Origin of the sequence: Ruegeria sp. HKCCA0370, assembly GCF_013033705.1 — a bacterium.
GTDB lineage: Bacteria > Pseudomonadota > Alphaproteobacteria > Rhodobacterales > Rhodobacteraceae > Ruegeria.
Map to the genome: position 1 here is coordinate 113748 of NZ_WQEP01000007.1, position 110210 is coordinate 223957.

A 110210-nucleotide genomic window follows, 5' to 3' on the forward strand; every position below is an offset into this window, starting at 1 on the left:
ATGCGCTCGGCCGGTATCGTCGTGGCCGAAAGCCCCGCCCAGCTGGGTGAGGCTGTGCTGGAAGCGATTGGGTAAGTGACCAAGAACCGGGCATATGCTTTTGGGGCAACGCCCGGCTCGGGGGTGGGCGAGACGCGCCCGCCCATCAATCCTGAAGTTTGCCTTTGGCAATTCCGGGCGGAACAGTAACGATGGGACCAAAGCAAGCCATATCAACCGGCATCCGAAAGACATTTGTCTTTTCGGGCAGAGCGTCGCGTTCTGAGTTTTGGTGGTTTGCCCCTATTGCAATTGTTTTGCCGATCTCCGCCGCATTACTGTTTGACTGGAGCGTTCTCGTAAACTGGGGCACCTCGAGGCTTTTGGTGATCACCGCCGCGTCTTTGCCCCTGCTTTCGGCAATGTGCAGACGGCTGCAGGATACTGGCGAAGATGGGCATCAAGCGCTCTATCCGTTCGCAACAGTATTTATCGTTTGGCTGGGGTATCATGTCTTTCTTGGCTTCGGGTTGCTGATCGGCGGACCGATTCTCCTGTTTCTTCTGGTCATCTTTCTTTTTGTTCCAGTGTTCCTAATCGCGATAGTGACAAGCGCGCTGGCTGCGTCCAATGTTATCGGGTTGATGCTGGTTGCTTCCGACCCAGACAAAAACCGATTTGGGGTGCCGCGTGAAGAGGGCTTCGCATGACCTTCTCCGACGCCATACGCACCTGTTTCTCCAAGTTTTTCACCTTCTCAGGTCGTGCCTCGCGGCCCGAGTACTGGTTCTTTTTCCTGTTCATCGTGATCTGGAACATCATCGCCGGGATCATCGACTGGCAGTTCTTCACTCAGGTCGCGATCACCGAAAGCGATGAGGTGAAATCCGTCACCGCAACGTCCTCGGCTCCGGTGCAGAGCATCGTCGGCCTGATCGTCTTCTTCCCGCATCTGGCCGTTGCATGGCGGCGGATGCACGACACCGGGCGCAGTGGGCTGTATGCTCTGCTGCCGATCCTGCTGATCCTTGGGGCCTTTGCGGTTCTGATCTTCGGCATCGGCCTCGCCTCTCATTTCCAGCATGGTGGCACTCTGGACATTTTGTTCACCCGCGCAACATTGCTGATCGTCATCCCGACACTTATCGTTCTGGTGGTGTCGCCCCTCCTGGTGCTGTGGTGGCTGACCCGCCCCAGCCAGCCAGGCACCAATCAATACGGTCCCAACCCACATGAGGTAGCCCAATGACCGAACACTCGCCCAATACTGCCTTTCACGCCTCGAGCTTCATGCAGGGGCACAACGCCGAATACCTGGAACAGCTTTATGCGCAGTACACCAAAAACCCCGGTGCGGTAGACGCTGCCTGGGTCGAGTTTTTCAAGGCCATGGGTGACTCCGCGCCTGATGTGCAGCGCGAGGCCGAAGGGCCTTCGTGGGCGCGCACGGACTGGCCTCCGATGCCGGCCGATGATCTGACCGGTGCGCTGACCGGTGAGTGGGCCGAGATTGACGCCAAGGCCGCAGGCAAGAAGATCAAGGAAAAGGCCGCCGACAAAGGCGTCGAAGTCAGCGATGACCAGATCAAGCGTGCGGTGTTGGACAGTCTGCGGGCACTGATGCTGATCCGGGCCTACCGGATCCGGGGTCATCTGGCCGCCAACCTTGACCCCCTTGGCATGCGCGCGGCCAGCAATCATCCGGAACTGGATCCCAAAACCTACGGCTTCACCGATGCCGATATGGATCGCCCGATCTTTATCGACAACGTTCTGGGACTTCAGGTCGCCTCGATGCGGCAGATCGTCGAGATCGTTAAACGGACCTATTGCGGCACTTTTGCGCTGCAATACATGCATATCTCGAACCCGGAAGAGGCCGCTTGGCTGAAAGAGCGTATTGAGGGCTATGGCAAGGAAATCCAATTCACCAAGGAAGGCCGCAAAGCCATCCTGAACAAGATGGTCGAGGCCGAAGGCTTTGAGAAATTCCTGCACGTCAAGTACATGGGCACCAAGCGCTTTGGTCTCGATGGCGGTGAGGCGCTTATTCCGGCGATGGAGCAGATCATCAAGCGTGGCGGCGCGCTCGGCCTCAGTGATATCGTGATCGGGATGCCGCACCGGGGCCGTTTGAACATTCTGGCCAATGTGATGGGCAAACCGTACCGCGCCATTTTCAACGAATTCCAGGGCGGCAGTTTCAAACCCGAAGACGTGGATGGTTCGGGCGACGTGAAATACCACCTCGGTGCTTCAAGCGATCGCGAGTTCGACGGCAACAGCGTGCACCTGTCGTTGACGGCGAACCCGTCGCATCTTGAGGCGGTGAACCCTGTGGTTCTGGGCAAGGTCCGCGCCAAGCAGGATCAGTTGGGCGACACGGACCGCACCAAGGTCATGGCCATTCTGCTGCACGGTGATGCAGCCTTTGCCGGTCAGGGCGTCGTGGCCGAAGGCTTTGGCCTGAGCGGTCTGCGCGGGCATCGCACCGGTGGGACAATGCATATCGTGGTGAACAACCAGATCGGCTTTACCACCGCGCCGCATTTTTCACGCTCTAGCCCATATCCGACGGATATCGCGTTGATGGTCGAGGCGCCGATCTTCCACGTGAACGGGGATGACCCCGAGGCAGTTGTTCATGCAGCCAAGGTGGCGACCGAGTTCCGCCAGAAGTTCCACAAGGACGTGGTTCTGGATATCTTCTGTTATCGCCGGTTTGGTCACAACGAGGGCGACGAGCCCATGTTCACCAACCCGATCATGTACAAGAAGATCAAGACGCATAAGACCACGCTGTCCTTGTACACGGAACGCCTCGTCAAGGATGGCCTGATCCCCGAGGGTGAGATCGAGGATATGAAAGCGGCCTTCCAGGCTCATCTGAACGACGAATTCGAGGCCGGTAAGGACTATAAACCCAACAAGGCCGATTGGCTGGATGGGCGCTGGTCGCATCTTGACAAGAACAAAGACGAATACATGCGCGGCGAGACGGCGATCACGCCGGAAACCATGGCCGAAATCGGCGATGCCCTTACCCGCGCACCAAGCGGATTTGCCATGCACAAGACGGTTGGTCGTCTGCTTGAGCACAAGAAACAGATGTTTGAAACCGGTAAAGGCTTTGACTGGGCCACTGGTGAGGCGTTGGCTTTCGGATCCTTGCTGACCGAGGGCTACCCGGTACGCCTTGCAGGGCAGGACGCCACGCGCGGCACCTTCAGCCAACGCCATTCCGGATTCGTTCATCAGGAAACCGAAGAACGGTATTACCCGCTGAACAACATTCGCGCAGGTCAGTCGCATTACGAAGTGATCGACTCGATGCTGTCCGAATATGCAGTGCTCGGCTTCGAATACGGATACTCGCTGGCCGAACCAAATGCGCTGGTCCTGTGGGAAGCCCAGTTCGGGGACTTCGCCAACGGCGCGCAGATCATGTTCGACCAATTCATCAGTTCGGGTGAATCGAAATGGCTGCGGATGTCCGGCCTGGTCTGTCTGCTGCCGCATGGGTTCGAAGGGCAAGGCCCCGAACATTCGTCGGCAAGGCTGGAGCGGTTCCTGCAAATGTGCGGTCAGGACAACTGGATCGTGGCGAACTGCACGACGCCTGCGAACTATTTCCACGTCCTGCGCCGCCAACTGCACCGGACATTCCGCAAGCCGCTGATCCTGGTGACACCGAAATCACTGCTGCGCCACAAGCTGGCAGTCAGCACCGCCGAGGATTTCACCACCGGATCCAGCTTCCACCGGGTACTGTGGGATGATGCCCAGAAGGGCAATTCCGACACCAAGCTGGTGGCGGATAACAAGATCAAACGCGTGGTGATGTGTTCCGGTAAAGTCTATTTCGACCTGCTGGAGGAACGCGATGCTCGCGGCATCGACGACATTTATCTGATGCGGATTGAACAGTTCTATCCTTTCCCGGCGCATTCTCTGATCAACGAGCTTGAACGGTTCAAGAATGCCGAAATGGTCTGGTGTCAGGAAGAGCCCAAAAACCAAGGTGCGTGGACCTTTATTGAACCCAATATCGAATGGGTTCTTTCCCGGATCGGCGCGAAACATACCCGTCCGGCTTATGTCGGTCGCGCAACCTCGGCCTCGCCCGCAACGGGCCTGGCCAGCCAACACAAAGCCCAACAAGAAGCGCTGGTTAACGAAGCGCTGAGCCTCGAAGGAAAATAAGCGATGACGATTGAAGTTCGTGTTCCCACGCTTGGCGAATCGGTCACCGAAGCCACTGTTGCAACATGGTTCAAAAAGCCCGGTGATGCAGTCGCCGTGGATGAGATGCTGTGTGAGCTGGAGACTGACAAGGTGACGGTCGAAGTGCCCTCTCCCTCATCCGGCGTGATGGGTGAGATTGTGGCCGCCGAAGGCGACACGGTTGGTGTAGATGCTCTGCTGGCGACGATTGCTGCCGGTGAAGGTGCAGCCGCGCCTGCCCCGGCAACAGCCGCAGCAACCCCTGAGGCCGCACCCTCTGCATCGGGCGGGTCGGTTGACGTGATGGTGCCGACGCTTGGCGAATCCGTGACAGAGGCGACTGTTTCGACCTGGTTCAAGCAAGTCGGCGACAGCGTCGCGCAGGACGAGATGCTGTGTGAGTTGGAAACCGACAAAGTCTCGGTCGAGGTACCCGCCCCGGCTGCGGGTGTTCTGGCGGAAATCGTCGCGCCGGAAGGTGCAACCGTTGATGCAACCGCAAAGCTGGCAGTCATCTCGGGCGCGGCCGCAGGCGCAGCCCCTGCACCGGCTGCTGCTGTGGCGGCTCCTGCTGCGGCAAGCACCGGCAAGGATGTTGCAAATGCGCCGTCTGCCGAAAAGGCGATGGCCGAAGCCGGGTTGTCAGCCGACCAGGTCACCGGCACCGGTCGCGATGGTCGCATCATGAAGGAAGATGTAGCCAAGGCGGTCGCGGCTGCTTCGGCCCCCGCACCTGCGGCGGCTGCGCCGGCGCCAGTTGCTCAGGTTCCGCGCGCACCGGTTGCCGCCGAAGATGAAGCCCGCGAAGAGCGTGTACGGATGACCCGTCTGCGTCAGACCATCGCCAAGCGCCTGAAGGATGCGCAGAACACCGCCGCGATCCTGACCACCTATAACGAGGTGGACATGACCGAGGTCATGGCCCTGCGCAATCAGTACAAGGACCAGTTCGAGAAGAAGCACGGTGTGCGCCTGGGCTTCATGTCCTTCTTCACCAAGGCCTGCTGCCATGCCCTGAAAGAAGTGCCCGAGGTCAATGCCGAGATCGATGGCACCGACATCGTCTACAAGAACTTCGTTCACATGGGCGTTGCTGCCGGCACGCCGCAGGGTCTGGTGGTTCCGGTCATTCGCGACGCGGACAGCATGTCCTTTGCAGCCATCGAAAAAGCCATCGCCGAAAAGGGCAAGCGCGCCCGCGATGGCAAACTTTCGATGGCCGAGATGCAGGGCGGTACCTTCACAATCTCGAACGGTGGTGTTTACGGCTCGCTGATGTCCTCGCCGATCCTGAACCCACCGCAGTCGGGCATTCTGGGCATGCACAAGATCCAGGAACGGCCGATGGTCATCAATGGCGAGATCAAGATCCGCCCGATGATGTATCTGGCGCTGTCCTATGACCACCGCATTGTTGACGGCAAGGGCGCGGTAACCTTCCTGGTTCGCGTGAAAGAGGCGCTTGAAGATCCGCGCCGCCTGCTGATGGATCTTTAACCATGGCGACACATGTACTCTGGCAGGCCGATGTGGCCGATTTCGACGCCTGGCTGAAAGTGTTCCGCGAGGACAAGCCGATGCGCAAGGCCGCGGGTATCCGCGACCTGCATGTCTGGCGCGATCCCGATCAGAAGGACCATGCGATCGCGATGTTCGAGGTGATCAACCTGGACAAGGCCAAGGCATTTTTCGGATCCGAGGAATTGGCAATGCACCATGAACGAGGCGGCATTGCGCATATCTCGATCAAGCTGCTGGAACCTGTTTGACAATAGATATTCCCGACCCGCCAGATCGGGTCGGAAAAGCGCCGGATCGTCCGGTCGGTTTAGGAGAATGTAATGGCAAACTATGACGTCATCGTAATCGGCGCCGGACCCGGCGGCTATGTCTGCGCGATCCGCTGCGCTCAACTGGGCTTGAAAACCGCTGTAGTCGAGGGGCGCGAAACGCTGGGTGGCACTTGCCTGAACGTGGGCTGCATCCCGTCAAAAGCTCTGCTGCATGCCTCGCACCAGCTTCATGAAGCCGAACACAACTTTGCCAAGATGGGCCTGAAGGGCAAAAGCCCTTCGGTCGATTGGAAACAGATGCAGATCTATAAAGATGAGGTGATCGAGGGCAACACCAAGGGCATCGAGTTTCTGTTCAAGAAGAACAAGATCGACTGGCTGAAAGGTTGGGGCTCGATCCCTGCGGCCGGCAAGGTTCAGGTTGGCGATGAAATCCATGAAACCAAGAACATCATCATTGCGTCAGGCTCCGAACCGTCCTCGCTGCCCGGTGTCGAAGTGGATGAGAAGGTGGTGGTGACCTCAACCGGTGCGCTGTCTCTGGGCAAGATCCCGAAGAAAATGGTGGTGATCGGCGCGGGTGTGATCGGTCTGGAACTGGGTTCGGTGTACAGCCGCCTGGGCGCCGAGGTCACGGTGATCGAGTTCCTCAAGGAAATCACGCCGGGCATGGACCCCGAAGTACAGAAGACATTCCAGCGTATCCTCAAGAAACAGGGGCTGAATTTCATCATGGGTGCCGCGGTGCAGAAAACCGAAGCAACCAAGACCAAGGCCAAAGTGACATACAAGCTGCTCAAGGACGACAGCGAGCATGTGATCGACGCCGATACCGTGCTGGTGGCCACCGGGCGCAAACCTTATTCCGATGGTCTGGGGCTGGACGCTCTGGGCGTCGAGATGACCCCGCGCGGCCAGATCAAGGTGGGTGCGGACTGGCAAACCAACGTACCGGGGATCTATGCCATCGGTGACGTGATCGAAGGCCCGATGCTGGCGCACAAGGCCGAAGATGAAGGCATGGCCGCCGCGGAACAGGTTGCGGGCAAGCATGGCCATGTAAACTATGGTGTCATTCCGGGTGTGATCTATACGTGGCCCGAGGTCGCCAATGTCGGTGAAACCGAGGCGACGCTCAAAGAACAAGGCCGTGCCTACAAGGTCGGCAAGTTCATGTTCATGGGCAACGGCCGCGCCAAAGCCAACTTTGCCTCTGACGGGTTCGTCAAGATCCTGGCCGACAAGGAAACCGACCGTATCCTGGGCTGCCACATCATCGGCCCCGCAGCAGGCGATCTGATCCATGAGGTCTGCGTGGCGATGGAATTCGGCGCATCCGCCGAGGATCTGGCCCTGACCTGCCACGCGCACCCGACCTATTCCGAGGCCGTGCGCGAGGCCGCACTGGCTTGCGGCGATGGTCCGATCCACAGTTAGGCAGGTCGGGCTCCGCCCGTTTGACGCGTGAAAGGTCCACCGGACCTTTCATCGGTTGCGCCGAACCACGTCAAACCCTGCCACGCGCACCCGGCCTATTCCGAGGCCGTGCGCGAGGTCGCACTGACTTGCGGCGACGGTCCGATCCACAGCTGACAACCTTGACCCCGGCAGCGATCAGCCTGTCGGGGTCAACCAGGCATCCAGATAGGTCTCCAACCTGTCGGTGAATGTCGTCGCGGAATGCAACGCGCAGAATCTTAGTGACATGGCCTGAATGGCAAAGGCCTGCACACCTTCGGCCAATAACTCGGGTGGCACGTCTTTGCGGACCTCTGCATCTTCGAGCCACAGCATCACGACGCGGAAGTATCGCTCAAAACAATATGCCACCGGTCCTATTTCGGCGACAGCCGTCGCACCGGAATACCTGATCAACAGATCGAATACATATCGCTCGGACGTCATGAAACTGTGAACCGGTTCCAGCGCCGCGATGATTTCTGCGACAGTTTTGGGCGGTGTTCCGGCCTCGGCCTGATCCAGACAGGCGTTCAGCTTGTCAGCAATCAGAATTTCCATCAGCGCACCCTTGTCGTGAAAATGCGCGAAAAAAGTGCCCTTCGCGACCCCAGCGGCCTTCACGACCTCTTCCACCCGTAACGCTTCATATCCGCCATTGCGGATGACCTCTTCAGCGGCCGCAAGAAGGTTGGCGCGGGTCTTGATCGTACGTTTCTGAATTGTCTTTTGCATATGGCTCAATCGCATAATTTCTGACCGCGGTCAAATTTTTTATTGACCACGGTCATTTTTTGATTCTATAAATTGACCTCGGTCACTTTTTCAGGAGATACCCGATGCAACCGAAAAAGATTCTCATCCTTGACGGACACCCCGCAGAAAGCAGCCTGTCACGCACATTTGCCGAAACGTACAGGGACGCGGCCCGCAAAAACGGGCACGATGTACGGTTGGTTCATCTGAGCGATCTGCAATTCGATTTTGATTTCGGTCAGGGCAATTATCACGACTTCAAACCACTTGAGCCGGTTCTGGAGCAAGTGCTTCAGGACTTTGAGTGGAGCGACCATCTGGTCCTGACCACCCCCATGTGGTGGGGCGGCCTTCCAGCCAAACTCAAAGGACTGATCGACCGAATGTTCATTCCGGGGCGAACCTTTGACACACGGAACACCACCAAGATCGGGTTTCCGGCCCCGATGCTGACAGGGCGCACCGCGCGTGTCATCCTGACGTCAGACACGCCGGGATGGTTCATGCGCCTGATATACCGGCAGGCGCTTATCCGTCAGGTACGGGACCAGATTCTTGGGTTCGTCGGCTTCAAACCAACGCGTTTCACCTATTTTTCCGGTGCAAGCTATCCCAAGCCCGGCAGCGTAGATCGCTGGGTGGAAAAAGTATCAAGGATCGGGGCCGCTGCGGTTTGAACCACAGCCGACACCCACATCTACCACATCGTTTTTGCGGCGCGTGCAAGCCATTCCTCGTCATATTGCGCGCCGCCTTCCACGCCGTCTGATGCCTCGGACAGAAGCTGGCCTATCGTGGGAAGATTGCCGCTTTCGTCACCACTTGACCAGATACGCGCCCGGATCAGAGCACGGGCACATTGGCTGTATATCTCGGCGATTTCAACGACGATAACGGTCGCTGGGCGTTTGCCGGCCTTCTCGAATTGATGCCGCAGGGTCTCATCCGCCGTTACCCGCGCCAACCCGTTCACCCGAACGACGTTGTTGGACCCCGGAACAAGGAACATCAGCGAAACACGTGGATCGCGCACGATATTGCGCAAACTGTCCAGACGGTTGTTGCCGCGCCAGTCCGGCAGAGCCAGCGTATTCGCATCCAGGTCTTTGACCACCGGGCCATCATCGCCCCGAGGGCTGCCATCCACACCTTCAGGACCAACCGTGCTGAACACACACAGGCGCGATGCAAGGATCCACTTTCGATAGAGAGGCGTCAGTTGATGAACGACCTTTCGCAAGGACGGAGCACCGGGCCGACCATACAAAGCTTCAAGCGTTTCAATGTCACGAATGTGCTCCATCCGGATCAAACCCCACTTCCCGCATCAACTCGTTGGAACGTGTTTCTATCACATCTTCCAGCCGGGCAAGGAATTCGTCCCGGCCAACACCCGGCTCGATTGGGTCGAGGAAATCGACGATCGCAAGGCCCGGTTTGCGCATGACACCCGTTCGGGGCCAGAAAACGCCAGCATTCGTCGCGACCGGAACGCAGGGAAAGCCGAGCCCTTCGTAAAGAACGGCTGTTCCAACCTTGTAAGGTTTCTTCGCACCGGGCGCCACACGTGTCCCTTGCGGGTAAATCACAAGCTGCCCGGGTTCCGAAAACTCTTTCGACACATCTTTGACCATCTTGGTCACGGCAGCACCGCGCTTGCCGCGATTGACCGGAATACAGCCAAGTCGCCGCGCGTACATTCCAATCACTGGCGTAAACAAAAGCTCGCGCTTCATGATGAACTTGCCGTGCGGAATGGCATCAAAAATGATGATGATATCAAGAAACGACTGGTGTTTTGCGGCTATGACCACCTCATTCGTTGGGACCCTACCCCGCACTTCACACCGAATGCCAACCATCCAACGAGCCAGCCACATGGTGCTGCGCGCGTAGGTCTTGCACGCCCTCAGGGCGCCAGCCTTGGAAAACAGTGCATAGGGCAGAAAGACAATGCCAAGGATCAGCATCCAGGCGTAGATCACGATCATGAAGATCAATGACCGAACCCATTGAACAGCCATCAACATCAGGAAAGCTCCTTCAATTTGCGTCGGGCCGCAGCCCAGGTGGCAAAAAACGCGACCATGGCACCAAGGATCGGAATAAGAACCGGCAACGCCCAGTCTTTGCCCTGAAAGCCGACGCCAGCCAGAAAACCACCCGATTCCGAGGCTTCGGGCAGCATCAGAACACCGGTCATGCCCAGCAATGTACCGACTGATGCCCCAAAGAATGCGCGATAGGTAAACCGCCTTACGAATGCGCCCGCTATGAACCCATCGCGTGCACCGACCAGGCGCAGCACTTCGATGATCTGGGCATTTGCGGCAAGCGACGCGTTGGCGGCAAGGGTAATCATGGCAGCCGTCGCACCGCCGATCAGCAGGATCGAAATCCACCCCAGACGACGCAGGGACATCGCCGCATCAACCAAAGGCTCCCGCCACCGCGTGTGATCATCCAGTACGGCGCCCGGCACCTCGGCTCCCAGTCGCAAACGCAACCCAGCCACGTCGATGCCCGGTTCGGTTTCAATGATCTCGATAAGCTGCGGCACGGGCAGCGTATCCAGCGGCAGATCCGGCCCAAACCAAGGGGCAAGCAACGCCGCCTGCTCTTCCTGCGTCAAGGCACGGGCCGAGGCCACGCCAGGCGTCTGGCTCAGAACGGTCAGCGCGGCCTCGGTCTGGGCCGCACGCTGTTCCGTTGGCGCGTTGATGCGCAGGGTTGCAGCTCCGGCCAGTTCCGAGGCCCAGCGATCCGCAATGCGCCCCGACGCCAGAGACAGGGCCAGTGCGAATACTGCAAGAAACGCCATCGCACCCGCGACAAACAGAGTCAGGTGCGCCGTGTATCCCGTCGGGGGAACAACCCGGTCTGCCCGTTTGTCACCGCGCAACAGATTTCTGAGGTCAGGACTGATCATAGATCCGCCCCCGCCAGTTGCAGCTTGCGCTGCGAAATACGCAAGACACGGGCCTGTACCTGGCTTTTGGCCGCGCGGATAAGGCTCAGATCATGGGTGGCGATCAGGACGGTTTTGCCCATCCGGTTCAGTTCGATCAGAAGACGCAGCAGCCGTTGCGACATTTCCCAGTCAACATTGCCCGTCGGCTCATCCGCCAAAACCACGTCAGGCGACAATATGACGGCACGCGCCAGAGCGGCCCTTTGCCGCTCGCCGCCGGACAGTTCAGGCGGGAGCGCTTCGAGCCTGGCACCAAGACCCACCCAGCTGAGCAGCTCGGTCAGGTTTTCCTGCTCGGATGTTTCCGAACGCCCGGACACCATCAGCGGCAAAGCGACGTTTTCTGCAAGCGTCATGTGGTCAAGGAACTGACAATCCTGATGCACGACACCAACGCGGCGACGCAATACGGCCAGCTGGTCGCGATCAAGCGTTGAAATATCCTGGTCAAACACGCTCAACCGCCCCGAGCTCGGCAGCAGGGCACCATAGCACAGTTTGAGCAACGTGGTCTTGCCCGCCCCGGAAGGCCCGGTCAGAAAGTGAAACGAACCCGGCTGCAATTGTACCGAGACATCACTCAGCAATTCACCGCCACCATAGGTGTAGCTGACATTTTCCAGCTCGATCACACGTGCCCCCGTTATTTTGCCGCTCTTCTTGCCCGAGCATGGTGATGGTTTCAATGGCTCTACCGAGTCCAATTGGTGACACTTGACCCGCGAAACCGAAAACGCTCTTTGCTGTTGGGTCTTAACCGAATATCATTCCTGAAAAAACTATTATCGGCCCTTCGCCCGGCCGAGGAGGCAGCATGCGTCTTACATGTCCGAATTGCAGCGCGCAGTACGAGGTTCCTGACGAGGTCATCCCCGAGGAAGGCCGCGACGTACAGTGTTCCAACTGCGATCAGACCTGGTTCCAAGCGAAGCACCCTGCCGAAGCCGCAGAGGCACCGGACGAAAAAGCGGAAACCCCTGAACAGGATGACGCATCGCCCGACGTGGTCGACGCTCCGCAGGGCGTTGAACCGGAACCTGTTGAAGAAGCGGTATCCGAAGACAAGCCAGAAATTGATGAACCCGCCGAGCCCACCGGGAATGTCGATCCGTCCGTCGCCAGCATTCTGAGAGAGGAAGCTGCCCGCGAAGCGGAATTGCGGGCGCAGGAAGGCAGCAGCCTCGAAAGCCAGCCCGATCTGGGGCTGGATACGCCGCCAGAACCCAAGGTGCGCCCCAAGCGGCCTTCGGCTTCGGAAACCGCTGTCGATGCCGGGCAGAAAGACGCACTGCCGGATGTCGAAGCCATCAATTCGACCATGCGATCAGATGAGCCGGAAGAGGTCCCGCAGCCACCCCGCAAATCGGGCGGATTCCTACGCGGCTTCGCGTTGATGCTGATCATCGGCGTGGTTCTGTATCTGATCTATGGAAATGCCCAACAGATCAGCGAAGCGGTCCCTCAGGCCGACCCGTTGCTGAGCTCATACGTGTCGCTTGTGGATCAGGCGCGTATCTGGCTTGAGGCACAGGCTGGATCCGGTGCCCAGAACTGAGGTCTAGAACCGCTCCAACAAACGTTTCAGGTATTCCAGCTCGATCTGGGGGCGGTCCGATTCCCCGGTTCTGCGCCGGATTTCATCCAGCAGTTCCCGCGCCCGGCGATACACGTCTTCGCCTTGCAGCAAATTCTCATCTGTTGAAATCGAACCGGCGGCACCCGGGTTTCGGCCCAGCGGATCGCGGTTGTTGGCTTGCATGTCGCCATCCTGCGTTCCCTGACCCGGCTGATTCTGCTGGTTCTGCGCCATCGCCTCACCCAGCGAGCGCATCCCTTCGCGCAGGGCTTCCATCGCCTCGGATTGCCGGTCGATGGCTTCGGCCAGATCATCCCCACGCAGGGCCTGTTCCGCCTCGTCCATGGCGCGCCCGGCCCGATCCAGCGCCTCGCGCGCGGCGTCGCCTTCGGGCGTACCGGCACCGGGCAACCCCTGTTGCTGGCGGCTCAGCTCATCTCTCAGCGCCTGCTGCCGATCCGCAAGTGTGCCTTGACCCTGCTGGCCTTCGCCAGCCTGATCCGAGCCTTCCCCCTGACCGCCCTGACCTTCGTGGCTTTGCCCCCGGCCTTGCCCGCCATTGCGTCCCTCATTGCCCTGGCTTTCACCGGATTGAGCGCCCGGGTTGAACTGTTCCTGCAAATCACGGAAGGCCTGATCGCTCAGACCTTGTTGCTCGCGCAGAGTTTCCGCAAGACCTTCCATGGCCTGCTGACCTTCGGACTGCTGCCCACCGCCCTGGCCCTGAGTCACACGCATGTTTTCCATCATCTGCTGGAACTCTTCCAGCGCCTGCTGGGCTTCAGCCATTCGGCCCTGTTCCATGAGCTCCTGAATGCGGTCCATCATGCGTTGCAGATCATCCTGCGTCATTTGCAGGGACTCGCCGTTCTGGCCCTGCTGACGCTCGCCATCTTCGCCGTTTGGCTGGGCCAACCGTTGCAGTTGTTGGAGGTAATCCTGCGTCGCTTCGCGCAATTCCTGCATCAGTTCCGCGATTTCCTCGTCGCTGGCGCCGTTCTTCATTGCTTCGGTCAGACGTTCCTGCGCGCGCCGCATCCGTTCCAGCGCATCCGCAAGCGTGCCGTCCTCGATCAACACGGCAAGATCCCAGAGGGCCTGGGCGATCTCTGCCTGCTGTTCGGGTTTCAGCCCGTATTGATCAAAGGTCTCTAGCCGCCGCAGCACGACCCTCAGACGCAAATAGGCAGTTTCCGAACGAAACAGATCCTCTGGCAGATGAGATACAGCCCGCAGCAGTTGCGCGATCCGAGGCGCATTGGAACGCGACCACAGCAGATCGCGCCGTTGTTCAATCACCGCTGCGGCCAGCGGATCAAAAAACCGACGGGCCGGAAGGTCGGTCACATAAGGTTCGGAAGACGATTGCTGATCCGCCGCGTCCGTGGCCATCAAAGTAATCCGGACCGGCAAATGCGCCCACGGGTGTTGCGAGAAGTCCTCGATCAGATCTTCTGCAAAATCCGCGCGATCGCCGGTGATCGGCATAGGCAGTTCAACTGCGATCGCTTCGCGTGGCTCGGGCTCTGCTGCCAGACCATAGCGGCGCTCAACGGCAGCCAGATCCAGTTCGATCAAGGCAGAGCCTGCAACCACACCATAGTCATCTCCTGCGACGAATGGCAGCTTCATCTGCCCGCCCGCTTCGGCCTCAGCCGATCCAGCCACGGCTATCTGTGGTGCCGTGTCGTCAATAATCTCAACGGCCCATTCCCGCCCCGCTGGCCCGTCGATGCGCAACTGGCCAGAACGTTCTGCCACGAACTCCTGCTCGGGGTCGGTCGCCGCCTCGGCCCCCAGGGCCGAGCTGTTTTCCGTCAGGCTATGTGCCCCAACCTCACCATACAGCCGCAAGGTAACGCGGCTGCCTTTGGGAACGGCAAGCTCTGCATCCGTTTGGTCCGCAAGATACAGCGTTGGAAGGCCCGTATAGCGCGGGGGTTCGACCCATCCTTCCCAAGTCGGCCCTTGCCCGGCGGCGGCAGTGCCCGGGGCCATGTCCGCCACAGACCCCACGCGCCACAATGAGCCGAAAACCAGCGCCACGACAAAAGCCAGCAACGCCGCGTAGCGCAGTGCATAAGGATCTCGCGATGCCAGCCGAAGATCTGGTTTCACGGCCTCGGCCGTTGCGACCCGTTGCGCCATCCGGTCTTTGTGGGCTTGCCACAGCGCCACGGAATCCCGATCGGCCGCACCGATAGCCTGATCATCCATCAAGGCCTGAATTGGGCGTCCCGGCAAGGTCTCATCCAGCCGCACCAAAACGTCGGCGCGCGAGGGCAACTTGAGACCCCTCAGGCCAAGCACCGCGGCCGTCAACAACAACCCCAGGGACAGCGCGCCAACTGCCCAGACGATTTCCACGGAAACAACATCTTGAAGCCCCAGCATCAATGCCGCAAGCAGAACAAGTGCAATCGAGAATGCCGGCCAGAACGCGCGCAACACCTGTTCAGCCACCATGCCGACATGGGTCAGCCAAACGGACAGGCGCGGAATGGGCAGGTTTGAACGGTCGGACAAGACGGGCCTCCGGGGTTAGGCCCGCGCGGTCATCGCGTCAAAGCCATGAAGGTATGGTATCGCGGTTTATGATTTCGTCAAAGCTTGGTCGTTCACGAATGACTGCAAATTGATCACCATTGACCAGAACCTCGGGGATCAGCGGGCGGGTATTGTACTCGCTAGCCATCACCGCGCCATAGGCACCCGCGCTGCGGAAGGCGATCAGGTCACCCGATTTCAGCGGCGGCATGCTGCGTTGTTTGGCAAAAGTGTCACCGGATTCGCAAACCGGGCCCACGATGTCATAGGCTTGCTGCTCCACGCCTGCCGCCGGTTCCTGCACCGCGACGATATCATGATGCGCCTCATACATCGCCGGGCGGATCAGATCATTCATGGCGCCGTCGACAATCAGGAAATCACGGCCTTCGCCCGACTTCACATAGATCACTTTGCTGACCATCAGCCCCGCATTGCCTGCGATCAGGCGGCCCGGCTCGATCTCGATCTCACAGCCCAGATGGCCCAGTGTTTTCTTGATCAACGCGCCATATTCCACCGGCAGCGGCGGCGCGTCATTCGAGCGGGTATAGGGGATGCCCAATCCACCGCCCAGGTCAAGACGGCGGATGTTGTGGCCTTCAGCCCGCAACTGCTCGGTCAGTTCGGCCACTTTCGTATAGGCCAGCTCGAATGGCTCGAGTTCCGTAAGCTGCGAGCCGATATGGACGTCGATGCCGATCACCTCCAGCCCCGGCAGGCTGGCCGCATGCGCATAGACGTCCGAGGCGCGGGATATCGGAATTCCAAATTTGTTCTCGGACTTGCCGGTCGCGATCTTGGCATGGGTCTTGGCATCCACATCCGGATTCACCCGGACCGTGATCGGAGCAACCACACCTAATTCCAGTGCAACGGCATTGATCACTTCCATCTCGGGCTCGGATTCGACGTTGAACTGACGGATGCCGCCGGTCAGCGCGGTACGAATCTCATCCGCCGTTTTGCCCACGCCAGAGAACACGATCTTGTCGCCCGGAACGCCCGCTGCCTTGGCGCGCAGGTATTCCCCGCCCGAGACCACGTCCATCCCCGCGCCCGCCTGTGCCAGAGTTTTCAGGATCGCCTGATTGCTGGCCGCTTTCATCGCATAGCAGACAAGGTGGTCCGTGCCGTCAAGCGCATCGTCGAACAGCTGGAAATGCCGCAGCAAGGTCGCGGTGGAGTAGACATAGAACGGCGTTCCGACCGCGGCAGCGATTTCGGAGACAGGGACATCCTCGGCGAAAAGCGCGCCGTCGCGGTAGAGAAAATGATCCATGTCTGCGCGCTTAGACCAGAAGATGGCTTCGAATCAATGGATTCCGAACCCATCGACCAAGTTTAATTTCGGGTCGAAACTCCAACCCGGCCATAGCCCGAGATCGAAACTCCGGTGCCCGATTGCTTGGGCTCTGCCGCAGGTTCCGGGCGTCTTGCCGATGTAGGTTCGCAAGCCGTCAAAGCCGCAAATACCAGAATCAGTCCTAGTGTTCTCATTTCAGTATCTTTTCTTTGGATGGCATGCGCACCGACATGCCACCTCACGTTGGTGGATACAAAACCGATGCGCAATATGAAAGTGGCTTAGAATCCCAGGTAAATCCCCAGCGGCCCACGGCTTAGACCTACGCCACCGCCTACATACGCTCCACCAGAGCCAACGCCAACGGTTGCACTGACAGTTGGCTGAGCGGGCGCAGGCTGAACGGGCTCGCCGTCGGCTCCGCATCCGGCCAGCATTAGGCCGGACCCTGCAATCAGAATCGCGCGCAGCTCGGTCATCACACCATTGCCTTCCATCGTTCAACCTGAGCACGCACCTGATCCGGGGCCGTGCCACCATAGGACTGGCGTGAGTTTACAGAATTTTCGACACCAAGGACAGAGTAGACGTCATTTGTGATCTCGGCATGGACCGATTGCATGTCGTCCAGCGTCAGATCGGGCAGGTCGCAGCCCTTCTTCTCGGCCATGGCCACCAGCGATCCGGTAACATGATGCGCGTCACGGAAGGGTAGGCCCAGCACCCGCACCAGCCAGTCGGCCAGATCAGTTGCAGTCGAGAAACCCGAACCCGCCGCAGCGGCCAAGCTGTCGCGATTGGCGGTCATGTCCTTGACCATGCCTTCCATCGCCGCCAGCGCCAGCATCCAGTTGTCGGCGGCGTCAAAGACCTGTTCCTTGTCTTCCTGCATGTCCTTTGAATAGGCCAGCGGCAGGCCCTTCATCACCATCATCAGCGCCGTGTTGGCGCCAAATATCCGACCCACCTTGGCACGGATCAGCTCTGCCGCATCGGGGTTTTTCTTCTGCGGCATGATCGACGAGCCGGTCGAGAACCGGTCGGACAGGGTAACGAAACGGAACTGCGCCGAGGACCAGATCACCAGTTCCTCGGCAAAGCGCGACAGATGCACGGCGCAGATCGAGGCCACCGACAGGAACTCCAGCGCGAAGTCACGATCGCTGACGGCGTCCAGCGAGTTGGCTGCAGGCCGGTCAAAGCCCAGCGCCTGTGCCGTCATGTGGCGGTCGATGGGAAAGGACGTTCCGGCCAGCGCCGCAGCACCCAGTGGCGATTCGTTCATCCGGGCGCGGGCGTCACGAACGCGGGACAGATCACGGCCAAACATCTCGACATAGGCCATCATGTGATGGCCCCATGTCACCGGCTGCGCCGTTTGCAGGTGGGTAAAGCCCGGCATGACCCAATCGGCCCCGGCCTCGGCCTGCGCCAAAAGCGCGCGGATCAGGGCCAGCAAGCCGCTCTCAGCAGCGTCCAGCTGATCGCGCACCCAGAGTTTGAAATCGGTTGCGACCTGGTCATTGCGTGACCGGCCTGTGTGCAAACGGCCTGCGGGCTCTCCGATGATCTCTTTCAGACGGGCCTCGACATTCATGTGGATGTCTTCCAGCGCGGTCGAGAACTGGAACTCTCCGTTCTGGATTTCTGACAAAACGGTGAGCAGCCCTTCCCGAATGGCTTCGGCGTCACTATCACTTATGACGCCTGTGGCTGCCAGCATGGCCGCATGGGCGCGCGAGCCTGCGATGTCCTGGGCTGCCATCCGCTGATCGAACCCGATCGAGGCGTTGATTGCCTCCATGATCGCGTCTGGACCGGCGGCAAAGCGGCCGCCCCACATCTGGTTCGAGGATTGATCGGTCATGTAAGAAAACCCGGAGTTGATATGCGCCTATTTCGTCTGATCCCCCTTTATATGGCCCTTGCGCTGGGTGCAAATGCCGCCTTGGCGACCGATGCCGAGACGCTGGCCCCTCTGCGGGAAGACAGCCTGAAACGTCTGATCCTGCACAAGGAACCGAAACCCGCCAAATCAATCGAATTCCAGCTGGAAGATGACGGCGGCGTCGGCACGCTTGCCGATTATGAGGGCCAATATGTGCTGCTGAATTTCTGGGCCACCTGGTGTGCGCCTTGCCGCAAAGAGATGCCTCAGATCGCTGAGCTTCAGGAAGAGTTCGGCGGCGACAAGTTTCAGGTTCTGACACTGGCCACGGGCCGCAACTCGCCTGCCGGCATCAAGAAGTTCTTTGCAGAGAACGGCATCGCCAACCTGCCTCGTCACCAGGACCCCAGCTCGGCCGCTGCCCGTGAGTTCGGCGTCATCGCCTTGCCGATCACGGTTATCCTGAACCCCGAAGGGCAGGAAATCGCCCGGCTGATCGGCGACGCCGAATGGAACTCGGACAGTGCGAAGGCGATTATCTCGACGCTTGTTGGCGCCGAAAGTTAACGCATTTAGAAAAATTCGCGGAGTTATGGTACCCTCCCACGCATTAAGAGTGGGAGGTTTTTAATGAAACATACGATTTTATTCCTTGCTGTTGCAGGCACATTGGCAATCGCTGGCGCCGCACATGCGGACTACAAACGGATCAAGACCGCAAAGCAGTTCAATTCTGATATTGTTGGGAAAAAGCTGACAGACGAACAAGGCAATGTTTTTGTCGCGAATGCTGATGGCACGATTTCAGCCAAACTCCAAAGTGGGAAAAAGTTCAGCGGAACCTGGGTCTGGAACAAAAAATTCTGGTGCCGAAACGGAGTATTGGACGGCAAGGCACTGGGCACGGATTGTCAGCTTTGGGAAATTGACGGGGCCACTGCCCGAATGACCCGCGAAAAAGGTAAAGGCAAAACAACCATTTATTCGATCAACAACTAAAGGCGTCAGCTCCTTTCAATCTCGTGATATACTGTTCCTGCCCTGCCCGGCAGGGCCGGCATATTTTTTGGAATGGAGGCAATGATGAAACCCGTCGTACTGCTGATCGGACGGTTGCCAAATGTGATCGGTGACGTGGCGCGGCAACTGGATCATCTGCCGATTCAGTGGCTGGGCGCACATGACACGGACGAGGTTCGGAAACAGCTGGATGGCGAGCCCCGGATTGCCTGCGCCATCTTGGGCGCGGGGCTTGACGACACGATCCGAGGTGAAATGGTGGGCATTATTGCCGCCCGCCGCCCAGATATCTGCATCCATCTGAAGGATCGTACATCCGGCCCCGAGGGGCTGGTGCCCTTCGTCGAACGTGTGGTGCAACACGAGATACTGGAACGGCTGGAAAACAGCTGACGCAACGCCACCTTTGACAGAGTTTCAACTCCTTTGCACTCTGCGCTCAGGAGGATGGAATGCCACTTGAAATTCTACTGGCGCTGGTCGTCGGCGGCATAGCTGGTGTCACCCTGTTATTGCATCTCACCGGCAGGTCGCAGCAGGTAAGGCTTACGCCCGACATTGCACGATCACAATGGGCACGTCACTTTCCGGACGATGATGTGGTCGACGTCACGGTTTCCCATGATGGCCACGCCGCGGTGGTGCGCACCAGTTCGGGCAATGGGTTGCTTTGGTCCTTCGGGGCCGACACCGTGGCCCGGCATCTGCTGGACTATGATCTTCTGGATCATCCGGAAGGCTTTGAGATCCTGTTTCACGAATTCTCGGTGCCCAAGACACTCATCCGACTGGACGATTTCGAACGCCATCAATGGCGTGACCTGATGGAGCCCGCATGACAGACCAAATTAGTTTTCCCGATGCGGTACAATGGGCCGTTCCCTTTTTCATCGCAGCGATTCTGGCCGAGTTTCTGTGGATCGCAGTCAAAGGCAAAGGCGGGCGTTATGAAACACGCGATGCGGTGACCTCTTTGATCATGGGGGCCGGAAACATCGCATCGGGCTTTTTGCTGGGCTTTATCGCCTATGCGTTTTTCATGTGGCTGTGGCAGATCACACCGATGAACCTGGGTACGTCAATTCCGGTTATCATCCTGTGCTTTGTCCTGGACGATCTGCGTTACTACTGGGTCCACCGCTTTGGCCATCGCATCCGCTGGGTCTGGGCCAGCCACGTAAACCATCACAGCTCGCAGCACTACAACCTGACGACCGCGCTGCGGCAGACCTGGACCTATACGTTCACTTTCATGATGGTCGTACGCGCCCCGCTGATCCTGCTTGGGTTCCATCCTGCGATGGTTTTGTTCGTCGGTGGCCTCAATCTTATCTATCAGTTCTGGATTCACACCGAGGCCATCGGCAAGATGCCCCGCTGGTTCGAGGCCATAATGAACACGCCCAGTCACCACCGCGCCCATCACGGCCGCAACGCGCGCTATCTGGATTGCAACTATGCCGGGGTGTTCATCATCTGGGACAAGCTGTTCGGCACCTTCGTCCCCGAGCAGGAGGACGACCGGGTGGACTATGGCCTGGTGCACAATATCGGCACTTTCAATCCCCTGCGGGTGGCCTTTCACGAATGGGTGGCCATCTGGCGCGACGCGACCCAGCCGGGTCTGACCCTGAAACAGCGGCTGGCCTACTGCTTTGCCCCACCTGGGTACAGCCATGACGGCAGCCGGGACAGTTCGGAACAGATCAAGGCCAAGCATCTGGCGCGCCACCCGGAAGACCGCGGAACGCCAGGATTTGAGCATCTGGACAAAAAACTGCCCAGCGGACAAGCAGAACAGGCCTGAAACGGCCGGCTGGAACCTGCTTGTGCCTTGAATCTCGGCCGTTGAACGCCATATCAGACGACAGGCGCCATGTATGAGTGAGCGAGGGTCGGTATGAATCGTTTGGCAACCATTTCAACATTTTTCGGCCTGTTCGGCCTGTTGATGGCCATGCTCGCAGCCCTTGGGGGCGCCATTGCAGCCCTGATCGCGTTGGGTTTTGCAATGATGGCCCTAGGTGCGATGGGCGCGATACTTGGAGCGGCAGCTTCTTTGACGCGCGCGTGGCAATCCACCCGCTGAGCCCGCGAGACGGAAATTTTTCCGAACCCTTAACCGCAGATTCATCTCTTTGCCCCGAGACTGTGACCGGACACCTGTCCCGGACACATGGGAATCCGCGCTTATGGGAAACAAAAAACTGGCAAATCTGCCTGAGGGGTCGGACAGCCCGTTGAATGCGGCCGTTTCGACGCGGGATCGTTCGGTTGTGCAGATGGCAACCGATGCCTTGAAGCATAAGCAATGCAAACTGGCTTTTCAGCCGGTGATACAGGCGCACGCCCCGTACCGAGTCGCGTATTACGAAGGGTTCATTCGGGTTCTGGACGAAACCGGCCGCGTCATCCCGGCGCGCGAATTCATGCCTCAGGTCGAAAACACTCCTATCGGCCGCGATCTGGACTGCGTCGCGCTGGAGCTTGGGTTGCGCACATTGGCGAGGAACCCGGAAATACGCCTGTCGATCAACATGTCTGCGCGCTCGATCGGTTATTCCAACTGGTCCAGAATACTGGACAGATTCCTGAAACGAGATGCCGGATTGGGCGAACGCTTGATCCTCGAAATCTCCGAAAGCTCGGCCATGCAGGTGCCTGAGCTGGTTGTCGACTTCATGGACCGCTTGCAGGATCGCGGCATCGCTTTTGCGTTGGATGACTTTGGCGCCAGCAATTTCAGCTTTCGCCATTTTCGCGAGTTTCTGTTCGACGCAGCCAAAATCGATGGACAGTTCGTTCGGGGCATCAGCAACGATCCCGACAACCAGACTTTGGTGCGGGCTCTGATCGCGGTGGCCCGTGAATTTGAAATTCTGGTTACGGCCGAATCGGTTGAAACGCAGGAGGATGCCGCTTTTTTGGTGGCAAGTGGCGTGGATTGCCTGCAAGGATTCTTGTATGGCGCACCCAGTGTCGTGGAACCCTGGAAGCAGGAAAGCAGATCAAAAACAGGAAGTTGATTGTCTGTTCATCGACATTTTCCTACCATTTCCGACACTGAGACAAGCTGCCCGTTGCTGCATGTGCAGCGTTACGCTATTGCAAGGGTACTTGAGCGGGGGATCACGGGGCGCTCTTGTTTCGAAAGGACACCTTTCGACCTGCGCCGTCAGAAATTCCGCTGGCCCATGACGGTAAAGGACTGATCATATGACCAACGTAGTAATCGCATCCGCCGCACGAACAGGTGTTGGCAGCTTCAGTGGTTCGTTTGCGAACACACCTGCCCATGATCTGGGCGCTGCCGTTCTGGAAGCAGTTGTCGAGCGCGCCGGAGTAGAAAAAGGCGAAGTCAGCGAAACCATTATGGGTCAGGTTCTGACTGCCGCCCAAGGCCAGAATCCCGCGCGTCAGGCGCATATCAATGCCGGCCTGCCACAGGAAAGCGCCGCATGGGGCATCAATCAGGTTTGTGGCTCGGGCCTGCGCGCCGTTGCTTTGGGCGCCCAGCATATTCAACTGGGAGACGCGGAAATCGTCGCTGCTGGTGGTCAGGAAAACATGACGCTGTCACCCCACGCCGCCGCACTGCGCGCCGGTCACAAGATGGGCGACATGAAGTATATCGACACGATGATCCGCGATGGCTTGTGGGATGCTTTCAACGGCTATCACATGGGTCAGACTGCCGAGAATGTTGCAGAGAAATGGCAGATTAGCCGCGAGATGCAGGATGAATTCGCCGTTGCTTCGCAGAACAAGGCCGAAGCAGCCCAAAAGGCCGGCAAGTTCGCAGACGAAATCGTGCCCTTCACTATCAAGACCCGCAAGGGCGACATCGTGATGGACAAGGACGAATACATCCGTCATGGCGCAACCATGGAGGCGATGGCCAAACTGCGTCCGGCCTTCATCAAGGACGGTTCGGTCACAGCTGCCAATGCCTCGGGATTGAACGACGGCGCGGCCGCGACGCTGCTGATGTCAGCCGAAAACGCTGAAAAGCGGGGAATCGAACCTCTGGCGCGCATCGCGTCCTATGCGACCGCCGGTCTGGACCCTTCGATCATGGGCGTCGGCCCGATCTACGCATCGCGCAAGGCACTGGAAAAAGCGGGCTGGTCGGTAGACGATCTGGACCTGGTCGAAGCCAACGAAGCCTTTGCCGCGCAGGCTTGCGCGGTTAACAAGGATATGGGCTGGGATCCGTCGATCGTGAACGTAAACGGCGGCGCCATTGCCATCGGCCATCCGATCGGTGCTTCGGGGTGCCGTGTTTTGAACACCCTGTTGTTCGAAATGAAGCGACGCGATGCAAAAAAGGGTCTGGCGACCTTGTGCATCGGCGGTGGCATGGGCGTTGCCCTTTGTGTGGAGCGCGACTAAGCGCTTTGACAATCAAATAGAATTAGGCGCCCAGTGGGCGCCTTTTTTGTTACATTGAGGTTCTAACCCTTGGATGCGACGATATTGCGGCCCGGAAACCGAGATTCAAAACGAAACAATATTGCGCACAGCCATCTCTCAGAGTAACAGCATTACTAAGACGACTAAAATTGAAGGAGTCATAAATGGCACGAACAGCACTCGTAACCGGCGGTTCCCGCGGCATTGGCGCAGCAATTTCCAAGGCGCTAAAAGCCGAAGGATATAACGTTGCGGCCACCTATGCAGGGAACGACGAAGCAGCCGCAAAATTCACCGAAGAAACCGGGATCAAGACCTACAAGTGGAACGTCGCGGATTATGACGAATCCAAAGCGGGCATCGAAAAGGTCGAAGCTGAGGTTGGCCCCATCGATGTGGTCGTCGCCAATGCTGGCATCACCCGCGATGCACCGTTCCACAAAATGACGCCGGATCAGTGGAAAGACGTGATCGACACCAACCTGACTGGCGTGTTCAACACCGTGCACCCCATCTGGCCCGGCATGCGCGAGCGCAAGTTCGGCCGTGTCATCGTCATCAGTTCGATCAACGGTCAGAAAGGCCAGTTCGCTCAGGTGAACTATGCTGCGACCAAGGCGGGTGACCTGGGCATCGTGAAATCCCTGGCGCAGGAAGGCGCGCGGGCGGGGATCACTGCCAACGCGATCTGCCCCGGCTATATCGCAACCGAAATGGTAATGGCAGTGCCTGAGAAGGTGCGCGAGTCCATCATTGGTCAGATCCCAGCCGGCCGCTTGGGTGAGCCGGAGGAAATCGCGCGCTGCGTGGTCTTCCTGGCATCGGACGATTCGCAGTTCATCAACGGTTCGACGATCTCGGCCAACGGTGCGCAGTTCTTCGTCTGATCCAGAGTTGTGAACAAAAAACGGGCCGGTCCTTTTGGGCCGGCCCTTTCCGATCCCGTAAGAACGCGCGCGCTGCGATCAGCGGGAACCGAATATCCATCCCCAAAACTGCCAGACCACCCTGCTGCGCTCTTGGTGGGCACGCAGGATCGCCATCTGGGCGGCGGGATTCGTCGTCATCTCGATCATGGCAGTCTCCTTTTTTCAAATCAGTTTTGTTTGACCTGATGTGAATATGGAGGCTAAAAACAAACACGACAAACGAGCTTTCTTGAGACTTCAGTTAAGTTTTTCTTCACTATGAGTGACTATCTGCCTCCGCTGACCGCGTTGCGTGCTTTTGACGCCGCAGCCCGGCACATGTCTTTTTCGAAGGCGGCGGAAGAGCTGCATGTGACGCCAGCTGCCCTGTCCTTTCAGATCAAGTCGCTTGAAGAACACCTTGGCCGGCCGCTGTTTCGTCGTCTGAACCGCGCCGTAGAACTGACCGAGGCGGGCCGTGCCCTTGCGCCTGGTACGGCAGAAGGGTTTGCCACCTTGCAAGCCGCATGGCGTGCGGTGCGCAGACAGGAAGATGACACAAGCCTGACCGTCACCGCGGGCCCAGCTTTGACCGCCAAGTGGCTGGCGCCGCGGCTTTACGAATTTGCTCGGGCGCATCCCGAGATCGATCTGAAATTCTCGGCCACGCTGCGCAACATGGATCTGGAACGGGACGACGTGGACGTCGCCATCCGCTTCGGGAATTCGGCCGATGACGGGCTGTATTCCGTTCCCGTCAGAAAGGAATGGCTGACCCCTGTAATGACGCCCGAACTTGCGGAACAATTCACCACGCCGGAAAGCCTTGAAGGGGCCCCGCTGATCCATGACGATTCGATCAGCTTTCTGACCCCGCCTTGTGATTGGCCCGCTTGGTTCCGTGCTGTCGGAATGGATTTCACTCCGACCCATGGCGCGCATTTTTCCAATGCAGATCACGCGATTGATGCCGCTGTTGCCGGTGTCGGCGTGGCACTGGGGCGACGCGCCATGATTCTCAAGGACCTGACCGAAGGCCGCTTGGTTGCGCCGTTCAAGGTGGCCCTGGAAACACAAGGCCGGTTCCGGTTTCTGTGCCTGCCGGGGGCTGAAAAGAAACCTCAGATCGCGGCGTTTCGCGATTGGTTCCTGACCGAGATTGAAAAAACCGCGCATATATCGGATGAGTTCAAAATCATACCGATTGAAGAGGTTTCCCGCCCATGACCAAAATGCGCGCAACGGCCATCGGCTTCGTGGCTGTCTTGCTATGGGCCTTGCTGGCGTTGTTCACTGTCGGGTCGGCGCCCACGCCGCCCCTGCTGCTGAACACGATCTGCTTTTCGATTGGTGGAGCGCTTGGGCTTGTCTGGGCGACGGCGACAGGTGGTCTGAGCGATCTAAAGCAAGTCCCCTGGACGACCTACCTGTTTGGCGCATTGGGCCTGTTTGGCTATCACGCGCTGTATTTTTCGGCCCTGCGCATGGCGCCGGCTGCCGAGGCCGGGCTGATCGCATATCTCTGGCCTCTGCTCATTGTGCTTCTGTCAGGCCTGCTTCCGGGTGAACATCTGCGTATCGGCCACCTGATCGGGGCCTGCCTTGGATTCGCAGGGGCCGCTGTCATCATTGCAGGGGGTGGCGGCGCGGGCTTTCAGGCCCAATACCTGCCCGGATACGCATTGGCTTTGCTGTGCGCACTGACATGGTCGGGCTATTCCGTTCTATCACGCAAACTGGAGGGCACGCCGACCAGTTCCGTTGCAATTTTCTGCCTTGCGGCTGCATCGGCTTCGGGTCTGCTTCATCTGGCGGTGGAAGACACTGTACTGCCCGATACGGCACTGGGCTGGGCGTCGGTGCTGGCGCTCGGCCTTGGGCCCGTCGGGCTGGCGTTCTACGTCTGGGACATTGGCGTCAAGCAAGGCGACATCCAAATCCTCGGAACCTCATCCTATGCGGCCCCGTTGCTGTCGACCCTTGCTTTGGTGGTGGCCGGGATCGCGACCCCGTCCTGGGGGCTTGCGATCGCGGCCTTTCTGATCACCGGCGGGGCCTTGATAGCGGCCCGCGCCAGCCTGAAAACTTAAGCGGACAGGCGTTCGATCTCTTCTTTCAGCTTGAGCTTCTGTTTTTTCAACTGAGCAATATGGAGATCATCGATACCTGGCGAGCGTTGGGCTTGTTCCACTTCTAGACCGAGAGATTCGTGCTTTTTCTTCAGTTCCGTCAGATGTGCGCTCACGCTCATTGCGATCCTCCTTGTTTATGTGTCTGTATGTCACGTAAGAATTTGACCACATCGTTTCCACCCTGTCACGCTGCAGACGCACAGAATCTGTAACAAATCCGACAAATTCGGCTGGTCATTGCCGATGGCACAAGTTCCGAGGCAACGGAGCGGCGTGTCGAAGCACGGCTGAGACCGCCTCGGTATAGCTTTCACCGTCTTTTTCGTGGCGCTCACCGGCGTGCAGAATCAAAGGCGCATGGAGGCGAAATGCCGCGCGTCCCCCTTTGCGGGCGCTCAGGATGACCAGTTCGGCCTCGCGGCCCACCCGCGCGCTGAGCGGCAGCACCTCGATTGAACCCAGTTTCCCTTCACAAGCCGTCAGCATATCGGGAAGACGGTCGGCTTTCTGGATCATGTGCAGGAACCCCCGAGGGGCAAGGCGTTTGGCCGCCACGGTGATCCAGTCGATCAGAGGCGTATTTTCACCCAGGGCAATGCTCCGCCCTGCGTCGCTGGCGGGGCTATGCGCCCCAGAACGGTAATAGGGCGGGTTCGCCATAACGTGATCAAAGCGACGCTGTCGGAGGTCATCAGGCAAAGCGTTCAGGTCAGCCTCGATCACGTCCAGATCACAGCCGTTGATTTCAGAATTGCGGCGGGCCAGCTCCGCGTAGGCCGGTTGCAATTCGATCCCAACCATTTGCAGCCCCGGTACCCGCGCGGACAGGCACAGAATGGCAGCCCCCGCGCCACATCCCAGTTCCAGCACGGATTGCCCGGCCTTTGCAGGGACGGATGCGGCAAGCAGAACAGGGTCTACTCCGGCGCGGTAACCTGACGCAGGTTGCAGCAATCGCACACGGCCGCCAAGGAAATCGTTGCACGTCAATTCATTGTCGTCGAAGCGCATCATCGGCCCAGCGGGATCTCGTTGTCGCGCATCACACGCTCGGCCCGGGTCAGGTCTTCGGACCGAACCATCAGTCGACGGGGGAAGATCCCGATACCACCTTCGAGGATGCTCATATTTACGTCCATCTGAAAGCAGTCTATATCCTCGCCCTCAAGGAGAGCGGATGCAAAGGCCAGGATTGTCGGATCGGTACTGCGCAACAGTTCTTTCATGGGGATGGATGTAAGGGCAAGGCGAGGCGAAAGTCGAGCCTTGTATCAGGAGTGTGATGACCGTCGACATGATCTCAAAACCGCATGAGCGTCTGGCTGAAATTCTGGCGGGCGAGATGGAAGCCGTGAACGGGCTGATCCGCACGCGGATGGCGTCGGACCATGCGCCACGCATCCCGGAAGTGACGCGGCATCTGGTCGAAGCCGGTGGAAAACGCCTGCGCCCGATGCTGACATTGGCCGCAGCACGCCTGTTTGGCTATTCCGGCGACCACCACGTGCGCCTTGCTGCGACGGTCGAGTTCATTCACACCGCCACCCTGCTGCATGACGACGTCGTGGATGAAAGCGCACAGCGACGGGGCCGCCCGACCGCCAATCTGCTTTGGGACAACAAATCCAGCGTTCTGGTTGGCGATTACCTGTTTTCACGCAGTTTCCAGCTGATGGTGGAAACGGGCTCGCTGCGTGTTCTGGATATCCTGGCCAATGCCTCTGCAACCATTGCCGAAGGCGAAGTGCTGCAAATGACGGCCGCAACCGATCTGCGCACGGATGAAAACGTTTATCTTCAGGTCGTACGCGGCAAGACGGCTGCATTGTTTTCAGCCGCGACCGAAGTGGGCGGCGTGATCGCAGGTGCCTCGGAAGAGCAGGTCAAAGCGCTTTTCGACTATGGCGATTCACTGGGCATCGCGTTCCAGATTGCCGATGACCTGTTGGATTATCAGGGCGACAGCAAAGCGACCGGGAAGAATGTTGGCGATGACTTCCGTGAACGGAAACTGACCCTGCCCGTCATCAAAGCCGTGGCGCAATCCACGCCGGAAGAACGCGCCTTCTGGGAGCGCACGATCGAAAAGGGCCGCCAACAGGATGGGGATCTGGATCAGGCGCTGGGTCTGATGAACAAATACGCCACGCTGGAAGAAACCCGGCAAGACGCTTTGGGCTGGGCCAACAAAGCCAAGGCGTCGCTGGAGGTACTGCCGGATCATGAGATTCGCAGCCTGTTGCGCGAATTGGCCGATTACGTGGTTTCACGTCTCAATTGAGCTGCGTGGCGCGGCACCACCAATCAGGATGGGCTGCGCCGATCTCATAGGCCGCGAAATGCGCGTCTTTCATCGTCGGATAGAGCGCAAAACAGGTTGATCCTGACCCTGACATGCGCACCACGAGCGCGCGATTGGTCATCGTCAACTCGTCCAAAACCTGTTCGATCTCAGGTGCGACGTTCATGGCGGGCACTTGCAGATCGTTGCGTTGATTGCGCAGCCACTGGGCGCACTCATCGGCACTTTCAAACTCAGGTGTGCTTTCAGGCATTGGCGGGTTGTCTCTGGACGCCAGCGCGTTGAAAACGGGACCGGTGGGCACCTGTACATTCGGGTTGACCAAAAGGGCGGGCAGGTGCGGAAGGTTCACCGCCGTCAAACGATCGCCAATGCCCTGCATTCTGATCGCCCGACCTTCCAGGCAGACGGGGACATCCGCCCCCAATGACAACGGCAGGCCCTGCGGGAGGTCGTGGCCCTGATCTGCCAGGGCCCCAAGCGTGGCCGCAGCATCAGACGACCCTCCGCCAATGCCCGCCCCATGGGGCAGGGACTTGGTCAGTTGAATATGACCGGTCCAGCCGACAGCTTCTGCCGCCTTCCAGACCAGATTTCGGCTGTCCGTGGGGACTCCGTCGGCAAACTCGCCGCGCACATCCATGGACAATTCGGGACCGGGGGTGAATGTCAGCCGATCACCCAGATCGGCGAATACAACCAGCGAATCCAACAGGTGATAGCCATCGTCTCGACGGCCAGTCACATGAAGGGTCAGGTTGATCTTGGCGGGCGCAAACGCCTTAATTTCCATTGGCGACTTTCAATGGCTCCGAACCTTCTTCGGCCAGAACGGCATCCAGCCCGACTTCGATCTTGCGCCGGATTCGATCCGGATCGGCTTCGCCGTCCGTGTCTTCCGGGTCGATAAAGGACAAGGCGCGGCTCCACTGAAACTCGGCCTCGCGCGCGCGCCCGACAGCCCAATAGACGTCACCCAGGTGATCGTTGACCACCGGATCCACCGGCATCAGCTCAACCGCACGTTCCATGTGTTCGACGGCCTCATCGTAACGCCCCAGACGGAAAAGTACCCAGCCCAGACTGTCCACGATATAGCCACTGTCCGGACGCGCAGCTACTGCGCGCTCGATCATATCCAGTGCTTCATCCAGCTTTTCTTTGCGCTCAACCAGCGAATACCCCAGGTAATTCAGAACCTGAGGCTGATCCGGGTTTAGTTCCAGCGCCCGACGGAAATCGGCTTCGGCCTGGTCCCATTGCTTCAGCCTTTCATGACTGATTCCGCGAGCATAATGCAGGAACCAATTCCCACCCGCCGCGCTATCCGTCAGCGCGATCGCAGTGTCATAAGAGGCCACGGCAGCTGCATAGTTTTCCTGTCGGCGCTGCAAGTCTGCCAAAGCGACATGCACACCCGGAAAATCAGGGTCTTGCGCAGCCAGGTTCTGCAACACCTCGACGGCCGCATCGGTTTTTCCCGAACGGTCCAGAACTTCGGCGCGGCCCAATTCGGCCGCATGGTGATCGTTGCTGTCCGCCGGGACCAGGCGGTATGCCTCAACCGCCAGATCATATTGCTGCAAGTTGTCCAGCAGATCCGCGCTCAGCAAAATGGCATCCACATGATCGGGGCGCAGAAAACTGGCCAAGCGTGCGTACAGCAGAACGTAATCGGCCGAAGCTTCGCTGTTCAATGCGGCACTGACGGTGAAAAAAATCTCGGCCATGCCGTCCTGAGCGGATCGGACATGGGTGAACGGCAGTGTTTCACCCGCCGCCAACTGCCTCAAATACGCCTCGATGGTCGGGTCACTGCCCGCTACAAACACATCGTCCAGAAACTGAATGGCGTCTGCGTTGCGATCCAGCTGCGACAGAATCTCGGTGCGGGCCAAAGCAGCACGACGAGAGAACCGGGCAACCGTTCCATCATTATCCGCAAGTATCGCCTCTGCGCCTTCGAAATCACCGATAGACGCCAATGCCATCGCCTTGTGGTAAAGCGCGAATTCCCTGAGGCCATCCTGTGTAGCGACAGAATCGAACTGTTCCATCGCCTTGGTCATCTCACCCTGCCCCAGATGGGCCCAGGCGATCATCAGGCCGTCAACAAGGGGGCCAACTCCCTGCGTTTCAGGGTCCCGGGCCAGCAGGTCGTCAAATTTCCCATCGGCGATCAGATTGGCCGAAATCACCATACGCGCTGCCTGGCTGGGCAAGTTTGCCTCCTCGATCTGCTGGGCGATCGGCAGCGCGCGCGCCACTTCCCCCAAAGCGATGCGTGCAACGACAACGCTTTCCTGCAACAGCGCATTTTGGGGATCAAACCTGAGGGCCTGAGCGTAATATCTTTCAGCGGCAGAATAGTCGTTTTCGTAAATCGCCTGCCGCCCGGCCAGATAAGACCCGGCACCCGTTTCCGAAAAGGCCGGAAGCGCGACCGACGACATGAACAGCACGGACAAAGCCGCGCGACGAACCAGGGAAAACACCGAAATCCTGCCTTGCTATCGTTGACTGAGGGGTAAGCTAGGGCTTCGGCAGGCAAGAGGCAATGGCAGAGCCTTCACAGCGCCGCCATTGCCCGTTTTTTGCTTACATGTTCGGATAGTTTGGACCGTCGCCGCCCTGCGGTGTGGTCCAGGTGATGTTCTGGCTGGGATCCTTGATGTCGCAGGTTTTGCAGTGAACGCAGTTCTGGAAGTTGATGACGAATCGCGGGCCGCCCTCATCCTCGACCACTTCATACACGCCCGCCGGGCAATACCGCTGCGCCGGCTCATCGTATTTGGGCAGGTTGACCTTCACGGGTATCTCGGGATCGGCCAGACGCAGATGGCAGGGCTGGCTTTCCTCGTGGTTTGTCGCTGCGAACGAGACATTCGTCAGACGATCGAAGGACAGCGTTCCATCCGGCTTTGGGTAATCGATTGGCTGGTGCTTGCTGGCATCCTCGGTCGATTCAGCGTCGTTCTTGCCATGGCCCAACGTGCCGAAAAGCGAAAAGCCAAACGTGTTGGTCCACATGTCCAGACCACCCAACATCAGGCTGGCGGTCAGACCCCATTTCGACCACATCGGTTTGACATTACGAACCTTCTTCAGGTCGGAGCCAATCGCGCCATTGCGAACTTCGGTCTCGTAAGCCGTCAGCTCATCGCCCGAACGCTCGGCCTTGATCGCTTCGAAAGCAGCCTCGGCCGCAGCTTTGCCCGACAGCATCGCGTTGTGGTTGCCTTTGATGCGCGGCACGTTGACCATGCCCGCCGAACAGCCCAACAGCGCCACGCCCGGCGCGACCAGTTTCGGCATCGACTGATAGCCGCCTTCCGTAATCGCACGGGCGCCGTAAGCGACCCGCTTGCCGCCTTTCAGCAGATCAGCCACCATCGGATGGTGCTTGAAACGCTGGAACTCCATATAGGGGTACAGATGCGGGTTCTTATAGTTCAGGTGAACCACGAAACCGACGTAAACCTGATTGTTCTCAAGGTGATAGATGAAGGATCCGCCGCCTGCGTTGCTGCCCAAAGGCCAGCCCATCGTGTGCGTCACGCTGCCTTCCTTGTGCTTGGCAGGGTCGATCTCCCAGATCTCTTTCATGCCGACACCATATTTCTGCGGCTCTTTGCCGGCAGACAGGTCGTATTTGGCGATCACTTCCTTGGACAGCGACCCGCGCACTCCTTCTGACAAGAAGACATATTTGCCGTGCAACTCCATCCCTGGTTCGGTGTTGGGGCCATAGGAACCGTCTGCCTCAAGGCCAAAAACGCCTGCTACCACGCCTTTGACTTCGCCATTGTCGCCATAGACCATTTCCGAGCACGCCATGCCCGGAAAAATCTCGACACCCAGTTCTTCGGCCTGTTCCGCCATCCAGCGGCACACATTGCCCATCGAGACGATGTAGTTGCCGTGGTTGTGCATCAGCGGCGGCATCGGGAAGTTCGGGATACGGACCTGGCCTGCTTCTCCCAGCATGTAGAACTTGTCGTCCTTCACGGGCACATTCAGCGGCGCGCCTTTTTCCTTCCAGTCCGGGATCAGCGCGTCCAGACCACAGGGATCTAGAACCGCGCCCGACAGGATATGCGCGCCAACCTCAGACCCTTTTTCCAGAACGACAACGTTCAGGTCGGCATCCAGCTGTTTCAGACGGATGGCCGCCGACAGGCCTGCAGGACCTGCACCCACGATCACCACATCGTATTCCATCGCTTCGCGTTCAATCTCGGCCATCGCGGGCTCCCTAGCTAACTTTCCGAATTGGCGCTGTCACCGCATGATCTGCGCAATTTTGTTTCACGGCTGATTACATGGTCGGAAAGACATTGGTCAATCGAAACACGGCGTAACAAGGGCGCTATTCGACACATCAACCTTCCGGTGTGTCCCCCATCAGGTATCTGGGACCGCTACCATGCGATTTTGCCCGGTCATCGGGGTTGTAAAGCGCACATTTCGGCAGGCTCAGGCACCCGCATCCGATGCAGCCATCCAGATTGTCGCGCAACCGCGTCAGGGTATCGATTCGCTGATCCAGATGGGCCCTCAGCTGTACGCTGATCGCCTTCCAGTCCTGAGGCGTCGGCGTGCGGTTTCCGGGCAGGCCCGACAACACCTGCCGGATTTCAGGCAGGGTCAGGCCGAACTGCTGCGCAATCATCACAAAACTCAGCCGCCGAATATCGGCCCGTTGGTAACGTCGCTGCCCGCCCGCGTTGCGCCAGGGCGAAATCAAACCCTGCGCTTCGTAGTACCGGATGGCCGAAACGGCCAGACCTGTGCGCCGGGCCAATGCGCCAATCGCCAGCCCCTCTGATACCGCCATCAAACCCTCACGAGAAATACCTTGACCTAAAGTTAGGTTTAGAAATTACGCTGAGTCGGGACAAGCCAAAAAACACAGGAGATCCAATGATGGCGACGCTTGAACACACCAATTTCACTGTCCGTGACCCGAAGGCCTCGGCCGATTGGATGCAAAAGGTCTTTGGCTGGAAAACCCGTTGGGAAGGCCCCGCAATTGCCGGCGGATACACCGTGCATGTCGGTTCGGCCCATACATATCTGGCACTGTACAAACCTGACGACCCGAAGCTGTCGGATGAAAGCAGCTATGATGTAATCGGCGGACTGAACCACGTGGGTGTTCTGGTCGAAGACATCGATGCCACCGAAGACAAGGTTCGCAAGGCAGGATTCGAGCCCCACAACCATGCCGATTACGAACCAGGGCGCCGGTTCTATTTCCGTGATGACAACGGGATCGAATTCGAAGTGGTGCAATATGATTGAGATGATTTGGCTTTGCACCCCATCACAGCGTTGGCGCAGGTCGCGGCATCCCGATCATCGGCACAGGCCCCACCCCAAATCAAAACGGCGCGAAGTCGCGAATTGATCGCTGCTGACGCTGTCACCTCTTGCAATTCACGTGGCATTTGGGTCAGGTAACTGCCAATCTAACATTCGCCCCGACGCTCCTGTGCGGCGGGGCGACTCAATTTATGCGTGGACGTAGAGAGTATGGAAAAGATCCCGATGACGCCTGCGGGCAATGCCGCGCTCGAGGCTGAGCTGAAGAACCTCAAATCCGTTGAACGCCCGGCGATCATCGAAGCCATCGCCTCGGCGCGCGAGCTGGGCGACCTGAAGGAAAACGCCGAATATCATTCTGCCCGTGAAAAACAGGGCTTCATCGAAGGTCGCATCAAGGAACTGGAAGGTATTCTGTCGCTGGCTGATGTCATCGACCCGGCAAAATTGTCGGGTGCGGTCAAATTTGGCGCAAAAGTCACATTGGTCGACGAAGATACCGATGAAGAAAAGACCTGGCAGATCGTCGGTGAATACGAGGCCAATATCGAAAACGGCCTGCTGAACATCAAATCCCCCATCGCCCGCGCCCTGATCGGCAAAGATGAAGGGGACAGTGTCGAAGTGCGCACACCCGGCGGCGTGCGCTCTTACGAAATCCTGAGTATCGAGTACGCCTGACCGGAGCGCATGTAATGTCGGGGCCAAAACCTGACCCGGAAACCGAAAAGCCGACGTCGCTGGGCATCTATGATCGCCCGAAAACTCCGGCTGTCACCGAAATCGAGATTGCGGCACTGGTGCTCAGCCTGATCTGGCTGGTGGTGTCGGTCGTCTTTCTCGTGCTGCCCGGTCAGGGGCAGAACGGCGGCTTTGTCGTCGCCTTTCTGGCCGTGTTCATGCCCGTGGCGATGATCTGGGTTGCGGCCACCGCGATGCGCGCCAGCCGGGTGATGCGAGAGGAAAGTGCGCGGTTGCAAACGGCAATCGACGCGATCCGGCAGGCCTATGTGGCGCAGCAGCAGCGCGCCTCCAGCACCTATGAACCTGCGGTGACCAAAAAGCTGGATGAAATCGCTGCGGCCACACGGAAAACCGAAGACGCCCTGGCAACGTTCTCGACCAAACGCACGGCGCGCTCTGCCATGGCCGCGCAGTCTTCCGCTCAGGGCGACCAGACCTCGTTGGAACTGGGCACACCTGCGGAAGAGATCACACCGCCGCTGAGTACCGAGGTATTCATCCGCGCCCTGAACTTCCCCGAAACGCAGGATGACACCGAGGGGTTCAATGCGCTGCGTGTTGCATTGAAGGACCGCAAGACGGCACAGCTTGTGCAAGCTTCGCAGGATGTTCTGACGCTGCTCAGCCAGGAAGGCATCTACATGGATGACCTGCGGCCCGACAAGGCCCGGCCAGAAATCTGGCGCCAGTTCGCCCAGGGCACACGCGGGCGCGCCGTGGCGGCGCTGGGGGGCGTGCGCGACAGATCCTCACTTGCGCTGACGGCAGCCCGGATGAAACAGGATCCGATTTTCCGCGACGCCGCGCACCATTTCCTGCGTCGGTTTGACAAGATGATGGCCGAGTTCGAACCCACGGCAAGCGATGCGGAACTGAGTGAACTGGGTGAAACCCGAACGGCCCGCGCGTTCATGTTGCTGGGTCGCGTGGCGGGCACGTTTGATTAATCCGGCCCGACAATCCACGACATTTTGGTCGCGCTGCTGAAATTGAACAGATACTTCAGCGGTCCGGTTTTTTCTTGACCCATGGGCTGGAATCCCTCGCGCTCGTAAAGGCTGCGGGCGCGGGGGTTCGTGTCGATGACATCAAGCTGAACCTCTGACATGTTGCGGTTGCGGGCCTCGGACTTGATGGCATTCAGCAATGCCGTGCCCACTCCTTTGCCGCGCGCCTCGGCAGCGACAAAAATACCATCCATCTGGAACACGCCCGGTTTCAATTCGCGCTCCAGCACGCTCAGAACCGACGCGCGCCAGGTCGCCCCGAACCAACCATAGACCTGCGCCAGACCAGACATATTGCCCCCCGCAAAAGAGCCGTCACGTGTCTTGAAACCTGCCAGACCCAGTATCCGGCCCGTTTTATCCCGTGCAACCAGCGCGAAATCCGGGTTCAATGCGATTTCAAAGAAAGCCAATCCTTTTTCGTCCGGCCCCATGACTTTGCCCAGTTTTGCCGCAAATGCCTGCCAGAACAGTGCCGCCGTTTGCGCGCGTTCCTGATTGGCGAACCCTCTTGAAATCGTGACCGTCACAACCCGAAACTTCCATACGGAAGGAACCGGACCATATCGCCCGGTTTGACATGGCGCGCACCGTCCTCGATTTCGACCAACCCTTCAGCCCAGCTGAGGCCACTGATCCGGCCTGATCCTTCCGAGTGGAAAACCTCGGCCCGCCCATCCCGCATTCTTGCTCGCAGATATTCCCGGCGACCGGGCTTCTTGCGCTTTTCAAAGGCGGCAGGCACTTCGAAACCTAGCGGTTCAGCCCAGCCTTCGCCGGACATCAGCCCCAAAGCCGGACGCGCGAAAATCAATGTACAGACCATGGCGGCAACCGGATTTCCGGGCAGGCCAAACACCGGCACGCCAGACCACAAACCCAAAGCCAGCGGCCGCCCGGGTTTCAACGCAATGCGCCAGTGCTGCATCGCTCCGGCCTGACGCAACAGCGCCGAAACATGGTCTTCGTCACCCGCTGACGCGCCACCACTGGTCAAAATCACATCCGCCTGTTCCGCGGCCTGATCCAATCGATTCCGCAAGGCGTCCCGATCATCCGAAACACGCCCCATATCCACGGGTACGAACCCCATACGTTCGATCAATGACAGCAGCATCGGGCGATTGGCGTCGAAAATCTGACCCGGACCAGCGCTCTCTCCGGCTTCGACCAATTCATCACCCGTAGAGACCACGGCCACGCGAAGCGGTTTGCGCACGTTGACTTCGGCAATCCCCACGGCAGACAGCAGCGCAAGATCGGCAGGGGTCAGCCTGCGCCCGGCAGCAAGGGCGACATCGCCTGCGGCCACATCTTCTCCCGCGCGCCGTGTGTTGGCGCCTTTTTTCAGCGGACCGAGGAAGGCTATGTGGCCGTCCTTGACCGTGACATCCTCTTCCAGAATGACCGTATCGACACCGGCAGGCAGCGCCGCCCCCGTCAGCACGCGCAAGGCCCGACCTTCAGGCACGTCACCGTCGAACGGGATCCCTGCCGCCGCGCGCCCGTCAATCAATGGCATGATCTGCGGGCCATCAGCGACGGGACCGGCAAACCCGTACCCATCCACGGCCGTATTCGGTTGCGGCGGGTTCGAACGTCGGGCGACTACATCCCCAGCCAGAACGCGCCCGCATGCCTTGGTCAGCGCCATCGTCTCAGATGCGGTAATCGGGTGCAGCCTGTCACGCAAACAGGCCAGCGCCTCATCCACCGGTGTCCAGTTGACCCCGGCGGGCAACGCGAAACAATCGTTCCGCAACGGGGGCGGGGTTATGTTCGGCTTGTCCTGAGGCACACCCAATATCCAACCTTCCTCTGCCGCTGAGACGTTCAATTGCGCATCCAACTCCTGCTCTGTCAAACGCGACAGAGTCAAGGCGACCTGTTCAACCTGCCAGGCATCCTTGATCCGCCCATCCGGTGCAGCGCCAAGGGTTAAAGACGGCCAGATTTCCACGAAGGCGACAGGTTTATCCAGCAGCTCGAACGGCCAGACCGAAATTTGCCCGGCAAACCGATGGCGAAGCCGGTTCAGAATCGGCAGCCCCATCATGATTTGGCCGCCAACTGCGCCTGCCCCTGCCATCTGCCAGCAGGTGAAGCTTCCTTTTGCCAGAGTCTCAACGGCGCGACGGTTCGGGAACGGGTTGGAATAGCCTGTTTTGGTACGCGGCAGGCCGTGAATATCTCGGCGCAATCCATTCATCCAGAACGGACCACGGCCGCCAAACTGAAGGTTGATCCGACCCGCCAGATCAAAGCGGTTGTTGGCCTTCGGGGAATCCTCGACATGTTGGTCGAACCAATCCCACAACACCAGCGGATCGTCCGTTCCGGTCATCGCCCGTGCGAAGCCGCAAGGATATCCAAAAGGAAAATCGAACCCAAGAAGCAGACGGCGACCGGCCTTAAGTTCGGCGCGGATCAGAGCATCCAACCTCTGCTCGGCTATCAGCCTGTTACGCAGGTATTCGGGGTCAAGCGCTTTTCCGTTTCGTACAATGCAAGCCCAGATCGCATCCTTGCGCGGGGTCGGCCCGGTGTCGTTTCCGCCAGACCAATCCACCATTGCAAAGGTCTGGAACAGGCTCACAAACCGACCTCTTTCAGGATGAAGTCAGCAATCCCGGCACTATCATCCAGATCATAGACCGGGCGGTCCAAGTCCAGCGGAGTGTCGCTGGCCACCGCGCGGATGGTGGCATTTTCAGGTGCCATCAGCGCATGGCCAGCCTCAACGCGATACGCTTCGATCTTGGGGTGGTCCTTGCGCTTGAAGCCCTCGATTAGCACCAGATCGACCGGCGAGAGCCGCGCCAACAGCTCGGCTAGCGGCGGTTCAGGCGCGCCCCGCAATTCCTGCATCAAAGCAATGCGTTGCCCCGAGGCAAGCAGCACCTCGCTAGCCCCCGCAACGCGGTGCCGGTGACTGTCGGTGCCCGGCTGATCCACATCGACACTGTGATGCGCGTGCTTGACCGTAGAGACCGTAAAGCCCCGGCCTGTGATCTCGGCCACCAGCCGTTCCATCAGCCCGGTTTTGCCGGCATTCTTCCAGCCCGTGACGCCGAAGACCCTCATGCCTGCTCCAGCAATGTTCGGGCACGATCCAGATCTTCGGGCGTGTTGACGTTGAAGAACGGATCAAACGGGTCGGCGCTGAACATAGCCTCGCGCCCGTCATGTTTGTCAGTCCACAACACCACCTTGCGCAACCCGTCCATCAGCGCCGCCCGCAGATCATCGCGCAGCGCCACGGGCCAAAGCCCGAATGTCGGGTGTCGGTTGACTCGCTTGCCGCCACCGGATTTCAGCGCCTCGTCGCCCGAACGCGGCGTGGTGGCCAAGACCAACGGGTGTACCTGCCCTTCCGCAGCCTGCGTCAGTCGCGTAACCAGATCGCGCGGGAAAAATGGCGTATCCGCGGCAGCTGTCACGATGCTGTCCGCCCCCTGCTCTGCCGCCCAGTCGAGCCCGGCCAGCACACCGGCCAGAGGCCCGGCGAACCCTTCGATCGTGTCAGGCAGGACGGGCAGGCCCAGATCAGCGAAGCGCTCAGGGTCGCCATTCGCGTTCAGCGCCAGCCCATCGACCTGTGGCGCAAGCCGATTGATCACATGAGACAGCAGGCTCTGCCCCCCGATCTGCAACAGGCCCTTGTCGCCGCCGCCCATACGGGTGGCCTGCCCGCCTGCGAGAATGACGCCAAGCGGTTTGGTCATGATGGATCCTCGATGTCCGGCCATTTTCGAAATTTCTCCAGCGGTGTGAAAATCCAAACCCCGTTGCCCGCACCCAGCAAGATGAAACACAGGCTCAAAGGAAGTCCGGAAAAACCGGCCAAGACATGGCTCAAGCGAATGAAAGCGAAAAAGAGCACCAAAACCGCCACTGGCGCGAAAAACGACCAGAAATAGCACCGATACCTGCGGAGTGATCGTCGGATCTCGTCGGGTAATACAACTGAGTCCGGTAAACCTTGAAGGAGGATACGTTGCAATACAGCGCTTTGTTTTTGCACCGCCAATCCCCAAGCCGCCCACCCCATCCGGAATGGGGCAAACAGGTCAAATGTGCCGATATAGTCTCTTGCTTCCCATCCCAATCGATCCAGAGTTTCTTCGTCCAACCGTGCCATGCCCTCTACGATTGCCCGTTTGCTGCGTGCGTAGTTTCGCGCAGCAAGAATGCTCAGCGGCAAGATACTGACTGCAACGACAAACAGGAAAAAAAGTCTAAGGGTTTCCAAAATCATCCTGCACTTTTCCGGCGGTGTTTCCTGTCTTCGACAGCAACGGTTGACGGGTCCACGTCGCGCAGCAGGCGATCCTCACCCGACAGGCAGACAAAGCGCTGGCCGCGCATCCGCCCGATCAGCGTCAGCCCGACCTCGCGCGCGATCTCGACGCCCCAGGCGGTGAAGCCCGAGCGGGAGGCCAAAACGGGGATTCCCATCATCGCCGTTTTGATCACCATCTCGGATGTCAGGCGACCGGTGGTATAGAGGATCTTGTCCTCCGCCGCCTCATTCTCGGACGACATCCAGCCAGCAATCTTGTCGACGGCATTATGACGGCCCACGTCCTCCATATAGACCAGCGGGCGGTTTTCACGGCACAGGACCGTGCCGTGAATCGCTCCGGCTTCGAGGTACAGCGACGGAGTGCGGTTGATCTTCGAGGCCAGATCATACAGCCACGAGGTGCGCACCTGAACCTGCGGTAGCTGCACGTCTTCTAGCCCCTCCATCATGTCGCCAAACACAGTACCCACGGCACACCCGCTGGTGCGGGTCTTTTTCTTCAGCTTGTCCTCATACGATGTTTCGCGCGCGGTTCGGACGATCACGGTTTCAAGATCGTCGTCATATTCCACGCGCGTGATTTCGTCATCCGACAGCAGCATCCCCTGATTGCGCAGAAAGCCCAGCGCAAGATATTCGGGATAATCGCCAATCGTCATCGCCGTCACGATTTCCTGCGAGTTGAGGAAGATCGTCAGCGGGCGTTCCTCGACCACAGATATCTGGCTGATTTCACCGTTCTGGTCCACACCCTCAACCGCTCGGGTCAGGCGCATCGCACCCGGATCAGGGGCGATAAGATAGTCCGACAGATCGAATTCCGTGGCCAATTGCAACCCCTTCCCAAGACAGTTACTGCTGCATGAATTACCATAGGATTTAGCCATGGCCTCTGCCACATCCAAGTCATACTTCTGGAAAGGTTTTCGGGACGGGACGCCGTTTATCTTCGTCGCCGTGCCCTTTGGCCTTCTGTTTGGTGTTTTTGCGACCGAAGCCGGGCTGACCCTTGTCCAGACGATGGCCTTTACATCGACCGTTTTTGCAGGTGCCGCGCAATTCGCGGCGTTGCAATTGTTGCAGGACAACACCCCGACCGTGATTATCATAATCTCGGCGCTGGCCGTGAATCTGCGTATGGCGATGTATTCCGCATCACTGACACCTTACCTGGGTTCCGCGCCCATGTGGCAGCGTGCCTTTGCGGCATATCTGACCGTGGATCAATCTTATGCCTGCTCGATCGTGCGGTTCGAGAAAGAGCCCGACCTGTCAGTGCCACAACGCATGGCCTATTTCGTGGGCTCTGTCACGCCGATCACACCGCTTTGGATTCTGAGCACTTATCTAGGCGCAGTGCTGGGTGCGCAAATACCGGAAAGCTGGGCGCTGGATTTTGCCCTGCCTATCACCTTTCTGGCCATGATAGGGCCGATGATGCGGACCTTTGCACATGTGGTCGCGGCCCTTGTGGCCATCGCGGTATCGTTGTTGACCGTCGTAATCCCGTTCAATCTGGGTCTGTTGATCGCCGGATGCGCTGGAATGGTTGCCGGAGCACAGGCGGAATTGATCCTCGAACGCAGAAAGGCGCGACAATGACACAGCCCGATTCCGTCACCATCTGGACCATTATCATCGGGCTTGCCATCGGCAGCTATGCGCTGCGCTTTGTCTTTATCGGTTTTGTGGGTGATCGCCCGATGCCGCCTTGGCTGCTGCGTCACCTGCGATATACAGCGGTGGCCATCCTTCCCGCATTGATCGCACCGCTGGTCGTTTGGCCCTCTGCCACCGAAGGGCAGCCTGATCTGCCACGTATGTCGGCGGCAGCCGTTGCCCTGGCGGTCGGAGTGATCAGCAAAAACGTGATAGCGGCCATCTTTTCCGGGGCCGCCACGCTCTATGGTCTGCTTTATCTACTGAGTTGAGACAGCGTCGAGCTGGTTGAGACGCGCATTGTTTGCCGCCAAACCCTTTTGCAGATCCGCATCGTCATTTTCCCGATATTCTTCGGTCACGACGCCCGGAATCTGCGCAAACTGTTCCGACAGGTTAACCGGATAGAACGTCACATCAATCTGCTCGAACCCCGGCACCTGCTTCAACAGTTGAGAAGTCGAGTTGGTACAGAATGCGCCAGCGACCGGACCGGATTGCTTTGCCAGTTGCAAGGCGATTTCAGCCTGTTGCGGGCTCACCTGAATGGTCTGTATGCGGGCATAATGCGTCTCGCGCGCGTGCGAGCTGCGATAAGCTCGTTCGACCGCAGGGGTAATGCCGTAAAGCACATCATCCTTCACCGGAACCACATCCGCCCGGAACGAACCGGCAGGGTCAAAGATCACCCGCTCGCTGCCCGAGATCATCAGCGACGTATGCGCGCCCGATCCGGTGCGTGTATTGATCATTGTGTACAGCGTCAGGGTCGCTGGCCCCGGATCACGGTAGGACCGGGACACGATCTCGTTCCGATCCGCCTGTGGACGGTTCGAATTGGCGCAGCCCGCCACTGTCGCTGCCAGCAAGCAGGCAATCAATATCCTGAACAAGTCAGCCCCCGAAACGATTAGGAGGCGAAAACCGCCAGGAACAGGCACAGGAAGGCAATGGCGACCACACACCACGTGGTGGCCTTGATGAAACCGTTGAATGTCTTGGTTTGGACCGTGATGTCCATTTCGCCGTGCTTGTGTTCAGCCATGAGTCTCAGATTCCCAATTCGCGTGTTTGATCTGTTGGATAATGGAAAACAGAACGCCTGTCACCACGTCATTCGCGCGCAGGACGCTGTTACTTGAGGACCGAACAACCGGGATACCCGAACCCCCACCGCCAGGGCAGGCCGCTGCACGGCCCGCCACCGAATCGCACCGCCCCGTACATTGCATCCGCAGTGATCGCGTGCACGCTGCGAATCTGTTCAGGCGACATGTCGTACTGGTCGGCATAGTCCTCGGCATGGTTGTCTCCGTGCTGCACCACACAGGCGTGCAAGGCGTCATCCGCTGCCAGACGTGCCTCATAGCTTTCGTTAGCTGTCTCTGCACCGCCAGCATTGTGATATGCCCGGTCGTGGATGACGCAGCAGTACTCCCACGGCGGGTGTTCTTGATATAGCGCGCCAACCTGTGGGAATTGCTTTGCCACCCAGCGCCAACTGGCTGACAACCCGCCTGAACAGCCATCGGTTTCAAACGACGTCAGTTCGGCGTCCTTGCTTTGCTCGATCAGGGCGCGGTGGCCCGGCATTTCAAATCCGCGCATCAGATCCTGTGCCCATGCCGACAGTGCCAGCAGAGACAGAAACAGCGCCATGTTAAGGACTTTCATCGCGCATCGCCTCTGTATCGACCTGCAATCCAAAGGTGGTTGCCAGCCACAGCAACAGCCGCTCGCCCGGCCCCATTTCAGCGCGGACGCGTAAAACCTCATTGGCCATGGCCGGGCGGTCGGTAATCAAACCATCCACACCCATCGAGGCCATCCTGGACATCTGCAACGGATCATTCACCGTCCAGACATAGATATCCTTACCAGCGTCCTGCACTTTGCGGATCAGCCCGGGTGTAACCATGGCTGCATTGACGGCGACAAATTCACCTTCCAACCCCGACAGATCCCCAATGGCCGTGGCCGCCAGCACACCAGAGCGCCAATCGGGCCGCAACTTTTCCATCTTTTGCACGGCCGGGTATTTCAGCGACATGGTGGCAACGTCGTTCTGCATCCCAAGCTCTTCGACAAGGCCGATCACCCGATTTTCCAGATCGACGTCGTGACCATAATATTTCAGCTCGATAAGAACCTTCGACTTACCCTTGGCCGCTTCCAGTACTTCTCGCAGGGTCGGGGTCCGCTCTGCGGCGTATTCCGGTCCGAACCAGCTTCCAATGTCGATATCAGCAACATCCTGCATCGTCGCATCCCAGACCTTCAGGTTGACGCCGGCCAACTTCATGAAATCGCTGTCATGGGCCACGACAACCACATCATCCGCCGTTTCCTGAACGTCTATCTCAACCCAGTCCGCACCATCCTCGATCGCTTTCAGGACCGAGGCCATTGTGTTTTCAGGTCGCAAAGCCGCAGCGCCCCTATGGCCGATGACCTCGGCTTGATCCGGCGCCTGCACGCGTTCCAGCAAGCTTTGCCCAAGCCAGAAGCCAACGCCCAACGCGGCCAAGGCCGCCGCGACAGTGACAAGAACCGGCACGCGGATCCTTCGGGGTTCGGGATGGGGAACGTCCTTGGTCTCAGCTTCAAAGAAACCGTCCAGCAAGACCGCCAATGCGCCCAGCGCCGTGGCCGCCAGAACCAACCCTGCCAGGGACCAAAGCCCCGCAATGACCAGGCTGAAGATCAATGCCAGTCTGAGGTTGCCGCCTTCCTGCAAGGGCACAACCACAAACAACAGACCGGCCACCGCCGCAATCAGAGCCGCAATCACAAGCCGCAGTCCCAGCCAAAGGGCAAGCTCGATCTTCAAACGCCCGCGCTTGCCTTCCATCTTTTGTTCGCTTTTCGCGAATGCTCCGCGTGGTGAGGCCCCCTCGAACAGGACCAGATGCAACGCCAGCGCCCATCCCGACAGTCGGCGGATCAACACCCATGCCAACGCAAGAACGACAAGTCCGATCAGAACCACTGCCACCTGAAAGGCCGGAGGGTGGAATGTCAGGTAATAATTGATGTCATATTCCGTCAGCGTCCACCATGCGATCAACCCCGCGATGGCCACAAACGGCAAGGCGAGCAGCAGAACGCGCAGGATGAACCGAACGGCAAATCCGAACAGCGCCGGAAAGCGGGACAGGTTCAGTGCCAGTGCCGCGCTGCCTGCGCGCCAGGGGTCATTTTCTCCCATACGCAAGGACCCGGCCATGACCGCGAACACAAGCACCTCGGCCAGCAAGAACAGACTGAGCACCGCAACACCCGCGATGAACCCTGCCGGAGACAGCAGGAACATCGCAATGTCCTGATCGGTCAGAGCGGTCTGATTTGACAGAGAGACCGCCAGATTGACAGCCACAGCCACACCCGGCGCGATCAGCGCCACCAGCAGCAAGCGCACAGCGATATAAATTGGCACGAAGACCCGGCGCCGTTCCCAGGCACCTGCATAGGCATGTGTTACTGCTTGAAAAAATCTTGTCACGTGGGCGCCTCCGGACTGATGCAGTCATTCAAAGGCGCGCAAGCGTGAATTGCAAGTCAGCTGTCTTCCAGATCCGCCGCCAGACGGAAACCGATGCGGTTGGCGGGTTTGTCCTCGACCGATTTGGGCAGGGCGCGCAGCATCACGTTCAACTGGCTGACATGCTGCACCAATTGCGTGCGGGCCCCGGTTCCGTCAGATCCGTAAAAAGTGATCATGTCGGGGTCGAAATACCCCATCCCTTCGATCCGCATGACGCCGGCATCGCCGCCGGTAAAGCCCATGGCGACTTCGTGATCGCCGTCCAGAGTCTTTTCAAAGTTCTGGATATACATGATCAGACGCTCGTAAGCCCATTGCGCCGGGCTTTTGTTGGCAACAGGCTTCTTCAACCCCTCGGGCAGGTCCTTGGCTCCGGATTCGGCATTGGGATCCGCGTGCACCTCGTGACACCGCGGCAAAGCGGCGGCTTCGGCGGCCTCGGCCGAGGTTTCGATCTGGTCCTGCATTCTTCTACCCTTTGCGCTGATACAGCCATGCCCCGTCAGCGCGTTGCGTCCGGGTTACCGCACCAATGTGGTAGAGATGATTCACATGCGCAACCGCCTCAACCAGCGCAAGCCCATATTCGCCTTCGCGGATCGTGCGTTTGAACAGTGGCAGAAAACAATCTGCGGCCGCTCTGGGTTGATCCAGATGCTTCAACAGGCGGTCCAACGCGCCGTGATGGTTGTCGATCAGCTGTTTCATCCTCAGCGGCAGGCCCGAAAACGGCAGCTTGTGCCCGCCCAGAACCAGATGATCGGGCCGAGCAAGCGTCTGCAACCGCTCGCAAGCTTCCAGCCACGCTGAAACCGGATCGGCCATCGGTTCCGTGGCATAGACGCCCAGATTGGGACTGATCGAGCTGAGAATCTGATCGCCGCTCAACACCAGATTGTCGTCACGGCTCCAGAAAGTGGCGTGTTCCGGCGCGTGGCCATTGCCCATATGCACATCCCAGTCGCGCCCTCCCATTCGGATCACGTCGCCCTGCTTGATCCGGGCAAAGCCCAGCGGCATGGGGTAAACCGTGTCGGCAAAGTTGAACGGACGATCCTTCATCCGCGCATTCAGAACCTCGGGTGCCATGCCGGCGCTGCGATAGAAATCAAGCGTTTCCTGCGGCCATGTCTCTTGCACATCCAGTGTCAGCATCCGCGCGAACAGCCATGAGGTGCGGCTTGTGACCAGCTCGGCCCCGTGTTCCGACTGAAACCACCCGGCATTGCCGACATGGTCAGGATGATGATGCGTCACCACCACACGGGTGATCGGTTTGCCTTTCAAAGGCCCGCCCATCAGGGTTTCCCAGATACGCCGCGTCTTGTTCGACGACAGCCCGGTGTCAATCACCGTCCAACCTTCACCATCGTCCAGCGCGTAGATATTGACGTGATCCAGCGCCATCGGAAGAGGCAGGCGCATCCACAGTACACCCTCGGCAACCTCGACGGCTTCACCCGGCGCGGGCGGTTCCGCCCACGGATATCTGATCCCCGATACGCGATCCCCGTCCATCACGCCGCCAACTCATCGGGGCTGAGCGAAAAGAGGTCATCCGCGCCGCTTTGCACCCGCGCCAGAAGCCCGGAATGCTCGGGCAACAAGGCGTTGATGTAGTAGCGCGCCAATTTGGCCCGTGGTCCTTCCGGATCAGCCAGAGCCGCGGACAGGTGATAATGCCCGCCAAGAACCCGGGCAAACGCCTGAAGATAGGCCGTTGCGCCTGCAAATCGGTCGTTCATGTCGTCTTGCGCCACCAACCATTCGGTTGCCTCGCGCAGGGTTTCTGTTGCCTCCCACACTGCACCGGCCAGATCGGGCATCGTCGTACGCGCGTGCTCGGCCTGTTCTTCGATCTCGTCCAGAAGGTTCGACGCCGCCTCGCCCCCGTCCATCATTTTGCGCGCAACAAGGTCCATGGCCTGAATGCCGTCGGTTCCCTCGTAAATCGCGGTCACGCGAACATCGCGGGAATATTGCGCCGCACCTGTTTCTTCGACAAAGCCCATGCCGCCATGCACCTGTACGCCGGTTTCGGCCACGCGTATCCCGGTCCGGGCCCCAAAGTTCTTGCCGATTGGCGTCAACAACGCGGCCCGCGCGGCCCAATCGGCGTCGCCGGTGGCTTTCGCCATGTCAATCGCGGTCGCGTTGGCCAGAAGAATCGCCCGAGCTGCAAAGATATCGGCGCGCATATCCATGATCATGCGACGCACATCCGCATGATCGATGATCGTACCAGAAGGCGTCCTGCCCTGCTTGCGTTCCAGCGCATAGGCCAAAGCGTGCTGATAGGCGCCTTCTGCAACGCCCACACCTTGGCCACCCACGCCCAGGCGGGCGTTGTTCATCATGGTGAACATGGCCGCCATACCACCATGTTCCTTACCCACAAGCCATCCTTTGGCGCCGTCATATTGCATCACGCAGGTGGGTGAGCCATGCAGGCCCAACTTGTGTTCGACGGAAACAACCTTCAGGTCGTTGGCCACGCCGGGATTGCCATCCGCATCGGGGATGTATTTCGGCACCAAAAACAAGGAAATGCCCTTGGTGCCGGGCACACCGTCCGGCAGACGGGCCAGAACCAGATGGCAGACATTTTCAGCAAAGTCGTTGTCGCCCCAGGAGATGAAGATCTTCTGCCCGGTCACCGAGTATGTGCCATCACCATTTGGCTCAGCCTTCGAGGTCAGCGCACCCACATCCGATCCGGCCTGAGCTTCGGTCAGGTTCATGGTAGCAGACCATTCACCCGAAATCATTTTGGGCAGATACAGTGACTTCAATTCGTCGCTGGCGTGGTGTTCCAACGCCTCGATCTGGCCCTGCGCCATCAGCGGAGCAAGTTGCAGCGACAGGCAAGCGGCGCTCATCATCTCGTTCACGGCAGTGGTGACAGCCATCGGCAGGCCCATTCCGCCAAATTGGGGATCAGCGCTGATCCCGATCCACCCGCCTTCGGCAATCGCCTTCCAGCCATCGGCATAACCCGGAGAGCTGCGGAGCACGCCATTCTCAAGCCGCGCCGGTTCCAGATCACCGGCACGCTGCAACGGGGCCAGAACCTCTTCGCTCATCTTGGCGGCTTCGGTCAGGATGGCCGTGACGACATCGGCGCTGGCATCTGCAAAAGTCTCGGTGGCGGCGACCTGGTCGAACCCGACGACATGGTGCAGCAGAAATTGATAATCTGAGATTGGGGCGCGATATGGCATGATTTCTCTCGGGGTCTAACGGATCAGAATACATCGGCGGGCTTGGAATCAAATGCAAGCGCCGGTAAGCGTGTGGGCCTGAACCGATTACGTACCTTACCTCAAGTTCCAGGCAACCAAAACGCGGCGTCATCAGATATGATCTCATCCGGCACACAGGAATTGACGGCAGATCCCGGCGGCATCGCGCAGGCTGCCGATTTTTTGCGCCAGGGTCTTCTGGTCGCTTTTCCGACCGAAACGGTCTATGGCCTTGGCGGCGACGCCCGCAACGGACAGGCCGTCGCATCGATTTACGAGGCCAAGGGACGGCCCAGCTTCAACCCGCTGATCGCCCATGTCGCCTCGGTCGAAGCGGCCCAGCGCTTTGTGCAATGGTCGGATCTGGCCGAGCAACTCGCACAGGCCTTCTGGCCTGGTCCTCTGACCCTGGTTTTGCCGTTGCGCGAAGGGCACGGGGTTTCCTCGCTGGTGACCGCCGGGCTGGACACTCTGGCCGTGCGGGTACCTGCGCATCCGACGGCGCGTGCGCTGCTGGCCGACTTTGACGGACCGGTCGCGGCCCCTTCGGCTAATCCCTCGGGTCAGATCAGCCCCACGACGGCGGCTCATGTGTGGTCCGGTCTTGGCGGAAGGATCGCGGCTGTTCTGGACGACGGTCCCTGTGCGGTGGGGCTGGAATCCACCATTGTCGGTCTGGCCGGAGAGCCCACATTGCTGCGTCCGGGCGGCGTTGCGTTGGACCGGATCGAAAGCGTGCTGAACCTGCACCTGCACCTGCACCAATCCGGCGATCTTCTGACCGCTCCGGGGCAGTTGCAGTCGCATTATGCGCCCGACGCCCCGGTCCGCCTGAACGCCACTGCGCGTCACGGGGATGAGGTTCTGCTGGGCTTTGGAGCGGTGGATTGCGACCTGAACCTGTCTGTCGATGGACGTCTAACCCAGGCGGCCGCGAACCTCTTTGCAGCCCTTCACAGGTTGAACGAGACCGGCCGACCAATTGCCGTATCTCCGATCCCGAACACCGGATTGGGGGCCGCAATCAACGACAGGCTGCGCCGCGCCGCTGCGCCACGCGACAGCTGATCAGGCCCGGCCTGCGCTGGCGGACAACGTCAGAGGGTCCACCCCGAGCGTCGCCAAGGCAGCTTCCCATTTTTCGTCATCAGGCACGTCGAAGACAAGTTTCGTCGTCGCTTCGGTGGTCAGCCAGCCGTTCATCGCGATTTCGTCCTCAAGCTGACCCGGGCCCCAGCCGGAATAGCCCAGCGTCAGCATCGAATTCAGTGGTCCGCTGCCAGAGGCCAGATCTTCAAGCACATCCAGTGTCGCCGTCATGCTGAAATCCGCGGAAATATGCATCGAATGCAGATTGGCCTCATAATCGGCGCTGTGCAGGACAAATCCGCGCGACATCTCGACCGGGCCACCGAAATGCACAAGGCGCTCTCCGATCACCGGGATACGGCAGGCGATGTTCAGTTGCCCCAGCAACGTCTTGATTCGCAGATCCGAAGGCTTGTTCACGATCAATCCCATGGCGCCATCGTCGCCATGGCTGCACATATACACCACCGAATGGTCGAATCGCGGATCGCCCATTCCGGGCATCGCAATCAACAGTTTTCCGGTCAGGTCCATGGGCCGTCATCTCTTTGTCAGTTCACGTCAACAATGGCCCTGCCGCACCCCAGTTTGCAAGAGACCAACCCGTATTTCGACAGATTTCAGCGCAGTGACCGGATCGTGACTTGGAATCCGCGCCATCGACGCGCATTTATGGGGTATGAAGATGCCGATCAAACCCACCGCCGTAGCCGCGCTCGCGTGTCTGAGCCTGTCCGTTCCAGTTGCCGCGCAGGACTTGGACAACGTGGTTCGGCTGGATGTTCTGGATGGTGGACGGACGACCAACGGCACCTACATGACCGCGCTGAAACTGACGCTCAAGGATGGCTGGAAGACCTACTGGCGCGCGCCAGGAGATTCCGGCATCCCGCCCGAGTTCGACTGGAAGCGATCCAGCAATGTCGGCCAGGTGGAAATCATCTGGCCCTCGCCCGAAGTCTTTGACCAGAATGGCCTGCAATCGATTGGCTATGAAAATCAGCTGGTCCTGCCCATCAAGGTCACTCCGCGCAACCCGGCAAAACCGGTCCGTCTGAAAGGTAAGATGGATCTGGGGGTCTGCAAAGACGTTTGCATCCCGGAACGCCTGGATTTCGACCACACGCTGGACGCCGAAGCTGATCGCAACCCGGCGATTGCCGCAGCGATGGCGCAAAGGCCCTATTCTGCACGCGAAGCTCGTGTCACCAAGACCACCTGCAATCTGACGCCCACGAAAGATGGGATGCGGATCGAGGCGCGGATGACGATGCCGTCCGCGGGTGGCCGAGAAGTCGCCGTGATCGAACCTGGCAATCCTTCGCTTTGGACCTCGCAACCCGTATCTCAGAGGCAGGGGGATACATTGGTGGCCGAAGCGGAAATCATACACGCATCAGGTGCACCTTTTGCGCTGGACCGGTCCGAGATCCGGATCACTGTTCTGGGGTCCGACCACGCGGTGGATATTCTGGGCTGTAGCGCGGGCTGAATGCATGAGCCAATCCCCCAAGATCGGTGCATTGGCGGTTGTTCTGCATCAGGACAAGGTACTTCTGGTTCAGCGCAGCAAACAGCCGGACAAGGGCCTGTGGGGGTTCCCCGGCGGCCACGTAGAGTGGGGTGAAACCGTTCTGCAGGCGGCGCAGCGCGAGTTGCGGGAAGAAACCTCGGTGATTGCGGAACCGTCTCATTACCTGAGAAATCTGGATCTGCTGCTTCACGACAAGGCGGGGCAGGTTTTGTCCCATTACCTGTTGGTCGGTGTTGCCTGCCGCTATCGCTCCGGCACACCACAAGCTGGTGACGACGCGCTGGATGCCCGTTGGTTTGCCATCGAACAGATACGCCGGGGCGACCTGCCGATGAGCGCGCGGGTCATCGACCTTTTGGAACACGCGATCCGCGCGGATCAGGCATCGGCCGATCTTGTCAGCCGCCCATAAAGCAAACCTGACAGGACCACGCTCAGGACCACGATCAGAATTGCCCCGGCCAGGAATGCACCCAACCCCATTCGCAGCACCGCAATGCCATCTCCACCTGCATAGAGGCCTTGCAGTACGCCGAGCGGCGCGCCTGTAACCGCGGGCCAAATCATCGTCAGGCCGAACCAAACAGCCAATGCGGCCCCGGTTGCCGCCAGCGCCCCGCGAACAACCCGGTCCGGTGCCCGCGCGGCACGGCGCATGGCTGTCATAGGACGCGCCACGTCATTGAGGATCGCCAACAGGGCAGGCACCAGGATCAGAACCAGCAACATCCCGAACCCAAGCCCGTAAACCAGCGTGATCACGGTCGGCTTCAGGAATTGCGCCTGTTGCGAACCCTCGTAAAGCAACGGCGCAAGTCCAAGAACCGTGGTCAAAGTGGTCAGCATCACGGGACGCAACCTGTCTGCGGTACCTTCGACAATGGACGGAACCAGACCACGGTCTTTTTGATACGCATCTATCGTCGTCACCAGAACAATCGAGTCGTTGATGATGATCCCCGTCATGCCCAGCAACCCGACCACCGTGAACATGCTGAGCGGCACATCCCAGATGTAGTGGCCCCAGATTGCACCAACGAGGCCAAAGGGTATGATTGCCATGACAACCACTGGCCGTGTCCAGCTGGCGAACACCCAGGCCAGAACAAGGTAGATACCTGTCAGGCACAGGATCAAACCGGTGCGGGCTTCGGCAAGGAATTCACTTTCCTGTTCGCTCAGGCCCGACATGCGCCATTCCACCTGTCGTTCCGCCGCTATGTTGGGCAGGATCTCATCCTGCATCGCCCGTTCGATTTCAGCCGCGCGCGCCGGATCGTCCTCGGAGATATCGCCGTTGACTGAAACAACTCGCACGCCGTTTTCCCGCCGAACCGTCGAGAAACCGGACTTACGCTCAACAGAGACAATGTCCGCCAAAGGCACATAGACACCTTCCGGTGAGCGCATGAGCGTGCGCTCCAGGAAATCAGCCGTCAGTTCACCTTCGGGCAGTTCCACACGAATCGCGGTACTGCGTGGTCCATCAGGGAAGGTTGCAGCCTCGATCCCGTTCAGGCGGTTGCGCAAGGCACGCCCCAGTGTTTCTATCCGAAAGCCCAGCGCCTGCCCCTGTTCGGTTAGGTCCAGAATGAACTCTTCCTTGTCATAGGCCAGATTATCCTCAAGCGCCGAAACTTCGGGAAATTTCGACAGCGCGGCCCTCAGATCCTCTGATGCCCCCTTCAGAACGTTTACGTCCGAGCCAAAGAACTGCACGTCGATGGCATCTCCACCGGGACCGGATCGCCACCCCCGGAACGTAAGCACTTCGACGTTCGGGTGACGCGGCACGAAGTCCTGCAACTCGCCTACAAACTCGAAACTGGAATAGGGTCGCAAGTCGGCATCAATCAATTCGATTGATATGCCACCCAAAACACTTCCATCTTTGCCATCTGCCGCCGCGAGCCCGCGGCCGGCAGTGCCGCCGACTTCTGCCAGAACAAACTCGATCGGATTCTGACCATAGCGTTCTTCATAGATCTGGCCCAGTTCATTGGTCGCCTGCTGTAACATATGCATCATTTCAAGCGTATCGGACCGGGTCGACCCCTCGCGCATGATAAAGCCACCACTGACTGAACTGCGTTCAGGCGCATTGAAAAATCGCCAATTCACATCCCCTCGGATGAACAGGGCAACCTGGCTTGCCAATATGGCGATCATTAGCGCCACAACAACGTAGCGCGCCCAAATCACCCAGCCGATCAGCGGGCGGAAAAGATGGTCTCGCACCCAACGAAAACCTCGATTGACGACGCGATTTGGCAGATCGTACCAGTGCTCCTTTGTTGAATGGGCAATCGCGTGCGCCATGTGATTGGGCAGGATCAGAAAACACTCGATCAGCGACGCAATCAGAACCGCGATCACTGTGAAGGGAATATCACGGATCAGCTCTCCGAAGCGTCCGCCGACCAGTGTCAAACCAAAAAACGCAATCACCGTCGTTACGGTAGCAGCCAGTACCGGCATCGCCATACGTCGGGCCGCGCGTTCAGCAGCCACCACCGGCACTTCGCCCAGTCGGCGGGCGCGGAAATCGGCATGTTCTCCCACGACAATGGCGTCATCCACCACGATCCCCAAGGTGATGATCAGGCCGAACAGCGAGACCATGTTCAGCGACAAGCCGCCCAGATACATGAATGCAATGGCCGCCGACATGGCTACCGGAATCCCAGCAGCGACCCAAAAGGCGATGCGTGCGTTCAGAAACAGAAACAACAAGCAGACGACAAGACCAAGGCCCATCAACCCGTTGTCGACAAGGATGTTCAACCGATCTGTAATGGCCTGAGCCCGGGTGCGGATCAGTTCGATCTTCACGCCTTCAGGAACGCTGGCTTGCATATTGCGCGCAACGTCCTCGACAGTGTGTTGAATTTCTATGGCATCACCCAGGTTCGATCGGTCGACCCGGATCGACATGGCCGGGTGGTCTCCGACATAATAGCTGTGGTCGCGTGTGACCCCCTCAACCACGATGCGGGCGATATCGCCAACCCGCAGCTTCGATCCGTCCGCATTTGTTCGCAGCGCAATTTCTTCGATCTGATCGGGCCTGCGCTTTTCCGTTCCAGCGCGAACCCGCGCACCCGCGCCTTCCACCTGGCCTGCGGGGTCCGTGTTGACCTCGGCCCCAATGGCCGAGGCGATATCCGCCATCGTGATGTCATTGGCAATCAGTTGCGCCGTTGGAACCTCGACAATGATCTGCGGTGCCGCGAGACCGCGTATACTTGTGCGCGTGACCCCGGCAGCGAACAGGCGATTGATCAGTTCATCGGTCAGTTTTGCCAGTTGTGCAGGATCGGTTGGTCCGCTGATGATAAGATCCGTCACCCGATCTCGCCATACACCACGCTGGATTTTGGGTTCGTCGGCACCTTCGGGCAGGTCCGTAACTCCATCTATCGCGGTTCTGACATCTTCAACCGCGCGTGACACGTCCCAATTGGGTTCGAATTCCAGCCGAATACGGGTCCAGGTCGGGTAAGAGCTGGCCTCGGTGCTGGTCACACCTTCGACAGCCTGCAACGCGGGTTCCAGCAGCTGGACAATCCCAGCGTCCATGTCTTCCGGCCCGCCATCATCCCATGTGACGGTGACATCCACACGTTCCAGAACAACATCCGGAAAGAACTGCGCCCGCATGTTCGGGATAGCCGCTGCACCCAGAACCAGCATCACCAGCAGCAGCAAATTGGCGACCGTCCGGTGCCGTGTGAAATAGCTGAGAAGGCCACCCGCTGCGCCAGGTATCTCGCGCATCATGACGCTCAGCCCCCGGCCTTGGTTTCAATGCGCCGCACCAGAGATGAAGGGACGCGCGCTTCCCGCAACTGACCGAGAACCTGAGTTTTTTCATCCTGAGGCATGGATTCGTTGGCCTCGACCCGGGCCACGAGTTCAGCGCGTTTCGCATCTGAAAGTTCGACCATGCCCGGGTCTGCCCCGGCCTCAAGCCGCAAGGGCCGCACCCGCACGCCAGATCCAAGCAACGGCGTGCGTCCGATCACAACCTCGCGCCCTTCCAACCCGTCGCCCCGCAGCAAAACCTCGTCACCCTGTCTGCGGACAAGCTGCACCGGCAAACTTTCCAGACGGTCATCCGCACCCAGCACCAGAACCGTTCCCGATGCATCCAATGCCGAAGACGGCAAGCGGAACACATTGGCAAGCGGTTGTTCCTGAACCGAGACGGTGACGAAATCTTCGGGCTTGAAACCGGATGCCTCTTGCAGACGCGCATAGATCAAACGTCCGGTCTGACCCTCGCCCGCAGAACCGCTGTCGCGGCTGATATGACCAGTCGCGGTCAGATCGGTGCCCGTCACCTCAAGCGAAACCGTGACCGGTGCGTTGATCAGCCTGTCATTCTCGTCCAACAGACGTACATATTGTGCCGTCGACACCCGGAACGCCACTTCAAGAGCATTTGGATCAACCAGTTCAGCCAGTTTTTCATTCGCCGACACCAACCGCCCTTCCACAAGCGTCACATCGGTCAGCGTACCGCTGAATCCGGCCCGAATGGTCATATCGTCAAGATCGCGTTCCGCTGCCTCCAAGGCGATCACCGCCCGCGCCAACAACGTCGTTGCCTGATCGACGCGGGATTCAGCCTGTGCAAGCGCGATACGGCGCGCCAGCACGGCCTGTTGTGCCGAAGCAGCCGCCAGTTCCGCCTCTTCCACGCTGGCGGCGGCGCCTACCCCTCGGGCCTCCAGATCGCGTTGCCGTTGCAGCGCCCGTTCCCGCAGTTCGGCTTGCGCCTCGGCCGATTTCAATTCGTCCTGCGCCAGCAGCAAAGACCGTTCGGCATCACGTTCTTCGAATTGTGCGTCCAATAGATCGGACTTGGCCCGATCCAGCGCGGATTGGGCATCCGCCGGATCCAGTTCAACCAGAACTTCCCCGGCAGTCACAGTTCCGCCATCCACAAAATCCTCTGCCAGGGCGACAACGCGGCCACCCAGTGCCGCGCGCAATTCAAGTCTGCGCCGGCTCTGGACCTCTCCGAATGCTTCGAGATATGGGATTACGGTTTCCGCTTCGGCCTGACGTACGGCAACCGCAAAGACCCGTTCGCGGGCGGCGGGCGCCTGGTCCTCACGCGTCAGGACGTCCTGAACGGCACCCATGATGATCTGCGCGGCAATAAACAGCAGAGCAAGCGTCAGGAACGCCAGAAAGATACCGACAAGACTCTGCCGTAGAAATCGCATCAAACAGTTACCCCGGTTGCACCAAGCTGCCGTCCACAACATGTAGCCGGATTACGAATTATGCCAAGCCACAAAGCGGTTATACGGAATTGAACGTACGACCAGTCTACTTCCGTCGCAGATGTTCGTCCAATCTGGGCATTATTTCCACAAAATTGCAGGGGCGATGCCGGTAATCGAACTGTTTTTCCAAAATCCCATCCCACGCATCCTTGCAGGCTCCCGGGCTGCCGGGCAATGCAAAAAGATATGTTCCCCCCGCAACCCCCCCGGTTGCACGGGACTGCACCGCCGAAGTGCCGATTTTCTCCATCGAAATGATGGTGAAGACAGTAGCGAATGCGTCGATCTCTTTTTCGTACACGTCCCGATGCGCCTCGACCGTCACGTCCCGCCCCGTCAGACCCGTTCCACCGGTCGAAATCACGACATCGATCTGTTCATCAGCCACCCATGCCCGCAACTGGTCGGCGATCTGGTCGCGCTCATCCCGGATGATCTGGCGATCCGCAACCACATGGCCCGCTTTTTCGATCCGGTCCACCAATGTCTGCCCCGAGCGATCTTCGTCCAACGATCGGGTGTCCGAAACGGTCAGAACGGCAATTCTGACGGGGATGAACTCCTTGGTTTCGTCAATGCGCGACATCTTGCGTCAGGCCCTTTCCATCATGACAAGCCGGATCGCGAGGGCGGAAAAAATACCCCCTGTGACCCAACCAATAATACGCGAGGCGCGCGGGTTGCCGATCAGCACCTTGCCTGCCCCGCCGGCAAAAATTCCGACCAGCCCGTTCACCAAGAACCCGCCAAACGCGATGATCAGCCCAAAGATCAGAAACTGTACCAGAACCGATCCCGCGGTCGGGTCGACGAATTGCGGTATGAACGCCAGCACGAACAGAATGACCTTGGGATTGGTCAGGTTGACCAACATCCCATCCCGAAAGGCCATGCGCGTCGACCGCACAGGCCTATCCCCAGTCGAAGCGCCATGCCGGACCGCACCCCAAGCCAGATACATCAGGTAAGCGGCACCCATCCAGCGGATCACTTCGAAAAGCCAGGGCAGCGCCGACACCGCAGCGCCCAGCCCAAGCCCTGCCAGCAGCACGTGAATCATCGAACCCACGGACACGCCGGCGCTTGCCGATACCGAAGGCCACGCCCCGGATCGCAGCCCTTGGCCAAAGCAGAACATCATATCAGCACCGGGCGTCAGGTTCAGTGCCAGTGCCGCTGGAACAAAGACCAGTAAAGTCTGGAATTCGATCACGCATCCACCTCAAACCAACTTGGCATCGGGCCCAGATTGGCCAAATGCGTTCGCCCCAAGGACCCGCGATAGCCCCAGCTTTCATGCACATGACCGAAGAACGCAAATCCCGGCTGAAGGCGTTCCACCGCATCCCGTATGGCAGTCGATCCGACCGAAAGGCCTTGCGATGTCTGATCCCCATACCCTTTGGGCGGAGAATGAACGATCAGGACATCAGCCGTTTCACACCGGTCGAGCATCTCGGTCGCCTCACCTTCCGTCAGGTCACAGGACCAGTCTCCGAACGGAGTAGGTGGTACGCCGTAGCCAAGACCAAACAAGCGCAAGCCGTCTATGGTCATGCCAGACCCATGCAGGACATGAACACCGTCCGGGGCCGCATTGCCCAGCTCTTCTGCACTTTCCGCGTTTCCCGGGATCAGGACCAGCGGGGCCGAAATGCCGGACAGCATCTGCATCGCCTCGTCCAGCCCCTGACGCGAATTGCAATAATCACCGGCACCGATGACAAGATCAGCCTCGGTGCTGGCGGCAACAATATCGGCTGCCCGGTTGCGCGCCATGTGCAGATCAGAGAATGCCAGAACCTTCATGTTGCACCTCGCAGCCGCGCTTTCAGTTCCAGCAGATCCGCCCAGGCCTGCCGTTTCATCTGCGGTTGTCGCAGCAGGTAAGCCGGGTGGAACATCGGGATCACCGGCAGATCCATTGCCTGATCCCATTTGCCGCGCAGGCGGGTGATGCCGCGTTTGCCCAGCACCGCCTGACAGCTGATATTGCCCATCACAACCAGAACCTCGGGTCTGGCCAGGGCCACATGGCGTTCCAGAAACGGCTTCATCATCCCGATCTCTTCGGGTTTGGGGTCGCGGTTCTGCGGGGGGCGCCATGGCAGCACATTGGTGATATAGACGTTCTCGCGACGATCCAGATCAATTGCCGCCAGCATCCGGTCCAGCAATTGACCGGCGCGACCGACAAAGGGTTTGCCCTCGCGGTCCTCATCGCGACCCGGCGCCTCGCCGATGATCATCACGCGCGCGCCGGGGGTCCCGTCGGCAAAGACCAACTGCCGCGCTCCGCGCTTGAGCTCGCAATGCTCGAACGCGTCCATCGCTGCGCGCAGCTGATCCAGCGATCCCGCGCCCCGTGCTGCGGATCCTGCGATTGCTACCGGGTCCACATCCCTTGGCTTTGCCGGGGCGGCGGGGGGCGTTTCCGGTTTCCTGGGTTTGGCCGTGGTGTCGGGCAACGCGTACCGGTCAACCGGCGCATCACCGATTGCCTCGGTCGCGCCCAGTTCGATCTGCCATTCCAGCAGCGCCCGCGCAGAATAATAGTCCAAGCCCGATTCCATAGGGATAACTTACCCGCCTGAGGGCTGAGGGAAAGCGAATAGGGCTTGATCGGTCGCTCTGTCGCGCCGACCATCGGCATGCGATGCTCAGATTTCTGCGATTCCTCATCATTGGATTAGTGCTGGTTGTCACCGATGATCCGGCATGGGCCACATTTCATGACAAACACGGGCAATGCCGTGCGGGTCAGTTCAAATGCGGCAGCACATGTTGTTCAGGCGGGCAAAGATGCAGTTTTGATGGCCATTGCATTCCACTGGGCGGCACCTATTGCGGCGGCGGGCGCAGTTGCGGTCCGTTCGAACGCTGCGTCGCTGGTGGACTCAGATGTGCGCCCGCAGGCCTGAACAAATGCGCATCGCGGCTGGATTGTCCGGGCGACAGTTTCTGCAATGGCCGTGGCGAGTGTGAACGAAGCGCACCCGAACTGGATACGACGCCACCGACCACATGCGCTGATGGCAGAACCTGCGCGCGCGGTTCGGCCTGCCTGCCCGGCGGGGGCTGCTCGCGTCCGGGGTGGTTCCTGTGCGAGGAAACCGGATCACAATGCCGCCCCGGTTTCAAATGCTCGGCGCATCAAGGCTGCGTACCGATCAAGGCCATCGACTGCGGTTATGGCAAATGGTGCAAGCCGGGCGAGCAATGCCTGCCCGACGGCGGCTGCGAAAAACTGCCTGAGGGTACGGAACCTTAGGTTGCCTTGCGCCGCCCGGCTTCCTATAAGCGGCGCGATTGTCAGACAGGAGCCCGCCCATGCGTTTCGCCCATCGTCACCTTCTTGGCATCGAGCATCTGTCGCAATCCGATATCACCGACATTCTGGATCTGGCCGAGACCTATGTCGACATGAACCGCCAGTCGACCAAGCATTCCGACGTTCTGTCGGGGCTGACCCAGATCAACATGTTCTTTGAAAACTCGACCCGCACACAGGCCAGTTTCGAGCTGGCGGGCAAGCGTCTGGGCGCGGATGTGATGAACATGGCGATGCAGGCCAGTTCGATCAAAAAAGGCGAGACCCTGATCGACACCGCGATGACGCTGAACGCGATGCACCCGGATCTTCTGGTGGTTCGGCACCCGCATTCCGGCGCAGTCGATCTGCTGGCGCAAAAGGTCAATTGCGCCGTTCTGAACGCCGGTGACGGCAAGCATGAACACCCCACGCAAGCCCTGCTGGACGCCCTGACCATCCGTCGCGCCAAGGGCCGCCTGCACCGGCTGAACATTGCCATTTGCGGCGATGTCGCCCATTCCCGCGTCGCGCGATCGAACCTGATCCTGCTGGGCAAGATGGAAAACCGCATCCGCCTGATTGGCCCGCCGACGCTGGTGCCCGCGCAATTCGCCGAGTTCGGGGCCGAGATCTATGACGACATGAACGAGGGCCTCAAGGACGTTGACGTCGTCATGATGCTGCGCCTTCAGAAAGAGAGGATGGATGGCGGGTTCATCCCCTCGGAACGCGAATATTACCACCGCTACGGGCTGGACGCCGCAAAGCTGGCGCAGGCCAAGCCGGACGCGATCGTGATGCATCCCGGCCCGATGAACCGCGGGGTCGAGATAGACGGCACGCTGGCGGACGATATCAACCGATCCGTCATTCAGGAACAGGTGGAAATGGGTGTCGCCGTCCGCATGGCGGCGATGGATCTGTTGGCCCGCAACCTGCGCGAGGCCGCATGAGCGATCTGATCGTCGCCCCCCATGAACGCGGCGTTTTGCGCCTGTTCACGCTGGACATGCGCCCGGAAGAGGCGAAATTCCTGCGCGAACCGGGTGCCGCCGATCAGGTGCTTGGGGTCGACGGGCTGGACCCCAGCCATATCGATATTTTCCCGGTCTCCGACCTCGAGGACCTCGGCCTGTACGGCTACATGACCGAGGGCTGCGGCGTGTCTGCGGACCAGCTGGACCGGAACGCTCTGGCCTCTGTCGACGGTTGGGTCATGGTCCTTCGCAGCGCGGCTTTCAACGGACACCCGGCGACGCTGAACCCCGATCCGCGCCTGCGCCTGATCGGCCTGTTCACGGAAGAGGCCACGAACTGGACCGGGGGGATCATCGAAACCGAAAGCGCCAAACCCTTTTCCGCCCCGCAAACCGTCACAGCGGGTGACACCCCCCGCCGCGTCGGATCTGCCATTCTGGCACTGGTCGCGCTTGTGGTCATCGGAGGCATCTTATGGCTGATCCTGTGATCTTCGCCCCGGACAAAGGGGCCTATATCCGCACAAATGCATGGCTGGCTGCTGTGGCCATGGCCGGTGCAATGGCCGTGCTGTGGCTGATCGGTAATCCTTACGTCTGGACCGGAGCCCCAGCTGGCCTGGCCGCCATCGGCATACGCGCGTGGTATCTGGCCTCGGAAGAGTTGGTTGCCAACTGGGAGATGTCAGAAACCACTCTGACCGGCCCCGGCCCGCGCAAGGTGGCGCTGAACCAGATCGAGGCGGTCAAAACCATGGGCAGCTTTGTCCAGATCGTCACCAAAAGCGGTGACAAGCATCTGATCAAGTATCAAGCCGACCCCGCCGCCACCAAAGCCGCGATTGAGAGGGCGATGGGATGAACGGCGATTGGTGGCGCGAGCAAATTCCCGAAGCCGAAAAGGTTTTGTGGGTTGGGAAACCGGATCAGGGGGTTTTCCCGCCTCGGTATGGCTGGGCATACAAGGCAGGAATTGGTCTGATTGCCCTGATTTGGCTGGCTAGCCCATGGATATTTGAAACCGCCAGAGACTTTTGGAAGATTTTCGCCTGCACTCTCGGATTTGCTTTTTTCTTGTGGGCAGATCGGTTTATTCGCGCACAACGGGTCTATGTTGTCACTTCGCATAAAGCATGGGAGTTCAACAAGAACCTGAAGTCGAAAGAGCTGAAAGTCGACCAATTTCTGAACTTCTCATGCCATCGAAGACGAGTGGTTTTTGACCGCCATCCGTTTTTCTCATTCGATCATCTCTCCGACCCTGATGCCGCATTGCAGGCATTGCACCAAGCCCGAGAGGCCGCACAATGACTTCTGTTCTCTTCACCAACGCCCGCCTGATCGACCCTGAGGCCGGAACGGACAGTCTCGGCTGGCTGCACATTGCCGACGGCCTCATTCAGGGCACCGGTGACGGGGATGCGCCCACCACCGACGCCCAGGTCATCGACTGCGGGGGCAAGTGCCTCGCCCCCGGCATCGTCGATATCGGCGTCAAGGTGTGTGAGCCGGGCGAACGGCACAAGGAAAGCTACAAATCTGCAGGCCTCGCTGCCGCAGCCGGTGGTGTCACCACCATTGTCACCCGCCCGGATACACTGCCTGCGGTCGATACGCCAGAAACGCTGGAATTCGCGACCCGGCGCGCGCAGGCGGATGCGCCGGTCAACGTGCTGCCGATGGCCGCGCTGACCAAGGGGCGCGAAGGGCGTGAGATGACGGAAATCGGATTCTTGCAGGACGCAGGCGCCGTGGCCTTTACCGATTGCGATCACGTCATCACCAATACCAAGGTGTTTTCCCGCGCACTGACCTATGCGAAATCCTGCGGCGCGCTGGTGATTGCCCACCCGCAAGATCCGGGCCTGAGCCATGGCGCCGCGGCCACCAGCGGCAAATTCGCCGCCCTGCGCGGATTGCCTGCGGTCTCGCCCATGGCCGAGCGCATGGGGCTGGACCGTGACATCGCGCTGTTGGAAATGACGGGCGCGGCCTATCACGCCGACCAAATCACCACCGCCCGCGCCCTGCCCGCGCTGGAACGGGCCAAGCGCAACGGGCTGGACATCACTGCCGGCACCTCGATCCATCACCTGACGTTGAACGAGTTGGACGTGGCCGACTATCGCACCTTCTTCAAGGTCAAGCCTCCGCTGCGGTCCGAGGATGACCGGCAGGCGGTGATCGAGGCGGTGCGCACCGGCCTGATCGACACGATCAGTTCGATGCACACGCCGCAGGACGAAGAAAGCAAACGCCTGCCGTTTGAAGAGGCCGCCTCGGGCGCGGTGGCGCTGGAAACGCTCTTGCCGGCGGCATTGCGCCTGTATCATGCCGACCAGTTGGACCTTCCGACCCTGTTCCGGGCGATGGCATTGAACCCGGCCAAACGGCTTGGTCTGGAAAGCGGCCGATTGTCGGAAGGCGCCCCGGCGGATCTGGTTCTGTTCGACCAGGATGTGCCTTTTGTGCTTGATCGCTTTGCCTTAAAATCCAAATCTCAGAACACGCCATTTGACGGCCAGCGGATGCAAGGTAAGGTCATTTCGACCTATGTTGCAGGTAAAAAAGTGTTCCGGAGTTCCTGATGCCCCCGATCGACAACTCGACCAGCGAACTGCTCCAATGGGCGGTGGTTGGATATCTCTTGGGCTCCATTCCCTTCGGCCTGCTGCTTGCAAGGGTCATGGGGCTGGGAAATCTGCGCGAAATCGGATCCGGAAATATCGGCGCAACCAATGTCCTGCGCACCGGCAACAAAGCCGCCGCGGCGCTGACCTTGCTGTTCGACGCCGCCAAGGGCGCGGTGGCAGTACTGATTGCCCGTGCTTATGCCGGAGAAGACGCCGCGCAGATCGCAGCCCTTTTTGCCTTTCTGGGTCATTGCTTTCCCATCTGGCTGGGTTTCAAGGGCGGAAAAGGCGTGGCGACCTTTCTGGGCCTCTGGCTGGCGCTGGACTGGCGCGTCGGAGTTGCGTGCTGTCTCAGCTGGCTGGTGGCGGCGGCGATCTGGCGGATATCCTCGGTCGGCGCACTGGCCGCGGCCGCGCTTTCAACGACCTGGGTGCTGGTTCTGACAAACGGACAATCCTTTATCCTTGGGATTATCCTGACCCTTCTGATCTATTGGCGTCACAGCACCAACGTCGCACGGATCAAGGCCGGGACTGAACCGAAAATCGGAAAATCGTGACACCGCCGGACGCTTTCGTTTCCGCGTTTTTCGCACTGCCCGAGGGCAGGTTTGCCGGTACATCGGGGGACCGGCGCTATGTCCTCGTGCGCCAACAGTTGGCAAAGGGGAAATCCCACAAGCTGGTTGCGCACGAACTGGGCGGCACCGACTATATCAGCATGAACCTGTATCAGACACGCATCAGCGGCGCGCTGCTGAGACCTTGTGAAATGGCGGCCAGCAAAGTCATCGCGTTTGTTCTGGATTTTGAACCGGACGCGTAATGTCAGGCCTGCATTTTTGAACAGACGTTCCTCTCTGACGCACAATCACGATTCATTGTTTTGAACGTGATCCGCCTGCTTCCCAGATCGCTGTCGTGACGGTCAATTACGGGCCACACAGGACAACAATCCGGGGCCTTCGATCCGCACACAGACGAGGCTCCTTTCACGAAAGGTGGAACAATGAACAAGTTTAAATCTTTGATCGGTGGCGTCGCTCTGTCCGTTGCACTGGCAACATCCGCTCTGGCCGCTGGAGTGGACATCAACGCAAGCTCGACCGGTCTGGCCATGCAGGGTTATGACCCGGTTGCCTATTTCACCGTCGGTGAAGCGACCAAAGGCGACTATCGCATCACCGCGCTGCACGACGATGCGCTGTACCGTTTCTCGTCCGAGGAAAACAAAGCCGCCTTCGAAGCCAACCCGGAAGCTTACCTGCCTGCCTACGGCGGCTATTGTGCCTTTGGTACAGCCATGGGCTTCAAGTTCGACGGTGACCCGAACCACTGGAAAATCGTCGACAACAAACTGTACCTGAACTTGTCGGAAGACATCCAGGAACGCTGGGAAGGCGACATCCCGGGCTTTATCGAAAGCGCAAGTGCAAACTGGGAAAACATCGCGGACAAGACCCCTGCTGAATTGCAAAAGCAATAATCCGCCTAAATCTTCAGATGTGTCGGCGGCGGAATGTTCCGCCGCCGCATATCGTTTGAAGACCTCTCATCTCTACCTATCTCATCCGTATCAGAAGTGCCCGATTTCAAAGGCCCCCGGCGTGTCTTTTCACGTTTCAGAGGTGAAATTCGGGCAGGGGTTCGTAGGTATCACTGATCCGATGACGTTCGCGGATCGTAATCGTCTGCATAGGTGAACCGAATTTCACTGGAGCAGAGTGACAATCGAAAGGAAATGAGATGACTTTGAAATTGGCTCTCATCACTACTGTCGCAACCGTGGTCGCGGGATCGGCAATGGCACAATCCTCGGGCAACTGGACCGGGTTTTATGGCGGTCTGCAACTGGGTTATGCCGATGTAGACACCAGCCTGTCCGGTGTCGATGGCGATGGCGTGATCGGTGGTATCATCCTAGGCTACGACTATGATCTGGGCGACTGGGTCGTTGGCGGCGGATTTGACTATGACTGGACTGACGTGGGCCTGTCCGGCGCCGCAACTGTCGAAGATGTCTGGCGGCTGAAAGCGCGCGCCGGCTACAAGGTAAACCCGCAAGGTCTGCTGTACGGCACGGCAGGCTACGCCGAAGCGGGCACCGACACCCTGGGCAGTGATGACGGGTGGTTCATCGGCGCAGGCTATGAACAGATCGTGGCCCCAAATGTCAGCATTGGCGGAGAGCTGCTGTACCACGAATTCAATAACTTCAACGGAAGCAATGTGGATGTCGACGCAACCACATTGCAGGTTCGTGTCTCTTACCGCTTCTGAACGGCACTCAGGATCAAGTTTGACCCGGCCTGACAGGCCGGGTTTCGCGTCAAAGGTCCAGAATCGTACTGCCGGTCGTCTGCCGCGCTTCCAACGCGCGATGTGCGTCGGCCACCTGATCCAGCGCAAAGCGCTGATCGATGTGGATCTTGACCTCTCTGCCCTCGACCTTGCCGAACAAGCGGCGCGCCATTGCCTGACAGACGGAGTGGTCCGCAATATGGGTGAACAAAGTGGGGCGGGTAATCTTGAGCGATCCTTTCTGGCCCAGAACAGCGATATCGAATGGCGGCACCGGCCCTGAGGCGTTGCCGAAGGAAATCATCATTCCCAAGGGTTTCAGGCAGTTCAACGATCCTTCGAACGTGTCCGCCCCCACGGAATCCATGACCACATCCACACCCTTGCCTTTGGTGATCTCGGCCACCCGTTCGGCGAAATTCTCAGAGCGGTAGTTGATGCAATGCGCGGCCCCGTTGAACCGGGCGAGGCTGCATTTCTCGTCGGTTCCCGCCGTGCCAATCAGAGTGATCCCTTCTGACTTCGCCCATTGGCAGGCGATCAGTCCGACCCCACCCGCCGCTGCGTGGAACAGCACCGTATCCCCGCGTTTCAGCGGAGTGGTTCGGTGAAACAGGTATTCAACCGTCAAACCCTTCAACATCATTGCCGCAGCCGCTTCGAAAGAGATGCCATCCGGCAAAGGGCACACCTGTGCCGCAGGCATCACGCGGGCCTCGCAATACGCGCCGGGTGGGGCTGCGGCATACGCGGCCCGTTGACCGGGTTTCAGGTGCGTTACCCCTTCCCCGACGGCCTCGACGACACCCGCCGCTTCCATCCCCAAAGCATGGGGGAGCTCCAGGGGGTACAATCCAGTGCGTTGATAAACATCGATAAAGTTTAGACCGCAGGCATGATGACGGATACGTATTTCACCCGGTCCGGGGTCGCCCAATGGCCTGTCTTCGATCCGCAGAACCTCGGGCCCGCCGAATTCGTGCAATACCACCGTTTTCGCTGTTGTCTGCATCCTGACCTCCTCTTGCCTGACATCAAGCTAACATGACTGCGATGCGGAGCAATCGTCAGATATCAGAGTGTTGATCAGGATTCCGCCAAACTGTGCTATACTGCGATCAGGCGTTGTCGGCTGGTCCGGCCACGGACAACTTAATGCCGGATCCATTCCGCGGCGCAAATCTCGCCAGGAAAGGGGATGAAAATGGCTAAAACAATCGGAAATCCGATCAGTTGGGCAGCCCAGAATCTGGGGGCGGCCAGTGATCATGTCTCGGACAGCGTTTCAAAACTCGGAAGCGCAGATACCACGCATTTGCCGATGGTGCAGACATTGACGATGCAAGATCTGCGCGCCTGTCTGAAGGCGGGGTATCACGACTTTGTCGAAACACGGGCGGATGCCATATTTATTGTGCTGATCTACCCGGTTGCGGGGCTTTTGATGTTCGGCTTTGCCCTGAACGTCAACATGGTGCCACTTCTGGCGCCTCTGATCGCCGGTTTTGCCTTGATCGGTCCAGTCGCAGCTGTGGGGCTGTATGAGATCAGCCGCAAACGAGAACAAGGCAGCACGGTGCATTGGTTGGATGCGTTCGGTGTATTCCGCTCTCCGGCTTTCGGCGCAATTCTGGTTTTGGGTTTTTATCTGGTGATGCTTCTGCTGATCTGGCTGATGGTGGCGCAGAGCATTTACACGCATACAATGGGGCCAGAAGCCCCCGCGTCACTTGGCACTTTTGCCAAGCAGGCCGTCACTACGGTTGCCGGCTGGACCATGATGGTTGTCGGACTCGCCGTTGGGTTCGTGTTCGCTCTTTGCGCTCTGGCGATCAGCGTCGTCAGCTTTCCGTTGCTTCTGGACCGGCAAGTCGGATTGCCGGTGGCGGTCGTGACGTCGTTTCGCGTGTTGCGTCACAACCCCGGCGTCATCTTGACCTGGGGTTTCATCGTGGCGGCCCTTCTGTTTCTGGGTGCCGTGCCGATGCTATTGGGCCTGATCATAGTGATGCCGGTTCTGGGCCATGCCACATGGCACCTGTACCGCCGCGCGGTTGCGTGAACGCGCGGGTCTGCCCCGCGCGCGCAGAGTTCAGCCCGCGACGTGCAGGACGATCTTGCCAATATGGCCCGAGCTTTCCATGCGTGCATGGGCGGCCGCAGCCTCGGCCAGATCAAATTCGCTGTCCATGACAGGCGCAACCTTGCCTGCCTCAAGCAGAGGCCAGACAGCTTCGCGCAGGTCCTGCGCAATCCGGGCCTTGGCCAGATCGCTTTGCGGGCGCAGGGTGCTGCCGGTCAGGGTCAGGCGCTTGACCATCATGAGGGCAAAGTTCAGCTCGACCACCGGGCCTTGCAGGAAGGCGATCTGGACCAGCCGCCCATCCTCGGCCAGAGCTTTGACGTTGCGCGGGATATAGTCGCCTCCGACCATGTCGAGGATCAGGTTTGCCCCGCCTTCGGCTCGCATAACGGCCACAAAATCCTCATCGCGGTAGTTGATCGCCCTTTCCGCACCCAACTTGACGCAAGCCTGACATTTTTCATCCGACCCTGCGGTGGCAAAAACGCGGGCGCCAAAGGCATTGGCCAACTGGATGGCCGTCGTGCCAATCCCGCTTGAGCCGCCATGGACCAGAAATCGTTCACCGGCCTTCAGCCCGCCCCGCGTAAACACGTTGGACCACACAGTGAAAAAGGTCTCGGGCAGGCAGGCCGCCTCTTTCATTCCCATGCCGGCAGGAACCGGCAGGCAATGGGCCGCAGGGGTGGCGACATATTCGGCATAGCCGCCGCCCGGCAGCAACGCGCAGACCTGATCCCCGACGGACAGTCCTTCGACCCCGGCCCCGACCGAGACCACTTCGCCCGAAGCCTCAAGCCCCGGCAGGTCGCTGGCACCGGGCGGCGGATCGTAAGCGCCCGCGCGCTGCAACGCATCCGGGCGGTTCACCCCAGCATAGGCCACTTTCAGAACGACCTGCCCCGCACCCGGTTCGGGAATCGGACGCTCGGTCAGTTTCAAAACATCGGGACCACCCGGTTCGGTGATCTCAACAGCGCGCATCATCTGGGTCATAGGCACCTCCTTTGCCCAATGCCTAGCAGGCATCAGGGCCAAGGCCCAGCACCAAGACGCGCTACTTTCGGGGGTTCAGCATTCCCGGAAGATCGGCCCGCATTTTGACCGGAGCCTTCACCTGACCCGCCAGCCAGTTCGGAACCGCCAGAAACGGTTTCAACACCGGGTTGTCGCGCAACTGCGCCTTGAGCTTTTCAAACTCCATGACATTTGCGATCCGGCGATCCAGAAACTCCCACGTGTTCTGATGATCCGGGCTGTCATCACCCAGCCAGAACAGCAGGGTCGAGGAATAGACACCCGACAAAGTGGCCCGCTTCGTGTACCAGTTCACATCATCCGAGCTGTCGCCCAGCGCATCCCAGATCAGATCGCAGGTCTGCCAAACCGCCTTGGCACCGTCGGCCGCATGGGTTGGCAGGGAAAACAGCGTCATGCCCCGGCGCACCAGTTCTTTGTCCTCGACGGCCTGCAACCGGAACCGAACCGCTGCGGCAATCCTGTCGCGGAATTTCAATTCGCTCAGGTCCTCGGACCTGATGCGGTCCAGCATCGCCTGATCCCCGCGCGCGTGGTAGGCCAGCGCCAGATCCACCGCGCCGCGCGGACAAATCGCGCGTGCCAGACCGTCATCCAGACCACAGTCGGAAATGGAGGCGCGGAAACTGGATTCCGACCACCCATCGAAGGGAACATGTATCAGCATCGCATCCAAAAGCTGCTGTTTTGCATTTTCATATGTGGTCGTCATGGCGGTTCTCCGGTTGTCGGGTCCAGTACTAGACAAGTTAGAGCGGCTTTGCTATACGGCCAACTCCTGCAATTTCCTTGCAACTCTATCTAGAAAGGTGGTGACAACCACATGCAGGTTAGTGTTCGCGACAACAACGTCGATCAGGCGCTTCGTGCCCTGAAGAAAAAGCTGCAGCGCGAAGGCGTGTTCCGTGAAATGAAGCTGAAGCAACATTTCGAGAAACCGTCCGAGAAAAAAGCGCGCGAGAAGGCTGAAGCGATCCGTCGTGCCCGTAAACTGGCACGTAAGAAAGCACAGCGCGAAGGTTTGCTCTAAGACCTTTGGTCTCGTCCAGCTTTGGATGACACTATTTGACGACCCCCGAGGCATCGCCCGGGGGTTTGTCGTTTCGGCGATCGGTTTCAATCCGCCGACTCGTGGTACCGGCTGTGCGACAAGCCGCCATTTCCTCACCAGCAACATTTTGCCCGGCATTTTGCAGCGCAGCGAATCCCGCATCGGTAGCATCGCGTCGCCAAAACTCGCCTGAGGTGAAACACCCTCTACCACCGTCGATATCCCGACCTCTAAGTGAGCCCGTCCGGAAGGGCACAAACACAAACGGAGGCAAAAATGTCGACTGCAAGCACATTCGAACGCGAGATGCTGGAGCTGATCAACCAGGAACGCACATCCCGCGGGCTCAACCCGCTTCAGCTTGAGACGAAGCTGAACGATTCATCCGAAGATCACAGCACCTGGATGCTGGATACAGACACGTTCAGCCACACCGGCTCGGGCGGTTCCAGTGCGACTCAGCGGATGCAAAACGCCGGGTTCGATCTTGAGGGCAACTGGCGGACCGGCGAAAACATCGCATGGCAGTCCGAACGCGGGCAGCCCGGCATCAGCGATGACGTGGCGCAGTTGCACCAGAACCTGATGAACAGCCCGGGCCACCGCGCCAATATTCTGAACCCGGATTTCAAATATATCGGGATCGGGATCGAAACCGGCGATATGCAGGGTTTTGATGCGGTGATGGTCACCCAGAACTTTGCCGCAACCGACGCGGCAGTCATGCTGGACAACGGCAATACGAACACACCGCCCGTTCCGCCAACCACGCCGGACGAAGTTGCCGTTCCGGAAGAGCCGGAGCCCGAAACACCCGATACTGACGTCACCGAGACCGAGGAACCGGAACCCGAAACGCCCGATACCGACGTCACCGAAACCGAAGAGCCGGAGCCCGAAACGCCCGACACCGACGTCACCGAAACCGAGGAACCAGAACCCGAAGCACCCGATACCGACGTCACCGAAACCGAAGAGCCGGAGCCCGAAACGCCCGACACCGACGTCACCGAGACCGAGGAACCAGAACCCGAAGCACCCGATACCGACGTCACCGAAACCGAAGAACCAGAACCCGAAACACCTGACACCGACGTCACCGAAACCGAAGAGCCGGAACCCGAAACACCCGACACCGACGTCACCGAGACCGAGGAACCGGAACCCGAAACGCCGGACGTGGACGTGGTTGACGGGGGTGAGGCCGAGACGTTCTGCTTTGACGTTCAGGCCTTCCTGGATGAAATCGCCAGTTTCCTCGAAAACCTGCAAGCGCAGTTTGACGAGTTCAACTGGGGTGACGATATGAACGGCGACACGGACGTGGCAGACACCGATGATATCGACATGATGCCGACCGCCGACGTCACGCCGGAAACGGAATCCGAGCCTGCGGGCACCGAAACAGCCGACGTCGATGACTGTGACATCACAATGGTCAACTTCTTCCACTTTGACTGCATGATGGATGCAGCCTGATCATTTGACCCTGTGCGAGGCCGGCCGTGTCGGCCTCGCATAATCCGGCTCAGAGCCTGGTTTTGCTTCAATAGATCTTTGGTACGTAAAGCTCATCCGGCAAAACGCGGCGTTCATATTCCGGGTTGTACTTGCGGTCGGGCAGATTGACCTTTTCCTGAGGCACGTCCTCGTAGGGGATTTTTGTCAAAAGATGCTCGATACAGTTTAGCCTTTCGCGTTTTTTGTCATTGCCTTCGACGATGTACCACGGGGCCTCGGGGATATTCGTTCGGAAAAGCATATCCTCTTTGGCCTTTGTGTAGGATTCCCAGCGGATGCGGGATTCAAGATCCATCGGTGACAGCTTCCATTGCTTCATCGGATCGTGAATACGCATGAGGAATCGCAACTGCTGTTCCTCGTCCGTGATCGAGAACCAGTATTTCAGCAGAATGATCCCTGACCGCACCAGCATCCGTTCGAATTCCGGAACGTCCTGAAAGAATTGTTCAACCTGGTCCTCGGACGCAAATCCCATCACCCGCTCGACGCCGGCCCGGTTGTACCAGGAGCGGTCGAACAGAACGATTTCGCCCGCCGCCGGCAGATGCGGTACGTAGCGCTGGAAATACCACTGGCTTTGCTCTCGGCGGCTGGGTGCCGGCAATGCCACCACGCGCGCGACGCGCGGGTTCAGACGCTGGGTGATCCGCTTGATCACGCCCCCTTTACCGGCACTATCACGGCCTTCAAACAGGATACAGACCTTGGCCCCGGTATGCTGTACCCAGTCCTGAACCTTGATCAGTTCGGCTTGCAGGCGCAGCAGGTTGCGGAAGTAAACCTTGCGATCCAACATATCCGGATGCTGTTCCCGATAGATTTTTCGGACTTCCATCGACAGCATCGGCTCACTGAATTCTATCTCGAAATCTTCGTCCAGCGTGTCCTCCAGCTCGGCTTCCAGCCAGTCTTTGGGGGCGCCAGTGTTTTCGTTGTCCAAGGTCAGCTCCTTCTCGGTCTTCGGGTTCGGACCATATCGAGCCCGTGTAACAACCTGATGCCACCAGATAAATTGATGCTAGGGTCACGAGTCCTGCGGCCGTTGTCGTGCCTGCAAATCAGGTCCAGCGCGAGAATATGATCTTTCACCTGAATTTGTACATCTGTCCCGCGGGATACAAGCGTCTGAATTGACGCAATGCGTTGCGCTTGGCCACGGATGCTTGCATTGCCTCGTTTTGGTGCGGCATCACGGTGCGCATGACAAAGACGAGGCGATTGTGACATTCCTTCTTTCCGTGATGCCCATTATCTGGCCCTGGCTTGTTCTTATATCAGCGCAATTGATGGTGCTGACCCGGCGGACAGGCATCGGCTTGTCGTTGCTGGTTTTGTTCATCAGCATTGCCTCGGCGACAGGATTGATGTCACCCATGGCGATCGCTGCGGCGGCCATTGGTCTGGTCGGAGCTTCGTTGCTGCCCCATCTGAAAGGATGGCCTGCTGTCGCCGGACACCTGTTGTTGATCCTGTGGTGTCTGGTGATGGGTGCACATCTGCTGCCGGGATTCGAAAATTTGAAAATTCTGGATCAGGTACAGGCGGGTACGGGAAGCGCCAGTTTCACCCTGCATCTGAACCTGGACAAACCGATGGTCTTCTTTGCCGTTCTTCTGGCCTGGCCCCGGATGCTGCGCGGCAAAACGCAGATCAAACGCACGGCTTTGCTGGCAGGGTTGCTGCTCCTGCCGGGGCTGTTTCTGTTGGGGCTTTCCTTCGGCGCGGTACAGCCGGAATTTACTGTCCCGCCTTGGTGGCTGGTATTTGCCCTGTCCAACCTGTTTCTGACCTGCCTGACGGAAGAAGCCTTCTTTCGTGGCTATCTGCAATCGGCCATCGCCCCGCGCCTGGGGGACGTTGGCAGTGTAATAGCAGCCAGTCTGCTGTTCGGGCTGGCCCATGTCGCCGGGGGTCCGGCGCTGGTGGTTTTTGCTTCCATTCTCGGGCTGGCCTGCGGATTGGGATACTATGCAACCAGACGCCTGTGGGTGCCTGTGATGATGCATTTTGGGTTCAACCTGACCCACCTTTTTCTGTTCACCTATCCCGGACCTTTATGACAATTAGACGGGCAAGGCTGTGGTCTTGAACACGGTACGCAAGGCAAACGAGCTTTGCATTTGCGCCACCCCGGGCAGGCGCGACAGGTATTGCCGATGGATGCGGGCGAAATCTTCGGTGTTTTCCGCCACAACTTTCAGAATGTAATCCGCCGTACCGGCCATCAGATGGCATTCCAGCACATCCGGTATCCGGGCCACCGCCTTTTCAAACGCATCCAGAACCTCTTCGGCCTGACCCTGTAGCGTGATTTCGACAAAGACCGTTGTCGGCACGTTCATCTTCCGCGCATCCAGCAGCGCCACGTAGTTGCGAATGTAGCCTTCAACCTCCAGCCGCTGAACACGCCGGTGGCAAGCCGACGGAGACAAGTTGACCTGTTCAGACAATTCCGAATTCGACATCCTACCGTTTTTTTGCAATGCCGCCAGAATCTTGCGATCAGTCGTATCCAAGCTCATTCATGCAATTCCTTTGCAAGGTTTTTGTATATTACGCGATATTCTTCCAAAGAAAAATATACTGACACGTTTTCTTTCACAGAAATTGCACTGCGAAATGCACATAATTTAAGCAGTTTATGTACGGAGAACCCCATGAAAATCGGTTGCCCCAAGGAAATCAAACCTCAGGAATTCCGCGTCGGGATGACGCCCAATGCTGCTCAGGAAGCAGTCGCACGTGGCCACGAAGTCCTGATCGAATCCGGCGCCGGCATCGGCGCGGGATTTGACAACGACGCCTATGTCGCGGCTGGCGCACGTATCATCGACACTGCTGAAGAGGTGTTTGCTACCGCCGACATGATCGTCAAGGTCAAGGAACCCCAGGCCGTGGAACGCAATATGCTGCGTGAAGGGCAGTTGCTGTTCACCTATCTGCACCTGGCCCCGGACCCGGACCAGACGCATGACCTGCTGGAATCGGGTTGCACCGCAATCGCCTATGAGACTGTGACCGATGCGAACGGCGGCCTGCCCCTGCTGGCACCGATGTCCGAAGTCGCCGGTCGTCTGGCCCCTCAGGTCGGGTCGTGGACACTGCAAAAGGCCAATGGCGGGCGCGGCGTTCTGATGGGTGGCGTACCCGGTGTCGGCCCTGCCAAAGTGGTCGTAATTGGCGGCGGCGTCGTAGGGACCCATGCGGCGAAGATCGCTGCCGGAATGGGCGCGGATGTCACCGTTCTGGATCGCTCCTTGCCGCGGTTGCGCTATCTGGACGACGTCTTTGGCGGAACTTTCAAGAACCAGTATTCGACGGCGGGTGCCACGGCCGAGCTGATCCAGGATGCCGATATGGTCATCGGTGCCGTTCTGATCCCCGGCGCTGCGGCCCCAAAACTTGTCTCGCGCGCCCAGTTGTCGACGATGAAACCCGGTGCCGTACTTGTCGATGTTGCCATCGATCAGGGCGGGTGCTTCGAGACGTCGAAAGCCACCACCCATGCCGACCCGATCTACGATGTCGATGGCATCATGCATTACTGCGTTGCCAACATGCCGGGCGCAGTGGCGCGCACCTCGACCATCGCCCTGGGCAACGCCACGATGCCGTTCATGCTGTCTCTGGCGGACAAAGGCTGGAAACAGGCGTGTCAGGACGATCCGCATCTGCTGGAAGGTCTGAACGTCCACGCTGGCAAGCTGACCTACTATGCGGTCGGCAAGGCCCTTGGTATTGACGTCGTCTCGCCCAACGTAATCGTCAAGTCGTAACCACTCCCGCCCCTGAAATCGCTTTTGAAAAGCGGTTTCCAGCGTTGGGCATAGCGCCACGCCACAGGCGTGGCGCGGTCGGACCCAAAGCGATGGTTTGAACAAAGAAAAGGGCACCGCGCCCTTGCGCGGTACCCGGCCTAACGGGAGGAGGGCATTTTCGAATGCCCGATCGACGGGCGGGAGCCGTCACCCCTGTTTCTGGATTTCCACCGAATGAGGGTAAGGGATCGAAATACCCTTGTCGTCAAAGGCTTCCTTGATCGTTTTCGTCAGCTCGAATTTGACATCCCAATAGTCTGGCGCCGAGCACCACAGCCGTGCCGTCAGATCCACCGAGCTGTCACCCAGGTTCGTAACCCGAACCCAGGGTTCCGGATCGCTGTGAATGCGACTGTCCGCTTTGGCCACATCCAGAATGATCTGCATGGCTTTGTCCGCGCTGTCACCATAGTCGATTCCGAATACCAGATCGACACGACGCGTGTCATGGGCAGAGTAGTTCGTGATGATCGAGCCCCATGCCTGACCGTTCGGAACAATGATCTGCACGTTGTCCGGCGTCACCAGCTCGGTGGTGAACAGGTTCAGGTCCTTTACGGTGCCTGACGTGCCGCCGATATCAACGAATTGACCCAGCTTGTAGGGCCGGAAGACAACCAGCATCACACCGGCCGCCAGATCGCTGAGCGTGCCTTGAAGCGCCAGGCCGATAGCCAAGGACGCGGCACCCAGAATGGCGACGATGCTGGTGGCTTCAATTCCGAAGATGCCCAGAACGGCAACCAGAACCATGGCGAGAATGGCCCATTTGACCAGGCTAGCCGAAAAGTTCCCTAGCGTCGGATCAATATGCGGCGTCGAATTGATCCGGCGGCGAACCATGCCCCCGATTGCACCAGCCACGATCCAGCCCAGGATCAGAACGACAAGCGCCTTGACGGCACTCATGATCAGCGGGGCAAATGCGCCCACCTGTGTTACGACCTCATCCACGCCCATCTCCTTTCAACAGCAAGAAACCCGCGAGGTTTTCGCGGGGGTCACCAGATTGTGAGCCAAGTTTGGCTTCCGGTCTAGGTGCGAGTTGCGTTGGATTTCCCCTTTGTTCACCAGAAAACACGGCCTGACCGGAAATGCACATCGCCAAGGGCTTATATAAATCAGGCGTGGCCCCTAGCTTTTACAGGGACAGCCAAACAGGAGCCCCCAATGCTGGACAACAAACCTCACCCGATCATGGCGCGCTGGCCCGCGCAGTCCCCGGACAAGATTCAACTGTATTCCTATCCGACTCCAAACGGCGTAAAGGCATCGATTATGCTGGAGGAAACCAGCCTGCCCTATGAGCCCCATCTGGTGACGCTATCGGATGCGGATGTCAAAAGCCCCGAGTTTCTGTCGCTGAACCCAAACAACAAAATCCCAGCGATCATCGATCCCAACGGGCCGGACGGCAAGCCACTGGCCCTGTTCGAAAGCGGGGCAATCCTGCTGTATCTGGCCGAGAAATCAGGCAAGTTGCTGGGACAAAGCGCGGCAGACAAGCATCGCATTACACAATGGCTGATGTTCCAAATGGGGGGCGTAGGGCCGATGTTTGGCCAGCTTGGCTTCTTCTACAAATTCGCGGGCAGCGAAATCGAAGATCCCCGACCGCGCGAACGCTATGTCAACGAGGCCAAACGCCTTTTGAACGTGGTCAACACGCAACTGGAAGGGAAAGACTGGATCGCCGGCGATTACTCCATCGCCGATATCGCTCTTGCCCCTTGGTTGAATGCTCTGGACTTCTACGGCGCGAAAGAGGTTGTCGGCTGGGACGGCTACGCCAATGTCGTCGCCTATGTCGACCGTTTCATGCAGCGCCCGGCGGTGCAGCGCGGCAAGGCCATACCCTCACGCGCTTGATCTGTTTCGCGATTGACAGGGTGCCGAAACCGGCACCCGCATTGAAAAACTCAGCCCGGCAGTGCACCCGTCAGCACATACCGCAGGATTTCGACAACCTGCGCGGGCTTTTCCGCCACGGCCAGCGCGGCTGCATCCACTTCTTTCAACGCGTGCTGATGCTCGGGGCCGTGCAGCACGATGATGGATTTGCCCAGCGCTGCGGCATAGCCCGCATCAAAAGCCGCGTTCCACTGTTTGTACTTGTCGCCAAACCGTACAACCACAACGTCAGCATCCGAAATGCCCTTGCGGGTCCGGATCGCGTTGACCATCGCACCCTTGTGGTCATGCCAGTATTTGTTCGGCTCTTCCCCAAGAATGGCAACGCCGCAATCGTCGCTGGCCGCGTGGTCCGTCACCGGGCTGTTGAATGTGATGTCCAACCCCTGCGCGCCGTCGATGATCTGTTCGCGCCAATCGGTGTGGATTTCGCCAGAGAGGTACACGTTCAGCATCTTTCGTCCTCCGTAAACACGAAAAGGGCGCCACCGCCCCTTCATCTTTTCTGAAATACTCCCGCCGGAGGCGGCCCTGCATCAGCCCCGCAGAACACCGCCGGTCGCCTTGGAGACTTTGGCGATGATCTTTTCGGCCACCGCTTCGATGTCCTTTTCCTTCAGCGTCTGCTCTGTCGGCTGCAAACGTACCGTTATGGCCAGCGATTTTTTACCTTCACCCAGGCTGCCACCGATGAATTCGTCAAAGACACGCACATCTTCGATCAGCGCTTTGTCGGCACCTGCCGCCGCGTTCACCAATGTCAGCGCCTCGACGTTTTCATCAACGACAAAGGCAAAGTCACGTTCAACCGCTTGCAAGTCACGCAATTCCAATGCGGCACGTGTGGCACCGGACTTGCGGGGCAAGGGAACCTCGTCGGGCCAGATCGTAAAGGCCATTGCCGGACCCTTGATATCCATCACCTGCAACACGCGCGGGTGCAGCTCACCAAAAACACCCAGCACCTTTTTGGGACCCAGACAGATCTTGCCGTGACGACCCGGATGCCACCAGGCATCGCCGTCGCGCAGAACCTGTACCTTGGCCGGTGCTCCGATCGCCGCAAGAACGGCCTCGGCATCCGCCTTGGCATCAAAGACATCCACCGGGCGCGAGGCCCCGTGCACATCTTTGGGGCCGTTGCGGCCAACCAGCAGGCCGGCGATCTGGGTTTTCTGGTCGCCGGGTTCGCCATCGTGGAAAACAGGGCCAACTTCGAACAGGGCGACGTCGGCATATCCGCGTGCCTGATTGCGCGCCGCGGCCTGCAACAAACCGGGCAGCAGATCCGGGCGCATGTGGCTCATCTCGGACGAGATCGGATTTTCAAGCATGGTCGCGTCATCCCCGCCACCGAACAAAGCAGCCGAAGCCTGATCGATGAACGTATAGGTGACGCATTCGTTGTAACCCAGCGCGGCGCAGGTGCGGCGCGCCATGGACTGGCGGCGCTGAGTCGGTGTCATCACCGGCTTGGGAATACCATCTGTGACACGCGGCAAGGGCTTGCCCTGCAACTTGGTCAACGAGGCGATCCGTGCGACCTCTTCCACCAGATCGGCCTCACCCATGATATCGGGGCGCCAGCTTGGCACGTGGGCCATTTCGCCCTCCAGACGGAAACCCAGACGGGTCAGCGTCTGACGCTGCTCGCTTTCGGGAATGTCCATCCCGACCAGAGACTGCACCCGTTCGGCATCCAGCTTGTACGCACGCGCGTGGTTCGGCGCTTTGCCCGCCTCGACCACTTTGGACGCTTCGCCGCCGCAGATGTCCAGAATCAACTGGGTTGCGTGCTCGAGCCCTTCCAGCGTGTATTCAGGGTCCACGCCGCGTTCGAACCGGTACCGCGCGTCCGAATTGATTTTCAGCGCCCGACCCGTCAGCGCGATCTGCACATGATCCCAGAACGCGCTTTCCAGGAACACATTCACCGTATCCTCGGTGCAGCCGGTTTCCTGACCGCCCATGATGCCTGCGATGGATTCCGGGCCTTTGTCATCTGAAATAACCATCATGCCGGGCTGAAGGGTGTATTCCTTCTCGTCCAGCGCCACCAGGGTTTCACCGCCTTTGGCGCGATGAACGCGAAGGTTGCCCTGCACCTTGTCCGCGTCAAACACATGCAGCGGGCGGTTATGGTCAAAGGTCATATAGTTGGTGATATCCACCAGCGCCGAAATCGGACGCAGCCCGATCGCCTTCAACTGATCCTGCAACCACTGCGGGCTGGGGCCGTTCTTGACGCCCTTGATAAGGCGGCCTGTGAAATGCGGGCAGCCATCCAGCGTATCCTCGTCAATCGATACTTTGATCGGGCTTTCGAAATCACCGGGCACCGGCACGTAGTCGCGCTGTTTCAGAGTGCCGATCCCACGCGCCGCCAGATCACGCGCGATGCCTTCCACGCCCAGCGCATCGGGCCGGTTCGGAGTGATCGCGATCTCGATCACGGGATCGACTTTCGATGGGTCATTCTCGGCAAGCCAATCAACGAACCTGTCACCGACCTCGCCCGAGGGCAATTCGATGATGCCGTCATGTTCGTCCGACAATTCCAGCTCGCGCTCGGACGCCATCATGCCAAAGCTTTCGACGCCGCGGATCTTGCCGACGCTGATCGTCAGGTCCAGACCGGGGATATACATGCCCGGCTTGCAGACGACGACAGTGATCCCTTCGCGGGCGTTGGGCGCGCCGCAGATGATCTGCAACTCGCCTTCATCCGTGTCCACCTTGCAGACACGCAGCTTGTCGGCGTCAGGGTGTTTTTCCGCGTGTTTCACATAGCCCAGCGTAAAGTCCTTGAGCTTGTCAGCCGGATTGATGACCTCCTCGACCTCAAGGCCAAGGTCGGTCAGCGCCTCAGTGATCTCATCAACCGACGCATCGGTGTCGAGGTGGTCTTTCAGCCAGGACAGAGTGAATTTCATTGCTCGGGGCCTTTTTTGGCAAACATCCAGTCGGCACAGGCAATGACAAAGAATGCGCCAAGGTGCAAGCGCTGCAGGTCACGGATAAGTGGGGGTGCGGCCCAAAAGCTCGTCCAATTGCCGCCCGATCCAGCCATGCGGGATGAAATGCCCGCCCGGATGGGTGTCCAGCACCACCTGCCCCTGCGCACAATCGGCCCATTCCACCCGGCTGAGCGTCAGGAACGGTCTCACGCTCCAATCCCCGCGCGGGGTGGCACCGTTGCAGTTGTATTTCTTTCGCCACAGCGCCACCGGGTAGGTGGTATCGCCGCCCGGTCCAAAGGGAAAATCCATCACCGTGTCGTCCAGCCCATGCACATGGCGCACCTCGCGCGGGGCTTCGGGGCAGGCTTCAGTCTGGCGGATGCTGCCTGCAACGGCCAGCAGGGCGGCAATGTCATTGCCTGACTGACAGACATAGCGCCACGCCATCGCGCCTCCGAAGGAATATCCCGAGACATAGATACGGTCCGGATCAACCGGATAGCGCTTGGCGACGTCTTCCAGCACCGCATCGGCAAAGGGCACGTCGCCGGTCTCCGGGGTCCAGAAATCCCAGCTCTTGCCCAGACCGTTCGGGGCCACCAGCAACACGCCCCGCAGCTTCGTCGCGCCTGCGATGCGTTCGTGGTTCACCACAACGGTTCCCTGTCGCGCCCAGCCGTGGAAATGCAGCAACACCGGCAGAGGCGTTACACCGTCCCAGCCATCGGGTTCCAGCACATGGTACGAGCGGTCGCCGACCTCACAGGCCGTATCGCCATGGCAATCCGACTTCCATGGTCCCATGGCGAAAGCGGGGGTTGCGGTCAGCAGAAGAAAAAGCAGTCGATGGATCATGCGCCCGACCCTACCCAGCCTGAGCGCCAAGTCACGTCACAACCCTGTGGGAACCTGTAACAAGCCGCGCTGTCGCCGTCTGTCAGGCTAGATCACAAGCCGCGCCATCGCCAGACCGCGGGATGGCGATCCTTGTTTGGTGGTGGGCAGTTTATGCCGGCCAGGTCCGTGTGACGTTCAAACGGAGAGCTAACGGAGACAAATCGCCAGCCCGTGCGGTCGGTGTCGTCCATTGGGCTCGAACCAATGGCGCCTCAATGAACGACCGATGGCGCGGCGGTCTATCGGCCTTTGCTCCGCGCATCAATTGTTGGAGGTCGTCACTTACTGAGCAGCAAGTCTTGCCGCATAATCTCTCCAATTTCTCGCACTGTATTTTTAAGCTCTACGGCTTCATCTATTGGTTTTCCACTCAATGAATAGAAGTATGAAGCAAAGTCTGTTGCGGCCTTAACGACCACGTCAGATCCGAATAGATTCAGAACCGCCAAGGAGCTGGTCAATTCATCTAGAGCTTCTCTCCCGACTTTATACTTTTGAGACGAGGAATCTAAACTGATAGATCCTGCAAGCTGCGCCGCAGAAATCAGAAACTCATGATAAACACGGCGCTTTTCTGCGTGAAATGCTTCACCGCGATCGGCACGCTTTTGGCTTTTGTAACCAATAACACTTAGGTACGCGGCAAGTGGAGCGGCCAAAAAAGGAGCCGCTAATTGCAAGTAGTCAATTGTCGTTAGTGCAGTTGTCACCGCGATAAACCACCATGCAGGTTCGGCATGTCCAGCGCCGCGAACCCGTAGTGCCGCAGCCAGCGCAGGTCGCTGTCAAAAAACGCCCGCAAATCCGGGATGCCGTATTTCAGCATCGCCAGACGGTCGATCCCAATCCCGAACGCAAAGCCCTGATAGACCTCGGGGTCGATGCCACCGGCGGCGATCACCTTGGGGTGGACCATGCCGGAGCCCAGAATCTCCATCCAGTCGTCGCCCTCGCCGATTTTCAGTTGGCCGTTATCCCAGGAACAGCGAATATCGACCTCGGCCGACGGCTCGGTGAAGGGGAAGTGCGAGGCGCGGAAGCGCAGCTCGACATCGTCGACCTCGAAGAACGCTTTCACGAACTCCTCCAGAACCCATTTCAGGTTCGCCATCGAGATGTCCTTGTCGATGGCCAGCCCTTCGACCTGATGGAACATCGGCGTATGGGTCTGGTCATAGTCGGCGCGATAGACGCCGCCCGGACAGATCACGCGGATCGGCGCGCCCTGTTTCTCCATCGAGCGGATCTGCACCGGCGACGTGTGCGTCCGCAGAACATGCGGCGGGCGATTGTCGCCCTCGGCGCGGTGCATATAGAACGTGTCCATCTCGGCCCGCGCGGGGTGGTGGCCGGGGATGTTCAGCGCGTCGAAATTGTGCCAGTCGGTCTCGATCCGCGGCCCTTCGGCCACCGAGAAGCCCAGTTCGGCAAAGATCGCGGTCAGTTCCTCGGTCGCCTGGCTGATCGGGTGGATCGAGCCCTGACGGCGCGCGCGGGTCGGCAGGGTGACGTCCAGCCATTCGGTGCGCAGACGCTCATCCAGCGCGGCGTCGGCCAAAGCGGCCTTTTTGGCGGACAGGGCCGCGTTGATCTCATCCTTCAGGGCATTCAGCGCTGGGCCTGCCACCTGGCGTTCCTCGGGCGTCATTTTACCCAACTCGCGCATCTTCAGCGCGACCTCGCCTTTTTTGCCCACGGCGGCGACACGGATCGCCTCAAGCGCGTTCTCGTCGCCTGCCTCGGCGATTTGGCCCAGATATTTTGCCTTAAGATCGTCCATGACGCCCTCTGAATTTGGTCGCCAACCTGCTATCGGGCCAGCCCCGCGAATGCAAGCGGGACCGGGCGGATCAATAGCTGTATTCGGGGAAAATCCGGGTCAGATCACCGTTCCAGTCGCCGTTGTAGTGTTCCAACAACTCATCCGCAGGCACTTTCCCGCTTTGGATGCTGTCCTTGAGCGCGTTGAGGAAATGGGTCTCGTCCGGCACCAGGCCGCCGGCACCGGGATAGGCGCGGGCTTTCAGGCCGGCCTCGGAGATCGCCACAACCTCACGCGCCAGATCGTGCATGTTGATGTTGCCGACCTTCGCTTGCAGACCGTCTTTGGCAGCCGCGACACGCAGCGCCTCGCGGGTCTCGGTGTCCCAGCCTTTGACCAGATCCCAGGCCGCGTCCAGGGCCGTCTGATCGTAAGTCAGGCCAACCCAGAAGGCGGGCAAGGCACACAGGCGCCGCCATGGGCCGCCATCGGCCCCGCGCATTTCCATGAATTTCTTGATCCGCGCCTCGGGGAAGGCGGTGGTCAGGTGGTCGGCCCAATCGCTGAGCGTGGGCGTTTCCCCCGGCAGGGCGGGCAGTTCGCCTTTCAGGAAGTCGCGGAAAGACATGCCCAGCGCATTGATATACTGGCCGTCGCGATAGACAAAATACATCGGCACATCGAGCGCATATTGCACATAGCGCTCGAACCCAAAGCCGTCTTCGAACACGAAAGGCAGCATGCCCGTACGCGCATCGTCCAGATGCCGCCATATATAGCTGCGCCAGCTTTTCTGGCCATTTACCTTGCCTTCGAAAAAGGGCGAGTTCGCAAACAACGCCGTTGCCACCGGCTGCAAGGCCAGCGCCACGCGCAGTTTTTGCACCATGTCGGCCTCGGACCCAAAATCGATATTGACCTGAACCGTGCAGGTCCGCCGCATCATGGCGCGGCCCATGGTGCCAACCTTTTCCATATAGTCGTTCATCAGCCGATACCGCCCCTTGGGCATCAACGGCATTTCCTCATGTGTCCAGGTCGGTGCCGCGCCCAGACCGATAAAACCCACGCCGATCTCATCTGCGATGTCCTTTACCTCGCGCAGGTGGGTGTTTACCTCATCGCAGGTTTCGTGGATGGTCTCGAGCGGAGCACCCGACAGCTCCAGCGCGCCGCCCGGCTCCAGGCTGACATTGGCGCCATCCTTTTCCAGACCGATCAGATGACCCGCTTCACGGACTTCGGCCCAACCGTGCCGATCCCGCAAACCTTCCAGCACGGCCACAATCGAACGGGTGCCCTCGAAGGGCAACGGTTTCAGCGTGTCCTTGCAGTAGCCGAATTTCTCATGCTCGGTGCCGATGCGCCAGTCTGCCTTGGGCTTGCAGCCCGACTCCAGATATTCGGCCAATTGCTCGTGGCGTTCGATTGGTCCGCCGCCGGACTGGGGGATGGACATGAGACCCGTGCTCCGATCCTGATGTGTCTGTCTTTTGGCCAGTCGTGGGGGCAAACCGCGCCGGTGTCAATGCAGCCGAAGGTGTGGAGGGCGCGAGGGCGTACGCTCCCAAATCACGACCGGATGGGCCGATCCACCGTTCAGTTCGGCCAGCATATGCTCGGTTTTCAGGCCCGGAAGCGCCGAGAAGACATCGAACAGCGCCTCGGCCCCTTCCGCATTCACAGGAATGTGAAGCACCGCCTGACCCGGTTGTTCCAACACCCAATGCGCCGGCGTCGAGGTCGGATCGAGCGCCAGCCGCTCAATCTCGCGCGTGGCGATGATGCCGCCATCCAGTGGGCCGAAATAGGTGATCTGACCTTCATCGACGGTCACGACACCCTGTCCGCCAGTGCCGGTTCTGAACCGCGCGCGCTGCACCCCGATCACCGCTAGGGTTATTGCGACAGCGACAAGCAGCCAGCCGATCCACCCCAGCAGACCACCGGGCCCGTTGATCCAGCTGAGACCGAGGATCAGGACAAACCCGGCTACCAGTACTTCGCGCCAGCGCCACAGGGCGAGTTTGGCCTCGGGTCGGATGAAACTCATGACAGCACCTTTTGTGGTGTTTGCAACAGGGCGATCCGATACCAGCCGATCTGCTGGAACCCCATCGTCTCATAGGCTCGCGCGGCAGGTGGATTGTTGGCGAACAGGATGGCCGTGTTCGCGCCCTCGGTCCTCGCCTTTTGCAGCACAGCCGTTGTGACCTTGCGCCCGAGTCCACAGTTTCTGTTCTCGCGCGGCACAAATACACCGCCGACCTGAACCTGATCCCGGACTGATGCATTGATGGCGGCCATGGCTACGGGGGCGTCGTCTTCCAGCATGACAATCGCCCTGCCTGATTGAATATCGGTGGTGATCCGATCGGAGGCCATTTCACGCGCCTCGTGCCCTTTGGCCTGGTCGGTATCCTCGAAGTAATCCGCAAACCAACGCGTCAGTAACGGCCGGTCTGCTTCGGACAGGGCGCGAAATGGAATCAGTGCCTCTGGGATTTCGCCCAGATCCAGGCGGTACAGGGGTTCATCATGATGCAGGCGATAACCGGTCTGTCCAAGCCCTAGCGCGTCCAATATCATCTCAACCTGTTGTGCAGCCCCTGTCATGCCCAGTACGGTCTGACCTGCGATCCGGCCCGCAAATGCCTGAGCGGCCTCTGGCGAACAATCGGGCAGTTGCGCCATCAGGTAGCCCTTTTTGGTCAGGCCGAATACGCCTTGGATGCGATCCTGCCCCCAAATGAAGAACCGGGTAGAGTGGTCATCGTCTCCAAATCCAATCCCGTGCGCCAACAGGTTGCTGCGCAGAAACATGGAAGTATCGGGATGTTTGGCCAAAAACGCCTCAATGGCCGGGGCATCAGACGGCGAGGCTTCTTGGATCACGCCCAATCCCCCAGCGTCTGCTGCCACATGGTCAATGCAGCCACCGCTGCCGTGTCGGCCCGCAGGATACGAGGGCCAAGGCTGACCACATGCGCGAATGGCAACCCTGTCAGACGCGCGCGTTCCTGGTCCGAAAACCCGCCTTCCGGGCCGATGAGAATCGCCCAGGGCCGTCCTTTTTCATCGGCGGCCAGTCGCAGGGCCGATCCAACCTCGGCTTCGTTGCAGAACATCAGTTGCCGATCTTCGGGCCATGCATCCAGCAGCCGATCCAACCGCTGCAAATCGGCAACCTCGGGCACGAAGGTTCCGCCGCACTGCTCGGCCGCCTCGACCGCATGGGCCTGCAGGCGGTCCTGACGAATGCGTTCGGAATTGGTGAACTCGGTCTGAACAGGAAGGATACGCGCCGCACCCATTTCGGCGGCTTTTTCCACGATGAAATCGGTGCGGGCCTTTTTTATGGGCGCGAACAGGAACCACAGATCGGGCGGCAACTGCAACGGTTTCGTCTGTTCAATACAGGTCAGCGTCCCGCCGCGTTTTCCCGCCTCGGAGACTTCGGCCAACCACTCTCCGTCCCGCCCGTTGAACAGGGCGACCTGCCCTTTGACCGCAAGGCGCATGACACCAAAGAGGTAGTGCGCCTGGTCGCGCGTCAAAGGAACCGATTGCCCCTGACCCAAGGGCTGCTCTACATACAGTCTGATCTTCGCACTCATGAGACCCTACATATGCAAGGCAATGCCCCAACACCAGATGGTCAAGTCGCCGATGCCGTCAGCGGCAACTGGGTCGACACCCGTGCCCCGGCCTTTGCCCGCCCCTATCTGCGCCTCAGCCGCGCGGACCGACCCATCGGGACATGGCTGCTGCTGATTCCCTGTTGGTGGGGGCTGGCTCTGGCGATCCTGCATGATGGGCAGCCGCGTTGGGAAGATCTGTGGATCGCCATGGGATGCGCATTTGGGGCCTTCCTGATGCGGGGCGCCGGTTGCACGTGGAATGACATTACGGACCGGGAATTCGACGGGCAGGTCGAACGCACACGCTCGCGCCCGATTCCTTCGGGTCAGGTCAGTGTCCGGCAGGCCGCGGTCTGGATGGTCCTGCAATGCATTCTGGCGCTTGGCATCCTTCTCAGCTTCAATCAGGCGGCAATCGCAATGGGTGTTCTGTCCCTGCTGCCCGTGACGATCTATCCGTTTGCCAAACGGTTTACCTGGTGGCCTCAGGTGTTTCTGGGGCTGGCCTTCAACTGGGGCGCCCTTCTGGCCTGGGCGGCGCATAGCGGTTCCGTGGGATGGCCAGCGGTGACGCTTTATCTGTCTGGAATCGCGTGGACCCTGTTCTACGATACAATCTATGCGCATCAGGATGCCGAGGATGACGAACTGATCGGCATCAAATCTACTGCTCGTTTGTTCGGAGCTGATACAGCGCGGTGGCTGAAGTACTTCTTGGTGGCGACCGTGTCGCTTATGGGGCTGGCCATCGTCGATGCAGGGGTGCCGGATGCCTCGATGCTGGCATTGGGCGTTGCGCTCTGTGGGCCTTGGGCAATGGGCTGGCACATGATGTGGCAACTCCGCGCGCTGGACATCGAAGACAATGCCAGACTGTTGCAATTGTTCAGGCTCAACCGCGACACTGGCTTGATTCCGCTGATCTTCCTCTGCGTCGCCCTGTTGCTCTGATTGCACCTGCTGAACGCGGCCTGTAAAGATCGGCCCAACCGCCTGAGGAGTGTCAAACCCAAATATGCGTCTGCCGTATTTTATCGTTGTTTCCCTGATCTTTCTTGTATCAGCCGGGCTGTCGCTTTTGGCAGCCAGCTATGCCGTCACAAAGATCGAAGAGACATCGGAGTTCGCCGTGCGCCGGGCGCTTGATCTCAAAGGACACGACTGGGCCGAGGTCGAGTCAGACGGCTTGCGCGTGGTCCTGACCGGGATTGCACCCGATGAGGCGACACGGTTCAACGCACTGACCGCAGCCGGAACCGAGGTCGATGCGTCCCGCGTAATCGATGAAATGGAGGTCGAAGCAACCTCTGCCCTAGCGCCGCCGCGCTTTTCGGCGGAAATTCTGCGCAATGATCGCGGCATCTCGATCATCGGCTTGATCCCCGCCAGCGAAGACAGAGATGACCTGATCAGAAGGCTGAGCAACCTCGACCCCAACATCGCAGTTTCGGACCTGATGGAAACCGCGGATTACCCCAAGCCCGACGGTTGGGATGCCGCGATATCATATGCCATCGAGGCGCTGGCGAGCCTGCCGCGTGCCAAAATTTCCGCAAACGCCGATTTGGTCAAAATCACCGCCATTGCGGACAGCCAACAGGAAAAACAACGTCTCGAACGCGATCTGACCCGCGCCGCGCCGCCCAGCCTGCGGATCGGGCTGGCGATCTCGGCACCTCGTCCCGTCATAACGCCCTTTACGCTGCGTTTTCTGATCAACGAAGACGGTGGGCAATTTGACGCCTGTTCGGCACAGGATGCAAAGGCACGCGACCGGATCGTGACCGCTGCGCGCGATGCCGGCTTGTCGGGAACATATTCCTGCACCATCGGTCTGGGCGAGCCCTCGCCACGCTGGCCCGAAGCCGCCGAGAAGAGCATTCAGGCACTGGCCAGAATCGGCAAAGGCTCGGTCACGATGTCGGATGCGGACATCACCCTGGTTGCGGCGCAAGGCACGGATCCAGCCTTGTTCGACCGGGTTGTAGGTGAACTTGAAACAGCGTTGCCTCAGGTCTTTGCCCTGCATGCTGTGCTGCCGGAACCTGAAACCAGCGAACAGACCGGACCCGTCGAGTTCTCGGCGACCCGCAGCCCCGAAGGGCTTGTGCAACTGCGAGGGCGCCTGGGGGATGAAACGTTGCGGGACATGGTCGACAGCTATGCCCGCGCGGCCTTCGGCTCGGATCAGGTCTATACCGCGACCCGCATCGCGCCGGGGCTTCCGGCAGATTGGCCGGTGCGTGTTCTGGCCGGCCTCGAGGCGTTGGCCCAGCTTCACAACGGGGCCTTGACCGTAACACCAGGCTCGGTCGAACTGACCGGCCTCAGCCATGAAGAGGATGCCAAAGCCCGTATCGCAGGTCAGTTGTCGGACAAGCTGGGCGAAGGGCAGGAATTCACTCTGACGATCACCTATCAGCCTCCGCCAGAGCCCGAAGACGCGCTGCCCGATCCTGAAGTCTGCGAAGCGCAGATCGCCGAAATTCAATCCGTCAGCAAAATTGCGTTCGAACCCGGATCAGCGACGATCGCATCCGACTCGCGCGATACGGTGAACCAGATCGCCGACATCCTGCGTGACTGCGGGCCGATCCGGCTGGAGATCCAGGGCCATACGGACAGCCAGGGCCGCGAAGAGATGAACCAGCAGCTCAGCCAGGCACGGGCGCAATCGATTCTGAACGAGCTGCGCGGGCGGCGCATTCCCACCAGCAGCTACACTGCCGTTGGATACGGTGAAACACAGCCTATCGCGGACAACGACACCGAAGAAGGCCGCGAAGCAAACCGGCGGATCGAGTTCCGGCTGATTCGTCCCGAGCCGGTCGAAGCCTCCGAAACAGGCCTCGAAGCGCTCGAGGCTGAGGCCGAGGTTGGGGCTGAGGCCGACGCGCCTGAAACGGATCAGACCGAATCGACCGCACCAGACACGGACGCAGAGGACCAGTAAGTTGAACAGAACCGAATTCATCATCGCCACAGCCGTCATTCTGTTTGCGGCCTTCTGCATGGGCTGGTTTGCCAACTGGCTGGCACACCGCCTGTCCCGCGTCCGCCAAAGCGACGTTGCCGATCTGGATCGCATGAGCCAGGAACTGCACGAAGCGGAAGAAACCCGCGATCAGGCCATAACCTACCTTCAGCAACGTGAAGCCGAGCTGACCAATCAGCTGACCCAGACAGAGGCAGAGCTGGCCGCGGCCATGGACGGTCTGCGCGCCGCGCGGCAAGAGGCCGAGGAAATGCGCGGCCGGATCAACAACGCCGACTGAGAAACCGCCTTCCCGGACGGCTCACAGGACCTGCGCCAAATCTGCGATCAGGTCTTCGGGGTCTTCCAGACCAACCGACAGCCTGAACACGCCGTCGCCTGCGAAATCCCGGTAACTTGCCAATTGCGCCCCTTCCAATCGGAAGGACGATTGCATCAAAGCTTCGGTTCCCATCCAGAATATCAGACTGCGATGGTGGCCAAGCGACACGGCATAGTGAACGATCCGGAGTTTATCGATCATCTGCTGGGCCAGTGCCTCGCCTGTTGCGTGATCACCCACCTGAAAAGCGATCATGCCGGATGTGTTGCGCATCTGCTTTTGGGCCAGCTCATATTGGGGATGCGACTTCAGCCCCGGATAGATCACTCTGGTCACGCGCGCGCGTGTCTCAAGCCAATCGGCAACGACGGTGGCACCTGCCTGATGCGCTGTCATCCGCAGCGGCAGAGTGGCCATGCCCCGCGCGATCATCCACGCGTTGAAGGGGGACATGATGCTGCCGTGGTGGATCGCGGATTCGTTACGGATTTTCTCGATCAGGTCCTTTCGCCCGGCCACCGCACCACCGATGGCATCACCGTGCCCGCCGATGTACTTGGTCACCGAATGCATGATCAGATCAACGCCCAGCTCTTTGCTTGGCTGACCAAGCGGAGACGCAAAAGTCGCATCGCAGGACAGCAACGCCCCCGCGCTTTTGGCAATTGCTGAGACCGATGCCAGATCGGTCAGACGACCGATCGGGTTCACGGGTGTTTCCGTGTGGATGAGACGCGTGTTCGGCCTGATGGCTGCTGATACCGCCGAAAGATCGGACATGTTGACCGTGCTGACATGGATCCCCAGACGCGGCAGCGTGTCCCGCGCCAGCTCTGCCACGCCCGCGTAAGAGACGTCGGAAACGATCAAATGATCCCCGGCAGACAGGAACGTCAGGAAGATGGCGGTGGCCGCCGCCATACCGGACGCCAGACAGAGGCAATCTTCGGTGCCTTCCAACATGCTGATCTTGGTTTCCAGCGTCCTGACGTTGGGATTGGCCCAGCGCCCGTAAAGATAAGGGGCTTCTTCCTCCAGATCGTGGGCCGAAAACCCCGCCACCTGATCCGTGACGAATGTCGAAGACATATGCAGGGCCGGCGCAGACGCACCGCTGGTCGGGTCCGGGGCTTCGCCCGCATGGATTGCCCGTGTCGCTAGGCCCTTGTTTCTCAGCCCGTCATGCATGCCGCCATCCTCTTGATCCACTTGCGCAGATTTAGCGCAGGCTCGTGAACCGGCGTCCAGAGAAGAATTGAAACCGCTCGGTTTCCAGAACCACCGCGGTGGGCGCGCGACGCTACCAGCGGCTCAGAGAGTCTTCGTCCTGATCTTTGGCCGCAACCCATTCGGCGCCGGAACGGGTAATTTCCTTTTTCCAGAACGGTGCGCGGGATTTCAGGTAATCCATCAGATATTCGGCCGCCTCGAACGCGTCCTTGCGATGCGGGGCCGCCGTGGCCACCATCATGATGCGATCCCCCGGAACCAAGCGTCCAAAACGGTGTATGACCAGCACGTCACCCAATGCCCAACGCGCCTGCGCCTCTTCGGCGATCTTGGTCAGGGCGCGTTCGGTCATACCGGGATAGTGCTCGATCTCCATCACATCCAGATCACCGCTCGCCAGGTCACGCACAACGCCGGTGAAGGTGACAATGGCGCCGTTGGAATCATCCCCTGCGGCAAAGGCATTGGCCTCGGCCCCCAAATCAAACGCCTCTTCCTGAACTGCGATCCGCATCGGTCAACCGCCCGTCATCGGCGGAAAAAACGCAACTTCCCGAACACCTGCCAGCGACGCATCGAAATCCGACAGCTCCTGATCCAACGCAACGCGCAGCGCGGACAGATCGGCAAATGCCGCGGCATAGCGCTCTTCCCGAGCGCTCAGTTCAATCACCAATTCGCTGACCGTGGCCGCTTGCGTTTCGACCTTTTCCTTTGGCAAGCCGATGCGTTCGCGCACCCAGGCGAAATACAGAACATCCATCGGTTAGCTCTCCTTCAGATGAGGCATGGCTTTACGTAGGTAGTCATAGCCGGTGATCAATGTAAGCGTTGCCGCAATCCATAACAGCCACAGCCCGACCTGACCCGCCCAATACATGCCATCGACATTCAGGCGCAGGTGGTTCACGTCGTCGACCTGACCCGCAATGATCTGCTCGACCAGCTCGGCATCCATGCCAAAACTCGCCATCACGGCATAGTGCTCGAAGATACCCTGCGAAAACAGAACCGCGATGGCGACCATCTGGGCCGTGGTCTTCCATTTGGCCAGTTTGGTGACTTTGAGCGTCCCGGCCACATCGCCCAGATATTCCCGCAGGCCCGAGACAAAAACTTCGCGAAACAGGATCACGGTTGCAGGAAGGACAAGCCACGGCGTCCAGTGCTCGGTCGAATAGCCCACAAGGATCATAAGCGCGATCACCACCATGGCCTTGTCGGCGATCGGATCCAGCATCGCTCCGATCTTGGTCTCCTGCTTCCATGCGCGGGCCAGATACCCATCGAACCAATCGGTAATCGCCGCCGACAGGAACAGGATCAGTGCAAACCAGTCCGCATAGGGACGGGTGAAATACAGAAACATGACTGCCAGCCCGGGCGCGGCCAGCAGGCGCAGGACGGTTAGGAGATTAGGCAAATTCCACTTCATGGCTTGGACCCTATATCGCCGGTCCGGGACAGAAAAGCCAATCAGACAAAAAACTGTATCATTCAAAAGCGCTTGGTCAAAGCGCCGCAGGCCCGACGTCTCAGAACAGTACCTCTTGGCCTTTCCCGGCTTTGCGGTCAGATTGCCGCGCAAGCCCAGCCGGAAAGAACCAGATGACAGCGCATATTCAAACCGACACACGGTCAAACATGATCGGCAGCCTCTGGATGGTCGCCGCGATGGCCGGTTTTGCGCTGGAGGATGCGATGCTGAAGGCAGCTTCAGCCGCGCTGCCGATCTGGCAGGTCCTGGTTCTTTTCGGCGCGGGCGGGTCGGTGATTTTCGCTGCGGTGGCCCGGGCCCGTGGGCAGCGGCTGCTGCAACCTGACGTTCTGTCCCGCCCGATGAAAATTCGGGTGCTGTTCGAGGTCTTTGGTCGGTTGTTCTATGTTCTGGCCATCGCACTGACGCCGTTGTCCTCGGCCACGGTGATCCTGCAAGCCACGCCTCTGGTCGTTGTTGCAGGCGCCGCGTTGTTCTTTGGCGAGACAGTCGGTTGGCGGCGTTGGAGCGCTATCTTTGTCGGCATGATCGGCGTTGTCGTCATCCTGCAACCCACCGGAGACAGCTTTTCGTTGCTGTCGATACTGGCGGTGCTGGGAATGCTGGGATTTGCCGGACGTGATCTGGCCAGCCGCGCAGCACCTGCCACGCTTGGAACCGAAGTCCTGGGGTTTTACGGCTTCCTCAGCATCATCGTGGCCGGGGTGGCCTATCGGTTTTGGGAGGGCGCGCCGATTGCACCGGTTGGCCTTCACACCAGCCTGCATCTGATCGGTGCGGTGCTGATGGGCGTAATGGCCTATGCGTCGCTGATGAAGGCGATGCGCACCGGCGAAGTGTCCGCCGTGACCCCGTTCAGATACACCCGGCTGTTGTTCGGCATTGGGCTTGGCGTAGCCATGTTTGGTGAGAGGCTGGATCCCAACATGTGGATCGGCAGCGCGCTGATCGTCGCGTCGGGCCTATATATCCTGTGGCGGGGCCGGCAAGCCTAGCCCTTGTCGTGGAAGAAATCGTAAACCTTCTGCGCCAACCCGGCCGAAATCCCTTCGACCGCTTTCAAATCGGCCAGATTGGCCCGGCTGACGGCTTTGGCGCTGCCGAAATGGGTCAACAGAGCACGCTTGCGCGCAGCCCCTACCCCTGGGATTTCATCCAACGGCGTTGCACCCACGGCTTTGGCGCGTTTTGCACGATGGGTGCCGATGGCGAACCGGTGCGCTTCGTCTCTGAGGCGTTGAATGAAATACAACACAGGGTCGTTGCGTTTCAGCGCAAAGGGGCTTTGGCCGATCCGGTGAAACTCTTCCTTGCCGTGGTCGCGGTCGACCCCCTTGGCGACGCCGACCATGGGAATGTCTTCGACCCCATGTTCGACCATGATCTGATGCACCGCGCTTACCTGCCCTGCGCCGCCATCAATCAGCAACAGATCGGGCCACAGCCCTTTGTCGCGGTCCGGGTCTTCCTTTTGCAGTCTGGTGAAGCGGCGGTTCAGCACCTCTTTCATCATGCCGAAATCGTCACCCGGTGTCAGGTCATCACCGCGAATGTTGAACTTGCGGTAAGCGTTCTTCATGAACCCCTCGGGGCCGGCCACGATCATGCCGCCGACAGCATTGGTGCCCTGAATATGAGAGTTGTCATAGACTTCGATCCGTCCCGGTGGACCATCCAGATCGAACGCCTCGGCCAGCCCGCGCAGCAACTTGGCCTGCGTGGCACTTTCCGACATGCGGCGGGCCAGAGCCTCGCGCGCGTTGCGCAAGGCACCGGCAACAAGTTCCTGTTTTTCGCCACGCTGCGGCACAAGGATTTCGACCTTGCGCCCGGCTTTCTCAGACAGCGCGTCCTGCATCAGATCCACGTTTTCGATTCCGTCCGACAGGATCAGCTGACGCGGCGGTTCCTTGTTGTCATAGAACTGGCCCAGAAAGGCCTCCATCACCTCGGCAGGTGAAACATCCGGGCCGACGCGGGGATAGAAATCCTTGTTGCCCCAGTTCTGGTTCGCACGGATAAAAAACACCTGCACGCAGGCCTGACCGCTGTCCATATACAGGCCGATCACGTCCGCCTCGGCCACACCGCGCGGGTTGATACCCTGAGAGGTCTGCACCTGCGTCAGAGCCCGGATGCGGTCACGCAGACCTGCGGCGCGTTCGAACTCCATCGCCTCAGATGCGGCCATCATCTGCTCGGCCAATTCCTCTTGCACCTTTGTCGAGCGGCCCGACAGGAAGCGTTCGGCGTCCTTCACGCTTTCACGGTAATCCTGCTCTGAGATCAGGCCGACACACGGCCCGGAACACCGCTTGATCTGATATAGAAGGCATGGCCGCGTTCGGCTGTCGAACATCGAATCCGAGCAGTTGCGCAGCAGGAACGCTTTTTGCAACTGGTTCAGCGTCCGGTTCACCGCACCGGCACTGGCGAAGGGGCCGAAATAGGCACCTTTTTCCTTCTTCGCCCCTCGGTGTTTCTTGATCTGCGGAAAGTCATGATCCTTGGCGACCAGTATGTTCGGAAAGCTTTTGTCATCCCGCAACAATACATTGTACTTGGGTTTGAGCTGCTTGATCAGGTTCTGCTCAAGCAGCAGGGCCTCGGTCTCGGTTCGCGTGGTCAGGAACATCATCGAGGCCGTCGCGGCGATCATCTTTTCGATCCGCCCCGAATGACCCGGCCGTGTGTAATTCGACACCCGTGCCCTGAGATTTCGGGCTTTGCCGACATACAGAACCCGGCTGTCTGCATCGAGCATGCGGTAAACGCCCGGAGAACTGTCCAGCGTTTTTACATAGCGCTGAATGCAGGCATAGCCGGTGGGGGATGATTCGCTGTCGGTGGTCATGATCCTGAGATATGATTCTCTGGCAATGGCTGCAATCTCACGCCTTCCAGATCAAGAGAAAACAAATCCACGGTTTCTGTGGATAAGTGTGAAGATAAAATTCCGGAAGATCGGAAATCCCCTTGTTTCCTTGCCTTTTCCTTTACTTGCACAAAAAATAGGCAACTTATCAAGTACTTGTTCTTAAATGTTATTTTTTTGCATACTTAGCAAGTGTATGAAAAAAAAGACATTTTTGTAACGCGCGTGTAACACAATTGAGAGCGGTGCAAAACTTGCAGCAGAATTACTTATTCTACACCCAGAACATCCGGAGTTTTCCAACCCAGATGCTGACCGCCGTCCACACATAAAAGCTGTCCGGTGACCGCGTGTGCATCCAGAAAGTACCCAAGCGCAGCGGTTATGTCAGACGGGTTGGATCCCCGCTCCAAAACGGTATTTGAACGCTGTGCCTGGAAATGCTCTTGGCTTTGGCGGTGGCCCTGCATCGTGGGGCCCGGCCCGATCGCATTGACACGGATCGTCGGAGACAACGCCTGCGCCGCCGTTCGGGTCAGTGCCCACAAACCCATTTTTGCGATGGTGTATGACATGAACTCGGGCGTCAGCTTACGCACGCGCATGTCCACCATGTTGACGATAAGGCCGGTTGCAAGCGGTTCGCCATTTTCATCTGTTCCAGCACTCAGCCCCTGACCTGCCATGGCCTGCGTCAGCACAAAGGGCGCGCGCAGGTTGCTGTCGAGATGTCGATCCCAGCTTTGCCGGGTTGCCGTGCGGATGTTGTCGTATTCGAAGATCGATGCGTTGTTCACCAGACACGTAATTGGCCCGCCCAGCGCCTCGGCCGCTTTGGGCAGCAGCGCCTGAACCTGAGCTTCGTCCAGCAGATCGGCCTTCAGGGTCACGGATTTTCGACCCAGGGTCTGTACCTCTGCCGCCGTCTCCTGCGCCGGACCTTCGGATGAGGCGTAATGCACGGCCACATCGAAACCTCGATCTGCCAGATACAGTGCCATGGCCCGGCCCAGACGAATACCGGCGCCGGTGACTAGGGCTCGGGTCATGCTTCACCTCGTTTTGTCAGATCACACCAGCAATACGGTGACGTAAAGCACATAAAGGAAAGTCAACACCAACCCCCAGATGCGCGAGATATCTTGTTTGAAAAATACAAACGGTATCAGCAGCAGCGATGCGCCCAGCATGACCCAAAGATCGAATTGCAGGAACTCGGGATCAACCGGGATACGACCAAACCAGGTTGCGATCCCGATGATGGCCAAAAGGTTGAACATGTTCGAACCGATCACGTTACCCAGCGCAACGTCGGCCTGTCTGCGCAAAGCGGCCATAACTGTTGTCGCCAATTCGGGCAAAGACGTTCCAACTGCGATCAACGTCAAACCAATGACCGTCTCACTGACCCCGTAGGTCCGCGCGATGATCGTTGCGTTATCTACCAAAAGATGCGCACCCATTGGCAGACCAATCAGCCCGAGGATCAGATACACCGACACCTTCCAATAAGGCATGTCAGGATCAGCTTCTTCCAGCCCCTCAAGCTCTTCGTCCACACAGGCTTCACCGCAGGCTTTGCGATGGGCTTTTGCCTCGCGGAAGGCGTTCAGAAGAACAAGACCCAACGCCGCCAGCAAGATCAGGCCGCTGAAGAACGTGAACGTTCCCAAGAATGCCAAACCAATGAACAGAACCGTCGCCATCAGCATGAAGACATAGTTCCGGCGGCTGTTGCATTCACTGGTGTGTAGAGTCGCCAGAAGCGCGGGAAGGCCCAGAACCAGCAAAATATTCGCCGTGTTTGATCCGACCACATTGCCCAGTGCGATACCGGGGGCGTTCTCTTTCAAAGCGCTGATGGCAATCAAAAGCTCAGGCGCGGACGTTCCGAATGCCACAATCGTCAGGCTGACGATCAACGCAGGAACGCCCAGGCGCAGGCTCAGGTTCACGGCACCACGCACAAGGGCGTCGCCTGCCAGCAGCAGAATCAACAGACCCAGACCGGACAACAGCCATGTGGTAATCAAGTCCGGCCTCCTTTTTCACAGGCGCAGGGGCCTTTGCCGATACGATACCGACCGCAGCGCGGACATTTCGCCGAACTCAATTTCTTTTGTCCGGGAAAGCGAAGCTTACCGAACATTGCCAATACGCCCATGGCAATCAGGAAAAGGGTGACGGCCTTGATGATCACGTCACAAACCGAAACGCGCATATGCTGCACGCTCCTCCAGGCCAGCAATGGCATCCTGTGCGAAGCTGGCCCCAAAACGCGTCCAGATCGGTTTGCGCACACCGTAGCGGCGGAACTTGACCTTGTCGCCAAAGCGTTCCTGCATCTTGGGCTTGAGATGAGCGATGCCATCAATCAGGCCCAATTCTTGCGCGCGGCGCGCCAGCCAAACCTCACCGGTGAACAAATCTGCACTTTGATCCAGCTTGTCCCCACGTCGCGCTTTGACATGATCAATGAAGTTTTCGTGGATATCCCCCAGCAAACCTTGCAGGCGGGCCACATCCTCTTTCTTTTCCGGCGCAAACGGGTCCAGCATGGATTTCGACTGGCCCGCCGTATGCACGCGCCGCTCAAACCCTTGCCGCGCCAGAAAGACATGCGCGCCAAACCCGGCCGAGATTACACCGATTGACCCAAGAACCGAACTATCATCGGCCCAGATCTCGTCCGCTGCGGCAGCCAGCCAATAGCCGCCGGAGGCCGCAACATCCTCGACAAAGGCAATCACCGGCACATCCAGCTCTTCCGACAAACGCCGGATGCGGGCACCGATCAGCGAACTTTGCACAGGGGACCCGCCCGGGGAATTAAGCTCAATCGCCACGGCGGCTGGTTTTCCCTTGCGAAACGCTTTTTCCAGAACAGGCGCCAGGGTTGTGTCGTTCAACGCCCCACGCCCCGCCATTCCAATGGAACCGGACAAACGGACAACGGCCACGCAAGGGTGCTTTTTTACGAACGGCAGGCTGAGCTTCATGGGTGCCGATGTAGAGTGCCCCCAACCCGTAAACAAGGGACTCTGCCGGCGTTAAACGCGACGTGAACCAAATTCACACACCCGATGGGCAAAAATGCAACGCCTTGGCGAGGGTCAGCTGCGAATGCGCCAGCCGGTTTTGAATATCCAGCCGATAACCGCCAGGCACAGAGCCGTAAAAGCGACAATGGCAAGAAGGCTGAAAACGATCGGCACATCTGCCAGCCCGTAAAAGGACCAGCGGAAACCCGAAATCAGATAGACCACGGGATTGAACAGCGTGATGGTCTGCCACAATGGCGGCAGCATCGAGATCGAATAGAACGTACCCCCCAGAAAGATCAGTGGCGTCACCACCAACTGCGGCACCAGCGACATCTGCTCGAAGTTGCTGGCCCAGATGCCGATGATGAATCCCAGCAACGAAAAGCTGAGACAGGACAGGATCAGAAACGCGGCCATGGCGAATGGATGCTCGATCCGAATATCGACGAAAAACGTCGCGGTGACCAAAATCACCAACCCCACGAACAACGCCTTGGTTGCGGCGGCACCGACATATCCGATCACGATCTCGATGAAATTGACCGGAGCGGACAACAGCTCGTAGATGGTGCCCAGAAACTTGGGGAAGTAAATTCCGAACGACGCGTTCGAAATCGACAGCATCACCACCGACAACATGATCAGCCCCGGCACGATGAATGCACCGTATGAAACGCCCTCGACCTCTTGGATACGGCTGCCGATGGCGGTGCCAAACACCACGAAATAAAGCGACGTCGACAGAACCGGCGACAGAAAACTCTGTGCCAGAGTTCGAAAGAAACGGGTCATTTCGAACCGGTAGATGGCAGCGATCGCGGTCCAGTTCATGCGGCCTCTCCCGATACCAGATTGACAAAAATCTCTTCCAGGCTTGATTGCCTGGTCTGTACGTCGCGCAACACCAACCCGGCCTCGGACACGTCATTCAGCAAGGTCGTTATGCCGGTACGATCCGCATTGGTATCGTAGGTATAGATCAGACAATCACCTGCGCCGTTGAGGGCCAGATTGTGGCTGACCAGACTATCGGGAATTCGGTCGATGGGTTCGGTCAGCATGACTTCGATCTGCTTTTTTCCCATCTGCGACATGAGTGTGTCTTTGTCCTGCACCAGCAAAAGCTCACCCTTGTCGATGACGCCGACACGATCCGCAATCGCTTCTGCTTCTTCAATGTAATGGGTGGTCAGAATGATGGTGACACCGTCCCGTTTCAGTTCCGCCACAAGCTCCCACATGTCCTTGCGCAACTCGACATCCACTCCGGCAGTCGGCTCGTCCAGAAAAAGCACACGGGGTTCATGGGCCAGGGCCTTGGCGATCAGCACCCTCCGCTTCATGCCGCCGGACAATTCCTTGATCGCGTTGTTGCGCTTGTCCCACAGGGACAGCTTGCGCAAAATCTCTTCGATCCGCGCGCTGTCTTTGCCAAGCCCGAACAGCCCACGCGACAACCGGACCGTGTTCCAGACCTTTTCAAACGGTTCCAGCGCGATCTCTTGCGGTACAAGCCCTATCATCCTGCGCGCTGCGCGATAATCGGACTGTGTGTCATGCCCGCCAACCGTGACCACCCCCGAGGTCGGAGTCGTTATTCCACAAATCGTCGAAATCAGGGTTGTCTTTCCGGCGCCATTTGGTCCCAGAAGCGCAAGTATCTCACCCTCTTCAATATCCAGAGACACACCTTTCAGCGCCTCGAACCCATCCGCGTAAGACTTGCGAAGGTTTTTGATGGACAAAATGGTCGTCATATCCGTTCCCCGTTCCGACCGAGACCCTATCGCGCGGAATCAGCCTGTAACAGGTCAATTTCGCACAACGTTCTGCGCATTCTGTAATGGTTGTCAGAACCATGCTCAATTCCAACTTGCAATCCGTCAACCCACCCGCAAACTCTGCCACAACGGAGGGCGCCGATGCTGAATGGAATACGCATAGTCGAAATCGAAGGGCTGGGCCCCGGCCCGTTTGCCGCCATGCAGCTAGCTGATCTGGGCGCCGACGTCATCACGATCCACCGCAAAGGCCAGGCAGTAACACCGGGCATGCCGGACAACTCGCTTCTGGACCGCGGCAAACGATCGATCGCGCTTGATCTGAAGGATCCCGAAGATCTGGCGACCGCCCGTCGCCTGATTGACACGGCAGATGCACTGATCGAAGGCTTTCGCCCCGGCGTGATGGAGAAACTGGGACTTGGCCCGGATCTGTGCCTGACCCGCAACCCAAAACTGATATATGGCCGCATGACAGGCTGGGGGCAGGATGGTCCGCTGGCCGACACGGCTGGGCATGACCTGAACTACATCGCCTTGTCCGGTGCGCTCTGGTACGCCTCTCTCCCGGATCAGCCGCCTCAAACCCCTGCAACCCTGGTCGGCGATATCGGCGGAGGCGCCATGTACCTTGTCACGGGCATCCTGGCAGGTTTGATCAACGCACAAAGAACCGGGAAAGGCACCGTGGTCGACGCCGCTATCTACGACGGCTCGGCCCATATGATGAACCTTCTGATGACCATGCGCCAAACCGGAAACCTGTCTGAAACCCGCGGCCAAAGCCTGTTGGACGGTCCGCATTGGAGCCGAACCTACACCTGCGCGGACGGCGGATTTGTTTCGGTCCAATGCCTCGAACCAAAATTCTACGCCCGATTTCTTGAAATCCTGGGCCTGTCCCGGGACCCGGCGTTCCAACAACAATACACCCGCAAGCTCTGGCCCGACCTGACCCGGCGCCTGGTCGAAATCTTCTCGTCCAGGCCGCGCGACGACTGGGCCAAACTGTTCGACGGTTCAGACGCCTGCGTCGCACCGGTACTCAGCCCCGACGAGGCCGCAGCCCATCCGATGAATGCGGCTCGTCAATCCTGGCGCCAGGCTGACGGCACCCTACAGGCCGCCGCCGCCCCACGCTTCTCCACACACCAGTGGCAACCAAAGCCCAGCCCGGAGCGCGGACAACACACCGCCGAGATCCTAAACGAACTCCAAGCCCCGGAAAGCACCTGACACACTCTTCATCTGGCCAGAAATATCCCGGGGGTGAATTGGCCAGCGGCCAAGAGGGGGCTGGCCCCCTCCCACGCGCTCTATCCGCCGCGCACCGTGTCGATCATCAGCTGAACGTTGTCCGGGTCGGCATCCGGAGTGATCCCATGGCCGAGGTTGAAAATATGCGGCCCCTTGGAAAACGCTTCAACGATGCGCCGGGTCTCATCCACCAGCGCCTGCCCGCCGGTAACCATGTGCGACGACGCCAGATTGCCTTGCACACAGCCATCAATCTGCACTTTCTCAGCCGCCCATTCGGGCGACACGGAATTGTCCAGCGCCACGCAATCCACGCCGGTCAAGCTTGCAAACCCGATATACCCGTCGCCTGCTTCCCGCGGAAATCCAATCACGGGGATGCCGGGATGACGTTCCTTGATGGCCTGCGTGATAACCCGGCACGGCTCGACCGCGTATTTTCGGAAAGCTTCGCCCTTCAAAGACCCCGCCCAACTGTCAAATATCTTGACCACCTCGGCACCGGCGTCGATCTGAGCGGACAGATATTCAATCGTTGCCGCGGTGATGCGGTCCAACAGCGCCTCGAACAAAGCGGTATCACCTTCGCGCAACGCATGCGCGGGACCCTGATCCGGCGTGCCGCGCCCTGCAATCATGTACGTGGCAACAGTCCACGGCGCACCTGCGAATCCGATCAAGGTGGTTTCCGACGGCAATTCCCGCGAAAGAATGCGCACCGTCTCGTAAACCGGGGACAATGTCTCGTGAATTGCGTCAACAGGTTTCAACGCATCAAACTCGGCCTGCTGCGTGATGGTGGACAAACGCGGGCCTTCACCTGTCACGAACCAAAGATCAGCCCCCAGCGCCTGTGGCACCAGAAGGATGTCGGCAAACAGGATCGCCGCATCGAACCCATATCGCCGAATTGGCTGCAAGGTAACTTCTGCTGCCAGTTCAGGATTGTAGCACAGTGACAGGAAATCCCCGGCCTGAGCACGTGTGGCCCGGTATTCCGGCAAATACCGACCCGCCTGACGCATCATCCAGATCGGCGGCACATCCTGTACTTCGCCTGCCAGCGCCCGCAGCAGCTTCTTTGTCTCGGCCATGTTTGTCCCCAGCATTCAGGTTTTGGCAACGGGTCGTCCTTCGGCGGCAATTTGTCAAGCTCAGCCCCCATTGTCAGGGCAATGTGACGCGACTAAAGCTGTGCACATGACTTTGACCCTGCCCACCCCCGCATCGCCCCTCAGAATCGGCACTCGTGGCTCGCCGCTGGCTCTGGCTCAGGCCTATGAAACGCGCCAACGTCTGAGCGATGCCTTCGATCTGCCACAGGATGCGTTCGAAATCGTGGTGATCAAGACGACCGGTGACAATCGCGCCATGATCGACGCGGATCGACCGCTGAAGGAAATCGGCAACAAGGGCCTGTTCACCAAGGAAATCGAAGAGGCGATGCTGCGCGCCGAGATCGACATCGCCGTGCATTCAACAAAGGACATGCCCGTTGAACAACCCGAAGGGCTGGTCCTGGATACGTTTCTGCCGCGCGAGGATGTGCGCGACGCCTTCATATCTCCGCGGTTGGGCTCGATCCACGATCTGCCCGAAGGCGCCGTTGTGGGCACCTCGTCCTTGCGGCGGAAGGCGCAGCTGCTGAACCGGAGGCCGGATCTGAAAGTGGTCGAGTTTCGCGGAAACGTGCAGACACGGCTGAAAAAGCTTGAAGACGGGGTTGCCGATTGCACGTTTCTGGCAATGGCAGGCATTCGCCGTTTGGGAATGGATGAGGTTCCGGCCAGCGCCATTTCCCCTGACGACATGCTGCCGGCGATCGCGCAGGGCACCATCGGCATCGAACGGCGCAGCGACGACATGCGCGCGGCCGAAATGCTGGACGCGATTCATCACACGGAAACGGGATGGCGTCTGGCGGCTGAACGCACATTGCTGGCCGCGCTAGACGGGTCCTGCGAAACCCCGATCGCCGGCCTTGCCGAACTTGACGGCGACACCCTAAGGTTGCGGGGCGAAGTGCTGCGCCCGGACGGAACGGAAACCGCCAGCAGAGATATGACCGGCCCCGTCGAGGATGGGCCTGAGATGGCCCGCGAGATGGCGGCTGAACTGCTTGAACAGGCGGGGCCTGATCTATTCGATTGGAAAAATTCAAAATAAATTCGTTTAGTGTGAACTTGATCACTGTAGCAGGCGGCGCGATCAGGCATTACTGTGACATACCGAAGAGGAAGTCGGGTCAGTCTCGAAAGTATCGAAAAGTTTTCAGATTGCCGGTGTTTTAATCAGTATTCGAGGGGGCGAGGCTGACCCCCGGCTTCCAAAGGTAGCGGGTCGCTGTTGAGTTCAACAGCGACCCGTTTACGTTGTGCCAGATTGCGTTGTGCCAGACCCGCGTTCAGGAAATCGCGCCAACGGCGTGACGAACGGCCTCTCTGGTCTCTTCCAGATCCGCTTCGGTAACCGCCAGCGACGGGTACAGTTTGCCCGGAGCCTTGAAGACCCCATGCGCCCGCAACGTTGCATTGTAAGTGGCATTGCGCTGCGGATCATCATGGTTTGCGCTGCGATAATCCCGACATTCGGCCTTGGTGAAATAAATGTCGAACAAGGTCTCGTCACCGCAGATGCGATGGGCGATGCCCGCCTCATTCAAAGCGTCCGATTGCATCTGCTGCAACTGCCTCCCAATCGAGCGCAGGTGTTCATAGGTGCCGTCGCGCCGCAAAACCTCCATCGTCTTCAGCCCCGCCGCTGAGGCTATGGGGTTGCCGGACAAAGTGCCCAACTGCATCAGCCAGCCCTGTTCTCCGACTTTCGATTTGTCGAAATGCTTCATGATCTCGGTGCTGGCACCCAATGCCGCCAGAGGGAAACCACCACCGGTGATCTTGCCAAGCGTACAGATATCCGGGGTCACGCCATATCGCTCTTGTGCGCCGCCATAAGCTAGACGGAACCCGGTGACGATCTCATCAAAAATCAGCAGCACACCAAATTTGCCGCACAAGGTCCGCAAGCCCTGCAAAAACCCCGGCTCGGGCGGGATGATCCGCTGCAAGGGTTCGACCATGATCGCAGCGACATCATCATGTTCGTCCAGCAGCGCCGCCACCGCGTCAAGATCATTGAAAGGCGCGATCAGCATCTGCTCGGCCACGCTTTGGGGGATACCGGCGCTGTCGGGAACGGCCTGCGGGAAATTGACCCGGCGGCTGGGGGCCAGGCTCATCTGCGCCTCGGCGCTCATTCCGTGATACCCCCCTTCGAACTTGAGGATCTTGTCGCGCCCGGTATAGGCACGCGCCAGCCGCATGGCGTACATGTCTGCTTCGCCCCCAGAGGCAACAAAACGCACCTGCTCGCAACAGGGGACGGCTTCGATGATGGCCTCGGCCAGTTCGATGCCCTTGCTGTTGTTGGCGAAGAAGGTCATGCCTTTGGGCAATTGCTCCAGCACCGCTTCCATCACCTCGGGGTGGCCATGGCCCAGCAGCATCGGGCCGGACCCGATCAGATAGTCGATATATTCGTTCCCGTCCTCGTCCCAGACATGGCTGCCCTCGCCACGGGCGATGATGATGCCCGGATCGAAGTTGCCGAAACCGCCAGCTGGCAGAACCTCTTTTGCGCGTGCTATCCACTCGGACTGTGTCTGGATCTTCAGCATCTCAATCAATCTCCAAAATCGGGCCGCCAAGAATTTCGAGGTCAGGTGTCACACCTAAACCCGGGCCCTCGGGCGGTGCAATCCGGCCGTTTTCACGGTTTGGTGCGTCAGGACACAGGCGCGGAGCAACGTAAGAGGACAAGTCGCAAGTGTTCATCAGCGATCCATGCGGGGTCGAAGCCGCAAAATGCAGCGAAGCCGCCGTTACGATATCCGATCCCCAGGTGCATTCTGCACAAATCTCGGCACCCAGCTGCACGGTCAGATCGCGTGCGCGGCGCATTACCGAAAGACCGCCGAACTTCGACAGTTTCAGCGCCACCGCGTCCATGCATCCCAACTCATGCGCCCGCATCAGCGATGCAAGATTAAATGCGTTTTCGTCGATCTTCATAGGCAAACCCGTCGACTGACGAACAGCGGCGCAGTCTTCCAGTGTTTTACAGGGCTGTTCCAGCATCACATCCAGATGCGCCACCGCGCGCCCGGTTCGCGTTGCCTGAAGGCGCGATGCCCCGCAGTTCCAGTCGCCATACACAAGCGGTCCGGTTCCGACAGCTTCGCGCACTTTGATCAGCCGCTCGGCGTCGGCTTGCCAATCACCCTCGACACCCAGCTTGAGCTGGAATTGCCGAATGCCCGTCTGGAAGGCTGCCTTGGCGATGCGCGCCATTTCGTCCGGCGCGATACATGTGATCGAATGATAAAGTGGCATATCCGCCCGAGTCCGCCCGCCCAGCAACGCGTAAACCGGCACCCCCGCCGCGCGACCGAACAGATCCCACAGCGCAATGTCGACGATCGATTTCGCGTAGCTGTGGCCTTGCAGAAACCCGTCCAGCTTTCGCATCGGTGCGTCGACCCCAATTGGCGAAATCCCGAGAATCTCGGGCCCCATTTCAGCGATGGCCCCCGGTACTCCATTTGCATAGGCGGGCAGATAATGCGGGATCGGGCAGACCTCACCCCAACCTGTCAGACCTGTATCCGTCTCAAGGCGCAGGATATGAGACGTCACGGTCGCGCAGGTCTTGCCGCCGGCCATGTGATAGGTTTCATGGCTGGTCAGATCGACGGACCAGAGTGTTATCTTGTCAATTCTCAAGCATATTCTCCTACTGGATCACCCAATGCGGCTTCGTCCGGATGCACGCCCAGCCCCGGCGCTTCGGGCAGATGCAGATGGCCATCGACGTTGCGGGGCCCTCGACCACCTGCAACATCAACCGTGATCATGTCCTGACAGGCCCAAACCGCGTGGCAATGGTCATCCGGAATCGTGGCGGCCAGATGCAGCGCTTCGGTATCGGCCAGAACCGTTCCACCGGTGGCCATCACGAACATGTCTATCCCATGGGCCAGCGCGATATCGCGCATCCGCGCGGCCTTGGTCAGACCACCCACGCGATTCAGCTTGATCCCGAATATCTGGGCCAGACCATGGTGGGCAATCCGGACGGCATCCTGCAAGGTCACAAGGGACTCGTCCACAGACACAGGGGATGCATGAAGCCCCGAGATCGCCGCGATATCATCCAGTGTTTCGCAGGGTTGCTCGAACATCACGTTCAGGTCTTCGCAGGTGCTCATCACCCGCAAGGCCTGCTGGCGCGTCCAGCCACGGTTGACATCATACAGGACAATCTCTCCGGGCTGCCGGATGCTTTCCACATCCCGCACACGGGCAATGTCCCGCTCGACATCTCCGCCGATCTTCACTGAATGGGCGATATAGCCGCGCTTGCGATACCGCTCCATAACCTCGCGTGTTTCCTCGACGGTTTTCGCCCCGACCGAGGACGCAATCGGGCGCGGTGTCCGCGATCCGCCGCCCATCAGATCGGCAATCGGCAGGCCCGCCGCCTGACCGGCAATATCCCAGCAGGCCATATCTATGGGGCTTTTGGCATAGAGATGCCCGGGCAAGGCAAGATCCATGGCCCGTTCCACGTCCAGCACGCGACGCGGATCAAGGCCCAGGATGAAGGGGGCCATCGTTTCGATCCCGGCCCGGATGCCCGGCCCGTGCGCGGGTACATAGGTGTGCCCCCAGGGCGTACCCTCGCCCCAGCCAACCAGACCGGTATCGGTTTCGAGCCTGACCAGCGTCGCATCAAGCGTTTCGAACTTCAGGCGCCCCCCGGAAAGCCAATAGGGATGCTCGAGCGGCAAATCGACCTGAAAAACGGTAATGGTTTCAATCTTCATAGAGCATACTCCGCCACGGGTGCGCCGAGGCTTTCAAAATCGGGGGTTACACCCAATCCCGGCGTATTGTTTGCATAAAGCTTTCCGTCTTTAACGACAGGACCGCCGACGCCCGTAGATCGCGTGTTGTAGTTCATCAGATCCGTGGTGTTCTGCAGGTATTCAGGCGGGGTCGACGCCGCAAAATGGGCGACAACCGAAGACGTGATCTCTCCTCCCCAGGTGTCTTCGCTGACCACAGGGATGCGGTTGTCGATCAGGTAATCCCGTACCCGCCGGGCTTTGCTGATGCCGCCAAGGTTCGAGATCTTGAGACAACAAATCTCTGCCCCCCGGTCCGCGACGATACGCTGCGCCATATGGATCCCGGTCACGCATTCATCCAGCTTCAGTGGCTGCTCGGCAATCCGGCGCACTTGCTGGCATTCCTCATACGTGCGGCAAGGTTGTTCGAGAATGAAATCCAGATCCCGGGTCTCGCGTGCAACGCGGATCGCATCGTCCACGCGCCAGCCCTGATTGGCATCGGCCATGGCTTTCTCGCCGGGTTTCAGCAACGGTACAGTGGTGCGTATCCGGTCAATGTCACTGGCCCAGTCGCTGCCCACTTTGATCTGAAACTGCCGATAACCCTGTTCCCGGTACCGGTCCATCTCGGCCACGGTTTCCTCGGCCGCTTTCTGCGGAGCGACCCGGTACATTGGCGCGCCATCCGTCAGCTTGCCGCCCAACAGCATCCAGACCGGCTGATCACACGCCTGACCCAGGATATCCCAGCATGCCGCATCGAACGGCGCCTTGGCATAGCCATGCCCCTGTACCAGATGGTCCATCAGGTGCTCGATCCGCCCCACCTGACGCGGATCCTCGCCCAGCAGTTTGCCGGCGACAAGACGCGCCAGCGCAGCCACACCTTCGGAATGGGCCACCATGTAGTTTTCGCCACAGGGCGTGAACTCACCGCAGCCCCGCAAACCCGCGTCAGTGTCGATTACCACCACCGATGCGATGGCCGTTTCAATTGCGTTTCCCGCACCCCAGGCATAGGTACCGCCGACATAGGGAAGCCCGGTCTGGTAAATTCGGATGCGGGTGATTTTCATGCGGCGTCCATTCTGGGCAGGTCGCCCATCCCTTCGCCTCGCCACAGGACAAAGGTCAGGATCGGTTGGTCCGTCGTTATCATGGCGTGGCTTTGCCAGCTTTTGTGCTGTCGTGTCTGGTTCGGGCCGACGAAGGTTTCATCCTCGTCGCTTCTAAAAACTGCTCCGCCCGCAAGGGTCAGATACAGCTCTTCCGCCTGATGGCTGTGCCAGTCATAATCCAGACCCGCGCCCCAATATCCCACGTAGCCGCGCAATTGGGTCGAGTGGAAATGCCCGGTCGGTCCGAACAGTTCGTAATACCCGTACCGATTCAGGAAATCCGCACCGACTTCCTCTTCGGTATATGTGTGTTTCCATTCCGCCAGATGCGCGCTGGCCTTTATCGCCGCGACCAGATCACGGGTTGGCGCCACGCCATCAAGGCCAAAATCGCCCACCAGATTGGTCGCCGGAATGTGAGCAGGCTGCAAACCCGTCGGTGTCAGATCGTCCGGCCATGATGCAAACGCGGCAAGGTCAGGATGCGCCTGATGCAATTGGCGGGCCGCCTCGAGAACATCATCCAGCGTCATGGCACCACCACGATATTGCCGGTGTGCTGTTTGGCGATGAACGCCGCTTGAGCTTCCCGCAACTCCTCCAAAGGATAGGTTGCGGCCAGAGCCGGCTTGATTTCGCCGGCTTCAATATATGCCACGAGGTTCTTCATGACCTCGGGTCCGATCACGGTCGAACCGGTGAAGGTCAGATCGCGCAGATAGAACGTCCGAAGGTCAAGTTCGACCATCGGACCTGCAATGGCCCCCGAACAGGTGTAGCGCCCGCCGCGCTCCAGTACGTCGATCAGGTTTGGCCAGTAAGGGCCACCTACCACATCGGCGACCACGGTGATCTTATCGTCGCCCAGCGCCGACCGCAGATATTCAGGAGCGCGGGGCAATATCACATCAGGGCCAAGATCGGCCACGTCGGCGTGTTTGGATTCGGATGCCATCGCAATCACACGCGCGCCACGGCGTTTGGCCAATTGAACCAAAGCGCCACCCACCCCGCCAGAGGCACCGGGTACAAGAACGGTGTCTTTTTCTGTCACGTTGGCACGGGACAGCATCCCTTCGGCGGTAGAATAGGAACAGGAGAATGTGGCCAGTTCGGCATCCGACAGTTCCGAAGTGATCGGCACCGCATTGACCGCCAGAGTCGTAGTATATTCGGCGAACCCGCCATCGCGTTCCGAACCGAAGTACCCTGTCTTGTTCATGTTGCCGGGATCAGCCGGATCTCTAAGC

General features: G+C 59.2%; 123 protein-coding genes (2 of these 123 cut by a window edge). 53 read left to right on the forward strand and 70 right to left on the reverse strand.

Annotated features, from left to right (window positions below):
- The 8 genes from sucD to GOW31_RS22200 all read left to right on the forward strand — a co-directional run.
- Positions 1-75, forward strand: the 3' end of a protein-coding gene (sucD, locus tag GOW31_RS15160) for a succinate--CoA ligase subunit alpha (protein ID WP_152456828.1). The gene continues 807 nt to the left of window position 1, outside the view; 75 of the gene's 882 nt are visible here — the last part of the coding sequence; its start codon lies beyond the left edge, outside the window; the stop codon is at positions 73-75.
- A 116-nt stretch (positions 76-191) separates the two neighbouring features.
- Entirely contained in the window at positions 192-689 is a 498-nt protein-coding gene (locus GOW31_RS15165; RefSeq protein ID WP_171171164.1) for a DUF805 domain-containing protein, read from the forward strand.
- Complete coding sequence (locus GOW31_RS15170; RefSeq protein ID WP_171171166.1) at positions 686-1228, forward strand: DUF805 domain-containing protein; 543 nt, start codon at positions 686-688, stop codon at positions 1226-1228. Before GOW31_RS15165 ends, GOW31_RS15170 begins: the two co-directional genes overlap by 4 nt.
- Positions 1225-4182 (forward strand): 2-oxoglutarate dehydrogenase E1 component, encoded by a 2958-nt coding sequence (locus tag GOW31_RS15175; RefSeq protein ID WP_171171168.1) that lies wholly within the window; start codon positions 1225-1227, stop codon positions 4180-4182. The genes GOW31_RS15170 and GOW31_RS15175 overlap by 4 nt, the downstream gene beginning before the upstream one ends.
- A gap of 3 nt (positions 4183-4185) precedes the next feature.
- The gene (gene odhB, locus GOW31_RS15180) at positions 4186-5700 is read left to right on the forward strand and encodes a 2-oxoglutarate dehydrogenase complex dihydrolipoyllysine-residue succinyltransferase (protein ID WP_171171171.1); all 1515 of its coding nucleotides are present in this window, start codon (positions 4186-4188) and stop codon (positions 5698-5700) included.
- Between the two features lie 2 nt (positions 5701-5702).
- Positions 5703-5972 carry a hypothetical protein gene (locus GOW31_RS15185; RefSeq protein WP_152456823.1) on the forward strand — a complete coding sequence of 90 codons (270 nt, stop codon included), beginning with the start codon at positions 5703-5705 and terminating at the stop codon, positions 5970-5972.
- Positions 5973-6044: 72 nt separating this feature from the next.
- The gene (gene lpdA / locus GOW31_RS15190; RefSeq protein WP_171119706.1) at positions 6045-7433 is read left to right on the forward strand and encodes a dihydrolipoyl dehydrogenase; all 1389 of its coding nucleotides are present in this window, start codon (positions 6045-6047) and stop codon (positions 7431-7433) included.
- A 27-nt stretch (positions 7434-7460) separates the two neighbouring features.
- Positions 7461-7589, forward strand: a complete 129-nt coding sequence (locus tag GOW31_RS22200) for a hypothetical protein (protein WP_256368806.1) — start codon at positions 7461-7463, stop codon at positions 7587-7589.
- 21 nt (positions 7590-7610) lie between these two features.
- On the opposite strand, the gene GOW31_RS15195 is transcribed toward GOW31_RS22200, so the two are convergent.
- On the reverse strand, positions 7611-8189 hold the full coding sequence (locus GOW31_RS15195) for a TetR/AcrR family transcriptional regulator (protein ID WP_171171172.1): 579 nt from the start codon (positions 8187-8189) through the stop codon (positions 7611-7613).
- 104 nt (positions 8190-8293) lie between these two features.
- Here GOW31_RS15195 and GOW31_RS15200 point away from each other — a divergent pair, with 104 nt between their 5' ends.
- Positions 8294-8887 carry an NAD(P)H-dependent oxidoreductase gene (locus GOW31_RS15200; RefSeq protein ID WP_171171173.1) on the forward strand — a complete coding sequence of 198 codons (594 nt, stop codon included), beginning with the start codon at positions 8294-8296 and terminating at the stop codon, positions 8885-8887.
- Between the two features lie 20 nt (positions 8888-8907).
- On the opposite strand, the gene GOW31_RS15205 is transcribed toward GOW31_RS15200, so the two are convergent.
- The 4 genes from GOW31_RS15205 to GOW31_RS15220 are packed head-to-tail and all read right to left on the reverse strand — an operon-like array spanning position 8908 to position 11813.
- Positions 8908-9513, reverse strand: coding sequence for a pyridoxamine 5'-phosphate oxidase family protein (locus GOW31_RS15205; protein WP_171171174.1), 606 nt, complete (start codon positions 9511-9513; stop codon positions 8908-8910).
- Entirely contained in the window at positions 9497-10240 is a 744-nt protein-coding gene (locus tag GOW31_RS15210) for a 1-acyl-sn-glycerol-3-phosphate acyltransferase (RefSeq protein ID WP_171171175.1), read from the reverse strand. The genes GOW31_RS15205 and GOW31_RS15210 overlap by 17 nt, the downstream gene beginning before the upstream one ends.
- Positions 10240-11139 (reverse strand): ABC transporter permease, encoded by a 900-nt coding sequence (locus GOW31_RS15215; protein WP_171171176.1) that lies wholly within the window; start codon positions 11137-11139, stop codon positions 10240-10242. The genes GOW31_RS15210 and GOW31_RS15215 overlap by 1 nt, the downstream gene beginning before the upstream one ends.
- Positions 11136-11813 carry a cell division ATP-binding protein FtsE gene (locus GOW31_RS15220; protein WP_152456816.1) on the reverse strand — a complete coding sequence of 226 codons (678 nt, stop codon included), beginning with the start codon at positions 11811-11813 and terminating at the stop codon, positions 11136-11138. Before GOW31_RS15220 ends, GOW31_RS15215 begins: the two co-directional genes overlap by 4 nt.
- A gap of 182 nt (positions 11814-11995) precedes the next feature.
- Between GOW31_RS15220 and GOW31_RS15225 the strand changes: the two genes are divergently transcribed.
- Positions 11996-12736, forward strand: coding sequence for a zinc-ribbon domain-containing protein (locus GOW31_RS15225; RefSeq protein ID WP_171171177.1), 741 nt, complete (start codon positions 11996-11998; stop codon positions 12734-12736).
- Positions 12737-12739: 3 nt separating this feature from the next.
- On the opposite strand, the gene GOW31_RS15230 is transcribed toward GOW31_RS15225, so the two are convergent.
- The 5 genes from GOW31_RS15230 to argH form a co-directional block, all read right to left on the reverse strand.
- Positions 12740-15283, reverse strand: a complete 2544-nt coding sequence (locus GOW31_RS15230; RefSeq protein WP_371808356.1) for a TIGR02302 family protein — start codon at positions 15281-15283, stop codon at positions 12740-12742.
- Between the two features lie 37 nt (positions 15284-15320).
- On the reverse strand, positions 15321-16586 hold the full coding sequence (lysA, locus tag GOW31_RS15235) for a diaminopimelate decarboxylase (RefSeq protein WP_171119712.1): 1266 nt from the start codon (positions 16584-16586) through the stop codon (positions 15321-15323).
- 62 nt (positions 16587-16648) lie between these two features.
- Entirely contained in the window at positions 16649-16804 is a 156-nt protein-coding gene (locus tag GOW31_RS15240; RefSeq protein WP_171119713.1) for a hypothetical protein, read from the reverse strand.
- A gap of 87 nt (positions 16805-16891) precedes the next feature.
- Complete coding sequence (locus GOW31_RS15245; protein WP_171119714.1) at positions 16892-17089, reverse strand: hypothetical protein; 198 nt, start codon at positions 17087-17089, stop codon at positions 16892-16894.
- On the reverse strand, positions 17089-18477 hold the full coding sequence (gene argH, locus GOW31_RS15250) for an argininosuccinate lyase (protein WP_171119715.1): 1389 nt from the start codon (positions 18475-18477) through the stop codon (positions 17089-17091). Before argH ends, GOW31_RS15245 begins: the two co-directional genes overlap by 1 nt.
- A gap of 21 nt (positions 18478-18498) precedes the next feature.
- On the opposite strand from argH, the gene GOW31_RS15255 reads away from it, so the two are divergent.
- The 11 genes from GOW31_RS15255 to GOW31_RS15305 all read left to right on the forward strand — a co-directional run bounded on the left by GOW31_RS15255 (position 18499) and on the right by GOW31_RS15305 (position 26929).
- Positions 18499-19065 carry a TlpA disulfide reductase family protein gene (locus GOW31_RS15255; RefSeq protein ID WP_171171179.1) on the forward strand — a complete coding sequence of 189 codons (567 nt, stop codon included), beginning with the start codon at positions 18499-18501 and terminating at the stop codon, positions 19063-19065.
- 63 nt (positions 19066-19128) lie between these two features.
- Positions 19129-19497 carry a hypothetical protein gene (locus GOW31_RS15260; RefSeq protein WP_171119717.1) on the forward strand — a complete coding sequence of 123 codons (369 nt, stop codon included), beginning with the start codon at positions 19129-19131 and terminating at the stop codon, positions 19495-19497.
- 84 nt (positions 19498-19581) lie between these two features.
- Entirely contained in the window at positions 19582-19911 is a 330-nt protein-coding gene (locus GOW31_RS15265) for a hypothetical protein (RefSeq protein ID WP_171171181.1), read from the forward strand.
- 59 nt (positions 19912-19970) lie between these two features.
- Positions 19971-20357 carry a hypothetical protein gene (locus GOW31_RS15270; protein ID WP_171171182.1) on the forward strand — a complete coding sequence of 129 codons (387 nt, stop codon included), beginning with the start codon at positions 19971-19973 and terminating at the stop codon, positions 20355-20357.
- Positions 20354-21325, forward strand: a complete 972-nt coding sequence (locus tag GOW31_RS15275; RefSeq protein WP_152456808.1) for a sterol desaturase family protein — start codon at positions 20354-20356, stop codon at positions 21323-21325. The genes GOW31_RS15270 and GOW31_RS15275 overlap by 4 nt, the downstream gene beginning before the upstream one ends.
- A gap of 93 nt (positions 21326-21418) precedes the next feature.
- A complete protein-coding gene (locus GOW31_RS15280) occupies positions 21419-21607 on the forward strand; it encodes a hypothetical protein (RefSeq protein WP_171171185.1) in 189 nt (62 codons plus the stop codon).
- Between the two features lie 103 nt (positions 21608-21710).
- On the forward strand, positions 21711-22544 hold the full coding sequence (locus tag GOW31_RS15285) for an EAL domain-containing protein (RefSeq protein WP_171171187.1): 834 nt from the start codon (positions 21711-21713) through the stop codon (positions 22542-22544).
- Between the two features lie 190 nt (positions 22545-22734).
- Positions 22735-23910 carry an acetyl-CoA C-acetyltransferase gene (locus GOW31_RS15290; protein ID WP_171171189.1) on the forward strand — a complete coding sequence of 392 codons (1176 nt, stop codon included), beginning with the start codon at positions 22735-22737 and terminating at the stop codon, positions 23908-23910.
- A gap of 185 nt (positions 23911-24095) precedes the next feature.
- The gene (gene phbB, locus GOW31_RS15295) at positions 24096-24818 is read left to right on the forward strand and encodes an acetoacetyl-CoA reductase (RefSeq protein ID WP_152456804.1); all 723 of its coding nucleotides are present in this window, start codon (positions 24096-24098) and stop codon (positions 24816-24818) included.
- Positions 24819-25118: 300 nt separating this feature from the next.
- The gene (locus GOW31_RS15300; RefSeq protein ID WP_171171191.1) at positions 25119-26066 is read left to right on the forward strand and encodes a transcriptional regulator GcvA; all 948 of its coding nucleotides are present in this window, start codon (positions 25119-25121) and stop codon (positions 26064-26066) included.
- Positions 26063-26929 (forward strand): DMT family transporter, encoded by an 867-nt coding sequence (locus tag GOW31_RS15305; protein WP_171119723.1) that lies wholly within the window; start codon positions 26063-26065, stop codon positions 26927-26929. The genes GOW31_RS15300 and GOW31_RS15305 overlap by 4 nt, the downstream gene beginning before the upstream one ends.
- On the opposite strand, the gene GOW31_RS15310 is transcribed toward GOW31_RS15305, so the two are convergent.
- The 3 genes from GOW31_RS15310 to GOW31_RS15320 all read right to left on the reverse strand — a co-directional run bounded on the left by GOW31_RS15310 (position 26926) and on the right by GOW31_RS15320 (position 28197).
- Positions 26926-27090: a YdcH family protein gene (locus GOW31_RS15310; protein ID WP_083445267.1), complete on the reverse strand. Its 165-nt coding sequence runs from the start codon at positions 27088-27090 to the stop codon at positions 26926-26928. The two genes, GOW31_RS15305 and GOW31_RS15310, sit on opposite strands and share 4 nt — an antisense overlap.
- Before the next feature lie 115 nt (positions 27091-27205).
- Positions 27206-27985, reverse strand: coding sequence for a tRNA1(Val) (adenine(37)-N6)-methyltransferase (locus GOW31_RS15315; RefSeq protein WP_171171193.1), 780 nt, complete (start codon positions 27983-27985; stop codon positions 27206-27208).
- On the reverse strand, positions 27982-28197 hold the full coding sequence (locus GOW31_RS15320) for a DUF2007 domain-containing protein (RefSeq protein ID WP_152456800.1): 216 nt from the start codon (positions 28195-28197) through the stop codon (positions 27982-27984). The genes GOW31_RS15315 and GOW31_RS15320 overlap by 4 nt, the downstream gene beginning before the upstream one ends.
- Before the next feature lie 56 nt (positions 28198-28253).
- Here GOW31_RS15320 and GOW31_RS15325 point away from each other — a divergent pair, with 56 nt between their 5' ends.
- Positions 28254-29252 (forward strand): polyprenyl synthetase family protein, encoded by a 999-nt coding sequence (locus GOW31_RS15325; protein WP_171171195.1) that lies wholly within the window; start codon positions 28254-28256, stop codon positions 29250-29252.
- Here GOW31_RS15325 and GOW31_RS15330 read toward each other — a convergent pair.
- The 4 genes from GOW31_RS15330 to soxR all read right to left on the reverse strand — a co-directional run bounded on the left by GOW31_RS15330 (position 29245) and on the right by soxR (position 34110).
- Positions 29245-30066, reverse strand: coding sequence for a 4-(cytidine 5'-diphospho)-2-C-methyl-D-erythritol kinase (locus GOW31_RS15330; RefSeq protein WP_171171197.1), 822 nt, complete (start codon positions 30064-30066; stop codon positions 29245-29247). The two genes, GOW31_RS15325 and GOW31_RS15330, sit on opposite strands and share 8 nt — an antisense overlap.
- Positions 30056-31726: a tetratricopeptide repeat protein gene (locus GOW31_RS15335; protein ID WP_171171352.1), complete on the reverse strand. Its 1671-nt coding sequence runs from the start codon at positions 31724-31726 to the stop codon at positions 30056-30058. The genes GOW31_RS15330 and GOW31_RS15335 overlap by 11 nt, the downstream gene beginning before the upstream one ends.
- Before the next feature lie 145 nt (positions 31727-31871).
- Positions 31872-33518: an electron transfer flavoprotein-ubiquinone oxidoreductase gene (locus tag GOW31_RS15340; protein ID WP_152456797.1), complete on the reverse strand. Its 1647-nt coding sequence runs from the start codon at positions 33516-33518 to the stop codon at positions 31872-31874.
- A 136-nt stretch (positions 33519-33654) separates the two neighbouring features.
- Positions 33655-34110, reverse strand: coding sequence for a redox-sensitive transcriptional activator SoxR (gene soxR / locus GOW31_RS15345; protein ID WP_170346323.1), 456 nt, complete (start codon positions 34108-34110; stop codon positions 33655-33657).
- An 86-nt stretch (positions 34111-34196) separates the two neighbouring features.
- On the opposite strand from soxR, the gene GOW31_RS15350 reads away from it, so the two are divergent.
- From GOW31_RS15350 to GOW31_RS15360, 3 genes are all read left to right on the forward strand, one after another.
- Entirely contained in the window at positions 34197-34577 is a 381-nt protein-coding gene (locus GOW31_RS15350; protein WP_171171199.1) for a VOC family protein, read from the forward strand.
- Between the two features lie 231 nt (positions 34578-34808).
- Positions 34809-35279 (forward strand): transcription elongation factor GreA, encoded by a 471-nt coding sequence (gene greA, locus GOW31_RS15355; protein ID WP_170346321.1) that lies wholly within the window; start codon positions 34809-34811, stop codon positions 35277-35279.
- 14 nt (positions 35280-35293) lie between these two features.
- Entirely contained in the window at positions 35294-36289 is a 996-nt protein-coding gene (locus GOW31_RS15360; RefSeq protein WP_171171202.1) for a hypothetical protein, read from the forward strand.
- Here the strand turns inward: GOW31_RS15360 and GOW31_RS15365 are convergent.
- From GOW31_RS15365 to GOW31_RS15390, 6 genes are read right to left on the reverse strand one after another with little or no spacing between them, the layout of a single operon-like run.
- On the reverse strand, positions 36286-36879 hold the full coding sequence (locus tag GOW31_RS15365) for a GNAT family N-acetyltransferase (RefSeq protein ID WP_367397109.1): 594 nt from the start codon (positions 36877-36879) through the stop codon (positions 36286-36288). The genes GOW31_RS15360 and GOW31_RS15365 overlap by 4 nt on opposite strands.
- On the reverse strand, positions 36876-38921 hold the full coding sequence (gene glp, locus GOW31_RS15370; RefSeq protein WP_171171353.1) for a gephyrin-like molybdotransferase Glp: 2046 nt from the start codon (positions 38919-38921) through the stop codon (positions 36876-36878). The genes GOW31_RS15365 and glp overlap by 4 nt, the downstream gene beginning before the upstream one ends.
- Positions 38922-38941: 20 nt before the next feature.
- Positions 38942-39433 carry a molybdopterin-guanine dinucleotide biosynthesis protein B gene (gene mobB / locus GOW31_RS15375; protein WP_171171203.1) on the reverse strand — a complete coding sequence of 164 codons (492 nt, stop codon included), beginning with the start codon at positions 39431-39433 and terminating at the stop codon, positions 38942-38944.
- Positions 39430-40074 (reverse strand): molybdenum cofactor guanylyltransferase MobA, encoded by a 645-nt coding sequence (gene mobA / locus GOW31_RS15380; protein ID WP_171171205.1) that lies wholly within the window; start codon positions 40072-40074, stop codon positions 39430-39432. The genes mobB and mobA overlap by 4 nt, the downstream gene beginning before the upstream one ends.
- A complete protein-coding gene (locus tag GOW31_RS15385) occupies positions 40071-40607 on the reverse strand; it encodes a hypothetical protein (RefSeq protein WP_171171207.1) in 537 nt (178 codons plus the stop codon). Before GOW31_RS15385 ends, mobA begins: the two co-directional genes overlap by 4 nt.
- Complete coding sequence (locus GOW31_RS15390) at positions 40604-41491, reverse strand: formate dehydrogenase accessory sulfurtransferase FdhD (RefSeq protein ID WP_171171354.1); 888 nt, start codon at positions 41489-41491, stop codon at positions 40604-40606. The genes GOW31_RS15385 and GOW31_RS15390 overlap by 4 nt, the downstream gene beginning before the upstream one ends.
- Before the next feature lie 49 nt (positions 41492-41540).
- On the opposite strand from GOW31_RS15390, the gene GOW31_RS15395 reads away from it, so the two are divergent.
- Together GOW31_RS15395 and GOW31_RS15400 are read left to right on the forward strand one after the other, a co-directional pair.
- Positions 41541-42257, forward strand: coding sequence for an AzlC family ABC transporter permease (locus GOW31_RS15395; protein WP_171171210.1), 717 nt, complete (start codon positions 41541-41543; stop codon positions 42255-42257).
- Positions 42254-42586, forward strand: a complete 333-nt coding sequence (locus GOW31_RS15400) for an AzlD domain-containing protein (protein WP_152456788.1) — start codon at positions 42254-42256, stop codon at positions 42584-42586. Before GOW31_RS15395 ends, GOW31_RS15400 begins: the two co-directional genes overlap by 4 nt.
- On the opposite strand, the gene GOW31_RS15405 is transcribed toward GOW31_RS15400, so the two are convergent.
- The 7 genes from GOW31_RS15405 to GOW31_RS15435 all read right to left on the reverse strand — a co-directional run bounded on the left by GOW31_RS15405 (position 42575) and on the right by GOW31_RS15435 (position 49079).
- On the reverse strand, positions 42575-43207 hold the full coding sequence (locus GOW31_RS15405) for a hypothetical protein (protein ID WP_171171212.1): 633 nt from the start codon (positions 43205-43207) through the stop codon (positions 42575-42577). The two genes, GOW31_RS15400 and GOW31_RS15405, sit on opposite strands and share 12 nt — an antisense overlap.
- Positions 43208-43224: 17 nt before the next feature.
- The gene (locus GOW31_RS15410) at positions 43225-43359 is read right to left on the reverse strand and encodes an aa3-type cytochrome c oxidase subunit IV (RefSeq protein WP_050604020.1); all 135 of its coding nucleotides are present in this window, start codon (positions 43357-43359) and stop codon (positions 43225-43227) included.
- An 89-nt stretch (positions 43360-43448) separates the two neighbouring features.
- Complete coding sequence (locus tag GOW31_RS15415; RefSeq protein ID WP_171171214.1) at positions 43449-43988, reverse strand: hypothetical protein; 540 nt, start codon at positions 43986-43988, stop codon at positions 43449-43451.
- A complete protein-coding gene (locus GOW31_RS15420; protein WP_171171216.1) occupies positions 43975-45816 on the reverse strand; it encodes a glycerophosphodiester phosphodiesterase in 1842 nt (613 codons plus the stop codon). Before GOW31_RS15420 ends, GOW31_RS15415 begins: the two co-directional genes overlap by 14 nt.
- Before the next feature lie 56 nt (positions 45817-45872).
- Positions 45873-46325: a DUF6173 family protein gene (locus GOW31_RS15425; protein ID WP_170346311.1), complete on the reverse strand. Its 453-nt coding sequence runs from the start codon at positions 46323-46325 to the stop codon at positions 45873-45875.
- Between the two features lie 4 nt (positions 46326-46329).
- A complete protein-coding gene (locus GOW31_RS15430; RefSeq protein WP_171171218.1) occupies positions 46330-47376 on the reverse strand; it encodes an MBL fold metallo-hydrolase in 1047 nt (348 codons plus the stop codon).
- Entirely contained in the window at positions 47376-49079 is a 1704-nt protein-coding gene (locus GOW31_RS15435) for an acyl-CoA dehydrogenase (RefSeq protein WP_171171220.1), read from the reverse strand. Before GOW31_RS15435 ends, GOW31_RS15430 begins: the two co-directional genes overlap by 1 nt.
- A 138-nt stretch (positions 49080-49217) precedes the next feature.
- Between GOW31_RS15435 and GOW31_RS15440 the strand changes: the two genes are divergently transcribed.
- Positions 49218-50168 carry an L-threonylcarbamoyladenylate synthase gene (locus GOW31_RS15440; protein WP_171171222.1) on the forward strand — a complete coding sequence of 317 codons (951 nt, stop codon included), beginning with the start codon at positions 49218-49220 and terminating at the stop codon, positions 50166-50168.
- Here the strand turns inward: GOW31_RS15440 and GOW31_RS15445 are convergent, their stop codons facing one another.
- Positions 50169-50723 (reverse strand): YqgE/AlgH family protein, encoded by a 555-nt coding sequence (locus GOW31_RS15445; protein WP_152456781.1) that lies wholly within the window; start codon positions 50721-50723, stop codon positions 50169-50171.
- A gap of 145 nt (positions 50724-50868) precedes the next feature.
- On the opposite strand from GOW31_RS15445, the gene GOW31_RS15450 reads away from it, so the two are divergent.
- Both GOW31_RS15450 and GOW31_RS15455 read left to right on the forward strand, forming a co-directional pair.
- A complete protein-coding gene (locus GOW31_RS15450; protein WP_254441732.1) occupies positions 50869-51681 on the forward strand; it encodes a protein-disulfide reductase DsbD domain-containing protein in 813 nt (270 codons plus the stop codon).
- A gap of 4 nt (positions 51682-51685) precedes the next feature.
- Positions 51686-52135, forward strand: coding sequence for an NUDIX hydrolase (locus GOW31_RS15455; RefSeq protein WP_171171225.1), 450 nt, complete (start codon positions 51686-51688; stop codon positions 52133-52135).
- Here the strand turns inward: GOW31_RS15455 and GOW31_RS15460 are convergent.
- The 6 genes from GOW31_RS15460 to GOW31_RS15485 all read right to left on the reverse strand — a co-directional run bounded on the left by GOW31_RS15460 (position 52102) and on the right by GOW31_RS15485 (position 59593).
- Positions 52102-55503 carry an efflux RND transporter permease subunit gene (locus tag GOW31_RS15460; RefSeq protein ID WP_171171226.1) on the reverse strand — a complete coding sequence of 1134 codons (3402 nt, stop codon included), beginning with the start codon at positions 55501-55503 and terminating at the stop codon, positions 52102-52104. The genes GOW31_RS15455 and GOW31_RS15460 overlap by 34 nt on opposite strands.
- Before the next feature lie 5 nt (positions 55504-55508).
- Positions 55509-56957 carry an efflux RND transporter periplasmic adaptor subunit gene (locus GOW31_RS15465; RefSeq protein ID WP_171171228.1) on the reverse strand — a complete coding sequence of 483 codons (1449 nt, stop codon included), beginning with the start codon at positions 56955-56957 and terminating at the stop codon, positions 55509-55511.
- 106 nt (positions 56958-57063) lie between these two features.
- Positions 57064-57606 (reverse strand): molybdenum cofactor biosynthesis protein B, encoded by a 543-nt coding sequence (gene moaB / locus GOW31_RS15470; protein WP_171171229.1) that lies wholly within the window; start codon positions 57604-57606, stop codon positions 57064-57066.
- Positions 57607-57612: 6 nt separating this feature from the next.
- Positions 57613-58233, reverse strand: a complete 621-nt coding sequence (locus tag GOW31_RS15475; RefSeq protein WP_171171230.1) for a LysE family translocator — start codon at positions 58231-58233, stop codon at positions 57613-57615.
- The gene (locus tag GOW31_RS15480) at positions 58230-58829 is read right to left on the reverse strand and encodes a metallophosphoesterase (RefSeq protein WP_171171231.1); all 600 of its coding nucleotides are present in this window, start codon (positions 58827-58829) and stop codon (positions 58230-58232) included. Before GOW31_RS15480 ends, GOW31_RS15475 begins: the two co-directional genes overlap by 4 nt.
- Complete coding sequence (locus GOW31_RS15485; protein ID WP_171171232.1) at positions 58826-59593, reverse strand: uracil-DNA glycosylase family protein; 768 nt, start codon at positions 59591-59593, stop codon at positions 58826-58828. Before GOW31_RS15485 ends, GOW31_RS15480 begins: the two co-directional genes overlap by 4 nt.
- Positions 59594-59676: 83 nt before the next feature.
- Here GOW31_RS15485 and GOW31_RS15490 point away from each other — a divergent pair, with 83 nt between their 5' ends.
- The 10 genes from GOW31_RS15490 to GOW31_RS15535 all read left to right on the forward strand — a co-directional run bounded on the left by GOW31_RS15490 (position 59677) and on the right by GOW31_RS15535 (position 66223).
- On the forward strand, positions 59677-60291 hold the full coding sequence (locus tag GOW31_RS15490) for a scavenger receptor class F, member 2 (protein WP_171171233.1): 615 nt from the start codon (positions 59677-59679) through the stop codon (positions 60289-60291).
- A 59-nt stretch (positions 60292-60350) separates the two neighbouring features.
- On the forward strand, positions 60351-61286 hold the full coding sequence (locus tag GOW31_RS15495; protein ID WP_152456771.1) for an aspartate carbamoyltransferase catalytic subunit: 936 nt from the start codon (positions 60351-60353) through the stop codon (positions 61284-61286).
- Positions 61283-61801 carry a hypothetical protein gene (locus GOW31_RS15500; protein ID WP_171171234.1) on the forward strand — a complete coding sequence of 173 codons (519 nt, stop codon included), beginning with the start codon at positions 61283-61285 and terminating at the stop codon, positions 61799-61801. Before GOW31_RS15495 ends, GOW31_RS15500 begins: the two co-directional genes overlap by 4 nt.
- On the forward strand, positions 61786-62172 hold the full coding sequence (locus GOW31_RS15505) for a hypothetical protein (protein ID WP_171171235.1): 387 nt from the start codon (positions 61786-61788) through the stop codon (positions 62170-62172). The genes GOW31_RS15500 and GOW31_RS15505 overlap by 16 nt, the downstream gene beginning before the upstream one ends.
- Complete coding sequence (locus GOW31_RS15510) at positions 62169-62621, forward strand: hypothetical protein (RefSeq protein ID WP_171171237.1); 453 nt, start codon at positions 62169-62171, stop codon at positions 62619-62621. Before GOW31_RS15505 ends, GOW31_RS15510 begins: the two co-directional genes overlap by 4 nt.
- Positions 62618-63898 (forward strand): dihydroorotase, encoded by a 1281-nt coding sequence (gene pyrC / locus GOW31_RS15515; protein WP_171171239.1) that lies wholly within the window; start codon positions 62618-62620, stop codon positions 63896-63898. The genes GOW31_RS15510 and pyrC overlap by 4 nt, the downstream gene beginning before the upstream one ends.
- Positions 63898-64503, forward strand: coding sequence for a glycerol-3-phosphate 1-O-acyltransferase PlsY (plsY, locus tag GOW31_RS15520; protein WP_171171241.1), 606 nt, complete (start codon positions 63898-63900; stop codon positions 64501-64503). Before pyrC ends, plsY begins: the two co-directional genes overlap by 1 nt.
- Positions 64500-64769, forward strand: coding sequence for a hypothetical protein (locus tag GOW31_RS15525; protein ID WP_171171243.1), 270 nt, complete (start codon positions 64500-64502; stop codon positions 64767-64769). Before plsY ends, GOW31_RS15525 begins: the two co-directional genes overlap by 4 nt.
- 183 nt (positions 64770-64952) lie before the next feature.
- Positions 64953-65429: a YHS domain-containing (seleno)protein gene (locus GOW31_RS15530; RefSeq protein WP_171119757.1), complete on the forward strand. Its 477-nt coding sequence runs from the start codon at positions 64953-64955 to the stop codon at positions 65427-65429.
- Between the two features lie 260 nt (positions 65430-65689).
- Positions 65690-66223, forward strand: coding sequence for an outer membrane protein (locus GOW31_RS15535; protein WP_171171245.1), 534 nt, complete (start codon positions 65690-65692; stop codon positions 66221-66223).
- 49 nt (positions 66224-66272) lie between these two features.
- Here the strand turns inward: GOW31_RS15535 and GOW31_RS15540 are convergent, their stop codons facing one another.
- Positions 66273-67256 carry a quinone oxidoreductase gene (locus GOW31_RS15540; protein WP_171171247.1) on the reverse strand — a complete coding sequence of 328 codons (984 nt, stop codon included), beginning with the start codon at positions 67254-67256 and terminating at the stop codon, positions 66273-66275.
- Between the two features lie 192 nt (positions 67257-67448).
- On the opposite strand from GOW31_RS15540, the gene GOW31_RS15545 reads away from it, so the two are divergent.
- Positions 67449-68306 (forward strand): DUF2189 domain-containing protein, encoded by an 858-nt coding sequence (locus GOW31_RS15545; RefSeq protein ID WP_171171250.1) that lies wholly within the window; start codon positions 67449-67451, stop codon positions 68304-68306.
- Between the two features lie 30 nt (positions 68307-68336).
- On the opposite strand, the gene GOW31_RS15550 is transcribed toward GOW31_RS15545, so the two are convergent.
- On the reverse strand, positions 68337-69323 hold the full coding sequence (locus GOW31_RS15550; protein ID WP_171171251.1) for an NAD(P)H-quinone oxidoreductase: 987 nt from the start codon (positions 69321-69323) through the stop codon (positions 68337-68339).
- A 61-nt stretch (positions 69324-69384) separates the two neighbouring features.
- The gene (locus tag GOW31_RS15555) at positions 69385-70077 is read right to left on the reverse strand and encodes a COQ9 family protein (protein ID WP_171171254.1); all 693 of its coding nucleotides are present in this window, start codon (positions 70075-70077) and stop codon (positions 69385-69387) included.
- 111 nt (positions 70078-70188) lie between these two features.
- On the opposite strand from GOW31_RS15555, the gene rpsU reads away from it, so the two are divergent.
- The 3 genes from rpsU to GOW31_RS15570 all read left to right on the forward strand — a co-directional run bounded on the left by rpsU (position 70189) and on the right by GOW31_RS15570 (position 71895).
- Entirely contained in the window at positions 70189-70395 is a 207-nt protein-coding gene (gene rpsU, locus GOW31_RS15560; protein ID WP_005614280.1) for a 30S ribosomal protein S21, read from the forward strand.
- A gap of 25 nt (positions 70396-70420) precedes the next feature.
- Positions 70421-70609 carry a hypothetical protein gene (locus GOW31_RS15565; protein ID WP_171171256.1) on the forward strand — a complete coding sequence of 63 codons (189 nt, stop codon included), beginning with the start codon at positions 70421-70423 and terminating at the stop codon, positions 70607-70609.
- A gap of 83 nt (positions 70610-70692) precedes the next feature.
- Entirely contained in the window at positions 70693-71895 is a 1203-nt protein-coding gene (locus tag GOW31_RS15570) for a CAP domain-containing protein (protein ID WP_254441733.1), read from the forward strand.
- 67 nt (positions 71896-71962) lie between these two features.
- Here the strand turns inward: GOW31_RS15570 and ppk2 are convergent, their stop codons facing one another.
- Positions 71963-72880: a polyphosphate kinase 2 gene (gene ppk2, locus GOW31_RS15575; RefSeq protein ID WP_371419726.1), complete on the reverse strand. Its 918-nt coding sequence runs from the start codon at positions 72878-72880 to the stop codon at positions 71963-71965.
- Between the two features lie 280 nt (positions 72881-73160).
- Here ppk2 and GOW31_RS22280 point away from each other — a divergent pair, with 280 nt between their 5' ends.
- Complete coding sequence (locus GOW31_RS22280; RefSeq protein ID WP_171171258.1) at positions 73161-74000, forward strand: CPBP family intramembrane glutamic endopeptidase; 840 nt, start codon at positions 73161-73163, stop codon at positions 73998-74000.
- 3 nt (positions 74001-74003) lie between these two features.
- Here the strand turns inward: GOW31_RS22280 and GOW31_RS15585 are convergent, their stop codons facing one another.
- Entirely contained in the window at positions 74004-74462 is a 459-nt protein-coding gene (locus GOW31_RS15585; protein ID WP_152456756.1) for an Lrp/AsnC family transcriptional regulator, read from the reverse strand.
- 135 nt (positions 74463-74597) lie between these two features.
- Here GOW31_RS15585 and ald point away from each other — a divergent pair, with 135 nt between their 5' ends.
- Entirely contained in the window at positions 74598-75716 is a 1119-nt protein-coding gene (ald, locus tag GOW31_RS15590; RefSeq protein ID WP_171171260.1) for an alanine dehydrogenase, read from the forward strand.
- A 189-nt stretch (positions 75717-75905) separates the two neighbouring features.
- On the opposite strand, the gene GOW31_RS15595 is transcribed toward ald, so the two are convergent.
- The gene (locus GOW31_RS15595; RefSeq protein WP_253283973.1) at positions 75906-76667 is read right to left on the reverse strand and encodes a mechanosensitive ion channel family protein; all 762 of its coding nucleotides are present in this window, start codon (positions 76665-76667) and stop codon (positions 75906-75908) included.
- Positions 76668-76928: 261 nt separating this feature from the next.
- On the opposite strand from GOW31_RS15595, the gene GOW31_RS15600 reads away from it, so the two are divergent.
- Positions 76929-77627, forward strand: coding sequence for a glutathione S-transferase family protein (locus GOW31_RS15600; RefSeq protein ID WP_171171264.1), 699 nt, complete (start codon positions 76929-76931; stop codon positions 77625-77627).
- 50 nt (positions 77628-77677) lie between these two features.
- Here GOW31_RS15600 and GOW31_RS15605 read toward each other — a convergent pair whose 3' ends face one another.
- From GOW31_RS15605 to GOW31_RS15645, 9 genes are all read right to left on the reverse strand, one after another.
- Positions 77678-78124 carry a YtoQ family protein gene (locus GOW31_RS15605; protein WP_171119768.1) on the reverse strand — a complete coding sequence of 149 codons (447 nt, stop codon included), beginning with the start codon at positions 78122-78124 and terminating at the stop codon, positions 77678-77680.
- 81 nt (positions 78125-78205) lie between these two features.
- Positions 78206-80602: a phenylalanine--tRNA ligase subunit beta gene (gene pheT / locus GOW31_RS15610; RefSeq protein ID WP_171171266.1), complete on the reverse strand. Its 2397-nt coding sequence runs from the start codon at positions 80600-80602 to the stop codon at positions 78206-78208.
- Between the two features lie 78 nt (positions 80603-80680).
- Positions 80681-81484 (reverse strand): PHB depolymerase family esterase, encoded by an 804-nt coding sequence (locus tag GOW31_RS15615; protein WP_171171269.1) that lies wholly within the window; start codon positions 81482-81484, stop codon positions 80681-80683.
- Between the two features lie 320 nt (positions 81485-81804).
- On the reverse strand, positions 81805-82236 hold the full coding sequence (locus tag GOW31_RS15620) for a hypothetical protein (protein ID WP_171171271.1): 432 nt from the start codon (positions 82234-82236) through the stop codon (positions 81805-81807).
- Positions 82233-83306: a phenylalanine--tRNA ligase subunit alpha gene (gene pheS, locus GOW31_RS15625; RefSeq protein ID WP_171171273.1), complete on the reverse strand. Its 1074-nt coding sequence runs from the start codon at positions 83304-83306 to the stop codon at positions 82233-82235. The genes GOW31_RS15620 and pheS overlap by 4 nt, the downstream gene beginning before the upstream one ends.
- A 70-nt stretch (positions 83307-83376) precedes the next feature.
- Complete coding sequence (locus GOW31_RS15630) at positions 83377-84747, reverse strand: glutamate--cysteine ligase (protein WP_171171275.1); 1371 nt, start codon at positions 84745-84747, stop codon at positions 83377-83379.
- Positions 84748-84813: 66 nt separating this feature from the next.
- A complete protein-coding gene (locus GOW31_RS15635; RefSeq protein ID WP_171171278.1) occupies positions 84814-85341 on the reverse strand; it encodes a hypothetical protein in 528 nt (175 codons plus the stop codon).
- Complete coding sequence (locus tag GOW31_RS22285; protein WP_171171280.1) at positions 85338-86183, reverse strand: GNAT family N-acetyltransferase; 846 nt, start codon at positions 86181-86183, stop codon at positions 85338-85340. Before GOW31_RS22285 ends, GOW31_RS15635 begins: the two co-directional genes overlap by 4 nt.
- Positions 86180-86905, reverse strand: a complete 726-nt coding sequence (locus tag GOW31_RS15645; protein ID WP_171171282.1) for a 16S rRNA (uracil(1498)-N(3))-methyltransferase — start codon at positions 86903-86905, stop codon at positions 86180-86182. The genes GOW31_RS22285 and GOW31_RS15645 overlap by 4 nt, the downstream gene beginning before the upstream one ends.
- A gap of 12 nt (positions 86906-86917) precedes the next feature.
- Here GOW31_RS15645 and ubiA point away from each other — a divergent pair, with 12 nt between their 5' ends.
- The 3 genes from ubiA to GOW31_RS15660 all read left to right on the forward strand — a co-directional run bounded on the left by ubiA (position 86918) and on the right by GOW31_RS15660 (position 90204).
- Positions 86918-87880 carry a 4-hydroxybenzoate octaprenyltransferase gene (ubiA, locus tag GOW31_RS15650; protein WP_171171284.1) on the forward strand — a complete coding sequence of 321 codons (963 nt, stop codon included), beginning with the start codon at positions 86918-86920 and terminating at the stop codon, positions 87878-87880.
- 64 nt (positions 87881-87944) lie between these two features.
- Positions 87945-89882 (forward strand): OmpA family protein, encoded by a 1938-nt coding sequence (locus GOW31_RS15655; RefSeq protein WP_171171286.1) that lies wholly within the window; start codon positions 87945-87947, stop codon positions 89880-89882.
- Position 89883: 1 nt separating this feature from the next.
- Complete coding sequence (locus tag GOW31_RS15660) at positions 89884-90204, forward strand: hypothetical protein (protein WP_117870533.1); 321 nt, start codon at positions 89884-89886, stop codon at positions 90202-90204.
- Positions 90205-90225: 21 nt separating this feature from the next.
- Here GOW31_RS15660 and GOW31_RS15665 read toward each other — a convergent pair whose 3' ends face one another.
- The 4 genes from GOW31_RS15665 to pgsA all read right to left on the reverse strand — a co-directional run bounded on the left by GOW31_RS15665 (position 90226) and on the right by pgsA (position 92911).
- The gene (locus GOW31_RS15665) at positions 90226-91434 is read right to left on the reverse strand and encodes a PLP-dependent aspartate aminotransferase family protein (protein ID WP_171171289.1); all 1209 of its coding nucleotides are present in this window, start codon (positions 91432-91434) and stop codon (positions 90226-90228) included.
- Positions 91435-91546: 112 nt separating this feature from the next.
- A complete protein-coding gene (locus GOW31_RS15670) occupies positions 91547-91990 on the reverse strand; it encodes a molybdenum cofactor biosynthesis protein MoaE (RefSeq protein ID WP_171171291.1) in 444 nt (147 codons plus the stop codon).
- Positions 91991-91993: 3 nt separating this feature from the next.
- On the reverse strand, positions 91994-92239 hold the full coding sequence (moaD, locus tag GOW31_RS15675; protein ID WP_171171293.1) for a molybdopterin converting factor subunit 1: 246 nt from the start codon (positions 92237-92239) through the stop codon (positions 91994-91996).
- A gap of 3 nt (positions 92240-92242) precedes the next feature.
- Complete coding sequence (gene pgsA / locus GOW31_RS15680) at positions 92243-92911, reverse strand: CDP-diacylglycerol--glycerol-3-phosphate 3-phosphatidyltransferase (RefSeq protein WP_152456738.1); 669 nt, start codon at positions 92909-92911, stop codon at positions 92243-92245.
- A 173-nt stretch (positions 92912-93084) separates the two neighbouring features.
- Between pgsA and GOW31_RS15685 the strand changes: the two genes are divergently transcribed.
- Entirely contained in the window at positions 93085-93969 is an 885-nt protein-coding gene (locus GOW31_RS15685; RefSeq protein WP_171171295.1) for a DMT family transporter, read from the forward strand.
- Here GOW31_RS15685 and uvrC read toward each other — a convergent pair.
- The 7 genes from uvrC to GOW31_RS15715 all read right to left on the reverse strand — a co-directional run bounded on the left by uvrC (position 93966) and on the right by GOW31_RS15715 (position 100650).
- Positions 93966-95828: an excinuclease ABC subunit UvrC gene (gene uvrC / locus GOW31_RS15690; protein ID WP_171171297.1), complete on the reverse strand. Its 1863-nt coding sequence runs from the start codon at positions 95826-95828 to the stop codon at positions 93966-93968. The genes GOW31_RS15685 and uvrC overlap by 4 nt on opposite strands.
- A gap of 290 nt (positions 95829-96118) precedes the next feature.
- Complete coding sequence (locus GOW31_RS15695) at positions 96119-96898, reverse strand: SDR family oxidoreductase (RefSeq protein WP_171171299.1); 780 nt, start codon at positions 96896-96898, stop codon at positions 96119-96121.
- A 21-nt stretch (positions 96899-96919) separates the two neighbouring features.
- Complete coding sequence (locus GOW31_RS15700; protein ID WP_171119832.1) at positions 96920-97879, reverse strand: calcium/sodium antiporter; 960 nt, start codon at positions 97877-97879, stop codon at positions 96920-96922.
- Positions 97879-98070, reverse strand: a complete 192-nt coding sequence (locus GOW31_RS22100) for a hypothetical protein (protein ID WP_253282532.1) — start codon at positions 98068-98070, stop codon at positions 97879-97881. The genes GOW31_RS15700 and GOW31_RS22100 overlap by 1 nt, the downstream gene beginning before the upstream one ends.
- Positions 98051-98848: a S49 family peptidase gene (locus tag GOW31_RS15705; protein WP_171171301.1), complete on the reverse strand. Its 798-nt coding sequence runs from the start codon at positions 98846-98848 to the stop codon at positions 98051-98053. The genes GOW31_RS22100 and GOW31_RS15705 overlap by 20 nt, the downstream gene beginning before the upstream one ends.
- A gap of 114 nt (positions 98849-98962) precedes the next feature.
- Complete coding sequence (locus GOW31_RS15710) at positions 98963-99724, reverse strand: ABC transporter permease (RefSeq protein ID WP_171119787.1); 762 nt, start codon at positions 99722-99724, stop codon at positions 98963-98965.
- Positions 99721-100650 carry an ABC transporter ATP-binding protein gene (locus GOW31_RS15715; protein ID WP_171119788.1) on the reverse strand — a complete coding sequence of 310 codons (930 nt, stop codon included), beginning with the start codon at positions 100648-100650 and terminating at the stop codon, positions 99721-99723. Before GOW31_RS15715 ends, GOW31_RS15710 begins: the two co-directional genes overlap by 4 nt.
- A 165-nt stretch (positions 100651-100815) precedes the next feature.
- Here GOW31_RS15715 and GOW31_RS15720 point away from each other — a divergent pair, with 165 nt between their 5' ends.
- Positions 100816-101910 carry a CaiB/BaiF CoA-transferase family protein gene (locus tag GOW31_RS15720; protein ID WP_171171304.1) on the forward strand — a complete coding sequence of 365 codons (1095 nt, stop codon included), beginning with the start codon at positions 100816-100818 and terminating at the stop codon, positions 101908-101910.
- Positions 101911-101990: 80 nt separating this feature from the next.
- Here GOW31_RS15720 and hemE read toward each other — a convergent pair whose 3' ends face one another.
- Positions 101991-103025 carry a uroporphyrinogen decarboxylase gene (gene hemE / locus GOW31_RS15725; RefSeq protein ID WP_171171356.1) on the reverse strand — a complete coding sequence of 345 codons (1035 nt, stop codon included), beginning with the start codon at positions 103023-103025 and terminating at the stop codon, positions 101991-101993.
- A gap of 106 nt (positions 103026-103131) precedes the next feature.
- Between hemE and hemC the strand changes: the two genes are divergently transcribed.
- Complete coding sequence (gene hemC / locus GOW31_RS15730) at positions 103132-104097, forward strand: hydroxymethylbilane synthase (RefSeq protein WP_171171306.1); 966 nt, start codon at positions 103132-103134, stop codon at positions 104095-104097.
- Positions 104098-104335: 238 nt separating this feature from the next.
- On the opposite strand, the gene GOW31_RS15735 is transcribed toward hemC, so the two are convergent.
- The 6 genes in view from GOW31_RS15735 to GOW31_RS15760 are tightly spaced (at most 1 nt apart) and all read right to left on the reverse strand, a layout consistent with a single transcriptional unit that may run on beyond the window.
- A complete protein-coding gene (locus tag GOW31_RS15735; RefSeq protein ID WP_171171308.1) occupies positions 104336-105607 on the reverse strand; it encodes an aspartate aminotransferase family protein in 1272 nt (423 codons plus the stop codon).
- A 1-nt stretch (position 105608) separates the two neighbouring features.
- Entirely contained in the window at positions 105609-106712 is a 1104-nt protein-coding gene (locus GOW31_RS15740) for a mandelate racemase/muconate lactonizing enzyme family protein (RefSeq protein WP_171171310.1), read from the reverse strand.
- Positions 106709-107815 (reverse strand): mandelate racemase/muconate lactonizing enzyme family protein, encoded by a 1107-nt coding sequence (locus GOW31_RS15745; protein WP_171171312.1) that lies wholly within the window; start codon positions 107813-107815, stop codon positions 106709-106711. The genes GOW31_RS15740 and GOW31_RS15745 overlap by 4 nt, the downstream gene beginning before the upstream one ends.
- Complete coding sequence (locus GOW31_RS15750; protein ID WP_171171314.1) at positions 107812-108918, reverse strand: mandelate racemase/muconate lactonizing enzyme family protein; 1107 nt, start codon at positions 108916-108918, stop codon at positions 107812-107814. The genes GOW31_RS15745 and GOW31_RS15750 overlap by 4 nt, the downstream gene beginning before the upstream one ends.
- Complete coding sequence (locus GOW31_RS15755; protein WP_171171316.1) at positions 108915-109493, reverse strand: dimethylsulfonioproprionate lyase family protein; 579 nt, start codon at positions 109491-109493, stop codon at positions 108915-108917. The genes GOW31_RS15750 and GOW31_RS15755 overlap by 4 nt, the downstream gene beginning before the upstream one ends.
- A protein-coding gene (locus GOW31_RS15760; protein WP_254441734.1) for an alcohol dehydrogenase family protein crosses the window boundary here: on the reverse strand, positions 109490-110210 show its 3' portion. Its footprint extends 362 nt past the window's final position; only the last 721 of its 1083 coding nucleotides appear in the window; the start codon falls outside the window, past its right edge; its stop codon occupies positions 109490-109492. Before GOW31_RS15760 ends, GOW31_RS15755 begins: the two co-directional genes overlap by 4 nt.

Excerpts from the sequence above, each read along its gene's own strand:
- GOW31_RS15300 (WP_171171191.1), top strand. The coding sequence starts at position 25,119 with ATGAGTGACTATCTGCCTCCGCTGACCGCGTTGCGTGCTTTTGACGCC.
- pheS (WP_171171273.1), bottom strand. The coding sequence starts at position 83,306 with ATGGACGATCTTAAGGCAAAATATCTGGGCCAAATCGCCGAGGCAGGC.
- pyrC (WP_171171239.1), top strand. The coding sequence starts at position 62,618 with ATGACTTCTGTTCTCTTCACCAACGCCCGCCTGATCGACCCTGAGGCC.
- GOW31_RS15595 (WP_253283973.1), bottom strand. The coding sequence starts at position 76,667 with ATGAGTGCCGTCAAGGCGCTTGTCGTTCTGATCCTGGGCTGGATCGTG.
- GOW31_RS15320 (WP_152456800.1), bottom strand. The coding sequence starts at position 28,197 with ATGAAAGAACTGTTGCGCAGTACCGATCCGACAATCCTGGCCTTTGCA.
- GOW31_RS15670 (WP_171171291.1), bottom strand. The coding sequence starts at position 91,990 with ATGCGGATCGCAGTTCAGGAAGAGGCGTTTGATTTGGGGGCCGAGGCC.
- GOW31_RS15325 (WP_171171195.1), top strand. The coding sequence starts at position 28,254 with ATGACCGTCGACATGATCTCAAAACCGCATGAGCGTCTGGCTGAAATT.
- GOW31_RS15225 (WP_171171177.1), top strand. The coding sequence starts at position 11,996 with ATGCGTCTTACATGTCCGAATTGCAGCGCGCAGTACGAGGTTCCTGAC.
- GOW31_RS15635 (WP_171171278.1), bottom strand. The coding sequence starts at position 85,341 with ATGAGTTTCATCCGACCCGAGGCCAAACTCGCCCTGTGGCGCTGGCGC.
- odhB (WP_171171171.1), top strand. The coding sequence starts at position 4,186 with ATGACGATTGAAGTTCGTGTTCCCACGCTTGGCGAATCGGTCACCGAA.
- GOW31_RS15545 (WP_171171250.1), top strand. The coding sequence starts at position 67,449 with ATGGCTAAAACAATCGGAAATCCGATCAGTTGGGCAGCCCAGAATCTG.
- GOW31_RS15715 (WP_171119788.1), bottom strand. The coding sequence starts at position 100,650 with ATGACGACCATTTTGTCCATCAAAAACCTTCGCAAGTCTTACGCGGAT.
- GOW31_RS15280 (WP_171171185.1), top strand. The coding sequence starts at position 21,419 with ATGAATCGTTTGGCAACCATTTCAACATTTTTCGGCCTGTTCGGCCTG.
- GOW31_RS15750 (WP_171171314.1), bottom strand. The coding sequence starts at position 108,918 with ATGAAAATCACCCGCATCCGAATTTACCAGACCGGGCTTCCCTATGTC.
- GOW31_RS15555 (WP_171171254.1), bottom strand. The coding sequence starts at position 70,077 with ATGACGACCACATATGAAAATGCAAAACAGCAGCTTTTGGATGCGATG.
- GOW31_RS15530 (WP_171119757.1), top strand. The coding sequence starts at position 64,953 with ATGAACAAGTTTAAATCTTTGATCGGTGGCGTCGCTCTGTCCGTTGCA.
- GOW31_RS15425 (WP_170346311.1), bottom strand. The coding sequence starts at position 46,325 with ATGCAGGACCAGATCGAAACCTCGGCCGAGGCCGCCGAAGCCGCCGCT.
- GOW31_RS15240 (WP_171119713.1), bottom strand. The coding sequence starts at position 16,804 with ATGAGAACACTAGGACTGATTCTGGTATTTGCGGCTTTGACGGCTTGC.
- GOW31_RS15430 (WP_171171218.1), bottom strand. The coding sequence starts at position 47,376 with ATGGACGGGGATCGCGTATCGGGGATCAGATATCCGTGGGCGGAACCG.
- phbB (WP_152456804.1), top strand. The coding sequence starts at position 24,096 with ATGGCACGAACAGCACTCGTAACCGGCGGTTCCCGCGGCATTGGCGCA.
- GOW31_RS15630 (WP_171171275.1), bottom strand. The coding sequence starts at position 84,747 with ATGTCCATCCCCCAGTCCGGCGGCGGACCAATCGAACGCCACGAGCAA.
- hemC (WP_171171306.1), top strand. The coding sequence starts at position 103,132 with ATGACTTTGACCCTGCCCACCCCCGCATCGCCCCTCAGAATCGGCACT.
- GOW31_RS15170 (WP_171171166.1), top strand. The coding sequence starts at position 686 with ATGACCTTCTCCGACGCCATACGCACCTGTTTCTCCAAGTTTTTCACC.
- argH (WP_171119715.1), bottom strand. The coding sequence starts at position 18,477 with ATGACCGATCAATCCTCGAACCAGATGTGGGGCGGCCGCTTTGCCGCC.
- GOW31_RS15205 (WP_171171174.1), bottom strand. The coding sequence starts at position 9,513 with ATGGAGCACATTCGTGACATTGAAACGCTTGAAGCTTTGTATGGTCGG.
- pheT (WP_171171266.1), bottom strand. The coding sequence starts at position 80,602 with ATGAAATTCACTCTGTCCTGGCTGAAAGACCACCTCGACACCGATGCG.
- rpsU (WP_005614280.1), top strand. The coding sequence starts at position 70,189 with ATGCAGGTTAGTGTTCGCGACAACAACGTCGATCAGGCGCTTCGTGCC.
- uvrC (WP_171171297.1), bottom strand. The coding sequence starts at position 95,828 with ATGACCACCGACAGCGAATCATCCCCCACCGGCTATGCCTGCATTCAG.
- ubiA (WP_171171284.1), top strand. The coding sequence starts at position 86,918 with ATGCAAGGCAATGCCCCAACACCAGATGGTCAAGTCGCCGATGCCGTC.
- GOW31_RS15720 (WP_171171304.1), top strand. The coding sequence starts at position 100,816 with ATGCTGAATGGAATACGCATAGTCGAAATCGAAGGGCTGGGCCCCGGC.
- GOW31_RS15415 (WP_171171214.1), bottom strand. The coding sequence starts at position 43,988 with ATGAAAGTCCTTAACATGGCGCTGTTTCTGTCTCTGCTGGCACTGTCG.
- mobB (WP_171171203.1), bottom strand. The coding sequence starts at position 39,433 with ATGAGGGTCTTCGGCGTCACGGGCTGGAAGAATGCCGGCAAAACCGGG.
- GOW31_RS15260 (WP_171119717.1), top strand. The coding sequence starts at position 19,129 with ATGAAACATACGATTTTATTCCTTGCTGTTGCAGGCACATTGGCAATC.
- lpdA (WP_171119706.1), top strand. The coding sequence starts at position 6,045 with ATGGCAAACTATGACGTCATCGTAATCGGCGCCGGACCCGGCGGCTAT.
- ald (WP_171171260.1), top strand. The coding sequence starts at position 74,598 with ATGAAAATCGGTTGCCCCAAGGAAATCAAACCTCAGGAATTCCGCGTC.
- GOW31_RS15485 (WP_171171232.1), bottom strand. The coding sequence starts at position 59,593 with ATGGAATCGGGCTTGGACTATTATTCTGCGCGGGCGCTGCTGGAATGG.
- lysA (WP_171119712.1), bottom strand. The coding sequence starts at position 16,586 with ATGGATCATTTTCTCTACCGCGACGGCGCGCTTTTCGCCGAGGATGTC.
- GOW31_RS15480 (WP_171171231.1), bottom strand. The coding sequence starts at position 58,829 with ATGAAGGTTCTGGCATTCTCTGATCTGCACATGGCGCGCAACCGGGCA.
- GOW31_RS22100 (WP_253282532.1), bottom strand. The coding sequence starts at position 98,070 with ATGCGCGTTTCGGTTTGTGACGTGATCATCAAGGCCGTCACCCTTTTC.
- GOW31_RS15705 (WP_171171301.1), bottom strand. The coding sequence starts at position 98,848 with ATGAAGCTCAGCCTGCCGTTCGTAAAAAAGCACCCTTGCGTGGCCGTT.
- pgsA (WP_152456738.1), bottom strand. The coding sequence starts at position 92,911 with ATGAAGTGGAATTTGCCTAATCTCCTAACCGTCCTGCGCCTGCTGGCC.
- GOW31_RS15535 (WP_171171245.1), top strand. The coding sequence starts at position 65,690 with ATGACTTTGAAATTGGCTCTCATCACTACTGTCGCAACCGTGGTCGCG.
- GOW31_RS15465 (WP_171171228.1), bottom strand. The coding sequence starts at position 56,957 with ATGCGATTTCTACGGCAGAGTCTTGTCGGTATCTTTCTGGCGTTCCTG.
- GOW31_RS15440 (WP_171171222.1), top strand. The coding sequence starts at position 49,218 with ATGATCTCATCCGGCACACAGGAATTGACGGCAGATCCCGGCGGCATC.
- GOW31_RS15615 (WP_171171269.1), bottom strand. The coding sequence starts at position 81,484 with ATGATCCATCGACTGCTTTTTCTTCTGCTGACCGCAACCCCCGCTTTC.
- GOW31_RS15305 (WP_171119723.1), top strand. The coding sequence starts at position 26,063 with ATGACCAAAATGCGCGCAACGGCCATCGGCTTCGTGGCTGTCTTGCTA.
- GOW31_RS15275 (WP_152456808.1), top strand. The coding sequence starts at position 20,354 with ATGACAGACCAAATTAGTTTTCCCGATGCGGTACAATGGGCCGTTCCC.
- GOW31_RS15165 (WP_171171164.1), top strand. The coding sequence starts at position 192 with ATGGGACCAAAGCAAGCCATATCAACCGGCATCCGAAAGACATTTGTC.
- GOW31_RS15360 (WP_171171202.1), top strand. The coding sequence starts at position 35,294 with ATGTCGGGGCCAAAACCTGACCCGGAAACCGAAAAGCCGACGTCGCTG.
- GOW31_RS15510 (WP_171171237.1), top strand. The coding sequence starts at position 62,169 with ATGAACGGCGATTGGTGGCGCGAGCAAATTCCCGAAGCCGAAAAGGTT.
- GOW31_RS15270 (WP_171171182.1), top strand. The coding sequence starts at position 19,971 with ATGCCACTTGAAATTCTACTGGCGCTGGTCGTCGGCGGCATAGCTGGT.
- moaD (WP_171171293.1), bottom strand. The coding sequence starts at position 92,239 with ATGGATGTTCTGTATTTCGCCTGGGTGCGCGAACGCATCGGCTTGCCA.
- GOW31_RS15265 (WP_171171181.1), top strand. The coding sequence starts at position 19,582 with ATGAAACCCGTCGTACTGCTGATCGGACGGTTGCCAAATGTGATCGGT.
- GOW31_RS15310 (WP_083445267.1), bottom strand. The coding sequence starts at position 27,090 with ATGAGCGTGAGCGCACATCTGACGGAACTGAAGAAAAAGCACGAATCT.
- GOW31_RS15210 (WP_171171175.1), bottom strand. The coding sequence starts at position 10,240 with ATGTTGATGGCTGTTCAATGGGTTCGGTCATTGATCTTCATGATCGTG.
- GOW31_RS15435 (WP_171171220.1), bottom strand. The coding sequence starts at position 49,079 with ATGCCATATCGCGCCCCAATCTCAGATTATCAATTTCTGCTGCACCAT.
- GOW31_RS15495 (WP_152456771.1), top strand. The coding sequence starts at position 60,351 with ATGCGTTTCGCCCATCGTCACCTTCTTGGCATCGAGCATCTGTCGCAA.
- GOW31_RS15245 (WP_171119714.1), bottom strand. The coding sequence starts at position 17,089 with ATGACCGAGCTGCGCGCGATTCTGATTGCAGGGTCCGGCCTAATGCTG.
- hemE (WP_171171356.1), bottom strand. The coding sequence starts at position 103,025 with ATGGCCGAGACAAAGAAGCTGCTGCGGGCGCTGGCAGGCGAAGTACAG.
- GOW31_RS15455 (WP_171171225.1), top strand. The coding sequence starts at position 51,686 with ATGAGCCAATCCCCCAAGATCGGTGCATTGGCGGTTGTTCTGCATCAG.
- GOW31_RS15600 (WP_171171264.1), top strand. The coding sequence starts at position 76,929 with ATGCTGGACAACAAACCTCACCCGATCATGGCGCGCTGGCCCGCGCAG.
- GOW31_RS15395 (WP_171171210.1), top strand. The coding sequence starts at position 41,541 with ATGGCCTCTGCCACATCCAAGTCATACTTCTGGAAAGGTTTTCGGGAC.
- GOW31_RS15445 (WP_152456781.1), bottom strand. The coding sequence starts at position 50,723 with ATGGACCTGACCGGAAAACTGTTGATTGCGATGCCCGGAATGGGCGAT.
- GOW31_RS15490 (WP_171171233.1), top strand. The coding sequence starts at position 59,677 with ATGCTCAGATTTCTGCGATTCCTCATCATTGGATTAGTGCTGGTTGTC.
- GOW31_RS15550 (WP_171171251.1), bottom strand. The coding sequence starts at position 69,323 with ATGACCCAGATGATGCGCGCTGTTGAGATCACCGAACCGGGTGGTCCC.
- GOW31_RS15540 (WP_171171247.1), bottom strand. The coding sequence starts at position 67,256 with ATGCAGACAACAGCGAAAACGGTGGTATTGCACGAATTCGGCGGGCCC.
- GOW31_RS15290 (WP_171171189.1), top strand. The coding sequence starts at position 22,735 with ATGACCAACGTAGTAATCGCATCCGCCGCACGAACAGGTGTTGGCAGC.
- GOW31_RS15340 (WP_152456797.1), bottom strand. The coding sequence starts at position 33,518 with ATGGCCGAGATTGAACGCGAAGCGATGGAATACGATGTGGTGATCGTG.
- GOW31_RS15710 (WP_171119787.1), bottom strand. The coding sequence starts at position 99,724 with ATGAACTGGACCGCGATCGCTGCCATCTACCGGTTCGAAATGACCCGT.
- GOW31_RS15745 (WP_171171312.1), bottom strand. The coding sequence starts at position 107,815 with ATGAAGATTGAAACCATTACCGTTTTTCAGGTCGATTTGCCGCTCGAG.
- GOW31_RS15385 (WP_171171207.1), bottom strand. The coding sequence starts at position 40,607 with ATGATTTTGGAAACCCTTAGACTTTTTTTCCTGTTTGTCGTTGCAGTC.
- GOW31_RS15185 (WP_152456823.1), top strand. The coding sequence starts at position 5,703 with ATGGCGACACATGTACTCTGGCAGGCCGATGTGGCCGATTTCGACGCC.
- moaB (WP_171171229.1), bottom strand. The coding sequence starts at position 57,606 with ATGTCGCGCATTGACGAAACCAAGGAGTTCATCCCCGTCAGAATTGCC.
- greA (WP_170346321.1), top strand. The coding sequence starts at position 34,809 with ATGGAAAAGATCCCGATGACGCCTGCGGGCAATGCCGCGCTCGAGGCT.
- GOW31_RS15350 (WP_171171199.1), top strand. The coding sequence starts at position 34,197 with ATGATGGCGACGCTTGAACACACCAATTTCACTGTCCGTGACCCGAAG.
- GOW31_RS15460 (WP_171171226.1), bottom strand. The coding sequence starts at position 55,503 with ATGATGCGCGAGATACCTGGCGCAGCGGGTGGCCTTCTCAGCTATTTC.
- GOW31_RS15585 (WP_152456756.1), bottom strand. The coding sequence starts at position 74,462 with ATGAGCTTGGATACGACTGATCGCAAGATTCTGGCGGCATTGCAAAAA.
- GOW31_RS15500 (WP_171171234.1), top strand. The coding sequence starts at position 61,283 with ATGAGCGATCTGATCGTCGCCCCCCATGAACGCGGCGTTTTGCGCCTG.
- GOW31_RS15685 (WP_171171295.1), top strand. The coding sequence starts at position 93,085 with ATGACAGCGCATATTCAAACCGACACACGGTCAAACATGATCGGCAGC.
- glp (WP_171171353.1), bottom strand. The coding sequence starts at position 38,921 with ATGGTGGATTGGTCTGGCGGAAACGACACCGGGCCGACCCCGCGCAAG.
- GOW31_RS15605 (WP_171119768.1), bottom strand. The coding sequence starts at position 78,124 with ATGCTGAACGTGTACCTCTCTGGCGAAATCCACACCGATTGGCGCGAA.
- GOW31_RS15400 (WP_152456788.1), top strand. The coding sequence starts at position 42,254 with ATGACACAGCCCGATTCCGTCACCATCTGGACCATTATCATCGGGCTT.
- GOW31_RS15450 (WP_254441732.1), top strand. The coding sequence starts at position 50,869 with ATGAAGATGCCGATCAAACCCACCGCCGTAGCCGCGCTCGCGTGTCTG.
- GOW31_RS15335 (WP_171171352.1), bottom strand. The coding sequence starts at position 31,726 with ATGTCGTCGGTCGCGCTTCCGGCCTTTTCGGAAACGGGTGCCGGGTCT.
- GOW31_RS15665 (WP_171171289.1), bottom strand. The coding sequence starts at position 91,434 with ATGCATGACGGGCTGAGAAACAAGGGCCTAGCGACACGGGCAATCCAT.
- GOW31_RS15570 (WP_254441733.1), top strand. The coding sequence starts at position 70,693 with ATGTCGACTGCAAGCACATTCGAACGCGAGATGCTGGAGCTGATCAAC.
- soxR (WP_170346323.1), bottom strand. The coding sequence starts at position 34,110 with ATGGCGGTATCAGAGGGGCTGGCGATTGGCGCATTGGCCCGGCGCACA.
- GOW31_RS15315 (WP_171171193.1), bottom strand. The coding sequence starts at position 27,985 with ATGATGCGCTTCGACGACAATGAATTGACGTGCAACGATTTCCTTGGC.
- GOW31_RS15695 (WP_171171299.1), bottom strand. The coding sequence starts at position 96,898 with ATGACCCGAGCCCTAGTCACCGGCGCCGGTATTCGTCTGGGCCGGGCC.
- GOW31_RS15215 (WP_171171176.1), bottom strand. The coding sequence starts at position 11,139 with ATGATCAGTCCTGACCTCAGAAATCTGTTGCGCGGTGACAAACGGGCA.
- mobA (WP_171171205.1), bottom strand. The coding sequence starts at position 40,074 with ATGACCAAACCGCTTGGCGTCATTCTCGCAGGCGGGCAGGCCACCCGT.
- plsY (WP_171171241.1), top strand. The coding sequence starts at position 63,898 with ATGCCCCCGATCGACAACTCGACCAGCGAACTGCTCCAATGGGCGGTG.
- GOW31_RS15255 (WP_171171179.1), top strand. The coding sequence starts at position 18,499 with ATGCGCCTATTTCGTCTGATCCCCCTTTATATGGCCCTTGCGCTGGGT.
- GOW31_RS15565 (WP_171171256.1), top strand. The coding sequence starts at position 70,421 with ATGACACTATTTGACGACCCCCGAGGCATCGCCCGGGGGTTTGTCGTT.
- GOW31_RS15195 (WP_171171172.1), bottom strand. The coding sequence starts at position 8,189 with ATGCAAAAGACAATTCAGAAACGTACGATCAAGACCCGCGCCAACCTT.
- GOW31_RS15330 (WP_171171197.1), bottom strand. The coding sequence starts at position 30,066 with ATGGAAATTAAGGCGTTTGCGCCCGCCAAGATCAACCTGACCCTTCAT.
- GOW31_RS15175 (WP_171171168.1), top strand. The coding sequence starts at position 1,225 with ATGACCGAACACTCGCCCAATACTGCCTTTCACGCCTCGAGCTTCATG.
- GOW31_RS15645 (WP_171171282.1), bottom strand. The coding sequence starts at position 86,905 with ATGAGTGCGAAGATCAGACTGTATGTAGAGCAGCCCTTGGGTCAGGGG.
- GOW31_RS15285 (WP_171171187.1), top strand. The coding sequence starts at position 21,711 with ATGGGAAACAAAAAACTGGCAAATCTGCCTGAGGGGTCGGACAGCCCG.
- GOW31_RS15505 (WP_171171235.1), top strand. The coding sequence starts at position 61,786 with ATGGCTGATCCTGTGATCTTCGCCCCGGACAAAGGGGCCTATATCCGC.
- GOW31_RS15755 (WP_171171316.1), bottom strand. The coding sequence starts at position 109,493 with ATGACGCTGGATGATGTTCTCGAGGCGGCCCGCCAATTGCATCAGGCG.
- GOW31_RS15735 (WP_171171308.1), bottom strand. The coding sequence starts at position 105,607 with ATGCTGAAGATCCAGACACAGTCCGAGTGGATAGCACGCGCAAAAGAG.
- GOW31_RS15200 (WP_171171173.1), top strand. The coding sequence starts at position 8,294 with ATGCAACCGAAAAAGATTCTCATCCTTGACGGACACCCCGCAGAAAGC.
- GOW31_RS15655 (WP_171171286.1), top strand. The coding sequence starts at position 87,945 with ATGCGTCTGCCGTATTTTATCGTTGTTTCCCTGATCTTTCTTGTATCA.
- GOW31_RS15410 (WP_050604020.1), bottom strand. The coding sequence starts at position 43,359 with ATGGCTGAACACAAGCACGGCGAAATGGACATCACGGTCCAAACCAAG.